This is a genomic window from Longispora albida DSM 44784, from assembly GCF_000379825.1.
GTDB lineage: Bacteria > Actinomycetota > Actinomycetes > Mycobacteriales > Micromonosporaceae > Longispora > Longispora albida.
On sequence record NZ_KB903813.1, the window covers coordinates 531,989 to 645,367 of the forward strand.

Consider the following 113,379-nt stretch of genomic DNA (forward strand, 5'->3'; position numbering starts at 1 on the left):
GGCTGGCGGGGCTGTTCCGCCCGTTCAGATCGCGAATGACGAAGCGCCCCGTCGGCCGGAGGGCACAGCGGGGCGCTGGTGGTGCTTTGGTCAGTGGGTCAGCTGGTGCTGGCCGAGGCGGCCGGGGCCGGGGTGTCCTTCTTGGCCGGCTGCTTGGGGGCCGGGCTGGCCGGGCTGGAGGACGAGGAGGAGCCCCGGGAGTCGGTGCGGTAGAAGCCGGAGCCCTTGAAGACCACGCCCACCGCGCCGAAGAGCTTGCGCAGCTTGCCTGCGCACTCCGGGCACACGGTCAAGGCGTCGTCGCTGAACGACTGCACGGCCTCAAGCTGGTGACCACACTCGGTGCACGCGTACTGGTAAGTGGGCACGTCCGCCTCCGACTTGGCACTCCGACACTGCGAGTGCCAATAGTGCTGTATCGGCGGTGCCTGCGTCTACCCGGGGTGGCGAGGAAGACATTCAAATCCCCCGGACGGGGTGATAACTCCGGTGACCGGCCGGTCGTGCGGCTCGGCGGGTACCGAGGGCAGCAGCTCGTTGTCGTAGACGATCGCCACGATGGGCACGCCGGGCGGGACGCGGGTGAGGGCGCGGTCGTAGGAGCCGCCGCCTTTGCCGAGGCGCGAGCCGTCCAGCCCGACCGCGAGCGCCGGGACGATCACCAGGTCGGCGGTCGCGATGGCGGAGGTACCGAGGCGGGGGCCGGAGGGTTCGAGGAGGCGCATCTGGCCGGCCACGAGGTCGCCGCCGGCCCAGTCGAGGGCGCGGTCGGGGAGCAGTACCGGGTACATCGCCGCGGGCAGCACCTTTTCCAGGCCCCGGCCCGGCTCCGAGCCGACGGGCACGTAGCTTGCGATGCGCTGCGGGCGTACCGTATCCAGAAGCTCAGCCACGGCGGCCAGGATGCGGCCAGCGGCGGCTGACCTGGCATCCGGCGTGGCCGCTTTCCTGGCCGCCAGCAAGGTGATGCGCAACTCAGCTTTTTCCGCCACCATGATGCCAAGCATCGCACCAGGGAGGACGGGTGACGTTACGTGCGCGGCTGACCGCGGCGTTCCTCGTCGTCGTCCTTGGGCCGCTGATCCTCGGCGCGGTGTTCGTCGGCGGGACCGTCTCCTCCGTTGGCCGGTCGCGGTCGGCTGAGCGGCTGGAGTTCGCCGAGTCGGCGGCACGGGTCACCCTCGACGCCCTCTGCCAGCGGTTACGGGCCACGGCCGAGGCGGCCGCCGCGCTCTCGCAGGGCGGCAGGAGCCTGGTCGCCCAGCGCCTGGTCATGGAGGGACGCGCGGCCGGTGTGCGGATCGTGGACGTCGGCGGCACCACGACCGACTCCGCCGGCAGCCTGCCGGAGCCGTGGGCATACTGCGGGGCCGAGTCCACCGGGCACGGCGAGATGAAGGCCCTCGTCGCCCGGGTGCCGGTGCTGGACCAGAGCGAGCAGCGGCTCGGGGAGGTCATCGCGGCCGAACCGCTGGACCTGGCCTTCCTCAACCGGTTCGGGAGAGCCACGGGTGCCGGCGTCACGCTGCTCGACGGGCGCGGGCTGAGCACCGTCCCCGAGCGGTTACGCGGCGAGGTCGCGCCAGCCGTCAGCCGGGCGGACGGCGACACGATCGAGACCGGCGGCGGGCTCTACGTCCGCATGATCCGCGATGCCCGGCCGCTCCCCTTAGTACTGTCCGTCGAGCATTCCGACCCGCACGGCCTCTACGCGGCCCTGCTCGCCGTCGTCATCTCCGCGGGCCTGGTGTCCGTCTTCGCCGCGTGGTCGCTGGCCAGGAGCACGACGCGGCCGGTGTCAGAGCTGGCACACGCCGCGGACCGGGTCGCAGCTGGCGACCTCGACGCCAGAGTGCCCGTCCGGGGCGGCGACGAGGTCGGGCGGCTGGCGGCGACGTTCAACCGGATGACCAAAGAGATGCAGGGTTACGTCACGGCCCTGACCGCCAGCCGCGACCAGTTACGTGAGGCGATGCGGCTGTCGAGAACCGACCCGCTGACCGGCCTCGCGAACTACCGGCACCTCGAAGAGTCCCTGCGTCTGGAAGTCGACAGGACCAGCCGGCTCGGCCTGCCACTCGTGATCGCGGTGCTGGACCTCGACCGGTTCAAGGAAGTCAACGACTCGCACGGGCACCCGGCTGGCGACGCCGTCCTCGTCGAGGTCGCCCGGCGGCTCGAACGCGAGATCCGCGAGGTCGACCGGGCCTTCCGCCAGGGCGGCGAGGAGTTCGTCCTGCTCCTGCCGGAGACGGATCTCGCAGGTGGCGTGGCGGTCGCCGAGCGGCTCGGTTCCGCGCTGCGCGACTCGGCCGTCCTCATCGAACCGAGCGGGATCGCCATCAAGGTCACCGTGTCGATCGGCCTCGCCGTGTACCCGGAGCACGGCGAGACCGGCACCAGTGTGCTGGCGGCGGCCGACGACGCGCTCTATGCCGCGAAAGCCGCAGGGCGTGACACATACGCAATCGCGCGTGGCGGTACGCCCGGCTGAGCCCGGGCCGATAGTCTCGGCACATGTCTGAGCAGCCGCACCATCCCTCCGCGCACCCGCGCGCCGTCAAGGCTGTCGTGCCAGCGGCGGGCCTGGCCACCCGCTTCCTCCCCGCCACCAAGGCCGTCCCCAAGGAACTCTTCCCCGTCGTCGACAAGCCGGTCCTGGAGTACATCGTCGGCGAGGCGGCCAGCGCCGGGCTGAAGGACGTCCTGCTCATCACCGGCAAGGGCAAGACCTCGATGGTCGACCACTTCGACCGGCGTCCCGACGCGGAGGCGCGGCTGGAGGCGAAGGGCGACCTGGTGCGGCTGGCGGCGGTGCGCCGCTCAGAGGAATTAGCCGACATCTATGCTTGCCGTCAGCACGAGCCGCTGGGCCTCGGCCACGCGGTCGGCTGCGCGGAGTCACACGTCGGTAACCAGCCCTTCGCCGTGCTGCTCGCCGACGAGTTCACCGACGAGGGCGACCCGCTGCTGTCGCAGATGCTCGACCTCCAGGCGCAGACCGGTGGCATCGTGCTCGCGTTCATCGAGGTGCCGTGGGAGGAGGTGAGCCGGTATGGGGTGGCCTCGGTGGAGCCGACCGGGACGGAGGACGTCGTCCGGGTCACCGGCCTCGTGGAGAAGCCCGCCAGGGATGAGGCTCCCAGCAACCTGATCGTGGTCGGCCGGTACGTGCTGCCGCCGACGATCTTCGAGGCGATCCGGAAGACCGAGCCCGGGGCCGGCGGCGAGATCCAGCTGACCGACGCGATGGTCCGGCTGATGAACGAGGGCACGCCGGTACACGGCATCATCTTCCGCCGGATCCGGCACGACACCGGCCAGCCGCTCGGCTACCTCCAGGCTCTCGTCCGGCTGGCCAGCCAGCGCGAGGACATCGGGCCGGAGCTACGGGCCTGGCTGAAGGAATTTGTGGAATCGGAGCTTGTATGACACGGACCGCAGAGCTGGTGCCGCTCGCCGACTACCTGTACGGCGTGATGGCCCGGCTCCGCCCGCTGCCGCCGCTGGAGGTCGACCTGACCAGCGCGTACGGCAACGTGCTCGCCGAGGACGTCACCGCGCCCGGGCCGCTGCCGGCCTTCGACCACGCCGCGATCGACGGTTACGCCGTGCGGGCGGAGGACCTGCTGGGCGCGAGCGCGACCAGACCGGTACGCCTGAACGTCGTCGGTGACCTGTCCGCGTCGAGCTGGCGGCCGGTCCGGCTGACCCCGCACACGTGCTTCTCGGTGGCGGCAGGCGCGCCTCTGCCCGCCGCGGCCGACGCCGTCGTGCCGCTGGACTGGACCGACCAGGGCATGGCGGTCGTCGAGGTGTACGACGCGGCCAAGCGCGGGCACGGCCTGCGGAAGACCGGCGAGGAGGTGGCCGCGGGATCTGTGGTGGCGATGGCCGGTACCCAGGTCACGCCGGCGATGGTCGCGCTGCTGGCCGCCTGCGGCATCGGGCACGTCGTGGTCCGCCCGTGCCCCCGGGTCGTGGTCGTGTCCACGGGGGACGAACTGGTCGAGGCCGGCCGGTCGAGCCAGGCTGGCCAGATCGTCGACGCCAACTCCCACGCGCTCACGTCGGCTGCCGCCGAGGCCGGGGCGCACGCGTACCGCGTCGGCATCTGCGACGACGACCCCGAGGCGCTCCGTGCCCTCGTGGACGACCAGATGCTCCGCGCCGACCTGATCATCACGACCGGCGGCACCGGTACCGGGCCGGGCGACATGGTCCGCCGCATCCTCGGCCGGGACGGCGTCGAGTTCTCCGACCTGTCGGTCTACCCGGCCGGCGTGCTCGGCTTCGGCACGATCGGCCCGGAGGAGGTACCGATCGTGTGCCTGCCCGGCGACCCGGGCAGCGCGCTGATGAGCTTCGAGATGCTGGCCCGGCCGGTGATCCGGCTGCTGGCCGGCGCGGAGCCGGTGTTCCGGCCGAGTATCAAGGCCAACCTGCTGGAGACCATCGCCTCCCCGGCCGGGCTGCGGGAGTTCCGCCCGGCGCACGTGGCGGAGCGGCGCGGCGGCGGGTACACGGTGCAGCCGCTGGCCGGCGGGCCCTACACCCTGTCGGGCCTGTCCGACGCCAACGGCATCCTGGTGCTGGGCGAGCGGGTCACCACGGCTGCGGCCGGGTCCACGGTGGACGTGCTGCTGATGGATCGGCGCCGTTGACATGTCCCCAGGCTGGCCAGCCGTCCTCGTCGACGGCGACGTGACGCTGCGCCCGTACAAGCGGGGGGACGCGAAAGCGTGGAGCGAGTCACGCAGGTACAACGAATCGTGGTTGAAGCCCTGGGAACCCACGCCGATCGGGCCGTGGCACGACGCCCACTCGACCGCCGGATTCCGCAACCTCCACCGCGCGCTGAAGCGGGCGGGTGACGCGGGGACCGCGATGCCCTTCGCCGTCTGCTTCCAGGGGCAGCTCGCCGGCCAGCTCACGGTCGGCAACATCGTCCGGGGGGCCTTCTGCTCCGCCTACGCCGGGTACTGGGTGGACTCCCGGTTCGCCGGGCGCGGCGTGACCCCCACGGCGCTCGCGCTCGCCGTCGACCACGCCTTCGGGCCGGGCGGGCTGCACCGGGTCGAGGTCAACATCCGGCCGGAGAACAAGCCGTCCCGCCGGGTCGTGGAGAAGCTGGGCTTCCGCGAGGAGGCGTTCCATCCGAAGTACCTGCACAGCGGTGGCGCGTGGCAGGACCACATCGGATACGCCCTGACCATTGAGGACGTGGCCGCCGAGGGCGGTCTGCTCGTACGCTGGCGCCGGCTCAGGACACGGTAGGCAGCCCCTCCTCCTGTCGATTACTTGACTTGTAGGTATAAGTACTTTGGCGTGGCGACCCCGTGACGTAGCGTCGGGAACTTAACCTTGGGGTAACCAGACGCGCGAGTGCAGGGGAGGGGAGAGGCAGTGCCGACATCGGTGCTCCTCGCTGTCCTCGCCGCGGCCGGGCTACTCGCACTCGCACCGGCGCTGGTCCGCCGGTACGACGCCACCGAGCGGCTGGTCGCGGAGAGGGCACAGTCCACCGCGCGGGTCGTCAGCAGGCGACGCCGCCGCCGCACCGTGCCCACGCGCCGGGGCTTCCCGTCACCCAGGCCTGCCGACGCCCCGCCGGTCACGGCCGGCCTCAGCCCGGCGCAGCTCGCCGCCCGCAAGGCGGAGAAGGCCCGGCTGTGGCGGTACCGCAGGCGCCGCCGCGTCCTCGCAGCCCTCATCCTGCTCAACGTCGTGGAGCTGGCCGGCGTCGCGGTCTTCGACCCGGGGCTGTGGATCGGCTTCGCGCTGTCCTTCACGCTGCTCGTCGCCTACGCGATCCGGCTGCGCAACCAGGTCATCTCGGAGCGGAAGCGCCGGCGCCGTGCCGCGTACCTGGCCCGGATGGCCGCCCAGCGTGAGGCCGCCCGGATCGAGCGCGAACGCGCGGAACTCCGTGCGGCCGCCGAGCAGGCTGCTGCCGCTGCCCGCCGGGGCGCGGCCGCCTACCGCTCCTACCGCCGCCGGGTCGCCCAGGCCACCCAGGAGCCGCGCCGGCTGCACCCGGTGCGGGGCGCGGCGTACGAGGCGCGGGCGGTGGGGTGGTAAGCCGGGTGTCCGGGTCGTGCTAAGGTAGCTCCGTTCTGCGGGGCTGTGGCGCAGTTGGTAGCGCGTCTCGTTCGCATCGAGAAGGCCAGGGGTTCGAATCCCCTCAGCTCCACCAAAGAACACAACCGCCTCCTGGGTTACCCGGGGGGCGGTTTTTGGTTTACCTGGGATCAGCCACGCAAAGCCCTGGCGGCTTCTGTCAGATACTTGTCTACGCCCTGCCAGTAGTGATGTCTAGTGTACATAGACTGCTTGTGTCTATACTGCATAGGCTGAGGCGCATGGTGTTCAAGTCCATGAAGCGTCGTGATGTCGAAGCCGCGCTCGCCAGGAACGGCTGTGTGATGGCCAGGTCAGGTGCCAGCCATGATGTGTGGAGATGCCCCTGCGGAGCGCACGCGACGACGGTTCCCGGCATGGCGCGATCTCGCCCGGCGTGGCCAGCAGTATCGAGCGGCACATCGGGTGCCTCGGGAAAGGGTGGCTGGCATGACGGAGACCTACCGGATCCGCGCCGAGCGGGAAGGAAAGTTCTGGCTGCTCAGGGTTCCGGAGCTGGACGTCGTGACCCAGGTGCGGCGGCTCACCGACGCTGAGGAGATGGTCAGGGATCTCATCGCGGTCTGGCTGGAGGTCGATCCCGGCTCTTTCGGCATCGAACTGGACGTCAGCCTCCCGGACGACCTTGCCTGTCGGCGTGAAAGGGCGATGCGGCTGCGTGCGCAGGCTGAGGAGCTGCGGTCAGAGTCCGCTGAGGAACTCAGGGCTGTCGCCCAGGGTGCTCGTGCCGCAGGGCTGACAGTCAGGGAACTGGCCATCGCCCTCGGTGTCTCGCACCAGCGGGCACAGCAGATTCTCTCCGAGGCCCCTGCGCGGCGCACGGCCTGAGGCGAGCTTCATGATCGGCTCCGGGGTGCCGACGGGGTTTGCGGGGTTCCCGTAAGGTGGGTCGGGATTCGACCACCCCTCGGAGTTGATCATGCGGACCCGACGCGACCAGGTGCAGGCGTACCGGTTCGTGACCCGCCGGCTCGTGTCGGCCATGTTGTCCGGCGAGCCGGAGACCACGAACCTGCCGCTGCGCCGCCTCTTCCTGTCCGCGGTCGGCAGCATCATGATCGCCACGCTGGTCGTCGCCGGGGTCGGCGTCTTCGGCCTGATGAACCCGGGCGGCAACGAGCGGTGGAAGAAAGACATGACGCTCGTGATCGAGAAGGAGAGCGGCGCGCGGTACATCTACGCGCAGGGCAAGCTCTTCCCGGTCGTCAACTACGCCTCCGCCCGCCTCATCGCCGGCAACGCCAAGCCGGTCCAGGAGTCGGCCTCGCGGAAGTCGCTGGAGGGCACGCCGCGTGGCCGCCCGGTCGGCATCGAGGGCGCGCCCGACGCGCTGCCCGACCCGAAGGCCCTGATGGGTCTGCCGTGGACGGTGTGCAGCGCCGCGAAGGTGGCCTCGACCGATCAGCAGGCCACGCACCTGGTGATCGGTTCCTCGCTGCCGGGCGGTTCGCCGCTCGGGGCTGAGGGGCTGCTCGTGACCAGCGGCTCGACCACGTACCTGCTGTGGGGCGACCGCCGCCTCCGCATCCCCGAGCGCTCGGCGCTCACCGCGCTCAACCTGAACGCCAGCGCGGCCATCCCGGTCGGCCCCGCGCTGATCGAGGGTGCGACGGCCGGCCCGGATCTGGCGGCGCTGGCCGTCCCCGGTGCCGGTACGGCCTCCGACAAGAAGCTCGGCGGCGCGGCGGCCACGGTCGGCAAGGTGTACCGCAGCGGTACGCAGCACTACGTCATGCTCCGCGAGGGCCTGGCCGGGATCTCCGAGGTCAGCGCCAAGCTGCTCGGGGCCGACGGCGTCAACCCGGTCGAGATCTCGGCTGCCGACGCCGCAGCCGTGCTCACCGACACCCGGATCGAGCCGGATGGCCTGCCGCAGACCCCGCCGAAGCAGCGTGTGCTGGAGGGCGGCCAGCCCGCCGTCTGCGCCGCGTACCGGGGCAACAAGGACAAGCCGGTGACCGTCGAGCTGTACGCGCAGGCGCCGGAGCAGTTCACGAGCCAGGCGCAGGACCAGGCTGTCGTCACCGGGCGGGACTCGGTGCGGACAGCCGACCGGATCGTCGTCCAGGGCGGACACGGCGCCCTGGTCCAGGAGCAGCCGGCCCCGGGCATCGCGGCTGGCGGCGGCACCCTGTACCTGATCACCGACCAGGGCATGAAGTTCGCGCTGGGCGACGGTGCCGTGGGCGCGCTGGGCTACGGCGACGCCAAGCCGGTACCGGTGCCGGCGTCGCTGCTGGCGCTCGTCCCGACCGGGCCGGCCCTCGACCCGGAGGCCGCGAAGGGCGCGGTCGGCGGCGGTACGCCGTCCAGCACGCCCGGCGTCGCGGTCCTGCCCTCGCCGTCCCAGATCCAGAGCGGGAAGCCGTCGCCGGGTACGAGCCCGGCCAAGCCCGGCACCGCCTCACCGAAGCGGAGCTAGGGATGTCGGCCCGATCCTCTGCGGCCCTGCTGACCGTCGCGCTGGCGACGAGCCTGATCGCCGTGCCGGCCACCCCGGCCTCGGCTGTCCCGCCGAACAAGGAGTGCGGGCGGGCGCAGCAGAAGGCGCATCCGCTGGCCCAGCAGCCGTGGGCGATGCAGCGGCTGCGCCCGCAGAACGTCTGGCCGCTCACCCGGGGCCAGGGCGTCATCGTCGCGGTGATCGACTCCGGCGTGAACGACGAGCACCCGAAGCTCGCGGGCAAGGTGCTGCCGGGTAACGACTTCACAGCCACCGGCGGCCAGTGCGACGCCTACTTCCACGGCACGTTCATCGCCGGGCTGATCGCCGGCCGGGACTCGAAGGAGAGCCCCTTCGCCGGCGTCGCGCCCGACGCGACGATCCTGCCGCTGCGCGTGATCCAGGACGGGTCCAAGGAGGACACCACCGACACCACCCCGAGCCGGATCGCCGACGCCATCGACATGGCCGTCGCGCAGAAGGCCAAGGTCATCAACCTTTCGCTGTACTCCAAGCCGACGCCGAAGCTCGTCGCCGCCATCGAGCGGGCCGTCAAGGCCGACGTCGTGCTGGTCGCCGCCGCCGGTAACGGCCGGGGCCAGACCGACGGGCGGTACTACCCGGCTTCAGCGCCCGGCGTGATCGCGGTGGCCGGCGTGGACCCGCAGGACAAGGTGGCCAGCAGTTCCAGCCCCGGTGACTACGTCGACGTCGCCGCGCCCGGTGTGAGCATCGACGGGCCGGCGCTGCGCGGGGACCTGTACATCACCGAGGAAGCGGGGACGAGCTACGCGACCGGCTTCGTGTCGGGGCTGGCCGCGCTGCTCCGGGCGTACTACAAGGACATGACCGCCGAGCAGGTCGCCGAGCGGATCATGAAGACCGCCGACCGGCCGCCGCGCTCGAAGGGCCGCGACGACAACGTCGGCTACGGGATCATCAATCCGTACCGGGCGCTGACCGCCCAGCTCGATCCGGCGATGGCGAAGAAGCAGCCGGTGGCCGGCGGCTTCACCGCTCCGGACCCGAAGGACGATCCGCTGTGGGCCGCCAAGACCTTCGGCCCGTGGATCATCGGCGGGCTGCTGGCGCTGGCCGGCCTGATCGGCACCCTGGCCTACGCGGTACCGCGCGGGCGCAGGCGCGGCTGGCGCCCCGGCCGGGCCGGCTCCAGGCTGTCCGACGAACGCCAGCCGGACCTCGTCGAGGACTAGGGCCTGTCCGGTAGATCTTTGCCGGACTTCTGAGACTCGCCTCGCACCGACAAGATCTACCGGACAGGCCCTTGGGCCTGTCAGCAGACGGGCAGGCGGCGCCAGGTCAGCCCGTCCGGGCTGTACACGGCCCACTGGCTGCCCAGCGCCTCGTAGGCCACGTATCCGGCCTGGGTCTTCTGGACCCGGCCGACCGTGCCGAGGCTGTTGATCCGGCTGTTGACCGGGGCGGACATCCACCAGCCGGACGGGTCGGTGTCCATCGCGGCGAGTAGCCGCCCGTCGGCGAGCGGCACGGCGTCCCCGGCCACCCCGGCCGGCAACCCGTCGGCGATGGTGAACGTGTAGCCGTTGTCGGAGGACCGTTCCAGCGCCAGGACCGGATTCGCGGCCTGGTCCACACCGGAGGCCTTGCCCTTGCCGGTGACGATGACGAAGACGTGCGGGCCGGTCGTCGCCACCTTGATCGAGACGACCTCGCCGGGCTGCTTGGACACCTGCTGCTGCTTCCAGCTGACGCCGTTGTCCCGGCTGACGGCCGTGGTGACCGTGCCGTTGTTCAGCCCGGTGACCCACCAGGAGCCGTCGGCGGCCGGTGCCGGGGCCGCCCACTTGAGCTGGAGGCCCTCGGGCTGGCTGGCGAGCCGGGCGGACTGGCCGCTGCCGGGCAGCCTGACCCGCAGGCCGTCAGGGCCGGCGTATGGACGGGCGCCGGGTGGGACGGCGGGCTGCGGCGGGGCGTCGGCCGCCGGGACCGGCTGCCACTTCCTGCCGCCGTCCGCGCTGTGCCAGGTTCCGCCGAGGACGAGCTCTGTGCCGTTCAGGATGATCAGGTCGGGCGGGGCCGTGTCCGCGGTGACCGTGATGGCTGGCAGCTGCACGGTGGCCCACGGCTCGTGGTTCTCGCTGCGGGCCATCGTGACGGTGCACGGGGCCGGCTTGCCGGGACAGTCCCGGAGCATCGCGTACGCGGCCTTCTCGGTGATCTCCGCGTCGTAGAGGGCACCGGGCAGGTCGACGGACTGGAGGTCGGAGACGATCTCGACGCCGTGGTCGGCCCACTTCATGCTGACCGTGGTCACGCTGGGCTGGTTCGGCTGGCCGAGCATCGGGGCCGGGCCGGGCTCGCGGGTACCCCCGGAGGCGATCTGGACGCCCGTGATGGCCAGGACGGCCGCAGCGGTACCTCCGGCGGCGGCGAAGAGCCTGCGGCGCTTGCGGGCGTGCACGCGGGCGGTGACGGAGCCGAGGGCCGGCTGGTCGATCCGGCCGAGCAGGTGCGCGCGGGAGTCGGCCAGCGCGCGCTCGATGCGGTCGTCCGGCTCGTAGGGGTCGAGTAACTCAGGCATGCTGCCGCACCTCGGCCGGGCGTAACCGGGTCGCCAGCGCTGTTCTGCCGCGCGACAGCCGGGACTTCACGGTGCCGATCGGCAGGCCGAGGGTGGTGGCCACCTCGTCGACGGGCAGGTCGGCCAGGTGGTGGAGGACGATCACCTCCCGGTACGACCTCGGGAGCTGCGAGAGCGCGGCCAGCAGGTCGGTGCGGTCCGGCTCGGGGCCTGGCTCGACGGAGGTGGTGACCGGCCGGGTACGCATCATGATGGTGTCGAAGAGCCGGCGGCGGCGCCAGCGGCGGCGGACCAGGTTGACCGCGACGGTGCGCAGCCAGGCCTCCGGGTTGTCGATGCCGGAGATGTGGTCGGGCCGGGCCAGGGCGCGGGCAAAGGCCTCCTGCACGGCGTCCTGCGCCTCTGCGAGGTCACCCGTGAACGCGTACAGCTGGGTGACCAGGCGGCGGTAGCAGTCGTCGTACAGGTTCGCGATCGCGACTTCGCTGGCCACGGACACCTCCTGGGTCGGCTCGAGAGTACAGAGTCGCCACCGGGTCGCGGGGTTCCCCGCTGGGCTGACAGAATTCCAGTTATGTCTCGTGTCCTGTCTGGTATCCAGCCGACCGCCTCCTCCTTCCACCTGGGTAACTACCTCGGTGCGGTGCGTAACTGGGTGGCCATGCAGGAGACGCACGACGCGTTCTACTGCGTGGTGGACCTGCACGCGATCACCGCCGGCCACGACCCGGCCCTGCTGCGCGAGCGGACCAGGGTCTCCGTGGCCCAGCTGCTCGCCGTGGGCATCGACCCGGAGCGGTCCACGCTGTTCGTCCAGTCGCACGTGCCGGAGCACGCCCAGCTCGGCTGGGTGATGGGCTGCATCACCGGCTTCGGCGAGGCCTCGCGGATGACCCAGTTCAAGGACAAGAGCGCCAAGCAGGGTGCCGAGCGGGCGAGCGTCGGCCTGTTCACCTACCCGATCCTCCAGGTCGCCGACATTCTGCTGTACCAGGCTGACCAGGTGCCGGTCGGCGAGGACCAGCGCCAGCACATCGAGCTGACCCGTGACCTGGCCCAGCGGTTCAACACGACGTTCGGCCAGACCTTCACCGTGCCGGCTCCGTACATCCTGAAGGAGACGGCGAAGATCACCGACCTCCAGGACCCGACCTCGAAGATGAGCAAGTCGGCGTCCACGCCGAACGGGATCATCGAGCTGCTGGACGACCCGGCGAAGTCGGCCAAGAAGATCCGCAGCGCCGTCACAGACACCGGCCGCGAGATCGTCTTCGACGCGGAGAACAAGCCCGGCGTGTCGAACCTGCTGACCATCTACTCCGCGCTGACCGGCGAGCCGATCTCCGCTCTGGAGTCGCGCTACGAGGGTCGCGGGTACGGTGACCTGAAGAAGGAGCTGGGCGAGGTGGTCGCCGACTTCGCCCGGCCGATTCAGGAACAGACCCGCAAGTATCTCGACAATCCTGGTGAACTTGATGAGATCCTGGCGACGGGCGCTCGCAAGGCCCGCGCCGTGGCCGAGGTGACCCTGGCGCAGGTGTACGACCGGATCGGCTTCCTGCCGGCCAAGCACTGAGCAGCCAGCCGAGCACGGGGAGGTGCGGTGATGCGGACCATCGGGGTCGCCTTCGCCGTACCCGAGCCGTGGGCAGCCCAGCTCTCCGAGGCCAGGGCGGCCGCTGGTGACCCGCTCGCCGGGTTCATCCCGCCGCACCTGACGCTCCTCGGCCCGGCTGAGGTCCCGGCGGAGCGTGCCGCGCAGGTCGACGAGCACCTGAGCCGGGTGGCGGCCGGCGCTGCGCCGTTCACGTTGCAGCTGCGCGGGACGGGTACGTTCCGGCCGGTCACCGACGTGGTGTTCGTGGCCGTCGCGCGCGGGATCAGCGAGTGCGAGCAGTTGCAGGCCGCGCTGCGTACCGGGCCGCTGGACCGCGAGCTGCGCTTCCCGTACCACCCGCACGTGACGGTGGCCCACGACGTGCCGGGCGAGGCGCTGGACCGGGCGTTCGACGAGCTGGCCGGGTTCGACGCGACCTTCGAGGTCAGGGCGTTCACGTTGTACGAGCACGGCGAGGACGGCACCTGGCGGCCACGGCGGGACTTCGCGCTGGCGGGCCGGTGAGGCTGGTCGACCAGGCGGTGTCCTGGTGGGACAAGTCGGTCGCGTGGGCCCGCCAGGTCAGCTGGTTCGACCACCTGTGGCGTACCAAGGAGAGGTTCGCCGACGTCCACGCCGGGCGGATGGCGGCTGCCATCTCGTACTACGGATTCTTCGCGACCTTCTCCCTGGCCCTGCTCGCCTTCTCGATCTTCGGTTTCGTCCTGGACAACCCGGACGTGGTGAAGGCTGTGGAGGAGTGGCTGGCGGAGAATCTGCCCTTCCTGGACGTCGCCAAGATCCAGGGCGCGCGGAACACGGTCGGTATCTTCGGCCTGGTCGGCTTCCTGCTCACCGGGATCGGCTGGGTGGAGGCGATGCGCGCCTCGATCCGCGCGGTGTGGCTGCTCGACCAGAACCCCGGCAACTACTTCATCCGGCGCGGCGTCGACATCGTCGTCCTGATCGGGCTGGGCCTGCTGCTGGCCGCGTCGATCGGCTTCTCCGTCGGCGCGCAGGCCGGGCTGGCCTGGCTGCGTGACCACGTGACCTTCGGCTGGCTGGCCCCGGTGTTCAGCGGCCTGTCCGTGCTCGTGGCCGTGGCGATCAACTGGTTCCTGGCCGCGGCGATGCTCACCATGCTGCCCCGGCTCAAGATGCCGCTGGCCCGCTGGCTGCCGGCCGGGCTGGTCGTCGCGGTCGGGCTGGAGCTGCTGAAGACCGTCGGCCAGTTCTACATCACCCGGGTCGGTGGCAACCCTGCCTACCAGGTCGTGGCCGGTACGGTCGGCCTGCTCGTCTTCCTGAACCTGTTCAGCCAGCTGCTGCTGTGGGGCTCCACGCTGGCCGCGACGTCCAGCCGTGGCGTGGTCCGTGACCTGGCGGCCGGGCCGGGCCAGGAGCCGATCGTCGCCTGATCAGGTGGTACGGAATGATGGCGGCATGGGAGCAATCGTGACGCCTGACCTGGCCGCCGACGCGCCAGAGCTGAACCTGCCGTGGATTATCACCTTCACCCCGATGGACGAGGAGGAGGTGTGGGAGCCGGTCGTGTGCGGGCCGTACTCCCGTGAGCACGCCCTCGGCCTCGCCAACGCCGTCGTGACCAGCGAGGAACTGGTGGCCGTCGTCGAGCCGCTCCAGCCGCTGACCGGGGTGGACGCGATCCTCTCCGAGATCACCCAGTCGAAGGACGCCGCCGAGGCGTACGACTTCGACGACGAGTCCGAAGAGGACGAGGAGGAGGAGCACGAGCACGGCGACGACTGCTACCACGGCGAGATCCTGCCGGCCCCGTCCACCGTGCCGACCGAGGCCGAGCTGAAGGCCGGCTTCGCGGCGATCGCTGGCAAGCTCTCTTCCTGACAACCGTTCCGACGGGGTGTCGGGAAACCGAACTTCGACGGTGCGTAGAATCCCGGCCGTGATGTTGTCGCGCCGCTGGTCGGCCTTCCTGATCCTGGTCGCGGCGTGGAGCTGGCTGATCTGGCCACGGTTCGCGCTGGCCATCTGGCGCGACGACCGGGCGTGGGACGGCGACACGCCGACGTCCTTCCTCTGGGTGCACGCGCTGCTGATCGGGGCCTCGCTCGCGATCGGGACGGCGGTCGGCGTGCTCGGGGTGCTGGGCTGGCGCCGGGCCCGGGCGCGTTAGGGCTCAGAGAGTAAAAGGAGTGGGCTGTGGAGGCTCTGCGGTTGGTCCTGCGGTACATCCACCTGGTCGGGTTCGCCCTGCTGCTGGGTGGCTTCGTCGTGCAGTACCTGTCGGCGAAGTTCCGGGTGAACGGCGCGATGCTGGCCGGTTCCGCGATCCAGGTGGTCACGGGGGTGGTGCTGTCCGCGCCGTTCCCCAAGGACGTCGAGCTCGACCACGCGAAGCTGGCCGTCAAGGGCGTGCTGGCCGTGCTGATCGCCGGCATGGTGTGGAGCGTGCGGAAGAAGGAGTCGGTGGCTGCCGGGCACTTCATCGCCATCGGCGGCATGACGCTGGTTAACGCTGCCGTCGCCACCTTCTGGAGATAGTGTTACTAATCGGGCAGCCGTCACGGGTTGCGTGGCGGCTGGACCGGATTCCGGTTCCGTGGGGAGACTCCGGGGTTCGTACGGGTTTTCTCACAGCTTAATGGGTGCTTTTCAGGGCAAAGGCGCCATGATCGCACAGTAAAGTCACAGTTGGTTTACGGCTGAGTAACGGCAGGTGCACCGCGCTGGCCGCAAGATGCGCTACCGGGCAGTAGAACCCGCTACTCTCCGTCCGTTGAGAACACCGCAGAACGCGGTGCCCTGTGGGAAGGAGACCGTCTTGCGCCGAGTGCGTGGGATGAGGATCGTCGCCGTTCTGGCGATCGGTGGACTCGCTCTGTCGGCCGCGGCTTGTGGTGACAAGCCGTCGAGCAACAACGGCTCGAGCGGCAACGGTAAGAAGTACAAGGCTTGCATGGTGACCGACGTCGGCGGCATCGACGACAAGTCGTTCAACACCTCTGCCTGGCAGGGTCTTCAGGACGCGAAGGCCGCCAACGGCAACATCGAGATCAAGTACTCGGCGTCGAAGGCCGAGACCGACTACCAGCCCAACCTGAACGCGCTGGTCACGGAGAAGTGCGACCTGATCCTCGCGGTCGGTGGCCTGATGACGGACGCGACGAAGGCCGCTGCCGCCGCGAACCCGGCCCAGAAGTTCGCGATCATCGACTCGAACATCCCGGCCGCGAACGTGTACTCGATGCAGTTCAACACGGCGCAGGCCGGCTTCCTGGCCGGTTACCTGGCCGCCGGCAGCTCCAAGAGCGGCAAGGTCGCGACCTGGGGCGGTCTCAAGATCCCGCCGGTGACCATCTTCATGGACGGGTTCGCCGAGGGCGTCGCCCACTACAACAAGGTGAAGAGCAAGACCGTCGCCGTGCTCGGCTGGGACAACAAGTCCCAGGAGGGCCTGTTCGCCGGCAGCTTCACCGACCAGAACAAGGGCAAGCAGCTCGCCGAGCAGCTCGTCGCGCAGGGCGCTGACGTGATCATGCCGGTCGCCGGTGGCGCCGGTCTCGGTACCGCCTCTGCCGCCCAGGCTTCCGGTGGCAAGACCTCGGTCATCTGGGTCGACGCTGACGGCTGCAAGTCCGCCGCGCAGTACTGCGACGTCTTCATGACCACGGTCGTGAAGAACATCGCGGGTGCCGTGAAGGACGCCGTGGTCGCCGGTGCCGACGGCAAGGCTCTCACCGGTGCCTTCACCGGCGTGCTGGGCAACAACGGCGTCTCGCTGGCCCCGTACAACAAGTTCGACAGCAAGGTCCCGGCCGAGCTGAAGACCGAGATCGACGCCCTGAAGAAGGACATCGTCGACGGCAAGATCAAGATCGAGTCCCCGGCTCAGCCGAAGTAATACCCGGCTGGCCGGCGGTCATACGAGAATGAGCATTACCGGGGGGCATCGGGGACAACCCGGTGCCCCCCACTCGGGTGCCTGCCCGGGAAACCGGGCCCGTGCCCGGGACAGTGGTACGGCGGTGCCCGGACGGGGTACGGCAGTGCCCGGGAAAGCAGGACAGCAGTCCGGCTGTGGCGAGGAGGACGATGAAACTCGAACTGCGCGGCATCACCAAACGCTTCGGTGACCTGGTCGCCAACGACCACATCGACCTCGTCGTCGAGCCGGGCGAGATCCACGCGCTGCTCGGCGAGAACGGGGCCGGCAAGTCCACCCTGATGAACGTCCTCTATGGCCTGCTGCGCCCGGACGAGGGCGAGATCCTGGTGAACGACGTTCCCCAGACCTTCCGCTCGCCGGGTGACGCCATCTCCGCCGGGATCGGCATGGTGCACCAGCACTTCATGCTCGTGCCGGTCTTCACCGTCGCCGAGAACATCATGCTCGGCGCGGAGGACACGAAGCTCGGCGTGCTCGACAAGAAGAAGGCCAGCGCGCACATCACCGAGGTGTCGCAGACGTACGGCCTGCCGGTCGACCCGGAAGCCGTCGTCGAGACCCTGCCGGTCGGCGTGCAGCAGCGGGTCGAGATCGTGAAGGCGCTGACCCGCGAGGTCGACCTCCTGATCCTCGACGAGCCGACGGCCGTCCTCACGCCACAGGAGACGGACGAGCTGCTGGAGGTGCTCCGGGGGCTCAAGGCGGCCGGCAAGTCCATCGTGCTGATCACGCACAAGCTCCGCGAGGTCAAGGCGATCGCTGACAAGATCACGGTTATCCGGCGTGGCAAGGTCGTCGGCACCGCCGACCCGGGCGAGTCCGAGGACGAGCTGGCGGCCATGATGGTCGGCCGGCACGTGCAGCTCGTCGTCGACAAGTCGGCGGCGGAGCCCGGCGCTCCGGTACTCACCGTCAAGGACCTCTCCGTCGTCGACGACCGCGGTCACAGGGCCGTCACCGACATCGACCTGGAGGTCCGGGCCGGCGAGGTGCTCGGCGTGGCCGGCGTGCAGGGCAACGGGCAGACCGAGCTGATCGAGGCCATCATGGGCCTCCGCCCGGCCGTGTCCGGCTCGGTGCTGCTCGGCGGCGCTGAGCTGCGCGGGCGCACCACGCGGCAGGTGCTCGACGCCGGCGTGGGATACGTGCCGGAGGACCGGAGTACCGACGGGCTCGTCAAGGAGTTCACCGTCGCGGAGAACCTGGTTCTCGACCTCTACAAGAGCGAGCCGTTCGGCTCGAAGCTCGTGTACCGGCCGGAAGCCGTCGCCCGTAACGCGAAGGACCGGATCGAGGAGTTCGACGTCCGTACCCAGTCGGCGGACGCGCCGGTCGGCTCGCTCTCCGGCGGTAACCAGCAGAAGGTGATCGTGGCCAGGGAGATGTCCCGGCCGCTCAAGCTGCTGATCGCCTCGCAGCCGGCCCGTGGCGTGGACGTGGGCTCGATCGAGTTCATCCACAAGCGGATCATCCGCGAGCGCGACCAGGGCGGGGCGGTGCTGCTGGTCTCGACGGAACTCGACGAGATCCTGGCGCTCGCCGACCGGATCGCCGTGATGTACCGCGGCGAGATCATTGCGACCCTGCCCGCCGCCGGGGCCACCTCGGAGAAGCTGGGCCTGCTGATGGCTGGAGTGACTGGTGACTGACGAAGCAAAGCCCCCGGCGGCCGAGCCCGAGCGGACGGTGCCGCCGGAGAAGGACGTCGCGCCGAGGCCGAACCGGCCGTTCCGGATCTTCATCGAGGAGCTGACGACGGCGAGCACCTTCATGGTGACCGTGCTGGCCGTGGTGCTCGCCCTCCTGGTCGGCTCGATCCTCGTCATCATCTCCAACGACTCGGCCCGCGAGGCCTGGGGCTACTTCTTCGCCGCTCCGCTCGACGCGTTCGAGATGAGCTGGTACGCGGTCCGCGACGCCTACGTCGCCCTCTTCCAGGGCGCGATCTACGACCCGGCCAAGCCGAGCGCGTGGGGCTCGATCTCCGAGACCCTGACCTACGCGGCCCCGCTCACCTTCACCGGCCTGTCGGTGGCGCTGGCCTTCCGGGCCGGCCTGTTCAACATCGGCGCGCAGGGCCAGGCGGTGTTCGGCGCGATCTTCGGGGTGCTCGCCGGTTTCCTCCTGCACCTCCCGCCGGTACTCCATATGCTTGTCGCCCTGGTCTGCGCACTGATCGGCGGTGCGCTGTGGGGCTTCATCCCCGGCATCCTGAAGGCGAAGACCGGCGCGCACGAGGTCATCACGACCATCATGCTGAACAACATCGCCGGCATCTTCCTGATCTGGCTGGTCGTGCAGAAGGGTTTCCAGAACCCGGAGCGCACCGACGCGATCAGCAAGAGCGCCGAGGAGAACGCCCGGTTGCCCAGGCTGCTCGGCTTCCTCGAAGGTGACCTGCGGGTCAACCTGGCGATCGTGCTGGCGGTGCTGGCGGCGGCAGGCGTGTCCTGGCTGCTGAACCGGTCCACGTTCGGCTTCGAGCTGCGCGCGGTCGGCGGCAACCCGGACGCGGCCAAGACGGCCGGCATGAACGTCGCCATGACGTACGCGCTGGTCATGGCGGTGGCCGGTGGCCTGGCGGGCCTCGGCGGCGCGTCGATGAGCCTCGGACTGCTGCCCTTCGCCCTGACCCCCGGCGTGATCGCCAACATCGGTTTCGACGGCATCACGGTCGCACTGCTCGGCCGGGCCAAGCCGTGGGGTGTGCTGGCCGGCGCGCTGCTGATGGGCGGCCTCCAGGCTGGCGCGGTGAAGATGAACGCTGTCGGCGGCGTCCCGACCGACATGGTGTACGTGCTCCAGGCCCTGATCGTGATCTTCATCGCGGCTCCGGCGCTGATCAAGACCGTGTTCCGGCTGCGTGACGGCAAGGCCAGCCGCAGCACCGCGACCCTGGCGAAGGGGTGGTGACGACCGTGGCCCAGTTCTGGAACCGCAACCGGATCGCCGGTGCCGTCTACGTGCTGCTCGGCCTGCTGGCCGTCCTCTACTTCGGGGTGAGCAACCCGGCGAAGAACGACGTGACGCTGCGGCTCACCGCCGACACGTCCCTCACCTTCGGCGCCCGGCCAGTGATCATCGTCCTCGGGCTGGTGACGGTCGCGGTGGGCGTGGCGCTCCTGGCCGTGCTGACAGCGCGCAGCCACTTCGCGTGGACGGCAGGGGTGGCGCTCGGTGCCCTGGTCCTCGCGTTCCTCTTCTGGGGAACGTCGCTGGCCAAGACCCTGCACACCATCCCGGTCGAGGCGCTGCTCTACGGCACCCTGATCGCCGCCACGCCGCTCATCTTCGGCGCGCTGGCTGGTGTCCTGTGTGAACGCTCCGGCGTCGTCAACATCAACATCGAGGGCCAGCTGCTCGTCGGCGCCTTCGCCGGCGCGCTGGTCGGCACGATGACGAAGAGCGTGTGGGCCGGCCTGATCGCGGCAGGCGTGTGCGGGGCACTCATGGCGGCGCTGCTCGCGGTGTTCGCCATCAAGTACCTGGTCGACCAGGTCGTCCTCGGCGTCGTCCTCAACGTGCTCGCCTTCGGTATCACCGGCGTGATCTACGAGCGCCTGATGCAGCCGAACGCGGCCGAGTACAACAACGCCGGTCAGTTCAAGCCCTGGGAGGTCCCGGGGCTGTCGGACATCCCGCTGCTCGGGCCGGTGCTCTTCCGGCACAACCTCTTCGTGTACCTCGCCCTCGCCCTCGTAGCCGCCATCACCTTCGCGCTGTTCTACACCCGGTGGGGCCTGCGGACCCGGGCCGTCGGCGAGCACCCGACCGCCGCCGACACGCTCGGCATCAAGGTGCGCCTCGTGCGGTACCGCAACACGATCATGGGTGGCTTCGTGGCCGGCCTGGGCGGCGCGATGCTCACCATCGGAGCCGGCGTCACGTTCAACAAGGAGATGACGGCAGGCAAGGGCTTCATCGCCCTCGCCGCGCTGATCTTCGGCCGGTGGAGCCCGGTCGGCGCGATGCTGGCGGCGCTGCTGTTCGGCTTCGCCGACGCGATGCAGCAGTTCCTGAGTTCCGTGATCTCGCCGGTGCCGTCCCAGTTCCTCCAGATGGCCCCGTACCTGGCGACGCTGTTCGCGGTGGCTGGTCTGGTCGGCAAGGTCCGGGCCCCGGCAGCCGACGGAAAACCGTACGTGAAGGGCTGACGCCCGCAGCATGTGCGAAGGCCGCCTGGATCACCTGTCCAGGCGGCCTTGGCTATTTCAAGATCAAATTCATCATCTTGTACCCGCGCCAGAGCCCCCGGCCGAGCGCAGCCATCCTCCGCGTCCCGTGACGCCACGGCAGGCGCACCGGTGATCGTGTCCCAGTTTCGTCACCACGCCCAGCCACCGGCCACGAGCGCAGAGGCGACCAGCAACCCGCACGCGAACGACACCAGGAACGCGGTCGCCGCCCAGCCTGCGAGTGCCCGGATCCGGCGCCAGTACCGGCCGTGACCGGTGCGGTGGCGGACATGTACCCGCCCTACGTGCATCGCGCAGTTCACGGGTACCCATTGCGCTGATCCCGCGAAGCCCCGTACGAGCGCCTCAGCGGCCTCCGCCGAGGTGTATGTCAGGCAACCAGCAGCACACAACCGGCAGTTCTCAAACAACGCGCCGGCCGCGGGATGTTGTCCATTCACGACGGTTCCGGTCCGCACAGCACGTTGAGAAAGTCGGAGAGCTGTTCCGGGTCGGTTTTCAAGCCCGCTGGCGAGAATTCCAGCACGATCATCAAGACGTCCAGCTCACCGCGCGTGGCGATCAGACGGCACCCGGCTGGAACGCTGGCTCCGTATCCGAAACCGCCCTCCTCATCAGCGAATATCACGGCACCCACATTGGATGGTGGATACGCGGATACGAACTCTGCGATGTGGGTGCCCAGGTTGGTGCGCTGTGCCGAAGTCAGGTGGAGCATGCGAGAGCCCCCTTTTGGAGCAGTGCCGAAACAAGGTGCAGCCCAGTCTCTTTCGCGCGTGGAGGCGATGACAGGGAAAGTGGGTCCTTGGTGAAGGTGCTGGATTGTGCGCCGTTGTGCAGGGTTGTGCGTACGTCCCTTTCGGCGCTGTGTGCCGATACGATGACGTCCATCCGGGTTCGCTGCTCCTGCATGCGGCCGTAGGGCGGGGCGGTGAGGACTATGCGCGAATTCCAACGCTCGGTCAGCAACACAGTCCTGAGCGATCTGATCGGCGAAGCGCAGGTCAGCAACGCCGGCCTTGCCAGGAGGGTCAATCAGCTGGGCCGTTCTGCTCACGGACTGGATCTGAGGTATGACGCCAGTTCCGTCCACAGGTGGCTGCGCGGAGCCTCACCAGCGCACCCCGCACCACTCCTTATCGCTAACGTGCTAGCCGCACGGCTTGGCCGCCCGGTGAGTCCCGAGCTTCTCTTCACGGACGCGCGGCATGACTTCCTGAAGATGCCCGATACTGTGGCGGCAGCCGTCGAAACCGCGACAGCCCTGTGGAGGCTTCCCGTCCACCGGCGTGACAACACGGCCGAAACGTTGTCGTCGGCCGCCAGCGTGCAAGCTGGCTGGCGATGGACCTTCGACCCGTCGGCGTCCGCCCCGAGCCGTTCAGGCCTCGTGAGTGTCGGGACCGCCGATGTGGAACGCCTGCGATCAGACCGTCAATCGTTTGCGGACCTGGACAGTCGCCATGGCGGCGGCTACGCGCTGGCGCTGCTGGCGGACTACCTCACCCGCCAGGTCGGCCCCCTCCTGCACGGCAGTTACACCGGATCTGTGGGGCGCCTCCTTCTGTCTGCCGCCGCAGATCTGACCCAGGCGATGAGCTACATGTTGTTCGACGCCGGAGCCCTCGCTCTCGGCCAGCGGTACGCGATCCAGGCTCTTGCCTTGGCCAAGGAGGCAGGCGACGTCGTATTCGGCGCTTACGTGATGTCGAATCTCGCCAACCAGCACATCTTTCTCCGTGACGGCCGGACCGCAGCTCAGCTTGCACGCGCCGCCACCTCAGCGGTCGCACGCCGCGCTCCGGGTGCTCTGCTGGCACAGCTCGCCACGACCGAGGCTCGCGGGCACGCGCTGGCGGGCGATCCGAGGGCATGTCTCACCGCGATCAAGCGGGCCGAATGGCTGCTGGGGCGCACGCGACGGGACGACATTCCGGGGTGGCTGGGGGCAGGAAGTGCGGCGCACAGACATGGCGCGATCATGCATTGCCTGCTCGACCTCGGTGAGTATGAAGCCGCTGCCGAATACTCCGGGCCGGCGCTGGATTTGCCGGGGAGTTCGGTCAGGGCCACGGCGCTCCATCAGATAAGCGCCGCGTCTGTGCATGCCCGGCTCGGTGATTTCGGCCGTGCTCTTCATCTGGCTACTCCCGCCGTCCGGGCTGCGGCGACTCTTCGATCAGCCCGGCTGGTCTCCAGGTGCTCGGATTTCATGAGCCAGCTGTCGGTGTTCGAACAGCTGCCGGAAGTCAGAGGCTGGCTTGATGGGGCGCGGGCGGTGTGTGCACCTCGCGCCCATTGAACAAATACCTAGTCGTGCCGGCCGCCTTTGCCTGGAGTGCGGCACGGAGCCGGTTGGCCGTGTTCGTGGTCAGTCTCGTGGTTGCCTCATCTGCTGGCACGAACTCGTAGCCGTCGAGCTCGTCGGCCTGAAGCTCGATGCTCTGACCGGGCGGGAGCACGCCGCCGTCGAACACGAAGCCAAACCAGGCTTTGCGGTCTGCCGTAGGCGGGACCCAGTCGACTACCAGCAGCCCGCCCGTGACGATGTCGACACCGAGTTCCTCACGTACCTCACGGGTGCAGCAGGCGTGCGGTGGCTCGTCGCCGTGCAGGACGCCGCCCGGCAGATTCCAGTGGGGCCGGTAGTTCGGCTTGACCAGCAAGATCCGGCCTGCGTCATCGGTGAGCAAGGCGGTCGCCGAGGCGAGAAAGCTCGGGAGGCTCGCGTACCACTCGGCGGGCGGCAGATGCACACAGCAACGCTACTCCCTGCCGTGGCGGAGGGGCCTCGGCGGCAGTCCCAGAGTTCTGGCAGTGCTCAAGATCAGCCAGGTTATGGTGATCCTATGGACGTGAACTGGGATGAGTTGCGGGCTGCTGCGAAGGCGATGCTGCCGAGGTCGTACTCGCCGTACTCGAAGTTTCCGGTCGGGGCGGCGGCGCTCGTGGACGACGGCCGGGTCATCGCCGGTTGCAACGTGGAGAACGCCTCGTACGGCCTGGCCCTGTGTGCCGAGTGCAGCCTGGTCTCCCAGTTGCACTCGACGGGCGGGGGCAGGCTCGTCGCGATGGCCTGTGTGGACGGTGCTGGCGAGGCACTGATGCCGTGTGGCCGGTGCCGTCAGCTCCTGTGGGAGCACGGTGGCCCGGACTGCCTGATCGACCACCAGGACGGCCCGATCCCGATGCGGGACCTCCTGCCCCACGCCTTCGAGCTCTGAGGCTGTTTGGATCCGCTCTCACCGGGCCACTTCGGGCTTGGTCAAGAACACGAGGGACGAAGGTCATGATCGTCGGGGACTCGGCCCGTGGTCAGGCCCGGCGGGGCTAGGCTCAGTCCGTGATGAATGCAGTGGACGTGATCCGGGCCAAGCGCGACAAGGGTGCGCTGAGCGACGAGCAGATCGACTGGGTGATCGACGCCTACACCCGCGGGGTGGTCGCCGACGAGCAGATGTCGGCGCTGGCGATGGCCATCCTGCTCAACGGGATGACGCCCGGGGAGATCAGCCGGTGGACGAGCGCGATGATCGCCTCTGGTGAGCGGCTGGACCTGTCCGGCGTGCCCCGGCCCACGGTCGACAAGCACTCCACCGGTGGCGTCGGCGACAAGATCACGCTGCCGCTGACCCCGCTCGTCGCGGCCTGTGGTGCCGCGGTGCCGCAGCTGTCCGGCCGGGGGCTCGGGCACACGGGCGGCACGCTCGACAAGCTGGAGACCATCGCCGGCTGGCGGGCGAAGATCTCCAATGAGGAGTTCAGGCAGCAGCTCGCCACGACCGGCGCGGTGATCTGCGCGGCAGGCGACGAGCTGGCGCCCGCCGACCGCAAGCTGTACGCGCTGCGCGACGTCACCGGTACCGTCGAGGCCATTCCGCTGATCGCCAGTTCGATCATGAGCAAGAAGATCGCGGAGGGTACGTCGGCGCTGGTGCTGGACGTGAAGGTCGGCTCCGGCGCGTTCATGAAGGAGCTGGCCACGGCCCGGGAGCTCGCCCGGACGATGGTCGGGCTGGGGACGGCGCACGGGGTGAAGACGATCGCGCTGCTGACCGACATGGACACGCCGCTCGGGCTCAAGATCGGTAACGCGCTGGAGGTCGAGGAGTCCCTGGAGGTGCTGGCCGGTGGCGGCCCCGCCGACGTCGTGGAGCTGACCCTGGCCCTGGCCCGGGAGATGCTGGCCGCCGCAGGGATCGACGCCGACCCCGAGGCCGCCCTCAAGGACGGCCGGGCGATGGACGCGTGGCGGACGATGATCGCGGCCCAGGGTGGCGACCCGGACGCCCCGCTCGCCCAGGCTCCGATCGTCGAGGAGATCCGCGCGGAGTCCAGCGGTGTCCTGACCACGCTCGACGCGTACCAGGTCGGGGTCGCGGCCTGGCGGCTCGGTGCCGGCCGGGCGCGCAAGGAGGACCCGGTGTCGGCCTCCGCCGGTATCGTGCTGCACCGCAAGCCTGGTGAGCAGGTGCGGGCCGGCGACGTGCTGATGGAGCTGCGTGCCGAGGACGAGAGCCGGCTGGCCGGTGCCCGCCAGTCGCTGGCCGGCGCGTGGGAGATCGGCTCGGCAGGGCAGGCCCGCGACCTTATCCTCGAACGCGTCGAAGCCTAGAACAGGGGAGTGGCATGCCTGAGCTGATCGCCAAGCCGACCCGGATCCCGGTGCCCGGCGGGAAGACCATCGACGAGTTCGTCGGCCGGGTCAACACCGGCTCCGCCGCGGTGTCCGTCGCGCGGATGGCCGCGCCCGGTGGCTGGGAGGAGCCGGCCCAGACGCCGGAGTTCGACGAGATCACTGTGGTGCTGACCGGTACGGTGCGGGTCGAGCACGACGGCGGGGCGCTGGACGTGAAGGCCGGGCAGGCCGTGCTGACCAGGGCCGGGGAGCGGGTCAGGTACACGACGCCGGGGGCTGAGGGCGCGGAGTACATCGCGATCTGCCTGCCGGCGTTCGGCCCGGATCTCGTGAACCGCGAAGAGTAGAAGAGCAGGAAGAATAAGCTGTCGCAGTGAACGATCGGGTGTCCACGCTGGAGCTGTTCTTCGACCTGGTGTTCGTCTTCACGATCACGCAGCTCACCACGAGCCTGGTCGAGGGGATGAACGCGGCAGGGCTGCTCCGGGTGCTGCTGATGCTGGCGGTGATCTGGTGGATGTACGCCGGGTACGCCTGGGTCACCAACACCGTCGTCATCGACAACACGCTGCGCCGGTTCATGCTGATCATCGGGATGAGCGGGTTCCTGCTGATCGGGCTGGCGATCCCGAAGGCGTTCGGTGACGCCGGTGTGGCCTTCGGCGTCGGGTACCTGGTCGTCAACCTGGTACACACGTTCCTGCTGGCCAAGGGGCAGGGGCCGAGACTGAAGCAGGTGATGCTCCGGCTCGCCCCGCTGAATCTCGCCTCTGCGCTGCTGGTCCTGGCCGGCGGCCTGCTCCCGGCGGAGCCGTGGCGGTACGTGCTGTGGCTGGCGGCCGTGGTTCTCCAGATGTCCACTCCCTACCTGCACCGGGTCGAGCAGGGTTTCGCGATCCGCTCCGAGCACTTCGTCGAGCGGCATGGGCTGGTCGTCATCATCGCGCTCGGCGAGTCAGTGATCGCGATCGGCGTGGGCGCGGCCGGGCTGCCGATCAACGTTCCGCTGGTCGCCGCGGCTGTCCTCGGCCTGACGCTCGCCTACCACCTCTGGTGGGCGTACTTCGGTGGCGACGACACGGCGGCCGAGCACGCGATGGAGCACCTGACGAACCCGGCGACCAGGGCACGGGCCGCGCTCAACGGGTTCGGCTACGCGCATCTGCCGATGCTGCTGGGCATCGTCTGCATGTCCGCCGGGGTCAAGAAGGCGATCGGCCACCCGACCGACCACGCCTACCTGTCCGGCGCGCTGGCGCTGGCCGGCGGCGTGGCGTTGTTCCTGCTCGGCGAGGTCTGGTTCCGCCGGGTGCTGCGGATCGGCACGCTGCGCTGGCGGGTGCTGGGCGCGGTCGCGGCGCTGTGCACGGTCCCGGTCGGGCTGACGGTGTCGGCGCTGGCTCAGCTCGCGCTGCTGCCGGTGGTCATGGCCGTGATGTTCACCCTGGAGTACGGCCGTATACCGCGACTCTCAGGGCCAGATCCACACTGACCTGCTCGGGGAGCGCCGCTGCCCGGGCCTCGGGGTCGGTGTGCCAGGCGCTCGGCCCCATCCCGGCCAGGTCGGCTGCTGCTGCCCGGTCCAGGTCCATCGTCGCCCGGACCACCGTTTCCGTTTCAAGAAGGAAATGCTTTTCCAGTACTCCGTCCGTGCGCTCCGACTTGGCCGGTTGCACGCCGAGCATCCCGAGGGGTTCCCGGAGGCCGGCGAGGTGCTCCGGCAGCGGGGTCACGACCGTCAGTGTCCCGCCCAGCTTCAGTACCCGGCTGAACTCGGCGGCGTTGCGCGGCGCGAACACGTTCAGCACGGCGTCGAAGGACTCGTCGGCCACGGGAAGCCCGGCCCAGCAGTCGGCCACGGCCGCCGCCATCCTCGGGTGCGCCTTCGCGGCCCGCCGTACGGCGAACTTCGACAGGTCGAGCGCGAGCCCGTGGGCACCGGGGGAGCGGTCGAGCACATCCGCCAGGTAGTAGCCAGTACCGGCCCCGGCATCGAGCACCAGGCCGTCCACGGCGGGCAGGGCGGCGGCGATCGGCGCGTAGTAGCCCCGGGCGAGGAACGCGGCGCGCCGGGCGACCATGTCGGCGGTGTCGCCGGTACCGGGATCCTTGCCGGCCAGCAGGTTCACGTAGCCCTGCTTCGCCCGGTCGAACGAGTGGCCGCCCTCGCAGACGAACGGCGTCCCGAACGCCGTGCCGCAGACGGGGCAACGGAGAACGGCCAGGATCTCGGGCAGCATCGGGCCATTGTCGCGCGGGTGAGTTGTCTCGCTATCGCCGGTACCGCCCTGGTCGGACGACTAGAGTCTCTGCATGGCACCGACGCTGGAAGAGATCCGCTCCGCGCCCAAGGCGCTCCTGCACGACCACCTCGACGGCGGCCTCCGCCCCGCGACGATCATCGAGCTGGCCGCCGCGATCGGCCACGAGCTGCCCGCCACAGAGCCCGAGGCGCTCGGCCGCTGGTTCGTCGAGGCCGCGGACTCCGGTTCGCTGGTCAGGTACCTGGAAACGTTCGACCACACGGTGGCCGTGATGCAGACGGCCGACGCGCTCCGCCGGGTCGCCCGGGAGTGCGCGGAAGACCTCGCCGACGACGGCGTGGTGTACGCGGAGGTCCGCTACGCCCCCGAGCAGCACGTCACCAACGGATTGTCCCTCGAAGCCGTCGTCGAGGCGGTGCTGGAGGGTTTCCGGGAGGGCACCGCCCTGGCCGCGGCCAGGGGCAAGCACATCCGGGTCGGCACGCTCCTGACCGCGATGCGGCACGCCGCCAGGTCGATGGAGATCGCCGAGCTAGCCGTCACGTACCGCGACCAGGGCGTCGTCGGCTTCGACATCGCCGGGGCGGAGGCTGGTTTCCCGCCCACCCGGCACCTCGACGCGTTCGAGTACCTCCAGCGGGAGAACGCGCACTTCACCATCCACGCCGGCGAGGCTTTCGGCCTGCCGAGCATCTGGGAGGCGATCCAGTGGTGCGGGGCCGACCGGCTCGGCCACGGCGTGCGGATCGTCGACGACATCTCGCCCGATCGCAAGCTGGGCCGGCTCGCGAGCTACGTGCGCGACAAGCGCATCCCGCTGGAGCTGTGCCCGTCGTCCAACCTCCAGACCGGCATCGCTGACACGATCGCGGACCACCCGATCGGCATGCTGCACGACCTGCGGTTCCGGGTCACGGTCAACACCGACAACCGGCTGATGAGCGGCACGTCGATGTCGCGGGAGATGGCGCTGCTGGTCGAGGCGTTCGGCTACGGCTGGGCCGACCTCCAGTGGTTCACGGTCAACGCGATGAAGAGCTCGTTCATCCCGTTCGACGAGCGGCTCGTCCTGATCAACGAGGTGATCAAGCCGGCGTACGCGAAGCTGTCCGCATAGACAGTAGTCACTTGACCGTCCACTCCGGATGGAGAGCTCCGGAGTGGACGGAAAAAGTTTTCCGCTGACCGGCAACCCTTGATCACCGGGCTGGCGTCTTGGTGGGTGTCGACAACAACACCTACCCCGACGAACCAGCCCAGGAGCGCACATGGCGGACGCAACGTTCGTCGCTACTTACTCCCCTCCCTCCCAGTCCGTGACGGTGTCCAGCGTGACCACACTCGCCGACGAGTTCGACGAATTCGTCCGCACCAGAACCCCCGCCCTGCTCCGGGCCGCTTACCTGCTGACCGGTGACCAGCACCTCGCTGAGGACCTGGTGCAGAGCGCCCTCGCCAGGGCCCACCGGAGCTGGAAGAAGCTGCACGCGGTCGGCAACGCCGAGGCGTACACCCGCAAGACGATGTACCACCTGCAGATCAGCTGGTGGCGCAAGCGGCGGGTGGCCGAGTCCCTGCCGGGCGAGATGCCCGACCGGGGCCGGGCCGACGACACCGACCCCGCAGCGCTGAAGATCACCGTGCGCCAGGCACTGCTCAAGCTCACCGACAAGCAGCGTGCCGTCCTCGTCCTGCGCTACTTCGAGGACCACACCGAGGCCGAGACGGCCGAACTGCTGGGCATCGCGCTCGGCACCGTCAAATCCCAGACGGCCAAGGCCCTGGCCCGGCTCCGGTCGGTCGCTCCAGAGCTCGCCCACTTCGGAGGTGCCCGATGAACCAGCCCAGCGACGACAACCTGCTCCGCTCCCAGCTCACCCTGCTCTCCGAGGACGTCACTTCCGTGGACCTGCGCGACCGTGTTCTGACCACCTCCCGCAAGCTCGCCTTCCAGCGCAGCGCGATGCTGTCCGGCTCGGCACTGGCCGTCATCGGCCTGGTCGCCGGTTCTGCCTTCGCTCTGGCACCTTCCACTCCGGAAGCCAGCGTGCCGGCCGGCACCACTCAGCCCACCGTCGCCGCGGCGCCCGAGCAGACCCCGGAGCAGAGCGCGGCCCCGGCTCCGGTCCAGACGGTCACCCCGGGAAGCACTGCTGGGGCTGGCTCCACCAAGCCGTCCTTCCAGCCGATCGACCTCCGTAACGCCACCCTGACCATCCCGGGCTGGCAGACCGGGCTGTCCCAGGGGTTCAACAACGACTGCTCCGGTATGCGGAAGCTGACCAACGGACGCACCGCCGCCAACACGACGGGGCACCTCGAGGTGATGGATGCCGTCGCCGCCGATGTGGACCGTGACGGCAGCCAGGACGCTGTGGGCCTCTTCAAGTGCCAGGGCCAGCAGGGCGACGCCCGGCAGATCATCGCGTTCGGCCGGACGGCAGACGGGGGCATCCGGACGATCGGCACGGTCGTCGCCACCTCGAACACCCGCAAGCCCGGTACCGACCTGGCGCAGATCCTCACGGTGAAGGCGGCAGGCGACGGCAGCATCAGCGCGAAGGTCGGCGACTTCGCCGGCATGGAAACCGACGCCATCGACGCCAAGTACCGCATCGACCAGGAGCGGGTGTACCGCTGGAACGGCCAGCGCTTCGCGCAGACCGGCGGCCCGGCCAGCTTCCCAGCCAACCCGAACTTCGCCCGGCTGGCCGTGTCGAGCACCGATCTGGCCTTCGGCCCGGCGGTGAACGGTAAACGGCAGGGAACGCTGAAGGTCACCCTGGCGAACCAGGGTGCCGGTGACGCCGAGCTGGTGTGGGCGGTTGTCTACGTGCCGCTGAACGTGTCGGCCGCTGGCCCGTTGCCCGACAACTGCACGCTGGACGGCACCACGATCGAGGGCCGCGGTATCCGCTGCATGAAGCTCAGCACCATCAAGGCCGGCGCGAGCCGCGTCCTCGAGTTCAAGCTCGCCCTCGACACCCGCACAGCCCCCGACACGTCGAACCTGACGATCAGCCTCAATGGCGACCACCCGAGCGGCCTCCAGCCCTCGCCGGGCGTCGGCGGCACGTACAAGCTGACCCTGGCCTAGGCCAGAACGCACGCTGGCGGCGGTTCCCTGACCGGGAGCCGCCGCCAGTGTCGTGTTTCTAGGCGTCGATCGAGCGGCCGCGCAGCCAGCGGCTCACCTCGTCGCGCTGCTCGACCAGGATGCGGCGCAGGGCCGGGACCGGGTTGTGCTCGGCGAGGTACGCGTCGGTCCTGTCGATCGTCGCCTGCTCGACAGCCCACGCCGGGTAGAAGCCGGCCACGATGTTGCGGGAGATCTCGCCCGGGCGGCTGGCCCAGATCCGGTCGAGGACCGCGAAGTACTCGTCCACGTAGGACGCGAGCAGCTCCGCCTGGCCCGTCTGGCCGAAGCCAGCGCCCGTGCCGCCGCCCCGGCCGCCCAGGATGGCCTCCTGCATGCCGTTGGACAGGTCGTCGCGGTCGATCACGGAAGCCCACGCCTCGGCCTTGGCCCCGGCGTCGGGACGGCTCGCCAGCAGGCTGGCCGCGTGCTGCTGGCCCGCCGTCGTCTGGTCGGTCGCGAGCTGTGCGGCCACCTCGGCCTCTCCGGCCTTACCGCTCTTGACCAGCGGCGTCAGGTACGCCCAGCGCAGCTCGGCGTCGAGCGACAGCCCGGCGATGGTCTCGGTGCCGCCGAGGATCGCGGCGACGGTGCCGAGCTGCTCGTCCGTACCGGCGAGGCGGGCGAAGGTCCGCGCCCAGGAGAGCTGGAGGTCGCTGCCCGGCTCGGCGGCCCGGAGGAAGCCGAGCGCGGCGTCGGCGACCTCGGGCCGGGGACGGGCCGAGTAGTACTGGACGGCGGCGAGCAGTCCACGCTGGATGGACTCGACGACGCCGATCTCGCTCTCCCGGCCCACGTTCGCCAGGGCCATGCCGATGTAGTCGCCGGCGGCCAGCTCGCCGCTGCGGACCATGTCCCAGGCGGCCGTCCAGCACAGCGCGCGGGCCAGCGAGTCGGTCAGCTCGCCGGTGCCGGCCAGCACGGTCGCGAGCGAGCGCTCGTCGAAGCGGATCTTGGCGTAGGTCAGGTCGTCGTCGTTGAGCAGGACCAGGTCCGGCTGGCGCTCGCCGAGCAGCTCCGGTACGGCCGTCGCCGTGCCCGCCACGTCCAGCTCGACCTGCTTCACCCGGACCAGGCCGGCGTCGCCGCGCTCGTAGAGGCCGATGGCGATCCGGTGCTGGCGGATGGTCGGGTGGTCGGCCGGTGCCTCCTGCTGGACCTCGAACGAGGTGAACCGGCCCTCGGCGTCCACAGTGAACACCGGACGGAGCGTGTTCGGGCCGGAGGTCTGCAGCCAGTCGGCCGACCAGGACTTCAGGTCGCGGCCGGAGGCCTGCTCCAGCGCGGCCAGCAGGTCGGCGAGGGTGGTGTTGCCCCAGGCGTGGTCACGGAAGTACTGCCGGATGCCGGCGAAGAAGGCCTCACTGCCGACCCACGCGGCGAGCTGCTTGAGGACGGCGGCACCCTTCGCGTACGTGATGCCGTCGAAGTTGGTCAGCAGGTCGGCCAGGTCGCGGATGTCGGCGACGATCGGGTGCGTGGAGGGCAGCTGGTCCTGGCGCAGCGCCCAGCTCTTGTCGGCCTCGGCGAAGGACGTCCACGCGTTCGGCCACTTGGTCACCTCTGCCTGGCAGCGCACCGCGATGTACGTCGCGAAGGACTCCTTGAGCCACAGGTCGTCCCACCACTGCATCGTGACCAGGTCGCCGAACCACATGTGGGCCAGCTCGTGCAGGATCGTCTCGGCCCGCCGCTGGTACCGCACGTCGGTCACCTTCGAGCGGAACAGGTAGTTCTCGTTGATGGTCACGCAGCCGACGTTCTCCATCGCACCGATGTTGTACTCGGGCACGAAGATCTGGTCGTACTTCTCGAACGGGTACGGCTGGTCGAACTTCTCCAGGAAGTAGTCGAAGCCCTGCTTCGTCACCTCCAGCACGTTGTCCGCGTCGAGGTACGGGGCGCCCGAGGCCCGGCATGCCACGGCCAGCGGCACGACCTGCCCGGCCGGGGAGGTGTAGGTGTCCCTGACGACGTGGTAAGGCCCGGCCACCAGCGCCGTGATGTAGGTCGAGATCGGCTGCGTCGGGGCGAAGTGCCACGTGCCGTCCACCGGCTCCGGGGTCGGCGAGTTGGAGAACACCTCCCAGCCCTCCGGCGCGGTCACCGTGAACGTGAACCGGCCCTTGAGGTCGGGCTGCTCGAACGTCGCGAACACCCGGCGGCAGTCCGGCACCTCGAAGTGCGTGTACACGTAGACGTTGCCGTCGACCGGGTCGACCGTCCGGTGGAGACCCTGCCCGGTGTTGGAGTAGGCGCAGTCGGCCACGACGACCAGCTCGTTGTCGGCGGCCAGGCCCGCCAGCTCGATCCGCCCGTCCTTGTACACGGTTTCCGGGTCGAGCTCCCGCCCGTTCAGCGTCACCGAGTGCACCTTCGGCGCGATCAGGTCGGCGAACGACGTCGCGCCCGGCTCGCTCGCCGCGAACCGGATCACCGTGGTCGAGGCGAAGGTCTCCGGGCCCCGGGTGAGGTCGAGGGTGACCTGGTACGAGTCGGCGGACAGCAGCGCACCGCGCGCGGCCGCCTCCTCGCGGGTCAGGTTCGTTCCGGGCATGGTGCTCCTCACATTGATGGCGGACTACGCTGGCCGTGGGACGCTGAGCGGGGCGCTGGGCTCGTAGATCAGGTATCCGGCCACTGCGGTGCAGGGTACGCCTGCCGCCCGCGACCGGAAGATCTCACCTTCCCGCGAATTCTCCGGGAAGACGTAAGCCGGCCGCCTGGTTTCCTCGAGTGTTTTCCGATACCCCGGTACGCGGTCATATGCCGGGCCCATGTCGGGTGCGACAGTTGCGCAGATGATCCGTTCCCGGGTGGCGAAGGCGAGCCGGTTGCACGTCCAGTACTCGGTGTAGATCCGGGTGATGCCCCGCTCGCCGAGTGCCGTGACCAGCCGGCCCAGTGCCCGGTCGGATTCCCGGGTCTCGGCGGTCTTGCGGGCTGCGCCGTAGGTCGCAGCGACGGACAGCAGGGCGACGGCGCCCAGCACGGCGAGCCGGAGCAGGCCGTTGACCCCGCCCCTGGTCCGGCTGCCCGGCGACGCTGCCGAGCGGAAAGCCCCAGTCCACAGTGGCCAGAGTACGGCAGGCATCGATACCAGTAAGCATGCGAGGTAGCGTGCGCTCTCCCGGGGAGTGTTCACGGCCGAGGGGCTCTTGACGAACCACGCGATGGTGACCAGGCCGGCGATCACGAGCGCCAGCTGGGCCCACTGCTTGTTCCGCCAGGCCACACAGCCGGAGACGAGCAGCAGTACCGGCACCAGGACGCCCCACCAGCCGTACGTCTCCGGCGGGCACGAGTACTGCGGGCACACCCCGGTCGCGACCGGCACCCCGATCAGGAGCCCGCCTTCGAGGTGCCCGCCCAGCCCTGCCCCGGCGGCCTGCCCGGCTCCGGCGTTGCTGAGCTGGCCGAAGACCTCCCAGCTGCGGTCACCGGCCCGGGCGGTGAGGTCGTGGACGATCAGCGGGAGCGCGCCGAGGACGACACCGCCGGCCAGCTCGGCGGCTCGCCGGATGGTCAGCCTGTGCCGGACGAGCATCAGCACACCGGCTGCGGCCACGTACGGCAGCCCCAGCCAGTCGTCCCACAGCAGGAAACCCGCGAGCAGCCCGAACAGCAGGTACCAGGGCTTCCGCCCCGCCGCGATCAGCATCAGCGCCGCTGCGACCGGCACCAGCTCCGGGTACCCGCCGCCCGACACGAGCTGGTTGTACGCGATCCGGTCGGAGCACAGGGCGAACAGGCCGGTCATGGCGGTGGCGAACCAGGGCGTGTAGAGCTGGGCGACCAGCCGCCACATGAGGAACAGGAAAGCCGCGTAGAACAGCAGGTTCGGCAGCCGGAGCGCGAGGGTCGACGGGCCGGCGAGCCAGAACAGCGGCGCTGCCAGGTACGCCTCGATCGCGCCCATGTAGTGCTGGCCGTAGAAGTACACCGGGAAGGCCTTGCCCTGGCTGATGTGCAGGGCCATCAGCCCCATCGTCGCCTCGTCGCTGTTGGAGCTCCACGGGGTGCCGAGAAGGAGGAGGATTGCCCGGTACGCGACCCCGGCACCGCCGAGCAATAATGCGATTCGTCCCGCCATGCGCATCACTGTAACTTTGCTCCCCTGGCCGGCCATAACCCAGAAACCTCCCCGGCCCGGACCCGGAGGCCGGCAGGTACCCAGTTCGGCGCGGAGCGACTATCGTTCGGTAGAGCAAACGTTCGTTCGGTATGGGCGAACAACCGAAGGCCGACCAGCAAGGAGACCCACGTGGTGCACACGCACGTGCAGGACGTAGACACGGCCGCACGGGCCGCTGCCGCCGCCGCGCCCGAATTCGCCGCCCTGCCGCTGACCCGGCGGGCCGGGCTGCTCCGGGCGGTCGCCGCGGAGCTGCGCGCCGAATCCGCCGCGATCATCGCCGCCGCCGACGAGGAGAGCCACCTCGGCGTGCCCCGGCTGACCGGCGAACTGGAGCGCACCTGCGTCCAGCTCGAGCTCTTCGCCGACGCCGTGCAGGCCGGAGCCTTCCTCGAGGCGATCATCGACCACGCCGACCCGGCAGCCAAGCCCGCACCGCGCCCCGACCTGCGCCGGATGCTCGCCCCGCTCGGCCCGGTCGCGGTCTTCGCCGCCAGCAACTTCCCGCTCGCCTTCTCGGTGGCCGGCGGCGACACCGCCTCGGCGCTCGCCGCAGGCTGCCCGGTCGTCGTGAAGGCCCACCCCGGCCACCCCAGGACCTCCGAGCTGGTCGCCTCGATCCTCGCCCGCGTGCTGCCGACCGGCGTCTTCGGCATCGTCTACGGCTTCGAGGCCGGCCCGGCGCTGGTCCAGCACCCGGCGATCAAGGCCGTCGGGTTCACCGGCTCGCTGGCCGGCGGCCGGGCGCTGTTCGACCTCGCCTCAGCCCGGCCCGAGCCGATCCCGTTCTACGGCGAGCTCGGCTCGCTCAACCCGGCCGTCGTCACGCCAGCCGCCATCGCCGAACGCGGGCAGGAGATCGCCGAGGGCTTCATCGGCTCCTTCACGATGGGCTCCGGGCAGTTCTGCACCAAGCCGGGCCTGCTGTTCCTCCCGGAGGGCCACGGCCTGACCTTCGACCTGACCGCCGTCACCACCGGGCAGCTCCTCACCGAGAACATCGAGAAGGGGTACGCCGCCGGCGTCACCGACCTCGCCGCGGCCCCCGGCGTCCGCCAGCTGGCCGGCCCGGCCCCCGCCCTGTTCACCGCGCCGGCCGCCGCCCTGACCGGGCCGCTGCTGGAGGAGTGCTTCGGGCCGGCCTCGGTGATCGTCGAGTACGCCTCGCCGGCCGAGCTGCTGTCCGTCCTCGGCACCCTCCCGGGCAGCCTCACCGGAACCGTCCACACCGGAGCCGACGACGACGTCGCTCCGCAGGTGCTGCCGGTACTGGCCGGGCTCGCCGGCCGGGTCCTCGTCAACGGCTGGCCGACCGGCGTCGCCGTCACAGCGGCCCAGCAGCACGGTGGCCCCTGGCCCTCGGCGACCACGTCCATGTACACGTCCGTCGGCGAGACCGCGATCCGCCGCTTCCTCCGCCCGGTCGCGTACCAGAACGTCCCCGACGCCCTCCTCCCCGAAGCCCTCCAGGAGTCCAACCCGCTGGGCATCCCCCGCCGGGTTTCCTAGTCCCCACATGATCGTGGGACCCCTCATGCTGCTATAGCGACATGAGGGGTCCCACACGCTTGTCTTCCACGTGACGCTGGGCAGTGCTCGGGAACAGTGGCGCGCGGCGGGTGCCTGGCAGCGGGTACAAAGAAAGTGGTTGTGATCTGAAAAGAAGCGCCGGGTGATGACCGCCCGGCGCTTCTTCGTACTATGTGGAGCCTAGCTGGCCAGACGCCATTCGCCGTTCCGGACGACGACGATCTTCAGAGCCTCGGCCTGGAGGCCGGAGTGGTTCTCCGCCGTCATCTTGATCGGGCCGGTCATGCCGTCGAGCTGGGCCTTCTCCAGCGCGTCGCGGATCTTGTCCGGGTCGGTGGTGCCGGTGGACTTCACCGCGTCGGCGATCATCTGCACGGCGTCGGCGCCGAAGGACGCGAAGCCGGAGTAGGTGCCGTAGGCGGCCGAGTAGTCCCTGAACCACGCCTTCTGGGCGGTGACCTGCGGGGTGGTCGCGACGGCGTCGTTGATCGCCAGGATGCCCGGGAACACCATGTGGGTGCCCTCGGACGCGCTCTGGGCGCCCTTCACGAACAGCTCGGCGCCTGCGCCGGCGTCGAGGTAGACCTGGCCGGCCGGGTACTTCGCGGTCTGCAGCGCCTGGGCGATGAGGCCTGCGGCGGGCATGACGGCCCAGACCACCACGGCCTCGGGTTCCTTGGCGACGACCTTGCCGACCTGGATGGTCATGTCCTTGTCGTCCTGGCCGAACTCCTCGGCCGCGACGATCTCGATGCCCTTGGCCTTGGCCTTCTCGGTGACCTTGGCCTTGCCGTCCTGGCCGTAGACGTTCTGGACGCTGATCAGGCCGATCTTCTTGATCCCCTTGCGGTGCAGCTCGTTGACGATGGCGTCAGCGTCCTCGGCGGGGTTCGGCGAGATCTTGAAGACGTACTTGGTGTTCGGGTCGCTCGGTGCGGTGATCCCGCTGGCCGAGCCGAGCGCGATGACCGGGGTCTTCTTGGTCGTCGCGGTGGCCTTGGCGTTGACGATGCACGCGCTGCACCCACCCGAGATGATCGCGGAGACCTTCTCGTTGTCGATGAAGTGGTTGACGTTCGCCAGGCCGACGTCGGGCTTGGTCTGGTTGTCCCTGATGATCAGCTTGATCTTGCGGCCGCCCACCCCGCCGGCGTCGTTGATCTGCTTGACCTTGAGGTTCAGAGCCTTCTCGAACGTCGCGCCGAGCACCTGCGTCGCGCCGGACAGCTCGATGCTCGCGCCGATCTTGATTTCGCCCGCCGGCGTGTCCTTCTTCTCAGCAGCACAGCCGCTCATCGCGACAAGTACCACTGCGGACAGTAGTGCGCCGAGCATGCGGGGTTTGCTCACGGGTGGTCCTCTCCGTTATCTCCCCAAGTCAGGTTCGCTCGGGATGCTAGGTGCGACTTTCGCAAGTGGTCAAGGGTCCACTACAGACTGTTCACACTGTTTCGCCCAGGTACGCCGTGCGGACACGTGGGTCGGCCCGGAGTTCGTCCACGGGACCGGAAACCGCCACGGTGCCGCGATCGAGCAGGTAGCCACGGTGCGCGACCTTGAAGGCCGCGTGCGCGTTCTGTTCCACCAGGACCAATGTGGACCCTCGCCGAACCAGTTCACAGAGGACGGTTGTGACCTCGGTTACAGCCTTCGGGGCTAGACCGAGGGAGGGCTCGTCCAGTAGGACCACGCTCGGCTGAGCCATCAGCGCCCGGCCGATCGCCAGCATCTGCTGCTCGCCGCCGGACATGGTGCCCGCGGCCTGCGTGCGCCGTTCCCGCAGCCGTGGGAACAGGTCGTACACCTCTGACCTGGTCTTGTTCCGGTCGGCGGGCTTGCGGTGGTAGCCGCCGAGCGTCAGGTTCTCCTCGACGGTCAGGCCGGCGAAGACCTTGCGGCCCTCCGGTACGAGCACGAGCCCGTCCCGCGAGCGCTTCTCGGCAGCCCGGCGCGTCACGTCCTTCCCGTGCCACCGCACCGAGCCGGACCACGGGGTGATCAGGCCGGCGATGCTCTTCAGCAGGGTGGTCTTGCCGGCCCCGTTGGAGCCGATCAGCGTGACGGCCTCGCCCTCACCGACGGTCAGCGAGACGCCGTGCAGGGCCTCGATCCGGTCGTACCCGGCGACCAGCCCCTCCACTTCCAGGACAGTCACTCTTCTTCTCCCAGGTACGCCGTCCGCACGGCCGGGTCTGCCGTCACCTGCGCCGGGGTGCCGTCGGCGAGCAGCGCGCCACGGTCGAGCACCAGTACCCGGCTGCTCACGCTCATCACGCTCGCCACGTCGTGCTCGACCAGCACCACGGTCATCCCGTCGGCGGCCAGCTTGGCGAACAGGTCGGTCAGGTCGACGCTCTCCGAGCGGGACAGGCCGGCCAGCGGCTCGTCGAGCAGGAGTACCCGGGGCCGGCCGGCCAGCGCCCGCGCGATCTCGACCCGGCGCTGGAGCCCGTAGGGCAGGCTGCTGGCGACGGTGTCCGCGTACGGCGTCAGCCCGACCTGGTCGAGCAGCCCGGCGGCGGTGGCCCGGACCTCGCGGTGCATCCGCCGGCCGGACGGCAGCCCGAAGATCCCGGCCAGCGCCGAGGCCCAGTGCCCGGGCAGCTGGGGGACCAGCACGTTCTCCAGCACGGTCAGCGAGCCGAAGAGCTGGAGGTTCTGGAAGGTACGGGCCACGCCGTGCCGGGCGACCTTGTCGGCGGTCAGGCCGGAGACGACCTGCCCGTCGAGCCGGATCTGGCCCGAAGTGAGCCGCCCGACGCCCGACAGCGCGTTGAGCAGGGTGGTCTTGCCGGCCCCGTTCGGGCCGATCAGGCCGACCACGCCGCCGGTGTCGTGGCGGAGGGTCACGCCGTCGACGGCGACCACGCCGCCGAACCGGACGGTCACCTGGCTCAGTTCCAGCGTGGTCATGCCCGCGCTCCTCTCAGCCGCCGCCACAGCGAACCGGCGCCGCCGGCCAGCCCGCTGGGCAGGAACAACACCACCAGCACCAGGCACAGCCCGTACACGGCGATCTCGAACTTGCCGTGCGCGTTGGGCAGAATCTCCGGAATGTAGAGCTTGGACATCTCGGAGAGGGTCAGCACGCAGAGCGCGCCCAGCGGCGGGCCCCACACGGTCCGCAGGCCGCCGACCGTCGCCATGACCAGCAGCATCACCGAGTCGAGGATGCTGAACATGCCCGGGTTCACCGCGACCTGCCAGTGCGCGTGCAGGGCGCCGGCCAGCGCCGCCAGGCCCCCGGCCAGGCTGAAGGCCGAGCGGCGCAGCGCGGAGATCGAGATGCCGCTGGACGCCGTGCCGATCGGGCTGTCGCCGAGCGCGGTCAGCACCCGGCCCACGTCGGAGCGCAGCACCGAGTCGACCAGCACCACGGCCACGAACAGCACACCGGCCAGGATGTAGAACATCTGGAGGTGGTCGGTGATCCCGAACAGCGGCTTGAGCCCGGTCAGGCCGCCGTTGGCCCCGGTGAACTCCAGCTGGTTCACCAGGAAGCCGATGGCCAGGCCGAAGGCCAGCGTCGCCAGGGCCAGGTAGTGCCCCTGCGTGCGGAAGATGAACAGGCCGACCAGCCAGGCGACCCCGGCGCCTGCCGCCACGCCAGCGACGACGGCCACCAGGACAGGCACGTGGAACTTCAGGGAGAGCAGTGCCGAGGTGTACGCCCCAATGCCGTAGAACGCCGCCTGCCCCATCGAGATCTGCCCGGCCCGGCCGGTCAGCGGCACGAGCCCGAGGCCCGCCAGCGCGCCGAGGATCACCAGGTTCGCGACGGCCATCGTGTAGAACGGCAGGCGGGTGAAGACGGCAGGCACGAGCAGCAGCGCGGTGACGAACAGCGCGTACCCGAGCAGCCGCTTGGCACCGGGCCTGGCCAGCAGCGAGGTCAGCCCGGTCATACCTTCACCACCGAGGCGCGGCGCAGCAGGCCGGTCGGCCGGAACAGCAGCACCGCGAGCAGCAGGCCGAAGCCGATCGTGTCCTTGTACTCCGTGCCCGCGTACCCGATCACGAAGGTCTCGACCAGCCCGAAGGCCAGCCCGCCCGCGATCGCGCCTGCCGGGGAGTCGAGCCCGCCGAGTACCGCCGCCGCGAAGCCCTTCAGGCCCAGCGCGATGCCGACCGTGGTGTCCGGCTGGTTGAGCGGGGCGAGCACCGTGCCGCCCAGCGCGCCCAGCCCGGCGGCGAGACCGAACGCGAGCAGCGCCATCCGCTGGGGGGAGATGCCCATCAGGCGGCTCGTCTCGGGGTCCATCGCGGTGGCGCGCATCCCGGTACCGAGCGTGGTCCTGGTCAGGAACTGCCACATGGCGACGACGGCCACCCCGGTGATCGCCGCGCACCACAGGTACTGCGTGTCGACCGGGACACCGAGGATGTCGACCGAGCGCTCCTCCAGGCTCTGCCCGCTGAACCGGGGCGCGACGTACGGGTCGGTGCCGAACGCGAGGGTGGCCAGGCCCTGGATCGTGATCGAGGCGCCGATGGTCAGGATGATCAGCCGGTCGTGGCCAGCCTTGCGGGCGGGCGCGATGACCAGGAGATAGACCAGGATGCCGATCAGGGTGGTGATCGCGAGGGCCAGCAGTGCCGCTGGGAAGAGCCCGAGCTGGCTGCCAGCGGGGTCCGCGAACTTGCCGGCCAGCAATGCGAACAAGATACCGCCGAGCATCACGAAATCACCCTGGGCGAAATTAATCACTCCAGTCACTTGGAAAACAAGTGCGATACCCAGTCCGACCAGTGCGTACGTCGTTCCGGTTGCGAGCCCGACGAAGACGATATTTACTAGTTGCTCCATGTTGTTCCCGCCGGGAGAAAGATCACCTAGAACCCGGTCATCTTGTCGCCACGGCTGGACGTGCGTCAAGGTAACGCCCAAAGGGTGTCATCTTCCTGGGCGCATGATTACGTACCGGAGTTATTCGGTCACTTTGCGTCATGAATTGGGCCAATGATGGCCAGGAATGGATGCACAGCCCGTCAAAGTGGACCGTAGGGCTCTTTCTCTTTGCCGCAGGCCGTGATGGAATCTCGGGGGCTCGGCAAACGGGTGGGAAGAAGTCGAGTACGCCGAGCGCGCGTCGGGAGGACGTCTGTTGTGAGCATGCCGACCACCAAGGGGGCGGTCCCTGGGGCCACCCGCCGTGGCCGTTTTCCCCGGCTCCGTGATTTCCGGGTCCGCTCCAAGCTCGGCCTGATCCTCGCTGTGCCGATCACCGCCATCGTCACGTTGTCTGCCGTCAACCTGGTCGACGCCGGCCAGCGCGCTGACGCGGCGGACGACGTGCGAAGCCTGGCCGTCCTGAGTACCCAGGCCTCCGGTGTCGTACACGCGCTCCAGAACGAGCGCACGGCCGCTGTGAACCTGCTGACGCAGACCAGCGACGACAAGCCGTTCAATGGCCGCAAGACCAGTACGACCGGCGCGATCGCCGAGTACAAGGTGCAGCGCGACTCGATCGGCAAGACCACCACGGTCATCGGGAACCGGCTGAAGACCATCGACCTGGAGATCGCCAAGCTGGAGGCGCTCCGGCAGGCCGTCGCCAAGGGCACCACCGGCGATCAGGGCATCTCCATCGGTGACGCGATGTTCCGGTACGACCTGTTCATCGACAGCCTGATCGACCTGCGGAACGCGGTGTGGCAGGCCTCGGAGGAGTCAGCGGTCACCGACGAGGTCCGCGCGTCGGCCGCGTTCTCCCGCGCGAAGGAGTTCGCGGCGCAGGAGCAGACCATCGTCCTCGGCTCGCTGTACCCCGGGCCAGGCAAGGTCACCGGCCAGGCCTCCCCGGCCCAGTTCCGCGCCTACCAGGTGTCGACGTCCGGCCAGCAGGAGGCGCTGCGCGAGTTCTACGCCGCAGCCAGCCCCGGCCAGCGCGCCGCCGTCGAGCGGATCGTGCGCGGCCAGGAGGTCCAGGAGGTCGCGGCGCTCGAGAGCAAGCTCGACGAGACGCTGGCTGGCAAGGACATCCCGATCATCCCCGCCGTGTGGGTCAAGTCGACCACCGGCAAGCTGGAGAAGATGCGGGAGGCGGAGAAGCTGCTCGACGAGTCGGCAGCCGCGGCCGCGACCACCACGGTGAACACCGTGCGCCGCCAGGTGATCACCGAGGCCTCCATCGTGCTGGCCACGCTGCTGCTCGCCGTCGTGCTGGCCCTGGTCGTCGCCCGCTCGATGGTCCGCTCGCTGCGCCAGCTCCGTGAGGCAGCCATCGGCGTGGCCTACGAGGGCCTGCCCAAGGCCGTCGCCAGGCTCCGTGACCCGGAGGTGGCCGGCGAGGCCAACCCGGAGACCATCGCCGCCCAGCTCGACGACCCGCTGCCCGTGCGCGGCCGTGACGAGTTCGGCCAGGTGGCCCAGGCGTTCAACGTGGTCCACCGCGAGGCCGTCCGCGTCGCGGCGGAACAGGCAGTGCTCCGCGCCAACGTCGCGACGATGTTCGTCAACCTGGCCCGCAGGTCCCAGATCCTGGTCGACCGGCTCATCGGCCACCTCGACCGGCTGGAGAAGGGCGAGGAGGACCCGGACCGGCTGGCAGCGCTCTTCCAGCTCGACCACCTGGCCACCCGAATGCGCCGCAACGACGAGAACCTGCTCGTTCTCGCCGGTGCCGACTCGACGCGTATCCAGCGCGACCCGGCCCCGCTGGGCGACGTGCTCCGTGCCGCGCAGTCCGAGGTCGAGCACTACACCCGGATCGAGTTCGGCGTCATCGAGCGCGATATCGAGGTCGCGCCGCACGCGGTCAACGACCTCGTGCACCTGATCGCCGAGCTGTTCGACAACGCGACGGCCTTCTCCCCGCCGGACACCGCCGTCGTGGTCGACGCGCGCCGGGTCGGCGAGCGTGCCGTCCTCCAGGTCGAGGACCGGGGCATCGGCATCTCCGCCGAGCAGATCGCCGCGCTCAACGAGCGGCTGGCCTCGCCGCCGATGGTGGACGTCGCCGTCTCCCGGATGATGGGCCTCGTCGTGGTCGCCCGCCTGGCGCACCGGCACACGATCCGGGTCGAGCTGACCCCGGCCCGTGAACGGGGCATCGTGGCCCAGGTGACCCTGCCGGCCGAGGTGCTGGCCGGTGCGATGCCGCGCCAGAACACCCGCAACACCCCGGCGGCCCTCGCAGTACCCGCCGCGCCGCTGGCCCTGGACACCGCTCCGGCCCGCAACACCGGCTCGCTGTTCGCGCAGAACCCGGCACCAGCTCCCGGTACGCCGGGTGTCGGCGGGATCGCCGCCGCGCTGGGGGGCCGGACGGACCAGCAGCAGAACGGTGCGGGTACGGGCTTCGCGGCCTTCGGCCAGCCCCCGGCTGCCGCCGCGCCTGCCAGTGCTGCCCGTCCCGTCCCGAGCTGGCACGACCTGACCGGAGCCGACCAGCCCCCGGCCGAGGCCGAGGCCCCGGCGGCACAGGCTCCCGAGGTACCGGAGACCCCGGTCAACCCCATGACCCGGGAACTGCCGGTCCGCAGGCCCGGCGCGACCGTGGACTCCTCCGGGCAGTTCCCGATGGTCCCGGCGCCCGCGAACCAGCAGGCCCAGCAGCCGCCGCGCGACATCGTGGACGCGGAGATCGTGGAGGAGCCGGTCCAGGCGACCACCGTGATCCCGCGTCAGCTCACGGCTTCCCCCGAGGCTGTACCGGTACCGCCGGCCGCAGCCCCGGAGCCCCAGCCGGAGCCGGAACCGGTCCAGCCGGCTCCCGAGCCCCCGGCCGAACAGCCGACCCTGCTCGGCCTGCTCGCGCCGCCCGGGCCGAACGCCCCAGTGCCGAACGCGGCAGTGTCGCCGTTCGCCCCGCCGGCCCCGCCCGGAGGCAACCGGCCGGACGTGACCTTCGAGATGCCGGTGGTGTCTCGGCAGGAGGCAGCAGCCGAGGCCGAGGCCGCCGAGCCGGTGTCCGCCGAGCACACCCAGGCGATCCCGGTGATCCAGCCGGCCGCCCAGGTGGCCGAGGTAGCTGCAGAAACCGCCGTCACCCCGGAACCGCAGGCAACTACGGCTGTGGAGCCGGAGGCAGCCGGGCAGCCGGTGGAGGCCGCGCAGCAGGTACCAGAGAAAACTCCGGAGACGGCGCCGGCGGCCGACGCACTCACCTCGGAATTCCGCATCATCAAGGTGGAAGCCGCAGAGGAGCCCGAGGAACTTCTGATCTTCCGCGAGATGGAGTCGGCGTGGTTCACTTCGGCGGGACACGTCCCGGAGTTGCACTCCGAGCCGGAACCGTGGTCGTTCGGCGAGGAGCCCGTCGCGGCCACCGGGCCGGACACCGCACCTGACCCAGCCCCAGCACAGGAGGCGCCCGTGACGGCAGAGCCCGTCCAGCCGGCCCCGGCCACCCCGGCCAGGGTCAGCCCGGCACCACCGCCTGCGGCTACCGCGCCCGCCCAGCGCTGGCAGACCGCCGCCGACGGCGGCTGGGCCGCGGCGAGCGCCGCCTCGGCACCGGCGGCCGGTGGCACCACCGGCACCGGCCTGCCGAAGCGCGTCCCGATGGCCCAGCTCGTGCCGGGCGGGGTCTCGACGGGCACCACATCGATGGAGAAGCGGAACCCAGAGGCGGTCCGCGGCCTGCTGTCCGCGTACACCCGGGGTGTCCAGCGCGGCCGGAAGCGGCAGCCGGGTGAGCCCGAGCAGCCGGAAACGACCACTCAGAACAGCAAGAACGGCCCAGGCAAGGAGAAGGCATGACCGCCCAGATGGGGATTCAGGATCTCAGTTGGCTCCTGGCGAGCTTCGCCGACCGGGTGCCCGGAGTCGTGCACGCCGTGGCGGTGTCAGCGGACGGCCTGCTCCTCGCCGCCTCGCGGGACCTGCCGCGTGACCGGGCCGACCAGCTCGCCGCGATCGCATCCGGCCTGGTCAGCCTCACGCAGGGCGCTGCCAGGTGCTTCGAGGGCGGCGCCGTCCTGCAGACCGTGGTAGAGATGGACAGTGGTTTCCTGTTCCTGATGTCGATTTCGGACGGTTCCTCGTTCGCGGCGCTCGCCGCGCGGTCGTGCGACGTCGGCCAGGTGGGATATGAGATGGCACTGCTGGTGGACCGGGTCGGCGAGGCGCTCACGCCCGCTCCCCGCCCGGCTGCGGTGAAGTAACACAGAGATTCCGACGAGTCGGGGGAGTGAGGCAGCAGCATGGTTGAGCGTGAAGAGCCGACCGGGGCGCTGGTCCGGCCGTACGCGGTCACCCGTGGACGCACCCGGCCTCGGCTGGAGATAGCACTGGAAGCGCTGGTCGAGACGACCGACCGGGGCCGGCGGGAAGGGCTGGTGTTCGGCAGCGAGCAGCAGAACATCGCCGGGCTGTGTGCGAGCGGGCTCCAGTCCCTGGCGGAGATCTCCGCCCGGATGGCCCTGCCGCTGGGTGTGACCCGGGTGCTGGTCGCGGATATGGCCACGGATGGTTTGGTCGCAGTGCACGCGCCGTCCCCTATGGACAGTGGCGCTGTCGGCACGGATTTGCTGGAGCGAGTGTTGAGTGGACTTCGGAGGCTCTGACGTGACGTACGACGTGTCCGCTGCCCCTGGCAGAGTGACCTCGGCGAAGATCGTCATTGCCGGAGGTTTCGGCGTCGGGAAGACGACGCTGGTGGGATCGGTTTCGGAGATCACTCCGCTCACCACCGAGGCGATCATGACCTCGGCGAGTGTGGGCGTTGACGATAACAAGGACGTGCCAGGCAAGGTCACCACGACCGTCGCCATGGACTTCGGCCGCATCACCATCGACAAGGACCTGATCCTGTACCTGTTCGGCACGCCGGGCCAGACCCGTTTCTGGTTCATGTGGGACGAGCTGGTCCGCGGCGCGATCGGCGCCGTGGTCCTGGTCGACACCCGCCGGCTGGCCGACTGCTTCGCGGCGATCGACTTCTTCGAGCACCGCCGCCTGCCATACCTGATCGCGGTCAACGCCTTCGACGGCGTGAACTTCCACGAGCTTCAGGACGTGCGCGAGGCCCTGGCGATCTCGGAGGACATCCCGGTGATCCAGACGGATGCCCGCAGCCGCGAGGCGACGAAGCAGACCCTGATCACCCTGGTCGAATACGTCCTCTCCATGCGGAAGGTGCCGACCCGCTGAGAGTGAATCTGGCAAGCGAAACGGCTCCCCACGTACAACACCGGTACGAGGGGAGCCGTTTCGCTTGCCAGATTCACTCTCAGCGGGCCACCGCGCCTTAGGTCAAGAGCAAGACCTTTTTGTTGTACCGGGGGATGAGCGCGGGTATGAAGCTTCTGTTGTCGGATGAGTTGCATCCGGAGGTTCTTGGGGCCGGGCTGGGGCGGGTGATCCTGCTGAACGGTACGTCGAGTTCGGGGAAGAGCACCCTGGCGGCGGCGTTGCAGGAGGAGCTCGACGAGCCGTACTTCCATGTCGCCGTCGACCAGTTCCACCGGACGCGGGCCCGGAAGGACTGGACGGAGGAAGAGTTCCAGCCGGTGTTCCAGCGGACGGTGCTCGGCTTCCACCGGGTGGTGGCGGGGATGGCCTCGGCCGGGAACAACGTGGTCGCCGACCACATCCTCGGTGGTGAGGCGTGGCGGATGGCGGACTGCATGGCGGTGCTCGACGGGTACGACGTGGTGGTCGTCGGGGTGCACTGCGCCCTGCCGGAGCTGGAGCGGCGCGAACGGGAACGGGGTAACCGGGGGATCGGCCGGGCCGCCTTCCAGTACCCGATCGTCCACACGGGAATGAAGTACGACGTCGAGGTGGACACGGGCGCGTACAGCCCTGAGGAATGTGCTCAGCAGGTCAAGGCGTACTTGACGGCCAGAAGCACCTGAGGTTTTTCCAGCCCGGCACACAACTCGCGCCCACCCAACCCCAGCGCTACAGCATCGTTTCCAGGAGCGGGCGGACGCGGTCGACGAACTGGCCGACCTCGTAGCCGATGCGTTCGCGGTCGGCGGTGCTGACCGCGAGCAGGGTGAGGCCGACCCGGGGAGCGACCGGGGTCGCGACCACCACGCCCATCGCCATCTCCACGATCACCTGGTGCGGCGGGCCGAAGCCCATCACCTGCCCGGCGCCGTTGGCGATGCTCAGCAGGCCCGCGCCGATGCCGGCCAGCTGCTCGGCCCGGTCGGGTGGCAAGCCGGGGGAGACAGCGACCGGTACGCCCTCGACGGAGGCCAGGGCGGCGTGTGTCAGGCCAGGTGTGTCCGTGACCAGGGTGCCGAGGAGGCTACCCAGGCTGCTCGCATAGAAGTCCACTTAGGATTCGAGTCCTCGCCCGCGCTGCCAGCCCTTGAAGTAGCCGCTGGTGTGCGCGGCGATCTCGGCCGCGTCGCGGCGCACCGGCCGGGGCGGCCGGTCCACGGCGAGCGGGCCTGCGCTGCCCGGCACCAGGTTGGCCTGGGGAACCCGGCGCGGCAGGCCGCCACCGGTCGTGCCGCCCACCTGCGGGCGGCTGGCCTGCTCGGCCGCGCGCCAGCCGGCGTCGGCGGTGCCGCCCCAGTCGAACTCGGCGTCCGGGTCCGGGTCGGTGAACCAGGCGGACTTCGCCGCCGAGAAGATCAGCAGGTCGCCGTCGCCGCGCTCCTCTGGTACTGGCACGGCGCGGGTCTCGGCCGCCTGGCGTCCGGCCCGGGTCCGGCGGGCCGGACGGGAACCCTGCGGCTCGCCGACCAGGCGGAGCGGGCGCTCCTCCGGCAGCGGGGGCAGAGCTGGCAAGTCGGCCGGGGGCGGCGGCGGGGCCAGCAGCGGGTCCTCACCGGACGGGCCGAGCAGCAACTGCGGCTCCGGCCCGGGCATCAGCGAGCCGTCGGTGAAGGTCGGCTTGCGCGGCGGGGCCGGCTCGCGCAGCGCGCGGTCGGCCAGCGGCGGCGGGTCCACCAGCCGGAGCGCGGGCGGCTCGGCAGGCAGGTCGTCGTCCTGCCACGGCGGGGCGACCCGGCCAGGCTGCCCGCTCAGCGGCGGGGAGGTCAGTGAGGACGGCGCGATCGGCACCTGCGGGGCCAGCGAAGCCGGTGCCGGTGGCAGCGGCGGCAGGGCCTGCAAAGGCTGCGGGTCCGGGATCTCGCGGGCGACCGGCGGCTGCATCGGCATCACGCGCGGCGCGAGCCCCTCGGGCTGCGGCTCGGGCGCCGGGGGAGCAGGCTGGGCCGGGGCTGGCTCGGGGCCACGGCGGCGGCCAGCGGAGGCGGCCGGGCCAGCCGCTGCGAACGCGCCGGACAGGTTGCGCCTGGTCCGGCCGCCGCTCGCCGCTGGCTCGGCCGGCAGCGGGGTGACCGGGGCAGCCTTCGCCGGCTGCTTCTGCGCCGGGGGCCAGGCCGGCGCGACCGGCTCTGTCCACTCCGGAGCTGCCTGGGCGGCGATCGGCTCGGGAACGGGCGGCGGTGTCGTACCGGGGAAGACCGGCACGATGCTCGGCGGTGGCGGAGGCAGCTGCTGCGCGGGACGGTGCTGCGGCTCCGGCTGCCCGGGGCCCGGCACGACGGGTACGGCCGGGGCGGCAGGCACGACGGTCTGTGCCTCGGTGGTCGGAGTGTCGGCTGCGGCGCGGGTCGCGGCACGGCGGCGCGGGGCCTGAGGCCGGGATGGCAGGCCGGGTGGCTCCAGCCGGTCGTTCAGCGCCTCGACCAGCGCTGCGGCACCGGCCTCAGCGGCCTTCACCGCAGCGACGGCCTGGCGTACGGCGGCGGCGACGGCAGCAGTGGTCGACCGGCCGAGACCGGCCTTGCGCGGGGAGTCGGTGACCGCGACGCGGAGTGCCTCGATCGCGGCCTCGACGTCGGTGGCCTCGGCGGCCAGCCCCTCGTTCACCAGGGAAGCGGCGAGCTGGGCCGGCTTCACCCTGACCGGGAGGCCCGGCTCGGGCAGCGAGTCGAGCACGGCCAGCGGCACGACACCGGCCGGGTCGCGGAAGGCGCGCAGCGCCGCCGGGTACAGCTCGCGGAGGACGTCGCGCAGTGCCGACGAGCTGGCCTGGCGGCCGCTGATCAGCGCGGAGTGCGCGGCGAGGACGGGACGCAACGCCGCCAGGTCGCGGGGTGCTGGATGCGGGGTCGGCAGCAGCGCGCCCCGCTGGAGTGCTCTGGCCAGCAGCTCCGCGCCGCCGGTCTCGTGGTCGGCCTCGCTGTCGATCACGGAGCCGGGCTCGGCGAACGCGACCAGCCGGCCGGCCGCGGCGAACAGCCTGGCGATGATCCGGGTCTCCGCGTCGGCCGCGATGGGCACGGACGCTGGCGCGGCGGTGTGCTCGGCGAGCAGGCCGACCACGCGGCCGTAACCGGCCGGGTCGTCAGTCACCTCGATGCCCGCCAGCACCCGGCCGGAGTCGTCGACCACGACGACGCCGAGCCGATCACCAGCAGTTGCCAGTCCGCAGTACACGCCCAACGAAAGCCACCTCCAAGGACTACAACGATGCTCCCTGGTAAGGGTCAGTCGCGCCAGTCTGTGACCGCAGAGATCTTGCCAATGATCGTGCGCCAGGCCAGTGCGGCCTGTTCTGCCCCGATTTTCTTGGCCTTGCGCTTGGCGAAGAACCCGCCGACGCCGCCCTCGGCCGTCTTGCGCAGCGCCTCGTCGAGGTCGTCGAGCGGGGAACCGGGGGCCATCGCGGCCTGTACGGCCTCCAGCTTCAGCGCGTGCCCGAGGTCGCGGGCGATCTCGCCGGCCGAGATGATCAGCTCGGCGTCCCAGGCGTCGTGGCCACCGCGCAGGTTCTCCACGACCAGGTCCAGCTCGTAGGCGTCGTCGTCGGCCGGGGCGACCCTGTCGGCCTTCATCGAGCCTGCCAGCTTCTCCCACTTGGGCAGCCAGGTCAGGTCGTGTGCCGCGTCGGAGCTGACGAAGTCCGCGAGGCCCTCTGGCGAGCGGAACAGCAGCAGCTTGCCCCGGCGGCTCAGGAAGACCGGGATCTCCTCGGCCTCGGGGACCTTGGCCTCCTCGGCCTCGTCCTCGTCAGAGTCCTCATCGGAGGCGTCGGCGTCCTCGTCGAGCTCTTCCTCGAGCTCCTCGCCGAGGTCCTCGGCCTTGTCCTCGCTCTTGATGACCTTGCGGCGGCCGGCGGGCAGCTCCTCGCCCTCGTCGACCCGGATGACCAGGCCGCCGTCGGCCGAGCCCTCCTCGGTCTCCTCGGCCTCGCGCTCGAACTCCGGCACCTCGTCGGACATCCGGTAGGCCCGCAGGGTGTACCCGACGCCAGAAGGCAGGGCGAGCTGCACCGGCTCCACGCTGAACTCCGCCCAGAACTTGTCGACCTGGGCAGTGCGCTTAAACTCGTTATCCACAGCGTTATCCACAGTCTGGCCGGTGGCCGTCGAAGGTCTCCGGCAAACCTTATAGTGCCAAGCCCAGCGAGGGCGACCGTGGCTGGACATTTTCGGCTGGGACCCCTCAAGTCGCTATAGCAGCATGAGGGGTCCCACGATCATGGGTCAGAGCCGGAGCCTGCCGGGCGTGCCGGGCGGCCTGAGCTTGTGGATGAAAGCTGACCGGGCCGCGGTGAACCCGCTGCGGTCGTCGAAGAGGTCCTTGGCCATCTCGGCGAGTTCGGAGACCTCGTAGTAGTCGAGCGGGCGCTCGGCGAGCTTCTGCGCGTCGGCGACGCTGCGCAGTGCCGCCGGCTCGGCGTACCGGGCGGCGAGCGCCGACAGCCACCCGTCGAACACCTCCGGCTCGCCAGGCCCGACGATGTCGACCAGCCCGAGGCCCAGCGCGCGGCTGGTACCGATCGGGAGTTTCTCGTCGAGCAGTGCCGCCGCGCGTTCCGGCCCTATCCGGTGCGGGAGGGTGAAGGTGTGCAGCTCGGAGCCGTAGAGGCCGATGTCGTAGTACGGGTTGAGGATGACGCCCTCGCGCGCCACGACCACGTCGGCCCCGAGCGCCATCATCACCCCGCCGGCGCCGGCGTTGCCGGTGAACGCGGCGATGGTGAGCTGGCCGGGTGACTCGATGAGCGCACGGCAGGCCGCGTTGATCGCCCGGATGTTGTCCCACGCCGCGCCGGCCGGGTCCTCGGCCGCCTCGATCTCGCCGAGGTGGATGCCGTTGCAGAAGACCTGGTGGCTGCCGCGGAGTACGAGGACCTTGGTGTCCTGCTGCGCCGCGTGGCGGAGGGCCGCGGTGAGCCGGTGGCACTGCTGGGTACCGGCAGCGCCGTTGTAGAACTGGAATGTCAGCTCGCCGACCGGGCCACGCCGCCGGTAGCAGATCTCGTCGGGCCCCTCCTGCATCCGGGGAGCCTCGGACGGGACGACGGTGGTGGCCGGGAGCTTCACGCCGCCGGGCTTCCTGAGCTGCCCGATCCACACCGAGCCGCGCCCGGCCGCGACCAGCAGGTGCCCGGCACGCTGCCCGATGATCTGCCCAGGTGTGCCCGATGGCGCATCGGCACTGGCTGTACTGGCTGTACTGGCGTCGAACGCGTACACGTCCTGGCCCGCGATGACGGTGCGGACGCCCGGCCAGCCGTCGGCGGCGCGGATCCGGCGGACGATGTCGACCGCGTCGTCAGCCCAGTCGAAGCTGCGGGCCTCCTGCTTCAGTACCGGGCGGAAGCTCGTGCCGGGGATGGGGCGGCGGATCTCCGCCAGCGGTACCGGATGGAACTCGGGGTTCTGCGCGTGCTGGACCACTTCCAGGGCGCAGGCGACGGCAGCCTCCGTGATCTGCCCGTTGTAGAGCGCTGACTTGCGGGGCGGCTCGGACGGCATGGGGAAGGTGCGGTGGGCCCAGATCGGCCCGGCGTCGAATTCCTCGACGGCCTGGAGTGCCGTCACGCCCCAGGACGGCGCGCCGTCCATGATCGCTCTGTCCAGTGAGGAGGGTCCCTGGTCGCCGGGCGGCCCGGGGTGGATGATGACCGTCGGCCATTTGCGCCAGATCTCGGCGGGGACCCGCTCCTTGAGGAAGGGGCAGAGGATCAGGTCCGGCTGGGCGGCGTGCACGCTTTCGGTGAGATCGTGGCCGCCGAGGCTGAGCTCGACGGAGACCTGGTGGTCACGGGAGCGCAGTTCGTCCCAGATGCGCTGGGTGAGGCCGTTGAACGCGGAAACCAAGAGGAGTATGCGCACGGATACCGAGCGTAGGAGAGATACGGAACGTGCACCAGGAGTCACAAGACGAATTGGCACAGTCTGCACTGGGAACTGTTTCGCCCGGCAACAGGCCCGGCGGGCGGAGGACTACCAGGTCCTCCGCCCTCAGTAGACAACGGCGCTACGTGCCCTTGGGGTGCCAGACGGTCTTGGTCTCCAGGAATGTGGTCATCCGGCCGAGGCCCGGGTCCGCCGTCCAGTCTGGACTCGACGGGCGCAGTACCCGCTTGAGGTTCTGGGCGGCGGCGATCTCCAGATCGGCTGCCAGAGCCGGGTCGGCCACGCCGGTCAGGTCGATGGCGTTGACGTCGAGGTGCGAGGCCAGCCACGGTGCGACCTCGGCAGCCGAGCCGGTCAGGATGTTGACGACACCACCGGGCAGGTCGGAGGTCGCCAGTACCTCGGCGAGGGTCACGGCTGCCAGCGGCGAGGCCTCGTCGGCCAGCACGATCGCGACGTTACCGGTGGCGATCACCGGGGCGATCACGCTGACCAGGCCCAGCAGCGGCGAGGACGAGGGCGCGACGATCGCGACGATGCCGGTCGGCTCGGGAGCCGAGATGTTGAAGTACGGGCCGGCCACCGGGTTCGCCCCGCCACGGACCTGGCTGATCTTGTCGGTCCAGCCCGCGTACCAGACCAGGCGGTCCACGGCGGCGTCCACGTCCTCCGGGGAGGAACCGAGCGCGGCGAACTGGTCGCGGCGGCCCTCCAGCATCTCGGCTACGCGGTACAGGATCTGGCCGCGCAGGTACGCGGTCGCGCCGGCCCAGCCGCCGAACGCGGCCCGCGCGGCCACCACGGCGTCGCGGGCGTCCTTGCGGGAGGCCTTGGCGACGTTGGAATCCTGCACCCGGTACGTCCGTCCTGACTCGCTGCGGGGGAACTTGCCCCCGACGTACAACTTATAGGTCTTGAGAACCGCAAGCCGGTCAGACATTGAGGTAGGCCTCCAAGCCGTGCCGGCCACCCTCGCGGCCGTAACCAGACTCCTTGTACCCGCCGAAGGGCGAGGTCGGGTCGAACTTGTTGAACGTGTTGGCCCAGACGACGCCAGCCCGCAGCTTGTCGGCGATCTTCAGGATCCGGGAACCCTTCTCCGTCCACACGCCGGCCGACAGCCCGTACGGCGTGTTGTTGGCCTTCTCCACGGCCTCGGCCGGGGTGCGGAATGTCAGCACGGACAGCACCGGCCCGAAGATCTCCTCCTGGGCGATCCGGTGCGCCTGGGTCACGCCCGTGAACACGGTCGGGGCGAACCAGAAGCCCTTGGCCGGCAGCTCGCACGGCGGCGACCAGCGGTCGGCCTCGCTCTCGCCGATCTCGGCGAGCGCGCGGATCCGGGACAGCTGCTCGGCGGAGTTGATCGCGCCGATGTCCGTGTTCTTGTCGAGCGGGTCGCCCACGCGCAGCGTCGCCATCCGGCGCTTGAGGGAGTCGAGCACCTCTTCGGCCACCGACTCCTGCACCAGCAGGCGCGACCCGGCGCAGCAGACGTGCCCCTGGTTGAAGAAGATGCCGTTGACGATGCCCTCGACAGCCTGGTCGATGGGCGCGTCCTCGAAGATGATGTTCGCTGCCTTGCCACCCAGTTCCAGGGTGACCTTCTTGTTCGTACCGGCGACGGAGCGCGCGATCATCCGGCCCACCTCGGTGGACCCGGTGAAGGCGACCTTGTCGACCCCCGGGTGGTTCACGAGGGCCGAGCCCGTCTCGCCTGCCCCGGTGACGATGTTGACCACGCCCGGCGGCAGGTCGGCCTGCTGGCAGATCTCCGCGAAGAGCAGCGCGGTCAGCGGCGTCGTCTCGGCCGGCTTGAGCACCACGGTGTTACCGCAGGCCAGCGCCGGTGCGATCTTCCACGCGAGCATGAGCAGCGGGAAGTTCCACGGGATGACCTGGCCGGCCACGCCGATCGGCTTCGGGTCCGGGCCGAAGCCGGCGTAACCGAGCTTGTCAGCCCAGCCCGCGTAGTAGAAGAAGTGCGCGGCGACCAGCGGCAGGTCGACGTCGCGGGACTCCTTGATCGGCTTGCCGTTGTCGATCGACTCCAGGACGGCCAGCTCACGCGAGCGCTCCTGGAGGATGCGGGCGATGCGGAACAGGTACTTGCCCCGCTCCTTGCCCGGCAGCTTCGACCACTTCTTGAACGCCTTGCGCGCCGCGGCGACAGCCTTGTCCACATCGCCGGCGTCGGCCAGCGCCACCTCGGCGAGCGGCTCCTCGGTCGCCGGGTTGATCGTCTTGAACGCCCCGGAACCGTCCACGAACTGGCCGTCGATGAACAGCCCGTAACTCGGCTTGATGTCGACGATCGAGGCGGACTCTGGGGCGGGTGCGTACTCGAACATGTCTAGTCCACCGTCATGTAGTCGGGGCCGGAGTAGTGGCCGGTGCGGAGCTTGGCCCGCTGCATCAGCAGGTCGTTCAGCAGCGTGGACGCGCCGAACCGGAACCAGTCCGGGTCCAGCCAGCCGGGGCCGGCGATCTCGTTCACCGTGACCAGGTACTTGATGGCGTCCTTCGACGTCCGGATGCCGCCGGCCGGCTTCACGCCGATCTTCGTGCCGGTCTGGTCGAGGTAGTCGCGGACGGCCTCCAGCATCAGCAGGGTGGTCGGCAGCGTCGCGGCCGGGGACACCTTGCCGGTCGAGGTCTTGATGAAGTGCGCGCCGGCCATCATCGCCAGCCAGGACGCGCGCCGGATGTTGTCGTACGTGGCCAGCTCACCCGTCTCGAGGATCACCTTCAAGTGTGCGTCGCCGCAGGCCTCACGGACCGCGGCGATCTCCTCGTACACGTGCAGGTAGTCGCCGGCCAGGAACGCGCCCCGGCTGATCACCATGTCGATCTCGTCGGCGCCGGCCTGCACAGCCGCCCGGGTGTCGTCGAGCTTCACCTGGAGCGGGGCCTGGCCGGAGGGGAAGGCTGTCGCCACGCTGGCGAGGTGCACCTTGGAGCCCTTCAGCGCCTCGGCGGCGACCGGGACCATGCTCGGGTACACGCAGACCGCGGCGACCGGCGGGCACTCCGGGTCGCTCGGGTCGGGGCGCAGCGCCTTCGCGCACAGGGAACGGACCTTCCCCGGGGTGTCCGCGCCCTCCAGGGTGGTCAGGTCCACCATCCGCAGGGCCAGATCCAGGGCGTAGGCCTTCGACGTGGTCTTGATCGACCGAGTGCCGAGGCTGGCCGCCCGCTGCTCCAGCCCCACGGCGTCGACCCCCGGCAACCCGTGGAGAAATGCCCTCAATGTCGCATTGGTGGGACTAGTTAACAACGCCGTCATGCGGCCGAGTGTAGTTACTTGATGGTTGTGTCGCAGCGCACAACTGGCACATCGCCGCTGCGCTGAGTAACCACCTGCACGCCATCGACCTTGATCACACAGACCAGCGCCCCGTCGCCGGCGCCGTTGGTCAGCACGGACACGAACCGGCCGGCCGGAACCTTCACCGAGTGCTTCCACGGCAGGGCCACGACCTGGCCCTTGACCAGCTCCGCCCGGTCGTTGACGTACGCGACCTCCGCCGTCTCCTGGCCGGAAACCTCGTACGTGACCGTGTGCTCCTCGCCCTGGCTGGAGCAGCCGGACAGCGTCAGGAGAGTGGCAGCCGCGACGATTCTCAGGTACGCCATGCGCAGCAACTTACCGTCCCACTAACCTGACGGGCGTGGACGTACTCGTAGTCGAACATCCCCTTGCCCAGTCCCGGCTCACCGCCATGCGCGACGAGCGCAGCGACTCGGCCACGTTCCGGGCCGCACTGCACGAGCTGACGACGATGCTCGCGTACGAGGCGACCCGGGACCTCGCCGTAGCCAGGCCCTCCATCAACACGCCGGTCACGGCGACCTACGGGACGGCGCTGTCGAACCCGCCGCTGCTCGTCCCGGTACTCCGGGCAGGCCTCGGCATGGCGGACGCCGCCCTCAACCTGCTCCCAGAGTCCAGCATGGGCTTCGTGGGCCTGGCGCGCGACGAGGAGACCTTCGAGCCCCGCGCGTACCTGGAGTCGCTGCCCGCAGACCTCACCGGCCGCCCGGTGATCGTCCTCGACCCGATGGTCGCGACCGGCGGCTCGCTGCTGCACTGCGTCCGCATCCTCCACGAGCGCGGCGCCACCGACATCACGGTGCTGTGTGTGCTGGCCGCGCCGGAGGGCCTGCGCCGCCTGGAGGAGTCCGACCTGCCGGTCAAGGTCGTCACCGCCTCGATCGACGAGGGGCTGAACGAGCACAAGTTCATCGTGCCGGGCCTCGGCGACGCCGGCGACCGCCAGTTCGGCGGCATGCCCCGCTTCTAGCTCGTCGCGGTACCCAGATCAGAACACGCGGATGCCCGCCCGGCAGGTGAGCCGGGCGGGCATGGTGTTTCCTGCGGATCGGTGCAGGTCAGCGGAGGCCGAGCTGCCAGGTGCCGTACTCGACGGCCGCGCCGGTGCCGAACCGGGTCACGTAGCTGCCGGCGCCGGCGTAACCGGTCGCGCCGGTCGCGGTGTGCAGTTCGATCTTGCCGGTGCCGGTGTTGCGGACCTTGACGAAGTAGAGGTCACGGCCAGCCAGCTGCCAGGTGCCGTCGGCGGTCGCCGGGCCGGTGCCGAACCGGGTCACGTAGCTGGCGGCACCGGTGAAGCCGGTCGCGCCGGTCGCCAGGTGCAGCTCGATCTTGCCGGTACCGGTGTTGCGGAGCTTGACGAAGTACAGGTCGCCGGCCGAGATCTGCCACACGCCGTCGTCAACAGCGGCACCCGTGCCGAACCGGGTGACGAAGTGGCTGCCGCTGGCGTACCCGGAGGCCGCCGTCGCCGTGTGCACCTCGATCTTGCCGCTGCCCGTGTTGCGGAGCTTGATGAAGTACAGGTCGGAGCCGACCATCTGCCACACGCCGTTACCGGAGTCGGCGGAGCTGAAGTAGGTGATGGCCTGCGTGGAGGCCGTGGCGTACCCGGAGGCAGCCGTGGCGTTGTGCAGCTCGACCTTGCCGCTGCCCGTACCGGTGGTCTGGACGAACATCAGCTCGGAGGCGCTGAGCTGCCAGGAACCGTTGGCCGTCGCCGCGCCGGTGCCGAACCGGGTGATGTGACTGGTACCGGCTCCGCTGTAGCCGGTGCTGGTGGTGGCGCTGCGCAGCTCGACCTTGCCGCTGCCGGTACCGCTGGTCTGGATGAAGTTCAGGTCGGTGTTCACGCTGACCGGCGCGGATTCGTCGATGTTCTTGTAGCGCCGGGCGGTGTAGTGCCTGCGATCTCCGGCGTCAACGATCAGGTCTCCGTCGAAGTACGCGCCGGTGTGCTTGGTCTTGATCGCGTTCGTGGAACCGAAGCTGTAGTAGGCGAAGTGGACGCCGTCGGCCTCGTAGCCGGCGAAGAGATTGACGTGCCCGCCGGTCGCCAGCACGTCGCCCGGGAGCAACTGGCTGCGATCGATGGTCGTGAACAGGGTGTTGTTGTCCCGGAAGCCGTACGAGGTGAGTGTCGTACCCAGGTGCAGGGCCATGCTGACGTAGCCGGAACAGTCGCCCAGGTAGAGCCTGTCCTGCGGGTCCTTGTAAAAGTCGTCGCCGTCGGCGGTGTACTCCGGCGGGTTGTCGTCGCCGTCGTAGACGTAACCCTTGCCGACCCAGGACTCCGCCCGCTGGATCACCTCGGTTCGGGTGATCTTGCCGCCGACGGTGGACTCGGCCTGTGCGGGGCTGGTCGCGCCGACCAGGGCGCTCAGGATGGCGGCGGCCGTGACGGCTGCGGCCAGGGTGGTGCGGAGAACAGTACGCATGATGGGGTGTGTCCTTTTCGGAGAGTCAGGCGGCGAGTCGCCAGCCGGTGAAGGTCGGGTGCAGTGCCCGGGCACACAGCGCCCTGGCGGTGAGGAGCGCGGCGGCCTCGTGCTCGGCGAGCAGGAAGACCGCGAGGTCGAGCTGTCCGGGGCTGGCCCGGATCCGGAGGTGTTCGATGTGGTCGGTGTCCCGGACCGCCTCCCACAGCAGCCCCGTGACTGCCGCGGGGTCGGGGACCGGGGAGCGCGGGCCGGTCGCCCGCAGCGTGATCAGGTGCATGGTCACCACTAGCCCCAGGTCATGCCGTCGTCGAGCGTGCCGGGAGCGGGGTCCTGCGGAGCCTGGCCCCAGGTCATGCCGTCGGCGCTCGGGACACCCTGGCCAGCAGCCGGGCCGGCCTGCGTGGCGAGACCCACGCCGGTGACGGCCAGGGCGATGGTGGCGAGGAACAGGGCGATCCGGCGCATGGCAGACTCCACTTCTGAAATGAATGGGTAAGAGAAATTCGGAAGCTTTACCGGAGTTGTTGTTTTTCGTTCCGGTGTGTCGCTGTTGGAGATAAGCCTGCCGCAGGCCGGACCCGCTGTCACTACCAGCGGGGTGGCACGAGAGTGCCTGGCGCCAAGGTGTCAGGCGGGCAACGATCGGGCCAGCTGGCCTTGTAGGCCCGGCTGCCTGCGGAAACACTGGCAGCCGTGGGGATGCTGAGGGTGCACTTCACGGCGGGGGATCTCAGCCGGGTCCGGGTGTCCACAGCGGACCCGCTGTGGGAGACCCTCATGTCCGCGAACCTGCTCCAGCAGAAGGAAGCCGGAATCGTGTTCGGGCCGTGGTGGCGGGAACCCCGGACCGCGATCCGGCGCGCTGTACAGGACACGCCGGCGCTGCGCGGGCTGCTCCGGCTGATGCCGCCCTACGGCTACTGCCCGGACTTCCTCACGCCGGCCACCGGTACCTCCGACCTGGCGGAAGGCATCGACACCGTGCTGTCCACGTCGCGGCAGAAGATCGGCCACGACGTGGGCCGGCTCGCTGCTGGTACGCCGCTCACGGGATCGGCGGCGTTCCTCGCGGCTGGTGACGCGCCGACGCTGCGGCGGCTGGGGGAGACCATCAGCGAGTACCACGCCACCGTGCTCGCCCCGCACTGGTCACAGATCACGGCGGCGATCGGCGCCGACCGGGACCGGCGGGCGATCACCCTGCTGTCCCACGGCGTCGAGCAGCTCCTGCGCGGGCTGGTCCCCGGCGCGGTCTGGACCCCGCCGGTCTGGCACCTGCCGTTCCCGTTCGACGACGACCTGTACCTCGACGGACGGGGCATCACCCTGACCCCGTCGTTCTTCTGCTGGGGACGGGTCACCCGGCTGCTCGACCCGGAACACCCGCCGGTACTGGCCTATCCCGTGGCGCCCGAGCCGGGCTGGATGACCCCGGGAGAGCCACCGGCCGGGCTGGCCGAGCTGATCGGCCGGACGAGAGCCACCGCGCTGCTGGCCCTGGCGACGGAACCGGCGAGTACCAGCGGGCTGGCCGGGCGGCTCCGCATCTCCCCGGCCAGCGCCAGCGGGCACGCCCGGACGCTCAGGGAAGCCGGGCTGCTGGTCACCGTGCGGGAGGGCAAGGCGGTACGGCACCAGGCCACCGATCTCGGGCGCGCACTCCTGAACCAGCACTGACCAACCTTTCGACCCTCGCCGAAAGGCTGGCCGTCCGGGGCGTCCTGCTGGCATCTTCGCCGCTGTACCGTCCACCGACCCGGGACCACGCATGCTGGAGCTACTAGGCCTGTCCGCCGACGCACTCACCGTCTACCGCGCCATGCTCGCCCACCCCGGCCACGGGGTGGGCGCACTGGGCGTGGTGACCGGAATGGACGTCCGGCGGATCCGGTCCGCACTGGACGAACTGGCGGACCTCGCGCTGCTGCGGCCCTCCGGCGAGCAGACCGGTCAGCTCCGGCCGGTCAGCCCCGAGGTCGGCCTGGCGGCGCTGCTCGCGGAGGCCGAGGCGGAGACGGCCCGCAGGCAGGCCCAGATCGAGGCCACCCGGGCGGCCATCGCCGCGATCGCCGCAGAGCACGCCGGCACCAGGGACCGGGACGCGGCGATCCGGCTCGAAGGCGTCGACGCGGTCCGGGCCCGGCTGGAGGAACTCGCCCCGACCCTGACGGCCGAGTGCTGCTCCCTGAACCCCGGCGGCATGCACGCCCCCGACGCCCGGGCGGCCGGTACCCCGCTCAACCAGCAGCTCCTCGAACGCGGCGTGGCCATCCGCGCTGTGTGCCAGGACAGTTTCCGCAACGACCAGGCGACCCTCGCCCACGCGCGCTGGCTGACAGAGCTCGGCGGCCAGATGCGCACGGTGCCGGTCGTGCCGATCCCGCTGCTGCTCCTCGACCGGCGGATCGCGATCCTGCCCATCGACCCCGCCGACCCGAGAGCAGGCGCGCTGGAGACGCACAGCCCCGGCATGACGGCCGCCGCGCACGCGCTCTTCGCGCTGGCCTGGTCGTCGGGTACGCCCTTCGGCCAGGCCCCGAACGCCGACGACCAGGGCCGGAGCCCGACAGACCGCGCCCTGCTGGAGATCGCCGCTGCCGGGCACACCGACGAAGCCGCAGCGCGCAAGCTCGGTGTGTCGCTGCGGACGGTGCGCCGCCAGATGAGTGATCTCATGACCAGGCTCGACGCCACCAGCCGGTTCCAGGCCGGGGTCAACGCCGTCCGGAAGGGCTGGCTATAGGGCCGCGGCCAGCTCGGCGTAGCTGGGTGCCAGCTCGCGGAGCGTCGCCGCGGCTGTGGCTGGTGAGCCGGCGGTCAGCTCGTACTGGAGGCTGCCGACGAGCCGGGCCTGCCGGGCGGCTGTCGCGGCGGCCTCGGTGAGCCCGAGCGCGGTGGCGGCGTCGGCCAGGCGGCGGGTACCGACCCGGACGGCGAAGTGGGTCATCAGGCCGAGGACCGCCGGGTCAGCGCCCTCGTCGAGCATGCCGGCGAAGCGTTCCAGGGCAGCGGCGTTGCCGAGCGTCCCCGGCGCGACGTCGACATCGCCGGTCATGGCCAGCCAGCGCTTCGCGGCTGGCAGGGAAGCCAGCAGCGCATCGTGGGCGGTCACCTCGCGCTCACGGCGGAAAGCACTGCGCATCGTGTACCTGGTGGTCTTGTAGCTGATCGTCTCGGCCCGCCACGCCGCCAGGAACGCCTTCGCCGGCAGGCTCACGTACGGGAAGCCCTGCGGGTCGTGGAGCAGCACCCGGTCGTCGTCGGCCGCCAGCACCAGGACGAAGTGATCCGCCTCGATCGGCTGGCCGAGGCCGGGGTGGTGCAGGAGCAGCCCCATCTCGACCGGGCCGGCCAGTACCGGGCCGCCGGCCAGCGCGCCGCGCAGCTTCTCTAGCGCCTCGGCGTCCTCCTCGGAACCCTCCCGGCGGCAGGTCCAGCCGAGCAGGCCGATCGCAGCGTCGAGCCCGAGATCCGGATCCCAGCCATAGGGGTCGAAGAGGGGCAGGCGGCCCGAGATGAGCTGCGCGCCGAACGGCGAGCCGGTCAGCACCTCGATCACGGAAGGCGATGGCGCGCCCTCGCCCAGGGCCATCGCCAGGCTGTTGCTGTAGCAGTAGGGGCCGGAGCCGATGTACGTGTGCACCTATCCTCTTTCGGCAGTCGTGACGGGGTACGCGATGTCGAGGAACGCGCCGCCCGTGCCCGGGTACGTCTCCGTCGGGCTGCCGGTGCACAGCCGCCGCTCGCGGTCGATCCACCCGGCGAGCGCGTCGTACACGCGGAGGATGGCGGGGAAGGAGGCCTCGGCCTCCGGTACCGGGATGTAGGCCTCGGTCCGGGCAGCCTCGATCCGCACGCTCAGGTCCCCGGCCGGCTCGACGGTCCCGCTGAATGGCACCGTGACCTCCACCGGCCCGTCACTGTCCTGTGTGACCAGCCCGTGGAACCAGACCCGCATCGGGGCGTCGTCGCGGACTCCGCTGGCGGCGAGGTGAGCCCTGATCCGGGCGGCGGCGTCCGTGACGAAGGTGTCGAGGCCGTCCACGCGCACCCGCCGCTCGACGGACAGCACCTTGCGCTCCGGTACCTCCCGCAGCGCGACCTCCGCGTACAGCGGGACGTCCCCGCCGGCCAGCGCGGTCACCAGGTCGCGGCGGCGGCGCAGCGTGTCCTCCTCAGCGACGAGCCATGCGCGCAGCTCGGCGTCCCTGGCCTCGGGGGTCAGGCCGGCCAGGCCCGCGATCCGGGCCAGAGGCAGGCCCAGCTCACGCAGCCGGGAGATGAGCCGGGCGCGCGGCAGCTGGCCCCGCTCGTAGCGCCGGTACCCGGTCGCCGGGTCGGTCAGCGCGGGGGAGAGCAGGCCCTGCTCGGCATACAGCCGCAGTGCCTTCGGCGACAGCCGGGCTGCCGCGCCGAACTCCCCGGCCAGCATGAACTCGCCGGGTTCCCCGTGTTCCTCGATCATGGTCCGAGCTTCCACCATGCCCCAGGGGCGAGGTCAAACAACGCCCGAGGTCCACAACGACGGAAACGGCGCCACCCGGCATACGGGTGGCGCCGTTCCTGGCAGCCGGAGCAGCCTTACTGTCCCAGGACCGCTGCGATCTGCTCCACTGCCCAGTCCAGCTCCTCGCCGGTGATGACCAGCGGCGGGGCGAGGCGGATCGTCGAGCCGTGCGTGTCCTTCGCGAGCACGCCACGGGCCATCAGGCGCTCGCTGGCCTCACGGCCGGTCATCAGCGCCGGGTCGATGTCGACCCCGGCCCACAGACCCTGACCGCGTACCTCCAGGACACCCTTGCCGACCAGCGTGTTCAGGCCGGCGTGCAGCTTCTCGCCGAGCACCGTCGCGCGGGTCTGGAAGTCGCCGGTGCGCAGCAGGCCGACGACAGCCCGGCCGACGGCGCAGGCCAGCGGGTTACCGCCGAAGGTCGAGCCGTGCTGGCCTGGCTTGAGCACGCCGAGCACGTCCCGGTTGGCGGCGACGGCCGACACCGGCACGACACCGCCGCCGAGGGCCTTGCCCATCACGTACATGTCCGGAACGACGTTCACGTGGTCGATGGCGAACGTGCGGCCGGTCCGGCCCAGGCCCGACTGGATCTCGTCCGCGATGAACAGCACGTTGTTCTCGGTGGTCACGCGGCGGACGCCGGCCAGGTAGCCCGGCGGCGGCACGAGCACGCCAGCCTCGCCCTGGATCGGCTCGATGAGCACGGCGACCGTGTTCTCGTCGATCGCGGCGGTCAGCGCTTCGAGGTCGCCGTAGGGGACGATCTCGAAGCCCGGCGTGTACGGGCCGTAGTCGGCGCGGGCGTCCTCGTCGGTCGAGAAGCTGATGATCGTCGTGGTACGGCCGTGGAAGTTGTTCGCGGCCACGATGATCTTCGCCCGGTCACGCTGGACGCCCTTGACCAGGTAACCCCACTTGCGGGCCACCTTGATCGCGGTCTCGATCGCCTCGGCGCCGGTGTTCATCGGCAGCACGAGTTCCTTGTCGCACAGCTCGGCCAGCTCCTCGCAGAACGGGCCGAACTGGTCGTGGATGAACGCGCGCGACGTCAGGGTCACCCGGTCGAGCTGGTCCTTGGCCGCGGCGATCAGCGCCGGGTGCCGGTGCCCGAAGTTGAGCGCCGAGTAGCCGGCCAGGCAGTCCAGGTACCGCTTGCCGTCGATGTCTGTCACCCACGCGCCCTCGCCGTCGGCGATGACCACCGGCAGCGGGTGGTAGTTGTGAGCGGTGTGCCGCTCGGCGTACTCGACAGCGTCCACAGTGATCACTTACGAATCTCCAGGGTGCAGCACTTCGGGCCGCCGCCGCCCTTGAGCAGCTCGGGCAGGTCGACCTCGATCGGGTTGTAGCCCCGCTCCTTCAGCGCACCGATGAGGTGCGTGGCCTGCGGCGGGACGATGACGTTCAGGCCGTCGGACACCGAGTTGAGGCCGAAAGCCTCCGCGTCGGCCGCGGTGGCGAGCAGCGCCTCGGGGAACAGGCGGGCGAGGACAGCCTGGCTGCCCGGGGAGAAGGCACCCGGGTAGTAGCAGATCTGGTCGCCTTCGAGCACGAACAGCGCGGTGTCCAGGTGGTAGTACCGCGGGTCGATCAGCTGGAGCGAGATCACCGGGCGGCCGAACCACTCCTGCGCCTCGGCGTGCCCGCCCGGGTCGGTCCGGAAGCCCGTACCGGCCAGCACGTAGTTCTCGGTGACGAGGAAGTCGCCCTCACCCTCGTTGACGTGCTTCGGGGCCTGCACCGGGTAACCCTTGTCCTCGAACCAGGCCGAGTAGGCCGGGCCCTCGTCGGCACGCTGCACGTTGCGGAACTGCGCGCCGAGCACCTTGCCGTCGATCACCGTCGCGCCGTTGGCCGCGAACACCATGTCCGGCATGCCCGGCAGCGGGTCGATGAACTCGACGGTGTGGCCCAGCGACTGGTACGTCTCGACAAGCTTCTCCCACTGCGTGATCGTGGCGGCGTTGTCCACTGGCACGGACGGGTCCATCCACGGGTTGATCACGTACTCGACGGTGAAATACGTCGGGCGGCACATCAGGTAGTGCCGGGGCTGGAGCTTCATCGAGCCTCCGTTGACTTGTACCATCATGACAGCTAGAACGCTATGCAACGCTAAGCCGGATGGCGATCTCGCTTCGTTGCTCGATAACAGCGAGTCGTTGCGTTCTTTTGCCCCCAGGCGGCGATCTGTTGCGCGCGTGGCCCGCCGGAGTACCGATATCGACCGGCCTAGAATCTAGCTTCGTGACACGCCTGATCCTCGCCTCAGCCAGTCCGGCCCGCCTGGGCATCCTCCGCGCAGCGGGTGTCGAGCCCGAGGTCATCGTCTCCGGAGTGGACGAGTCGGGCGTGACCGGCCCGGCAGTACATGTCGCGGGCGAGCTGGCCCGGCTCAAGGCCGCAGCCGTCGCGGCGATCTCCCCGTCGGACACCCTGATCCTGGGCTGTGACTCGGTTCTGGAGTTCGAGGGCGAGGTCTTCGGCAAGCCGGACGACGCCGCCGACGCCACGGCCCGCTGGCGGCGGATGCGGGGCAAGTCCGGCGTGCTGCACACCGGTCACCACCTCATCCTCGGCGCCCGGTCGGCGGGTGCCGTGGCCAGCACGACGGTGCACTTCTCCGACATCACCGACGCGGAGATCGCGGCCTACGTCGCCACCGGCGAACCGTTGCGCGTCGCGGGTGCCTTCACGCTCGACGGCCTCGGCGGCTGGTTCGTCTCCGGGATCGAGGGTGACGCTGGCACGGTCATCGGCCTCTCGCTCCCGCTCTTCCGGAGTCTGCTCGCCGATCTGGGCCTGGGCGTCACAGACCTCTGGGGCTAGCTGATCTCAGCTGCCGGCGTGTGCACCAGGCGCGCCGGCAGCCGCCGGGCCACCTGCCACACGCAGAGGGCCGCGAGCGCGAGGAACACCGGCACCAGCAGGAACGCGGGATGGATGCCCACCCGGTCCGCGATCGGAGCCAGCACGAAAGTGGTCACCGCGAAGGACAGCCCCATCGCGTACGCCGACAGCCCGGTCGCCCGGTCGGGATGCCCGGCCGAGGCCTCGATGGCCAGCGCGATCCCCATCGGGTAGTGCACCGACATGCCCAGCCCGGCGATCACCAGCCCGGCCACGGCCAGGGCTCCCGTCGTGGACAGCCAGAACACCGCGAACCCGGCCAGGGCCAGCCCGATCGAGCCGAGCAGCAACGCCGGCGGCGAGTACCGCAGCCCGAGCCGCCCGCCAGCCAGCCTGCCGACGAACATGCCGCCAACGATCGCGGCGATGCTCCCGGCCGCCCCGCCCTCGGACATCCCGGCGTGATCACGCAGCACGACGCTGCCCCACTGCGTCAGGCACACCTCCACCGCCCCGCACAGCGCGACGACCATCCAGGCGAACCAGTACGCGACCGGCAGCCTGCCCGGCCGATCGTGATGGGACACGTCCTGGGCCGGTGCCGCCGGTACCTTCGTGAGCAGCGCGTAGAGGCCCAGCCCCGCGATCAGCGCCACCGTCACCGCGATGGCCGGCCGCCAGCCCCAGCCGATACCGACCGAGGCGCCGACCACCATCGGGGCGATCACGCCCAGCCCGGCAGCCCCGGCGTTGGCCTCGCTGATCGCGGCCGGAGCCTTCGGCCCGTGCAGGGCGGTCAGCGTCGGCGCGATGTAGCTGACGACCACGATCCCGAACACGGAGGCGAACAGCACCGCGGCCAGCGTCAACGGCAGCGGCTCCACCAGGCACAGCACGCCGACCCCTGCCGCGACCCCGCCGAGCCCGATCCACACGGTCGCGCCCCGGCCGAAGCGCTTCAGCAGGTACGGGTAGACCACACCGCCGCCGAGCATCGAGCCGACCGCGAGCGCGCTGCCGTGCAGGCTCGCCACGAACTTGCTGGTGCCCTGCTCGTCCTGCAGCAAGGGCACGACGGGAGCGAAGGCGTAGAGGAAGTAGCCCCAGATGCCCAGCTGGGCGTAGCTGAGCCAGGTCAGTCGATCGCGGTGCAGCCGGGTCACTCCCTAGAACCTACACGCTCGGTAACCAGCATCGGCAGTACTACTGGAAACTTTCCTAACCATTATCGGATGCCTGGCCGGGTCGCCGTTACCACCGGGTAGCGAGGTTGTGGCCGTTTATCCCGGCGCGGGAGATCGAAGACCTGAGGGAGCGTTAGACTCCGACCCGTGCGCAAGGTATTGATCGCCAATAGGGGCGAAATCGCTGTCCGAGTCATCCGGGCCTGCCGGGACGCCGAGCTGGCCAGCGTGGCCGTGTATGCCGACTCCGACCGGGAGGCTCCGCACGCGCGGATGGCCGACGAGGCCTACGCGCTGGGCGGCGACACCCCAGGTGACACATACCTGCGGATCGACAAGCTTCTCGACGTGGCCAAGCAGTCCGGTGCCGACGCCGTGCACCCGGGCTACGGCTTCCTCTCCGAGAACGCCGACTTCGCCGAGGCGGTGATCGGCGCCGGGCTGACCTGGATCGGCCCGTCCCCGCAGGCCATCCGGGACCTCGGCGACAAGGTGACCGCCCGGCACATCGCCGCGCGGGCCGGAGCCCCGCTGGTCGCCGGTACCGCCGACCCGGTCGCGAACGCCGGCGAGGTCGTGGCCTTCGCGCAGGAGCACGGGCTGCCCATCGCGATCAAGGCCGCGTTCGGCGGTGGCGGGCGCGGGCTCAAGGTCGCCCGCACGATCGACGAGATCCCGGAGCTGTTCGCCAGCGCGACCCGCGAGGCCATCGCGGCGTTCGGGCGCGGCGAGTGCTTCGTCGAGCGGTACCTGGACAAGCCGCGGCACGTGGAGGCCCAGGTCCTCGCCGACCAGCACGGCAACGTGATCGTCGTCGGTACCCGTGACTGCTCCCTCCAGCGCCGGCACCAGAAGCTCGTGGAGGAGGCCCCGGCCCCGTTCCTGACGGACGCGCAGCGGGCCCAGATCCACTCCAGCGCGAAGGCGATCTGCAAGGAGGCCGGGTACCACGGCGCCGGCACGGTCGAGTACCTCGTCGGCACCGACGGCACTATCTCCTTCCTCGAGGTCAACACCCGGCTCCAGGTCGAGCACCCGGTGTCGGAGGAGACGACCGGGCTGGACCTGGTCCGCGAGCAGTTCCGGATCGCCGACGGCGAGGCGCTGGCGCTGACCGAGGACCCGGCTCCGCGTGGCCACTCCTTCGAGTTCCGGATCAACGGCGAGGACCCGGGCCGTGGCTTCCTGCCCGCGCCGGGCGTGGTGACCCGGTTCGCGGCGCCCTCGGGCCCGGGTGTCCGGGTCGACGCCGGCATCGAGTCCGGCTCGGTGATCGGCGGGAACTTCGACTCGCTGCTCGCCAAGGTGATCGTCACGGGCGCGACCCGCGACGAGGCGCTGGCCCGCTCCCGGCGGGTACTGGACGAGCTGGTCGTCGACGGCATGGCCACCGCACTGCCCTTCCACCGCGCGATCGTCCGCGACGAGGCTTTCACCAGCGAGCCCTTCACCGTCCACACCCGGTGGATCGAGACCGAGTGGGTCAACTCCGTCACGCCCTTCACCGACCCGGCGCTGGCCGGCGAGACCGAGCCGCGCGAAACGGTCGTGGTCGAGGTCGGCGGCAAGCGCCTGTCCGTGACCCTGCCCGCTGGGCTCGGTGGCGGCGGGGCGGCCCCGGCCAAGAAGGCCGCACCGCGCCGATCGGGCGGTGGCGGCGCGAAGAGCGGCGCGAGCGGCTCCTCACTGGCCAGCCCGATGCAGGGCACGATCGTGAAGATCGCGGTCGAGGAAGGCCAGCAGGTCGCCGAGGGTGACCTGATCGTGGTCCTTGAGGCGATGAAGATGGAGCAGCCGCTCAACGCCCACAAGTCCGGCGTGGTCACCGGCCTGGCCGCCACGGTGGGCGAGGTCGTCTCGGCAGGCGCGGTCATCTGCGACCTGAAGGACTAGGTAGTGCCGGCCCGCTGAGAACGAATCTGGAAGCCAGATCCGCCCTCAGCGGGCCACCGCGCGTCAGATCAAGAACGCAGGTCAGGAACCTCAGTCGGCGAGCAGATCCGTGAGAGCCGAACCGTGCTCGACGTTCTCCTTGTGCCAGCGGACCTGGAGCACCAGGTTGGCCATCGGCAGCGCCGCGTAGGAGAGGTCGATCTGCATGCCCATGTTCTCCCGGAGCCAGGGCGCGACCTCGCTCCACCGGTAGAACTGGGTGCCCTCCCGGGTCGGATTCACCGGAGCGGGGAACCCGCCGCCGCCCCGCTCGCCGATCGCATACCGCCGGATGGACTCCCGGCTCCGCCCGACCCGGGTGGCGATGTCCGCCAGGGTCAGCATGTCGTCGTCGGCGACCCGGATCGCCCGGAACCCGGGCACCTTCTCCACGTCCCGCACCGCCGACGCGATCGCGTCAGCCAGGGTCTCAGCCTCCCGGTCGAACTCGGCGATGCTGAAACCGCCAGCCTCAGTTCCGAAGGTGGCATCGTCGCATCCAGCCTCGAACAAGTCATTGAGCTCGTCGTCTGAAGGATCGCGGTTGAGTACGAGGGTGAACGCGTAGTTCGCCACCATCGGCCTCCCTCGGCTAGCTGCCATCGTCATCTCAAGCATGATTGTGCCCCCTCACGAAACCAGCAATACGCTTGGCGTGTTCGCCTGGGTCGCGTGGTGTGCAATACACCCGATGTCTTGCGTGGCAGGTCGTGCACGTTACCTGGCCCCAGACATGGCCATTGTGGATCTCAAGAACTTCGAAGCCCGCCCCGCGAGCCTTCCCGAGTGCTTCGGCGATCTCTTTCTTGGGGTGCCTGCCGGCGCTGACCACGCACTTCTCCTCAAGGACATTCCTGTCACCTCCTGGGTACCTGCCCGGGCACGGTGCAACTTTACACCCCGGGGTGCAGGAGTGCACCCCTAGCGTTCGAAGAGCTTGCGGAGGACGGGGCGGGGGTCCTCGGTGGACCCCGGGGGGAAGTTGCCGGTCAGGGCGAGGGTCGCGTAGCCGTGCACGAGTGACCAGGCTGCCCGCCGCATCTCCTCCGATGTGCTGCCCGTGGTCGCGAGGCCCGTACTGAGGGCTTGGCCTGCCCGTTCCTGGGCGGCGGCGACGTCTTCGGCCCGGTACAGGGCCGGGCGGAACATGACCTCGAAGTGGCCGGGGTGCCCGATCGCGAACCGGATGTACGCCGCACCCGTGTCGATGAAGTCCCCGGCGCTGTTCAGCTCGTCAGCCAGCATCTCGTACCCCTCGGCGGCCAGCGCGCCGAGCAGCCCGCGTTTGTCTCCGAAGTGGTGTGCCGGGGCCGCGTGGGACACGCCTGCCCTGCGGGCCAGGTCGCGCAGGCTGAGGTCGGCCGCCCCCTGTTCGGCGATGGCTTCCGCCGCCGCCGTGAGCAGTGCCCGGCGCAGGTCTCCGTGGTGGTAGTTCATGGCTGGCCTCCCGTGGTGCCCGGTGTGGGCGTCGTCTCCGTACCCATCTTGCCATTGACAAGATGAGTGCGCCAATCCTAGTCTTGACAACGACAAGATTGATTGGAGACAGCTCATGGCCCCCCTCGTCGCCCTCGTCGCCCTCACTCTCCTGACCCGGCTGGCCGGCTTCGCCGGAGTGGAAGCCCTCGACAGCTGGCAGGTGGCCGTCCGGGCCGGGCTGGCCGCGATGTTCCTGCTCACCGGGTTCGCCCACTTCTCCGGCAAGCTGCGCGGCGACATGATCAAGATGGTGCCGCCGCAGGTGCCGGCTCCCGCGTTCATGGTCACGCTGACCGGGGTGCTGGAGATCGCCGGCGCGGCCGGGGTGCTGGTCCCGCGCACGGCGAGCCTCGCGGCCATCTGCCTGGGACTGCTGCTCCTGGTGATGTTCCCTGCGAACGTGTACGCGGCCCGGCAGAAGCTGGTCTTCGGCGGCCGGCCCTCGACCCCGCTCGTACCCCGGACCCTGCTCCAGATCGTGTTCGTCGCCGCGTGTATCTACGCCGCTTGGTAGTGCCGACCCGCTGAGAACGAATCTGGACTGCCCGCCGGGGCTTCCCACGTACATCACCGGTACGAGGGAAGCCCCGGCGCTTGCCAGATCCGCTCTCAGCGGGCCACCTCAGGTCAGATCAAAAGCGAAGCGCCGGCCGGTCAGGACTCGGACGGGGTGCGGGTGCGGCGGCGGATCAGCCACCAGAGGGCCCCGGCCGGGATGGCCAGCGCGAGAAGGAAGGGCAGGAGGAGGCCGAGCGCTGTCAGTACAAAGTCGAGGGTTGTCTTGAAGCCGGACCAGCCGGAGGACAGGCCGGCGAGGAACCCGGTCTCCTCCTTCTTCTCCTTGTCCTTGGCTGGCGGAGCGTCGGGGCCGGTGAGCCGGAGGGTGATCGTCGACAGGGCCACCGAGTCGTCCAGTGCGCGTTTCCTGGCTTCGAGGGAGCCGAGCTCACCCTCCCGCTTGGCCAGCTCGGACTCGATCGCCGAGATCTCCTGGAGGCTGCCGGCCTTGGCGAGCAGCTCGCGGATGCGGGCCACGCTCATCCGCTGCGCGGTGATCCGGGCGTCGACGTCGATCACGGTCGTCGTGACGTCCTCGGTCTTCACCTCGCGGGACTGCTCGGTGCCGAGCTTGGCCAGTTCTGTCACCGCGGCGTAGAACCCGGACGACGGGATGCGCAGCGTGATGGTGGCCTGCGCGCGGTACTGGCTGATCGTGCGGGTCTCACCGCCCACGAAGCCCTTGGCGCGGCTGGCGATGCCACCGGCCTCGTTCGCCGCCGTGTCCACTGAGGACACTTGCAGGCTGAGGGTTCCGGTGTACACAATGGCGCGGCTGACCGGATCGGCCTGCTTGGCTTCCTTCGCCTCCTGCTGCTTGGCTGCGCCGGGGGCTGCGGCCGGCGCCTTTCCGGCCGTGTCGGAGGCCCGCTCGCCCGACGGGGCGGAGCAGGCGGCCAGCGCGACGGTGATGGCTATGGCGGGAATCAGTGTCCAACGAGTACGCATGCGGATCGGATGCGGCCGGACGGACTCTGGTTCCGGTTAGCAGGTTGCGGGTGCGCATAGGGTAGGTCTCATGCAGCTCACGAAGTACACACACGCCTGTGTCCGGATCGAGCATGACGGGGGCATCCTGGTCGTCGACCCGGGCGAGTGGAGCGAGGACGAAGCGGTGCGCGGAGCCGACGCCATCCTCGTCACGCACGAGCACAACGACCACTTCCACCCGGACCGGATCCGTGGTCTCGACATCCCGATCTACGCGCCGGAAGGCTCCGACCTGGACGGCGTGCCGTTCACCCCGCTGACGGCCGGGCAGAAGATCGAGCTGACCGGCCTGGAGATCGAGGCGATCGGCGGCCGGCACGCGCTGACCTACGAGGACCTGCCGCAGTGCGCGAACCTGGGTTACGTCATCGACGGCGGCCGGGTCTACCACCCCGGCGACGCGCTCTACGTGCCCGAGCAGCCGATCGAGACGCTGCTGGTGCCGGTGATGGCACCGTGGCTGAAGCTCGGCGAGGCGATCGACTTCGTCCGGGGCTGCAAGCCGGCCCGCGCCTTCCCGATCCACGACGCGATGGCCAGCGACATCGGCACGACGATCGTGGACAGGTGGATCGACTTCAAGGGCGAGACCGACTACCGGCGCCTCACGCCCGGCCAGTCGGCCTGACGCCGCGCCGAACCTGCCCGGTCGAATGACTCCACTGGAGACAGCCACAGCGATCAAGGCCGCGGTGTACACCCTCGGCCGGGCGTTCAGTGACTGCCCGAAATCCCTCAGCCGTGCCAGGGCGATCGGCCTGACCGGCTGGGGGTTCTACGTGGCCGGCCGGGCCGGTGTCCTCGGCGACGTCCGGCCGGAGGTGGCCGCCGCGGCGATGGGGTTCGTGGCACTCGACGCCGTACGGGACGGCTGGCTGGCGAGCCGCCGGATCGCCCGGCCAGCCGAGATCGCGGCGATCAGCCTGTCGGAGTGCAGCCGCTGGGGCCGGGAACGCCTCGGCGGCCTGCCGGAGATCGGCACGCTCGCGACCCTGGCCGAGCAGGCCGCCCGGTCGGCCGACGCGACCGGCATGCCGCTCTTCGCCGCCTGGCGCGCCGTGCCGCTGCCGGACAACGACCCAGGCGCGCGGGCGGCAGTCGCCCTGCACCTGCTCCGGGAGCACCGGGGTGCCGCGCACGTGCTCGCGATCCGGGTGGCCGGCCTGAGCCCCGTCGAGGCCATCGTGGCCGGTCCGGACGGGCGGGCCGGGGCGCAGGCCTTCGGCTGGCCCCCGCCGTACCCGGACCCGGCTCCGCTGCTGCGCCGCCGGGCGGAGGCGGAGCGCCACACCGACAAGATCGCGGCAGACGCCTACCGGACACTGGGGGCTGGCGAGCGCGCTGAGCTGGTCAGACTCCTGCTGGGCCTGCGAAATCAGCTGGACCGGGCTGCCTGAGGCCGCGTTCACTGGGCGCATGACAGCTTTCCCCGCAGGTTTTTCCGTTGAACGGCCGTCCGCAGGGCAGTCGGCAGAGATCCTGACGATGCTGCACGCCAGCGACGTCGCGACGATCGGCTTCCCCGACTTCGAGGAGTCCCAGGTCCTGGAGGTGTTCGCGGGCGAGGCGTTCGACCCCGGGGCCGACTCGTGGCTGGTGCGGGGGCCGGACGGGGCCGTGGCCTGCTGGGGGTACCTCGACGGGGAGGCCGGCGACCCGTTCTGCGAGGCTTACCAGGATCCCGGTGTCACGGCAGCCCTCCAGGGCCCGATGATGTCCCTGCTCGTCGAGCGGGCGATCGAGCGGGCTCGGGCCGCCGGGCTGGCCGAGGTGACCCTGGGCGCCGGTGCCGTCATCGGCACCGAGGACCACTACATCGCCGTCATCGAGAGCCACGGCTTCGCCTTCCGCAACCACAGCGCCCGCATGACCCGGCCGCTGACCGGTGACGAGAAGCGCCCGGTCCCGCCGGACGGCGTCGTCATCCGGCAGATGCGCCCGGAGGAGCTCCCGCTGCACCACGAGATGATCGTGACGGCCTTCGCGGACACGTCACACCCCGAGACGCAGAGCCTCGCGGCGCTGACCGAGGAGACCGTGCGCCCGCAGCCGGGTACCGCCTGGGACGAGTGGCTGATGGCCGAGGTCGACGGCGAGATCGCCGGCACCCTGCGGTCGAGCAACCAGTCGGCGGACAAGAACGAGGGCTGGGTGAAGCGCCTCGCCGTGCGGCCGGCCTACCGTGGCCGTGGCGTGGCCCGCGCGCTGCTGGAGACGGCCTTCGCGATCTACGCCGAGAAGGGCCGGGTCGCCGTCGGGCTGGGCGTGGACACGGGCAACCCGACCGGGGCCTACCGGCTCTACGAGTCGGTCGGCATGACCCCGGCCTACCGCTGCAACGACTACGAGCGGACGGTAACCCTCTAGCTACAGCGCTGGCCGGGCGCGCAGGGCCGCGACGTAGTCGGTCGGCGCCCCGGCCTTCTCCGCGGCTGTGGCCAGCTCCGACAGGTACCAGGCGCTCGGCAGGCCGCCCTCGTAGCCGGTGAAGGCATACAGCCAGGCGAACTGGTCGCCTTCCAGTGTGGCGACCCGGACGTGCAGCTTGCGGTAAGTGCCGGATGCCACGCCTTCCAGGTCGTCGAGGGCCTGGGCGTCGAAGGTGTGGATGTCGTACAGCGCGACGAACACCTGGTCGCCCTCGGACTCGACGACCGTGGCCACCGAACCCTCCGGCATCACGGTGTCGCCGGCGAACGTCAGCCGCCAGCCCTCCAGCCAGCCAGTGCCCACCATCGGCGAATGGGGGCAGTAGGCCCGCATCCGTCCGGGATCGAGATTTGAGCCATAGGCGGCGTACATCGGCACTAGCCGACGATAGCTCGAATTACGGTAGTGGAGAATGAGCCAGGCCGGGAGTCTAGTTGTTTGGGGAGTTGGCTTGTCTCGCATCGTGATCATTGGTGGTGGCCCGGCCGGGTATGAGGCCGCGCTGGTGGCGGCGCAGCTCGATGCCGACGTGACGGTCGTCGAGGCTGACGGGGCCGGCGGAGCGTGCGTGCTGTCCGACTGTGTGCCGTCGAAGACGTTCATCGCGTCCTCCGACGCGGTCACGGCGCTCGCCGCGGCTCCGGGGCTCGGCGTGAACCCCGGCCCGGCGACTGTCGACGCCGGCGCCGTGTACTCCCGGGTGAAGAACCTGGCCCGGGCCCAGTCCGAGGACATCAGGGCCAAGCTGGTCAAGGTCGGCGTGGACGTGGTGGCGGGCAGGGCCCGGCTCGGCGAGGACACCCTGGGGCACACCCACCGGGTGGTGATCGAGCCAACAGGCGGTACGCCGTACCACGTGGACGCGGACGCTGTGCTGCTCGCGACCGGTGCGACGCCGCGGGTGCTGCCCGACGCCGTGCCGGACGGCGAGCGCATCCTGACCTGGCGCCAGGTGTACGACCTGCCGGACCTCCCCGAGAAGCTGATCGTGATCGGCTCGGGTGTGACCGGTGCGGAGTTCGCGAGCGCGTACAACGCGATGGGCGTGGACACGACGCTCGTGTCGAGCCGGGAGCGGGTCATGCCGCACGAGGACGCCGACGCGGCTGCCGCGATCGAGCGGGTGTTCCGGGCGCGGGGCATGACGATCCTGGGCCGTTCGCGGGCCGACAAGGTGACCCGGACGGCCGACGGCGTGCTGGTCGAGCTGGCCGACGGCCGGCGGGTCGAGGGCAGCCACGCGCTGATGGCCGTCGGTTCCATCCCGAACACGACCGGGCTGGGCCTGGCCGAGTACGGCGTGAAGACCGACCGGGGTTACATCACCACCGACCGCGTGTCGCGGACCAACGTGCCGGGCATCTACGCGGCCGGTGACGTGACAGGCGTGCTGCCGCTGGCAAGCGTGGCGGCCATGCAGGGCCGGATCGCGATGTGGCACGCGCTCGGCGAGGCGGTCTCCCCGCTGCGCCTCCAGACCGTCGCCGCGAACGTCTTCACCAACCCCGAGCTGGCCACGGTCGGCGTCTCGCAGAACGACGTGGACCTCGGCCGGGTGCCTGCCCGCGCGATCATGCTGCCGCTCGACGGCAACGCCCGGGCGAAGATGCTCAACATCACCGACGGCTTCGTGAAGATCTTCTGCCGCCCGGCCAGCGGCCTGGTGATCGGCGGCGTGGTCGTCGCGCCGAAGGCCAGCGAGCTGATCCTGCCGATCAGCCTGGCGATCGAGCACCACCTGACCGTCGCCCAGCTCGCGCAGACGATCACGATCTACCCGTCGCTGTCCGGGTCCCTCGCCGAGGCCGCCCGCCAGCTCATGCAGCACGAGTTCAGCTAAACCCAGAAGATCCTTTCTTTGTACCTGCGGCGCCAGGCCCCCTGGCGCCGCTAGGTAAGCCCTCCCATCCCGCCCAGCTCGCCCAGAGCCGCGCGGTACCCGGGGTCGGACAGGTACGACCCGTGGCCCCGGATCCGGCTCGACAGGGTGGCCGGGTCGAGCAGCCGCCGGTCGCAGTCCAGGGAGACGGGCCCGCTGACGCCGTCGGTCTCCCGCCACAGGTTCAGCCACGGGATGCCCAGGCCGGCCAGCCGGGCCGCTGTGACGTAGGCCGGGAAGCACTTCCCGTAGATGCGCATCAGCGGGGAGCCCGTCGACAGCAGTGCCGTCCGCGCCTTCGGCCCCGTCGAGAGCAGGGCACCAACGGCGAGTACAGAGCCCTGGCTGTGTCCGCACAGGACGACGCCCTCGCCTTCGGCCAGCGTCCGGAGCCGGGCTGCCAGCTCCGGCACGGCGCGTTCGGCGTAGCAGGGCGGGGCGAGCGGGTGCGCGGCGCGCGGCCAGAACGTGCCGATGTCCCACAGCACCCCGATCGTCCGGCGCGTGAGCGTGGAGGTGTACGCCCACACCCCGAGCGCGAGCAGCGCGGCGACGGCCAGCCCGGTCAGCCACGTACCGAGCACGACGGCCCAGCGCAGCGCCCCCGGCGGCTCGGTACCGGTGAGGGCCAGGGCCGCGAAGGTCACGGCGGCGGCGAGCACGGGTGCGTACACGGCGACGAGCAGCGGTACGACGTGGCGGATCAGGCGCGCGCCGCCGATCGCGGTGTCCACGGCCCCGGCCCGTTTCGGGTCGGCCGCCCGGCCGCCGGGGAAGTCCGCGTCGGTCGTCGCGGAGGCCGACCGGCACAGCCGCCGGTACATCACGTACCCGGCGAGGGCTGTCAGGGCCGCCGCCACCAGGAACAGCACGAACCCGAGCCCGGCCCACTGGTACCCGGCCGGGCGTTCCAGCCCGCCCAGCAGCGCCGCGACCGGGTGCCCGAGCCCGGCGCTGAACACCACCGACATCCCGAGCCCCGCCGAGCCGACCATCGCGGCGACCCGCGAGGACCGGAAGAACAGGATCAGCAGCAGGGCCAGCTGTGCCGCGAACAGCCACGAGACCGTCGCGCCGTAGCCGGGGAGCGGATCGGCGTGCTGGGAGGGGGTGGGCCTCACGAACCAGTACAAAACAAAAAGCAGGATCGCAACGGCCCGCAGGCCCTCGATGACCCAGTCCGGCAGTCTGGTCAGGACAGTGATCCCGGCCGCGACCAGCACTCCCACCGCGACCCACCGCACGCCTGACGGCAGCAGGGCGACGATCGTGGCGAACGCGACGGCGATGTGCAGGGCTCGCAGCCGGCCGACCAGCACGCGGCCGTCCCACAGCCCGCCGTCGCCCGGAAACGACTCGTAGGCCTTCCACGTCCGCCGCCCGAGATGCCAGAGCAGGACGATGACCGCGACCGTGACGGCGATGCCGGCGGTGAGCCAGCCGCGCTGCCAACCGGCGAGGTCGAGCGTCATTCCGCCCACACCCACCACAAAGGACACTGTGAGTGAGAGGGAGAAGAGCCTGCTGAGCCGCTCGCCAGCGTCGCCGGGGCGCAGCCAGTGGACGAGGTTGCCCAGCATGAAAGGCAGCAGGAGCAGCCACAACGCCCGGCTCGTCCGGCCCGAGGTGAGCTGGCCCCAGGAGTAGCCCTCCAGGGTCAGGCCGGTCGGCCCGAACGGATCGTCCGGTTCGGACACTCGGTAGAAGCCGGCGTCCCCGTCGCCGGCCACGCGCCGCACATGACTCCGGCCGAGGATGTTCTCCGGGCTGCGGCCCGCGACACCGTGGACTCTCAATTCGACAGCCGCCATACTTCGAGTCTCCTAGATATCGACGTACGGAGATAGACCCCCTATGCTGTCCAAACTGGGAGGAGCTGCATGCAGGAGCCGAACTGGATCATCACCTCCATCGTGGGCGCTGTGATCGGAGCGCTCCTGGTCCCGACTTGGCGCATAATGCTGTACCCGATCCGCAGATTGCGCCCGCATCCGTTGCACGGCATCTGGTATTCGTACAGCTACAGTTTCATGGACGGTGCCCTGCAATTGCGGCACGGCACTTTCACCATCCGATCTGGACTATTGCAGCGCTGGATCGTGCACCGGGAGAACTTCGGCAGGTATCCGCCGCCAAGCCTCGGGCCTGCACCGCCGCCACTGCGTTATCGCGGCACGGTTTCCGAGGAACACGACCACTATGTGATGCTGTTTTCCGGCCGCACGCACACCGAGACCCTGCTCTATCGCTTCGTGAACCGGATACCGTCCAATGCCGGGATCATCCCCGGAGTGTGGATGGCATACGACCACGATCTCAACCCGGCGGCTGGCTGCGCGATCATCAGCAGAGGCCCGCTCGCGCCGCAGACGGTGACTACCCTCTTGCGATCCTGGGTAGTATTTGAAAAGGGCGCATTCCACATTCGCAAGACGCCCGCCAGGCACGCCCCTAGGCAGCTAACAGACAGCTCACTTGGGGATGCCGAGAATGTTGAAGAGTATTGACGCTGACGTCATCGTCGTAGGCCTCGGGGCAATGGGCAGCCAGGCACTCTGGAGACTCGCCAAGCGTGGGATCAGGGTCATCGGTGTCGAGCAGTTCGCCGTCGGCCACGCCAGGGGCGCCAGCCACGGGGAGTCCCGGATCATCCGCACCGCGTACGCCGAAGGGGCCGCCTATGTGCCGCTGCTGCTGGAGTCCTGGCGGTTGTGGGCCGAGCTGGAACGGGTCACCGGCGAGCGCCTTCTCGACCGCACGGGTGGCCTGATGCTCGGCCCGCCGTCCTCGCCGGCCATCACCGGCCCGATCGCCTCCGCCGAGCAGCACGGCCTCAAGTACGAGCTGCTGACGGCCGATGAGCTGCGCAAACTGTACCCACAGCACGCCGTCACCGACGACATCGCCGGCTTCTACGAGTACGACGCCGGCGTCGTGTACCCGGAGGCCGCGGTGCAGGCAGCCGTCCGCGCAGCCCAGGTACGCGGCGCGCGCGTCCTCCGGGCCGAGGTGTCCCAGGTGGACGCCACGGGCGTCGTGCTCACCGACGGCACGGTCCTGCGCGCCCGGCACGTGATCGTGGCCGGCGGCGGCTGGCTCCCGAAGCTGCTGCCCGGCCTGGCCGCGCGGCTGGAGGTCGTCCGGCGGGTGGTCGGCTGGTTCCCGGCGCCGGCCGGGTTCGGCCCCGGCCAGTTCCCGATCTTCATCCGGATGGGCGACGAGGCGGGGGAGCGCAACTGGTACGGGTTCCCGGCGATCGGCGGCGCGGTCAAGATCGGGCTGCACGTCTGGCCCGGCATCGACGAGCCGGTCGACCCGGCCGCCGGGGTCCGGCCAGCCGACGCCCGCGACGCCCAGATGCTCAGCGCCGTCGTGGCCGGCACCCTGCCCGGGCTCGCCCCGGAGCCGAGCCGCCTGCTGACCTGCATGTACTCCCTGACCCCCGACCGGCACTTCCTGGTCGGCCCGCACGAGGGCATGACGGTGCTCGGCGGCTTCTCCGGGCACGGCTTCAAGCTCGCCCCCGTGATCGGCGAGATCGCCGCCGCTCTGGCTGCCGACGGCCACTCCGACTTCGCCCTCGACCTGTTCGCCCCCGGCCGCTTCACCACCCTGCCCCTCCGGCCCCGGCGGAGCGATGAGCTTGGACGTTGACTACGACGACGGCCTCTACGCCGTCTACGACCGTGGCCAGTCCCTGCCCCCGCCCACCGAGAACCTCCTCCTCGACGCCTTCACCCGGCTCGCACCGGCCGGCCGGCCGCTGACGGTCTGCGACCTCGGCTCCGGTACCGGGCGGCTCAGTCCCGGCCTCGCCAGCCGGTTCGGCGGGCCGGTCGTCGGCGTCGAACCCTCCGGCCGGATGCGCTCCCTCGCCTGCGCGCGCCGGCCGCACCCGGGCGTCGGGTACGTCGGCGGGACGGCCGAGCGGCTGCCGCTGCGCTCCGGCTCCTGCGACCTGGTCGTGCTGTTCCTCGTCTTCCACCACGTGATCGACAAGCCGCTCGCCCTCCAGGAGATCGCCCGGGTGCTCCGCCCCGGCGGCCGGGTCCTGATCTGCGGCAACTTCGCCGGCCGCCCCTCGCCGCGCGCCTGGGCCGCGTACTTCCCTCGCGCCCACGACCTCGAGGAACGAGCACTGCCCAGCCTGGAGGACACCGAGAAGGCCGCAGTACGGGCCGGCCTGCCCGTCTCCGCGCTGGAGTCGCTGGAGCTGACGATCGCGCCCAGCCTCGCCGCGTACCACGACCGGCTCCGCTACCTCGCCGTCTCCGCCTTCCGCCAGCTCACCGGCCCCGAGCTCGCGGCGGGCCTCGGCCTGCTCGCGGTGGCAGCAGAGGCGGAGCGGACCCCGGCCCCGGTGGTGAGCTCAGTGGACGTCCTGGCACTCACCCGTACCTGATAATCCGTTGCGGCGCATCGCGGCCGGTGACAGGGTCCTCCGTCATGGGGGAAACCTGGACTCTGTTCGACCGCCTCGCAGATCGCTATGACGAGGTCATTCCATTCTTCGCCGAACTGGCCACCCGGACGCTCGACGTCGTCGGGCCGTCAGCAGGCGATCGACTACTAGACATCGGTACCGGACGCGGCGCCATCGCCGTGGCCGCAGCCGCCCGGGGCTGCGTGGTGACAGCCACGGACGCGGCCCCGCGCATGATCGAGCGGCTCTCCGCCGGGTACCCGGAACTCGACGCGCGGGTAATGGACGCGCACGGGCTGGACTTCCCGGACGCCTCGTTCGACCTGGCGACCGGCGGCTTCATGATCCACCTCGTGTCCGACCCGGTGCGGGTACTGGCCGAGCTGCGCCGCGTGATCCGCCCCGGCGGGCTCGTCGCGCTGACCGGGCCGGGCGACTGCGAGGACGACGGCCGGTGGGACGGCTTCCACGAGCTCGTCGGCGAGTACGGCCAGCGCGTGGACACCAGCCACTTCCCGGCCAAGCCCTTCGAGCTGGACCAGGTGACCGAGGCTGGCTTCACCGGCCTCACCACCACGGAGATCGAGGTGCACCTGCCGGTACCCGACCCGCAGACCTGCTGGGACTTCCACATGTCCCACGGCTTCGCGGGATTCGTGGAGTCACTGAGCCCGGCAGACGCCGCCGAGTTCCGCGAGAAGGCACTGGCCGAGTTCGCCCGGATGCACGCCAACGGCGGGATCATCGTCGACCGGGGCGCAGTGGTGCACGTGGCCCGGGTACCAGCTGGTTCCTAAGCTTTTGAGAACGCGGAAGCCCGTGTACTGGTTGTACACGGGCTTTTGCGTTGCGCAGCTCAGATTGTTCGCTCAGCAGGCCGGCAGATCCGTAGCCGCTAGTGCTGCGTGCACCAGAACCCTGACGCCGTAACCGATCGCGCGTTCGTCCACATCGAACCCGCTCTGGTGCAGGTCCGTGATCTTGCCTGAGCCCGGCACCCCGACGCCCAGCCGGGCCAGGGCACCCGGCACCTGGTCCAGGTAGAAGGCGAAGTCCTCGCCGCCCAGGCTGATCTCGGTCTCGACGACCTGGTCGGCACCGAGCGCGGCGCTCGCGGCTCCGGCCAGGACGGCGTTGGCCATCCGGTCGTTGATCGCCGGCGGGACGCCCCGCGTGTACTTCACGCTGGCCTTGGCGCCCGTGCCGGCCAGCACCTCGTGCACCAGGTCCGTCACGAGGTCCGGCAGCGTCCGCCACACGTCCCGGTTGAGCACGCGGACGGTGGCACGGGCGAAGCCGGTGTTCGGGATGGCGTTGGCGGCCTCGCCAGCCCCGATCGCGCCGAACACCATGACCAGGCCTGCCCGCGGGTCGACCCGCCTGTTCAGCAGGGCCGGGACGTCGGTGACCACCCGGGACAGGGCGTTGACCAGGTCGACCGTCAGGTGCGGGCGGGACGTGTGCCCGCCGGGGCCCTCGATCTCGACTTCCAGGATGTCGGCGGCGGCCGTGATCGGGCCGGGCCGGACGCCGAGCAGGCCGACCGGGAGCCGCGGGTCGCAGTGCAGCGCGTACACCGTGCTCATGTCCTCGAGCGCCCCGAAGGCGATCATCTCTGGCGCGCCCTGCGGCTGCTTCTCCTCCGAGGGCTGGAAGATCAGCCGGACCCGGCCGCCGAGCTCGCCTTCCCTGGCGAGCTGGGCCAGGGCGAGGCCCGCGCCGAGGACCACGGTGGTGTGCACGTCGTGACCACAGGCGTGCGCGACGCCCTCCCTGGTCGAGCGGTACGGCACGTCCTTGGTGTCCGGCAGCGGCAGTGCGTCGAGGTCGGCGCGGAGCCCGACCACCCGGTCGCCCTCACCGATGTCGCAGAGGATCCCGTTGCCCCGGGGCAGCAGGCGCGGGCTGAGGCCTGCGGCGCGCAGCTTCTCCGCGACGAGCTCGGCGGTGTGGAACTCCTCGCCGGACAGCTCCGGGTGGGCATGAATGTGTCTGCGGGTGGCTACGAGCTCGGCACCGTGGGCCGCCAGCCATCTGTCGAGCTGTCCGGGAAGGGGGTCGGCGCCGGGGAGGGTCTCGGGCCAGGATGACGTCAGCGTGCTCAGTGCGCTCGTCACGGTCGGTTCTCGATTTCGGGTCGGGTCGATGGAATACATTCTTTATAACGTCCCATCCCCGCCCCGGTCACGCTCCGCTTGATAACTATCCATAACTTGGGACGGAAAAGGTCACCAGTTCATTACCCACAGTAGCAAGTTGGCCTGTGGTCCCCGAACTCTAACCATCCGGCCGATGGCTCGTGTCGCACAAACCGTCCGTCGCGCGATCGCGGCCTGCCGGCTAACCGGCCGGGGGCCGCGAGCCCAAACACCCCGCCTGACCTGCGGCTGGACCTGGCCCGAAAGCCCGCTGGCCGCGCCAGTCGCGATGAGGTATCGACAATCATCGTAACTGTTGCGGCCAGCGGGATTTGCTCACCAGGCTCAGAATCTATCTGCCGGCCTATAAATTCCCCATACTTCACGCAGTGCATGGGAAACCTCGCCGACAGTGGCGCGCGCCCGGAGTGCTTCCTTCATCGGATACAAGACATTGTCCGTACCGGCGGCGGCCTTCTTCAGCTCTGCGAGGGCCGCCTCGACCGCGGCGTTGTCACGCTCCGCGCGCAGCCGGGCCAGCCGCTCGACCTGCGCCACCTCGATCGACGGGTCGACCTTGAGCGGCTCGTACGGGTCCTCGACGTCGATCGTGTACTTGTTGACGCCCACGACGATCCGCTCGACGTTGTCGATCTCCAGCGCGATCTTGTAGGCGCTCCGCTCGATCTCGCCCTTCTGGAAACCGGCCTCGATCGCGTCGACAGCCGAGCCGTACTCGAAGACCCGGTCGATCAGCTCGTTGGCCAGCCGTTCGACCTCGTCGGTCATCGCCTCGACGACGTAGGAGCCTGCGAACGGGTCCACAGTCGAGGTCAGGTCCGACTCGAAGGCGATGACCTGCTGGGTACGCAGGGCCAGCCGGGCGGCTTTCTCCGTCGGGAGCGCGATCGCCTCGTCGTAGGAGTTGGTGTGCAGCGACTGGGTGCCGCCCATGACGGCCGCCAGGCCCTGGATCGCGACCCGGACCAGGTTGACCTCGGGCTGCTGCGCGGTGAGCTGCACGCCGGCCGTCTGGGTGTGGAACCGGAGCATCATGCTCTTCGGGTCCTTCGCCCCGAACTCCTCCCTCATGATCCGCGCCCAGATCCGCCGGGCGGCCCGGAACTTGGCCACCTCCTCCAGCAGCGTCGTGCGGGCGACGAAGAAGAAGCTGAGCCGGGGCGCGAACTCGTCGACGTCCATCCCGGCCGCGATGGCGGCGCGCACGTACTCGATCCCGTTGGCCAGCGTGAACGCGATCTCCTGCGCGGGCGTCGCGCCGGCCTCGGCCATGTGGTACCCGGAAATGGAGATCGTGTTCCACTTCGGCAGCTCCGCCTTGCAGTAGGCGAAGGTGTCAGCCACTAGCCGAAGGGAGGGCTTGGGAGGAAATATGTACGTGCCCCGTGCGATGTACTCCTTGAGGATGTCGTTCTGGATGGTCCCGGTGAGGGCGCTGCCCCCGATCCCGGACTCCTCGGCGACGAGCTGGTAGAGCAGCAGCAGGACCGAACCGGGAGCGTTGATGGTCATCGAGGTGGAGACCTTGTCCAGCGGGATGCCGCCGAACAGCGTCCGCATGTCGTCGATCGAGTCGATGGCGACGCCGACCTTGCCGACCTCGCCGTGGGCGATCGGGTCGTCGGAGTCGAAGCCCATCTGGGTCGGCAGGTCGAAGGCGACGGACAGCCCGGCCGTACCGGCTGCGAGCAGCTGGTGATAGCGCGCGTTCGACTCGGCAGCCGTGCCGAACCCGGCGTACTGGCGCATCGTCCACGGCCGCTTGGTGTACATCGTGGGGTAGACGCCACGGGTGAACGGGTACTCGCCCGGCTCACCCAGCCGCTCGGCGAGGTCGCCCTGGACGTCCGCTGCCCGGTACACCGGATTGATCTCGAATCCCGACTCACTCATTCCCGGATAGTAGAACGCGCACGACGGCTGCGCATTCGGGCTGCGACACATCGCACATCCGGTGTTCGGCCGGCGGCGCGTGTCAGGCGGGTACACGCATCGTTAGGCAATGCGACGATTTCCGTCCCCGATTTCGCATCCGGCCCCATCTCTAGGACACTATGCGCGTTGGGTTCGGGAGGAACGACAGCGTGACGACTGAAGCACCTAGCACCCCCGGTGTCGCCGGAGCCACCATCGGCGGCCGGTACGTCCTGCGATCCAGCATCGGCAGCGGCGGCATGGGTACCGTCTGGAAAGCCTACGACCAGCTCCTCCGCCGGGACGTGGCCATCAAAGAGGTCAAGATCCCCGCGGCGATGGCCAAGGCCGACCGTGAGGTGCTGATCGAGCGCACCCTGCGGGAGGCCCGCGCGTCAGCCGGGCTGAACCATCCGGCCGTGGTCCGGATGTTCGACGTCGTGACCGAGGGCGGCAGGCCCTGGCTCGTGATGGAGCTGCTCGCCGCGCGCAGCGTCGCCGAGATCGTCACAGAGGACGGTCCGATGTCGCCCCGCGCCACAGCGAAGATCGGCCTGGCCATGCTCGGCGCGCTGGAGGCCGCGCACGCCGCCGGCGTCCTGCACCGCGACGTCAAGCCCGCCAACGTGCTGATCGGCTCCGACGGCCGGTGCGTGCTGACCGACTTCGGCGTCGCCCGCCTCATGCAGGAGAGCGACCTGACCACACCGGGCATGGTGCTCGGCTCCCCGCACTACATCGCGCCGGAACGGGCGATGGGCGGGGCTTTCGGCCCGCCCAGCGACCTGTTCTCCCTCGGCGTCACCCTGTACACGGCCGTGGAGGGCGGGCCGCCCTTCGACCGGGGCGACCCGATCGAGACCATGCACGCCGTCGTCCAGGCCCAGCCGGAGCAGCCCCGCCGGGCAGGCCCGCTGGCCCCGATCCTGTACGGACTGCTGGAGAAGGACCCCCGCCGCCGCTGGGACGTCCACCGCACCCGCCAGGCCCTCCGTGAACTGATAGACGGCGCGCTGGCCAACCGGCAGCCGCGCCAGGAGGAGACCGACCCGCACGCGGTGATCCGGGTGGCCCCGCCAGCCCCGCCGCCGCAGCCGCAGGGCGAGGTGATCGGCGGCCGGGCGATGCTCGCGCCCGGCGAGACCCCGGCCCAGCGCGCCGCCCGGTCCGCGCCGTCCCAGCAGGCGCCGTGGTCGCCGCCGGCGGCTCCGGTATCGCCCGCCGCCCCTGTCCCGTCTGCGGCTGACCTGCCGACCGGGGCAGCGCCCGCGCTGGAGGCGACCGGCCATCACCTGGCGGTGTCCGGGGTGGACACGGGCGAGCAGTCCACAGTCAACCTGGTCCACGGTCCGGGTGCCTCTCACCAGCACGGTGCTGGGCAGCCGCCTCTCCACCAGTCTCCTGTTCACCAGCACGGTGCTGGGCACCCGCAGACGATGGCGCAGCAGGGGCCGATGCCTCCGCTTCCGCCCGGTCAGCAGACCGCGATGCTGCCGCCGGGGCTGTCGCTCACGCCCCGCCCGGTGCGGCGCCAGTACCCGCGCTGGCTGATCCCGGCCGGGGCCGGCGCGCTGGGCCTGATCCTGATCGTCGTGTTCTCCGTCGTGTTCTTCTCCGGCGGCGACGAAACACCGAAGGCCAAGACCAGCCCGAGCCCGACCGGGCCTGGGTTCCCGGTGGAGGAGTACAAGGACGCGCGCGGGTTCAGCCTCAACGTGCCGAAGGGCTGGGTGAAGAAGGCGACCGCCACCTACGTCGACTTCGTCGAGCCCAACGAGACCGGCCGGCGGATCCGGCTGAACGTCGAGTCGGCCAGCAGCACGGCCAAGGCGTGGGCCGAGGTGGCCGCCAAGGGCCTCCAGCAGAACAAGAACAACTCCTGCCCGCAGTACACGCTGATCGGCGTGCGGGACGTGTCGCAGGGCGTGCAGAACGCCGCCGAGCTGGAGTACACCTGCGACACCGGCCCGAAGCTCCGGCACGGCAAGTGGCGTGGCGTGCGCACCGACTCACGGGTGTTCACGTACTACCTGAGCGTGCCGGAGACCCAGTTCGCCGAGAGCCAGCCGATCTACGAGGAGATGAACCGCTCGTTCCGCCTGGAGACCCCGTAGGGAGTCAGCTCACCAGATGCCGAGCGCCGCGGCCATCTCCGTCCGGAGCGCGGTGAGCGAGGCGCTGGCCCGTTCGCGGGAGGCCGTGACGTCGCCGTCGTGGACGGGCTCGACCACCTCCAGGTACGCCTTGAGCTTCGGCTCGGTACCGGACGGCCGGACCACCACGCGCAGCCCGGCGCCGCGCACGATCACCACGTCGGCGTCGGGCAGCAGGTCCTCGATCGTCACCGGCTCGTCGAGCAGGGTGACCGGGGGCTTGGCCCGGAGCCTCGTCATCGCCGCCGCGATCTCCGACAGGTCGTCCACGCGGACGGAGAGCTGGTCGGTGACGTAGCAGCCGAACTCGGCGGCCAGCTCGTCGAGCCGGTCGCCGAGGGTCCGCAGCTCGGTACGCAGCCCGGCGGCCAGCTCGGCCACGAGCAGCGCGGCGGTGATGCCGTCCTTGTCGCGGACGAGCGCCGGGGCGACGCAGTAGCCGAGGGCCTCCTCGTACCCGTATGCCAGGTCCTCACCCGCCCGCACGATCCACTTGAAGCCGGTCAGCGTCTCCCCGTAGCCGGCTCCGCGCTGCTCGGCGAGCGCCCGGAGCATCGAGGACGACACGATCGTCGTCGCGTACCGGCCCCGCACGCCGCGCCGCATCAGGTGGTCGGCGAGCAGGACACCGACCTCGTCGCCCCGGAGCATCCGCCAGCCGGAGGGCGTCGGGATGGCCACGGCGCACCGGTCGGCGTCGGGGTCGTTGGCGATCACGATGTCGGCGCCGGTCTCGGCGGCCAGCGCGAGGACCAGGTCCATCGCGCCGGGCTCCTCGGGATTCGGGAAGGCGACGGTCGGGAAGTCGGGATCCGGCTCGGCCTGGGCCTCCACGACCGACGGCTCGGCGAACCCGGCGGCAGAGAACGCCCGCTGGAGGACCGTCCCGCCGACGCCGTGCATCGGCGTGTACGCGACGGCCAGCTCACGCGGCGCGTCCGGGTCGACGACCCCGGCCGCTGCCCGTACGTAGTCGGCGACGATCTCGTCACCGAGGGTCTCACCGGCCGGGCCGAGGTGCACGTCGGACAGCGGGCCGACCGCGCGGATCTCCGCCTCGATCTCCGCGTCGGCGGGGGAGACGAGCTGGGCTCCGGCGCCGGCCGGACCGCCGATCTCCGCCCCGAGGTACACCTTGTATCCGTTGTCCTGGGGTGGGTTGTGGCTGGCGGTGACCATCACGCCCGCAGCGGCACCCAGCGCCCGGACAGCGAAGGCCAGGACGGGCGTGGGCAGTGGCCCCGGCAGCAGCAGGGCCTGCCGCCCGGCACCCGTCGCGACCCGGGCGGTCTCCTCGGCGAACGCCTTCGACCCGTGCCGCGCGTCGTACCCGATGACCAGCGGCCCGCCGGCACCCTTCGCCGCCAGCCAGCGCACCAGCCCGGCGGCGGCCCCGCGCACCACGGCGAGATTCATCCCGTTCGGCCCGGCCCGCAGCGGCCCGCGCAGCCCGGCCGTGCCGAACGTCAGCGGCCCGGCGAACCGGTCGGCCAGCTCGGCGGCGGAGCCGGGCAGCTCGGACAGCAGCCGGGACAGTTCCGAACTGGTCATCAGGTCGGGATCGTCCGCCAGCCACTGTTCAGCCTGGGCTCGCAGGCCCGCCACGTCGAAGGTCATGCGGCCATGCTTGCACATTTGCGAAGGTTGAAGACGTGGAAGACACCGAGCGGCTGGTCGCGGCATTGGGCATGGTCAGCCCGGAATGGCGGGAGGCTTTCCGGGCCGTGCCGAGGGCCGCGTTCCTGACCAGGTTCTTCCGCCCGGTGGCCGGTGGCTACGCCGCGATCGCCGCCGGAGACCCCGGCTTCGCGTCGATGGTCTACCGGGACAGCGTCCTGCCGACAGAGATCGACGACGACGACTCGCTCTGGGACTACGCCCGGGAACACGGGCCGGTCGACGGCGTCCCCACCTCGTCCAGCAGCCAGCCGAGCCTGATGGGCATGATGCTCGACGCCCTCGGCGCCCGGCCAGGGCACCGCGTCCTGGAGATCGGCACCGGCACCGGCTGGAACGCCGCCCTGCTCTGCCACCGCCTCGGCTCGGCGGCCGTCACCACGATCGACATCGACGCTGCCCTCGTGGCCAGGGCCCGCGAAGCCCTGGCAGCCCTCGGCTTCACCCCAGCCGTCGACGTCGCCGACGGCGCGAACGGCTACCCGCCCAACGCCCCCTACGACCGCATCCTCGCCACCTGCGCCGTCGCGACCATCCCGCACGCCTGGGTCACCCAGGCCACCGTCGGCGGCCGCATCCTCGCCAGCATCTACGGTCACCTCGGCGCCGGCACCATGCCGCTCCTGGAAGTCACCGCCCCCGGCGTCGCCGAAGGCCACGTCCTGGCCACCGGCAGCTATTTCATGCCCTTGCGAGCACAGCGCCTCCCCGACCTGCTGCCGCGCTCCAGCTCCCCGGGCGTCACCAGACCCACCCAGGTGTACCTGGACAGCGCGGCCCCCTGGTCAGCCCTCGCCGAACTCCGCCTCCCCGGCGTGGCCGCCACGAACTCCGGCTACGACCAGTGGCTCCTCCACTCCGACGGCTCCTGGGCCCACTCCGACGGTGACCGCGTCACCCAGGGCGGCCCCCGGCGGCTCTGGGACATCCTCGAATCCGCCCACGCCGACTGGTCAGCCCACGGCCGCCCACCCCGCACAGCCATCCACATCCGCGTCGACCAGACCGGCCAGCACACCTGGCTCGCCTGAGACGGCTCCGGGGGCCAAGTTGTGAGCACGCGTGGCAAAACGAGGTCGCAACTTTTTGCGGGTTCGCCGGGGCGCGATCGGCGACAGTAGCCACTATGGACACCGAGAACCCCGCGACCAGCGAGTACGACCGCCCGGGCCTGGCCCAGGAACGGGCGGCCGAGTACCTGGCGGACATCGAGAAGGGCTGGCAGGCCGACGCGAGCCAGCTCAGGCAACTGGCCGAGGCGGTACGCGACAGCCACCGCAAAGCGCACTGGCACTACATCGCGGCCGTACGGGACATGGCAGAAAAGGCTGTCTCCGAGTCCCGCCACCGCTTCCTGTGCGGCTACCTGGCGGAACTCGAGGCGATGCCGGTCCCGTGGGAGCCGGGGCCAGGCCGCGCACGGGGCGTCGCCACGGTGTCCACGGCCCTCGCTGGTGGAGACGTCCGGCTCACTGCTGCGTGAAAGGACCTGATGTGACTGACAGGCAACTTCACGTATCCCCGTGGGGGCAGAATGGGTTATTGGAAAAGGCACTCTGACAAAGACGGCGAGGCACTTCTGCAGGAGCTGCACGATCGTGGTTGGGTGATCATGGATCCGCCCAAGTACTACACGGTACGTTGTTCCTGCGGAGACCATCAGCGTCAGATTCATCTGACCCCGTCAGGCCCAAACTATTTCAGATGGGCACGGAACTGGTGCAGGAAGAGGCCCTGCTGGTGAAGGGAGGACCGATGACCGAACGGCGACTCGCCATGCAGATCTCGATCGACTTCGCCCTGGAAGCAGACACTGACGCTGACACCTTCCACGCGCACGGCGCAGAGCTGATGGAGGAACTTCTCAAGCTCGAGGCCTGCGACCCGGAGATCACCGACGCTTCCGTAGGTACTGATGCCGGGGAAGGAACCATCACCGTCGACCTGCTGGTCTACGCGGCTGACGAGCCAGATGGGTTACAGAAGGCGCTCGACGTGATCCGGGCGGCGGCACACGCAGCCGGTGCCGCAACGCCCTACTGGCCGGTGGTGGTAGTAGAACCCAAGGAAACGCGTATCAGCCGGACCCTGGTGGAAGCCTAGGTGTAGCTGTCGCGGTCAGCGGGGCAGGGATGAGCGGCGCCAGCCGTCGTGGGTGGCGCCGGGAGTACCCGGGAGGGCGCTGGCCCGCCAGGGAGTGAACGCGGCCGGCGGCTCGGGCTGAACCGGGCCGCCGCGCCGGGACAGGAGCACCGCGACGACGGCCGCGGTCTCCTCCGGGGTCGGGTTGCCGCTGATCGCGATGTTCACAGTGGAATGTTCCCGTGCTTCTTCGGCGGCAGGGTCTCCCGCTTGCCGCGCAGCGTACGCAGGGCCTTGACGAGCTGGACGCGCGTCGCGGACGGCGGGATCACCGAGTCGACGTAGCCGCGCTCCGCCGCGACGTACGGGTTCGCCAGGGTGTCCTCGTACTCCGCGATGAACTGGGCGCGGGCGGCCTCGGGGTCCTCGGCTGCCGCCAGCTCGCGGCGGTACAGGATGTTGACGGCGCCCTGGGCACCCATGACGGCGATCTGGGCGGTCGGCCAGGCGAAGTTCAGGTCGGCGCCCAGGTGCTTGGAGCCCATCACGTCGTACGCGCCGCCGTAGGCCTTGCGGGTGATCACGGTGAGCTTCGGGACGGTGGCCTCGCCGTACGCGTAGATCAGCTTCGCGCCGCGCCGGATGATGCCGTCCCACTCCTGGCCGGTGCCCGGCAGGAAGCCTGGCACGTCGACGAACGTGATGACCGGGATGTTGAACGCGTCGCAGGTCCTGACGAACCGGGCGGCCTTCTCGGAGGCGTCGATGTCGAGGCAGCCGGCGAAGTGCATCGGCTGGTTGGCGACGACGCCGACCGGCGAACCCTCGATCCGGCCGAAGCCGATCAGGATGTTCGGCGCGAACAGCGGCTGGACCTCGCAGAACTCGCCGTCGTCGAGCACGGCCTCGATGACCTTGTGCATGTCGTACGGCTGGTTGGCCGAGTCGGGGATCAGCGTGTCGAGCGCCCGGTCCTCGTCGGTCAGCTCCATGACGGCGGGGCTCTCGTACACCGGCGGCAGGTCGAGGTTGTTGGACGGCAGGTAGGACAGCAGCGTCTTCACGTACTCGATCGCGTCGGTCTCGTCCGAGGCGAGGTAGTGCGCGTTGCCCGACTTCGTGTTGTGCGCGCGGGCGCCGCCCAGCTCCTCCATCTCCACGTCCTCGCCGGTGACCGTCTTGATCACGTCGGGGCCGGTGATGAACATGTGCGAGGTCTTGTCGACCATGACCGTGAAGTCGGTGATCGCGGGGGAGTACACCGCGCCGCCGGCGCACGGGCCCATGATCAGGGAGATCTGGGGGATCACGCCGGACGCGCGGACGTTCCGGAAGAAGATCTCGCCGTACAGGCCGAGGGAGGCCACGCCCTCCTGGATCCGGGCGCCGCCGGAGTCGTTGATCCCGATCACCGGGCAGCCGGTCTTCATCGCCAGGTCCATGACCTTGACGATCTTCTCGCCGAAGACCTCGCCGAGCGAGCCGCCGAACACCGTGAAGTCCTGCGCGAACACGCACACCGGGCGGCCGTCGATCGTGCCGTAGCCGGTGACGACGCCGTCGCCGTACGGCCGGGTCTTCTCCAGCCCGAAGTTGGTCGAGCGGTGCCGGGCGAACTCGTCGAGCTCGGTGAACGAGTCCTCGTCCAGCAGCTCGCTGATGCGTTCCCGTGCGGTCTTCTTGCCCCGGGCATGCTGCTTCTCGACAGCACGGGCCGAGCCGGAATGCACGGCTTCGTCGTACTTGTCCAGCAGGTCCGCGATCTTCCCGGCGGTGGTGTGGCGTTCGGTCACGAAACCGATCCTAAGCTGATAACCGTGAGCGAGCGCAGCGAGGCCGAAATGCACGACCGGTGGACTGATCTGGAGCGGCCGCCGTTGCGGGAGGCGGAGCTGCGGAGGGCGTTGCTGCGGCCGGGCTCCCTGTGGTCGTCGCTGAGCGTGCTGGCGGAGACGGGTTCGACGAACGCCGAGCTGGTCAGGCTGGCCAAGGCCGGGGCGGCAGAGGGCACGGTGCTGATCGCCGAACGGCAGACGGCCGGGCGGGGCAGGCTCGGCCGGACGTGGGAGTCGCCGCCGCGCGCGGGGATCGCGATGAGCGTGCTGCTCAGGCCCGCCGAGGTGCCGGTGGCGCGGTACGGCTGGCTGCCGTTGCTGGCTGGTGTGGCGCTGGCCGACGCGACCGGGCTGCGATCCTGGGCCGCCCCGGACGGCAGCGGGCTCAAGTGGCCGAACGACCTGCTCGTCGAGGGGCGTAAGTGCGCGGGGATTCTCGCGGAGGTGGCCGACGGCGCGATCGTGGTCGGCATCGGGCTCAACGTGAGCCTGCGCCGGGAGGAGCTGCCCCGCGAGGACGCCACGTCTCTCGTGCTGGAGGGCGCGCCGGTGACGGACCGGGCGCCGCTGGTCAAGGCGCTGCTCCGGTCGATCGAGTCCCGGTACACGGCGTGGCGGCTCGACGGCGGGGATCCGGAGGCGAGTGGCCTGCGGGCGGCGTACAAGGAAAGGTGTGTCACGCTCGGGCGGACCGTGCGGGTCATGCTCCCGGGTGATGTGGAGCTGACCGGGACCGCAGCCGATGTGGACAGTGACGGCAGGCTGGTCGTGACCCATCCCGGCGGGCGGGAGGCGATCGCGGCCGGTGACGTGGTGCACGTCAGAGCCTAAGCTGCTCGCATGGCGTTCCCTGACGAGATTCTCGCCGACGACGAAGAGGTCGTCATCCACCTGCACCCGCACTGGAAGACGATGATCAAGCCGGGCCTGATCCTGGTGCTGGTCGCCGCGATCGTCGGGTTCGCGGCCTTCTCGCTGCCGGACAACGGGGTCGGGCAGTTCGTGCTGCTGTTCCTCGGTGCCTTCGGGACACTGTCGCTGCTGGTGTGGGTGCTGTGGCCGTTCCTGACCTGGCGGACCACGCACTACGTCTTCACCACGCACCGGGTGCTGCTCCGGCACGGCGTGCTGTCCCGGCACGGCCGCGACATCCCGCTGGCCCGGATCAACGACGTGTCCTTCTCGCACAACCTGGTCGAGCGGATGCTGGGCTGCGGCACGCTGGTGCTGGAGTCGGCAGGGGAGAGCGGCCAGCTCGTCCTCAGCGAGATCCCGGGTGTCGAGCAGGTGCAGAGTTCGCTCTACCAGCTGGTCGAGGAGGACCACGACCGGCGGAACTTCCAGCACGAGGAGGAGTTCGAGGGCGAGGCCACGAGCTGACCGCTATGGCCTGACGGCTACGAGGTGACTTCCGCGAGATCGGCAGGCTTCTCCTCGGCGTCCTTGCGGAAGACCAGCGTGCGGTACGACCAGAACCGGAACGCCGTGCCGAGGACGAGGCCGACCAGCTTCGCCCCGCCGATCGCGAGCGTGGTCGTCACGCCGAAGCCGTACTTGACGAGGGCCAGGACGCCCAGGTCGATCGCCATGCCGACCGCGTTGAAGAAGAAGAACAGCATGTACTCGCGGCGCATCGAGCCCATCGGCCGGTTGCGGTAGGTCCAGAACCTGTTCAGCAGGTACGCGATGGTGGTGGCGACGACCGCTGCGACGACGTTGGCCTTGAGCTCGCCGTTCGGGAAGATCGTGTGCAGGGCCAGGAAGAACACCGCGAAGTTGACGAAGGTGTTGAACAGGCCGACCGTGCCGAACTTGATCAGCTCTTGGGCAAGCGCATGCCATCGCTCGGGGATCAGGTTCAACAGGCGCACCGGACAACCATACGGGTTCCTTCCCGTGTCTGTACTTCCGGCACTTCTACGCAAACACCCAGCGCCGGTACGAATAGAAGCGGAACAGGGTACCCAGGACCAAGCCGAAGCCCTGCGCGGCGACCAGATCCGCCAGTTTCGTGTGGAAGATCTCCGGCCAGAACGAGCCGAGCAGGCTGTGGCTGATCCACAGGCAGCCGAGCGCGATGCCGAGCCCGATCGCGTTGAACACGAAATACAGCACGTACTCGCGGTGCAGGCCGGACTTCGGCCGGTCGCGCCACGTCCAGAACCGGTTGCCGGCGAAGGCCACCGTGGCGGCGACGATCACGGCGATGGTCTTGGCGGCGAAGGTGTTCATCCCGCCCTCGAGCAGCAGCCAGTAGAGCCCGGTGTCGACGACGAACGCGACCCCGCCGACCACCCCGAACTTCCCCAGCTCGTGCACCAGCCCGGCGAACCGGGCATAAAGGCGGCCGATCAGCCCCGGCTGGCGCTGCTCGGTCGTCTGCTGTTGCTGCTCGTGCTGGGCGGACATCACCGGCGATTCTACCCGGCCGGGCCGGCTGAGTGGTCACCGTGTGAGTGCCGTGGCCAGCGAGGCCAGCTCGATCGGGTCGTTGCCGGAGGCCAGGGTGAGCGTGGACTGCGCGCCGGGAGCGCCGGACCAGGTACCCGCGTCGACGCCGTACGTGCGCCAGCCAGGTCCTTCGAGGGCGCTGGGTGAGACGGACCTGGCCGGGTTCGCCGCGAGTGTCGTGGTGCCCAGCTTCAGCGAGTCGCCGGTCAGCGGCTGGTCGCCGTCCCAGATCAGGGCGGTGGCGCGGAGTTCCCGGCCGGACACCCGGACCTGGAAGGCGCGCTCGCGCAGTGCGATCGGGCCGTCGTACACGGCCACGTCGCGCACCGGCTCGGCCGGAGCCTCGTAGACCACGGTCAGGCCCCAGCCGGCGTACTCGCCCCTGCCTGCGGGGAGCGCCGACTGGACGGAGGCCCACCACGTGCCGGACGTGGCGAACGGGGTCACGTCGGCGAAGGCCTGGCTGAGTTTCCGGTACCCGCTGTGGACGGTGGTTGTGCGGGCAGCCTTGACGGTGCGGCCGTTGACGGTGATGGACTCGGGTGCCTGGCGGTTGGACGTGGCCCAGTACAGGCCGGCCCAGCGGATCTTCGCCCCGGCGGGGAGGGCGAGACGCGCGCCGCTCGTGGCCACGGCGGTGAGGACGGGGGAGCCGTCGGCACGGTACGGGACCATGTTCGTGTCCCGGTTGTCGTCCGCTGTGGAGAGACAGGCCGGCCGGGGTGAGCAGGACAGCCAGGTGTTGCCGATGACGGTCACGTTGGCGTGTGAACCACTCAGCGCGTACCCGACCTGGGCACCCTTGGGCGCCACGGCCACCCGGAGCTCCGCAGTGGAACCCATCGCGCGCAGGCCGATCACGTAGAAGCCGGACGCCTCGTCGGTGACCCGGACGGGCACGCGGGCCGTGCTCTTCGTGCCGGGCTGAAGAGGCGGCCGGGTGCACGTGACCGTCACGGCCACTGCCGAGCAGCGCCAGCCGTCGCCCGCGTCGGGGCCGGAGAGGGTGACGGCGGCGGGGAGCGTGAGGGTCAGCTCAGCGGCGGGGGTGCCTTCTGTTCGAGCCGGATTCGACGAGACGAGGCCGGGAAGAGGGGGCGCGTAGGCGGGGGCCTGGGTGCTTTCGGAAGGGGGAGTTCCTTCTGACGGTGGAGGGGGCGGTGCGGTCACCAGTACAGGGAGAAATCCTTGCTGGCCAGCGACGAGGCCGCCGCCGGCTAATGCTGGAGTGACCACATAGGACGGTGGTGCCGGATCTGGGGCTGGCGGGGGAGCTGGAGCGGGGGGTGGTGGCTGCGGGGCTGGCGGTGCGGGGCGAGGCGCTGGCGGAGTCGTGGGCGCCGGAGTGGGCGCGGGTGGTTTCGGCTGGGGCGAAGGGGCCGGGGGCTGGGGGACCGGTGGTTCGACGATGGTCGGCGGCTGGGGCTGCGGCGAGGCCGCGGCCGGCGGGACTACCGGCTGCTCGGACGAGACCAGGGCCAGGACGAGGACGGCTGCGGCTGCCGCCGTGACGACCCCGCCGCCGATCGAGACGTTGCGCATGCCGATCCGGCGGATCCAGCCGAGAATCCAGAACACGAAGCCCCCGGCCGCGACCTTCGTCGTGGTCATCGCGGTGACGCCCAGGTAGGCCGTCGCCGAGCCGCCGAGGACCAGCGGCGCGAGCACGTTCTCGAACTCGTTCAGCTCGACCAGCTCAGCGTGCCGGAGCTTGCAGGCCGCGCAGTCGTCGATGTGCCGGCGGACCTTCGCGGAGTCGCGGGCCGACAGGCCGCCCCGGACGTGCGCGCCGAGGCGTTCCGCCGACCAGTGGCAGCCGGGCGGGGCGGCGGCGAGATGCTCGGAGAGGAAGATCTGGCGGAGGCGTTCCCTGGCCCGGTACGCCAGCGCCGACACGCCGTTCGGGGTCAGGCCGAGCAGCGGGGCGATGTCGGACGGCGACTCGCCCTCGACCTCGGTGTGCCAGAGCACCATCTGCCAGCGTTCGGGGAGCTTCGCGAACGCGTTCGCCGCGAACTTGCGCTCGGCGGCGGTGACGACAGGGTCGACGAACGCCTCCCCTGGCTCGATCTTCGAGAAGTCGTCGGTGAGGAGCAGCCTGGTGTCCCGCCGTGCCCGGTCGAAGCAGTGGTGACGGAGCGTCGTCAGCAGGTACGCGCGGAAGGCGTCCTTGGGGCCGCGGCCCTCACGGAGCGCCGCCAGTACCTTGACGAACGCCTCGGCGACGAGGTCGTCGGCGTCACTCTGATTGCGGACCAGCAGCCGGGCGAGGCGCCGTGCGGCCTGCACATGGCGGCTGTACAGGACGCTGTATGCCTCGGCGTCCCCTTTCCGGGCGGCGGTGATCAGGTCGGCGTCGGTGGCCGGCGCGTCAACAGTCACGGGAGGTTCAACGGGGCCGGGGCCGAAGCGGGGAGTAATTGTCGTCGATCTTACAGTTCGAGCCGGATGCCTGGCTGTCACAGGAGCCGGGCCGCCCAGCGGGCGCGCCGGGGCAGCGCATACGCTGGGCGTTGATGGACGCGCGTACTGGACTTCCCGTAGTAGGCATGGTCGGCGGCGGGCAGCTCGCCCGGATGACCCACCAGGCCGCGATTGCCCTCGGCCAGTCACTCAAGGTGCTGGCCACGTCCCCCGACGACGGCGCGGCGCTCGTCGCACCCGACACCGAGATCGGCCAGCACACCGACCTGGAAGCGCTGCGCCGGTTCGCCAAGGGCTGCGAGGTGGTCACCTTCGACCACGAGCACGTGCCCACCGAGCACATCCGGACCCTGGCCGGCGAGGGCATCAAGCTCTTCCCCGGCGCCGACGCGCTGGTGTGCGCGCAGGACAAGCAGGTACTCCGGGAACGCCTCACCGAGATGGCAGCCCCCTCCCCGCGCTGGACCGTCGTGACCTCCGTCGAGGGGCTCGCGGAGTTCGCCGGCGGCGAGCCGGTCATCGTGAAGACCGCGCGCGGCGGGTACGACGGCAAGGGTGTCTTCGTCGTCACCGACCCGGAGATGGTCCGGCCGATGCTGGAGGCTGGCACGCGGCTGATCGCCGAGGAACGCGTCAAGCTCGTCCGTGAGCTGTCGGCCGTGGTGGCCCGGTCGCCGTTCGGGCAGGTCGCGGCGTACCCGGTCGTGGAGACGGTGCAGCGCGACGGCATCTGCGTCGAGGTGATCGCCCCGGCACCGGGTCTCGCCGAGGACAAGGCGCTGGAGGCCCAGCAGCTCGCGATCCGGATCGCCGAGGAGCTGGGCGTCGTCGGCGTCATGGCCGTCGAGCTGTTCGAGACCGCCGGCGGTCTGCTCGTCAACGAGCTGGCCATGCGCCCGCACAACTCCGGGCACTGGACGATCGAGGGTGCGCGGACCTCCCAGTTCGAGCAGCACCTGAGGGCCGTTCTCGACTACCCGATGGGCGACACCTCGCTGACCGCGCCGTGGGTGGTCATGGCGAACGTCCTCGGCGGCCCGGACGGCGGGATCAGCGTGGACGAGCGCATCCACCACCTGTTCGCCGAGGATCCGGCTGTGAAGATCCACCTGTACGGCAAGAAGGTCCGGCCCGGCCGGAAGATCGGGCACGTGACGGCACTGGGCTCCACCCTGGAGGAGACCCGGGCCAGGGCAGCACGGGCAGCACAGTGGCTGGAGGCAGGGGAATGACCGTCACCGTCGGCATCATCATGGGCAGCGACTCCGACTGGCCCACCATGAAGGCCGCTGGTGAGGCGCTCGACGAGTTCGGGATCGGCTACGAGGTCTCGGTCGTCTCCGCCCACCGCACGCCGGACAAGATGCTCAGCTACGCCCGCTCGGCGCACGAGCGCGGCATCAAGGTCATCGTCGCGGGCGCCGGCGGCGCTGCCCACCTGCCGGGCATGGTCGCCTCGCTGACCCCGCTGCCGGTGATCGGCGTGCCGGTGCCGCTCCGCCACCTCGACGGCATGGACTCGCTCCTGTCTATCGTGCAGATGCCGGCCGGCATCCCGGTCGCGACAGTGTCGATCGGCAACGCCCGCAACGCCGGCCTGCTCGCCGTCCGCATCCTCTCCGTCGGCGAACCGGAACTCGTCAAGAAGATGGCCGAGTTCCAGGAAAACCTCCGCGAGGTGGTCGAGCGCAAGGACGCCGCCTTGCGACAGTCACTGCTCTAGCTCCTTTCAGATTGTGTACCGGAAACGGGGTCCCCGCCGCGGCGAGGACCCCGTTCCCGTGGCTGGCCTTGGGCACGACCCGGGTGCACCGTGGAGAGGTGAAGGCCCCGGCGTGGCCCCCGGTTCGCCCGTAGTGCGTCGGTGGCTCCGTGTTAGCGCGTAGGCCCGGCCCCCGGTTCGCGTCCAGCTTTAGGCCACCGCGGTCGGCTTGGACGGGGGACGGGCTAGCGGAAGGATGTGTAGAGGTCGCGGAGGCGGGTCAGGTCGCGGAGGCGCTTCTCGTACGTCGCGCCGACGGCGATCAGGATCACCCCGGCCACGGCTGACGGGATCCAGAACGAGGCCTTGACGCCGATCAGCAGCAGCTCGTGGAGCCCGACGGCCGCCGCGATCCCGCCGCCGATCGCGAGCGGTGCGCGCAGGCGGAACTTCGCTCCGATGAGGACGATGAGTACCGCTGCCACGCCGAGGTACACGCGCCGCAGCGGCGGCCCCTGCACCCCGAGCGACCACGCGAACGACGGCAGGAGCGCGACGAGCAGCCCCGGCCCGTACGCGATCCAGCTCCGCAGTTCCGGCCGCCGGTGCACCTCCCAGGCCCCGATCGCGAGCAGCAGCACGGCCGGCGGGACGGTGTACGCCTCGGGTACGCCGACCCGGCCGGCCCCGAGCAGCAGCCACCACGAGACGGTGGCCAGCCCGGCCCCGGCCAGCGCGTACGCCCGCCGTCCCAGGCCGCCCAGGTCGCGCCGTAGTGCCGAGGCGCCCAGTACGGCGGCCCAGACCGCGAACACGATCGCCGCCGAGCGCAGTGTCCGGCCGGCCAGGACGAGGCTGACTCCGGCACCGGCGTGCGCGAGGATCTCCAGGACCGGTACCGGCTGCGGTTTCCGAACCCAGGCCGACACCGCGAGCAGCACCACAGCCGCACCGAGCAGCGCGTACCCGCACGTGGCCACGTCCATCCGCCCCGCAGCGCACGTCACCGGGGCCAGCACCAGGAACGCCACTCCGCCGGTCACGTACCCGGAGAGCCGCCCCCGCCACGCCACCACAACCGCCGCGGCCAGCACGGCGACCAGAGCGCCCACAGTGGACATGCGGTCGGCCAGCAGCCCGGAGAACCCGGCCCCGGCACCCGCGACGGCCACGGCCGACAGCCACACGCCCGGCCCGATCACCCAGGCCGCGAGGCCCAGTACCAGGGCCACGACCGCCGTCACCGGCCACGGGGCACCGAGCGCGGCTGGCAGCACGAAGGCCACGAGGATCCCGGCCGGTACGGCCACCTTCACGATCCGGGCCGGCCCGGCAGCGATCCCGGCCGCCGCGGCGACCATCACCAGCACGACCAGGTCCTGTACCGACACCGACCAGTTCCCGCGCGGCGCGATCCCGGTACCCGACGCGCCCGACCAGATCTCCAGCCACCACAGCCACGGCGCGACCAGCACGGCGGCGAGGGACGGGAGCGCGCCGCCGACCGCCCAGCCCAGGGGCAGTGCGGCGCGGATGACGAGCCACTGGTTGCGGTACGGCCCGGCCACGCTCAGCAGTGCCGCATAGGCCGCGTACACGGTGGTCGGTTCGCCGTCCATGAACACGGTGCTGATCGCTACGCCCGTGGCGCCGGCCGCGACGGCGAGGCTCGTCCACGGTTCGAACACGCGCAGCAGCCAGGACAGCCCGAGCGCGAGGGTCGCGCCGCCCATCCCCGCGATGGCCGCGTACCGGTCGCTCAGGCCAGCCGTGTGCGCTCCGACCGCCGCGAGTGCCGGCAGGAACAGCAGGGTGGTGGTGAACGCCGCCGAGCCGAGGACAGTCGTGCGCCCGAGGCCAGCCACCAGGCCAGCGGTGACTACGACCGCGGCGAGCCCTGCTGTCGTGGCTTGTGGGGTGTGAAGGCAGACGGTCAGGCCGTAGGCGGCCAGGGCTGCCGAGACGATGGCCAGCCAGGGTGCCGCACGCAGCGCGTACAAAGAAACAAGAAGCGCGACCAGCAACGGCGCGGCGGCGATCGTCCAATAGGGAGCGCCGAGTTCGCCGGGAGCGGAGATCGACAGCAGGGCGGCGACGGCGAAGCCGATCCACCACTTCCTGAACAGGACCCAGGCGACGAGACCGCCGGTGAGCAGGGCGGCGGGCAGCTGCCAGCCGATCAGGTCGTCGAAGGCGTACGGCTCGCCGGACCACGGCGGCTGGGCCGAGCCGGCGGCGATCAGCGCGGAGACGACGGCCAGTGTGCTGGTCACGATCCCGGCCAGGCCCGCGACCAAGCCGGTCACGCTCAGCGGCCCGGGGCGGATGTCCTCCGGCAGGAAACGGGCGGCGAGCACCAGCGCGCCTGCGGCGGCGACCAGGCCGATCATCCGGTGGTCCGGCAGCCACAGCCACACCAGCCGCGCGACCACCACGACGAGCGGGCCGGTCGCGAAGGCGGGGAAGACCATGCGCTGGACGGGCGTCAGGCTCGCGGCGAGCACCCCGATCAGCAGCAGCGCGCCGCAGCCCACGATGGCCGTGTCGTTGGGGATCGCGGCCACGATCGCCGTAGCCCCGGCCACCAGTGTCCACGGCCCGGCCACGCTCACCGCCAGCCAGCGCAGCACGGAGTGGTCGCCCCGCAACGCCCGCCAGCCCGCCGCCAGGTTGATCGCCGCGCCGGCCGTGAACGCGACAGAGTATCCGGCCAGGCTCGCGTCCAGCACCACCGCGACCAGCACCGGCACCGGCTGGATCGCGATCAGGGCCGCGAACCTCGGCGCCTGAAGACCAAGAATTTTCCCGTACCCGAGGGAGAACGCCGCCGTCACCGCCAGCACCCCGGCGGCGTACCCGGCACCGTCCACAGCCTGCACGCCAGCGAAGTCGACAATCCACGCCGCGTACCCGTCGAGCGCGACGAACAGCAGCCCGACAGCAGCCAGCGTCTCGGCCGTCGCGCCGAGCTGCTTACGTGCCAGCGGTACCGGCAGGGCCAGCAGCAGCCCGGTCACGCCGGCGAGCAGCCCGGCCCGGCCGGCGACCCCGAACGACCGCCACGCCACGACCACGAACACGATCGCCGCGATGCCCAGCAGCAACCCGCCGAGGCCGAGCAGCACGTTCTGCACGGACTTCGGCGAAGCGTCAGCCGTCTGCCGCACTGGTACGGGGTGCCCGGGGACCGTCGCAGCTACTGGCGGAACCGCTGCCGCTCCGGGGACCGGTGGACGGCCGCCCTCCGCCCGCATCCGCTGCCGGAGCTGTTCGCCCAGGACGGTGTGCCGCTGCACGAGCCCGCCGCGCTCGGCCATCGCCACCGTCAGGTTCTTCTGGAGGTCGGCTGTCACCTGGTTGAGTACCTGTATCCGCCCCGCGATCCAGGTCAGCTCTGCGGCGAGCCGGTCGGCAGGCCGGCCGCAGCCGGGGCAGCCGGTGTCACTGCTGGCTGTGACGCCGCAGTACGGGCAGGGGTAGGCACTCATGCACATCAGGGTGAACCACGCGGGCCGTCACTGGTACCTGCTCAGGTACTCAACTCGGCCTGAGTACGTCCCAGCCTCACCGCAGGGACAGCGCGACCCCAGCCGATCATGTAAAGCTCGGCCATGACTCCGATCAGCCACGAGCCCCCCGGCTACGCCTGCCCGTTCTGCCGCCTAGTCGCCGGCGGCGGGGACCACATCGCCGACCAGCGCGACGTCGTCCGCCGGACCAGCGGAGCCCTGGCGTTCGTCTCGCCCCGCTGGTGGCCGAAGAACCACGGCCACGTCCTGGTCGTCTCGGCCGGGCACCACGAGAACCTGTACGACCTGCCACCCGAGGCCGGGCACGCCGTCCACGACCTCGTGCGCGAGGTCGCTGTCGCGATCCGGGAGACGTACGGCTGCGACGGCGTTTCCACGCGGCAGCACAACGAGCCCGCCGGGTACCAGGACGTGTGGCACTACCACGTGCACGTGTTCCCCAGGTACGACGGAGACCTGCTCTACGGCACGAAGCCGCACCCGGAGTTCGTGCCGGCCGCCGACCGGCTGCCGTACGCCGAGCGGCTCCGCGCCTACTTCGAGGCTCTTTAGAGGTCCTAACTTAATGGCGGTGGTGCTGTGGCGAGGTCCAGGAGGCGGCCGGCAAGCAGAATTCCAGGGCGGATACCGGTGTTGTATCCGTCCTGGAATTCTGCGCGGTCCGGTCGTCTTCTGGGGCCGCCAGAGCGCCGCCAGTCATTGAGTTAGGACCTCTTAGGGGCGGCCCATGCCCCGGTACTCCCACCCGGCCGCGCGCCACTGCGCCGCGTCGAGGCAGTTCTTCCCGTCGATGACCCGCTGGCCGGCCACCAGCTCGGCCAGTGCCGCCGGGTCGGCGTTGCGGAACTCGGCCCACTCGGTCAGCACGCACACCAGGTCGGCACCGGTGACGGCCTCGTCGAGGCTCGCGGCGTACTCCGCGCCGGGCAGCGCGTGCCGCGCGTTGTCCATGCCCTGCGGGTCGTAGATGGTGACCTTCGCGCCGGTCTTGGCGAGCATCCCGGCCACGGCCAGGGCCGGCGCGTCGCGGATGTCGTCGGTGTTCGGCTTGAACGTGGCACCGAGCACGGCGATCTTCAGCCCGGTCAGTCCGGGGCCACCGGGGCCGGCCGGCCGGTCGAGCAGCTCGGCGGCCAGGTGCACCACCCGGGTACGCCGCCGCAGGTTGATCAGGTCGACCTCGTGCAGGAACCGCAGGGCCTCGCCGGCCCCCAGCTCCTGTGCCCGGGTCTGGAAGGCCCGGATGTCCTTCGGCAGGCACCCGCCGCCGAACCCGATGCCCGACTGGAGGAACCGGTTGCCGATCCGCGGGTCGTGCCCGATGGCCCGCGCGAGGTGCGTCACGTCGGCACCCGCCGCCTCACACACCTCGGCCATCGCGTTGATGAAAGAGATCTTGGTCGCGAGGAAAGCGTTGGCGGCGACCTTGGCCAGCTCGGCCGTCGCGAAGTCGGTCGTGACGACCGGCACCTCACGGTCCTCGGTCGCCGCCAGGTCGAAGACGCCCTTGTGCGCGGCGTAGAGCAGGGCGTCGGCCCAGGCCGTCTTCACGCCCACGACGATCCGGTTCGGCCGGAGGACGTCCTCGACGGCGAACCCTTCCTGGAGGAACTCGGGGCTCCACGCCACCTCGACGCCGGAGTCGGCCGGCGCGTGCTTGGCGACCAGGTCCTCGACCCACTGCGCGGTACCGACCGGGACCGTCGACTTGCCGACGATCAGCGCCTTACGGTGCAGATGGGGCACGAGGCTCAGCACGGCGTTCTCGACGTAGGACAGGTCGGCGCCGGTGCTGCCCTCCCGCTGCGGCGTACCCACGCAGATGAAGTGCACGTCACCGAACTCGGCGGCCCGCTGGTAGTCGGTGGTGAAGGACAGCCGCCCGGCCGCCAGGTTCCGCCGGAGCAGCTCGTCGAGGCCCGGCTCGTGGATCGGCACGTCACCGTTGTTCAGCTTGGCGATCTTCGCGGCGTCGATGTCGACCCCGAGCACCTCGTACCCGAGATCGGCGTAGCAGGCCGCGTAGGTGATGCCCAGGTATCCGGTTCCGATGAAGGTCAGCCGTGGCCGGACGGCTCCCGAGGGCGCCGGGACACTCGGGCTGCTCAGGTACGGCACGGTCACGCCTGCTTCTCCATTCCGCCCCCGGCCGCTACCGGCTTCGGGCACCAAGGGATGAGGATAGTGGGTGAGAATGCCCGAGGCCCTAGCCGCGATGGTTACCCGCCAGTATCGTCACATACGATAGCCCCGATCTGAACGACCGTTCACCTGCGCGCCGCGCTCGTGGTCGAATGGTCGGCGACACTGACAGGTACGAGACCAGACGCGAGGAGTAGGCGTGTTCGACGTGTACCAGCTCCCGGAAGAGCACCTGGCCATCCGGGAAGCAGTCCGGGAAGTGTGCGCGGACAAGGTCGCGCCGCACGCCGCGGCTGCCGACGCCAACAGCGAGTTCCCCCAGGCCTCCTACGACGCGCTGCGGGCCAGCGACTTCCACGCTCCGCACGTGCCGGCCGAGTACGGCGGGGCCGGTGCCGACGCGCTGGCCACCGCGATCGTGATCGAGGAGGTGGCCAGGGTCTGCGCGTCCAGCTCGCTGATCCCGGCCGTCAACAAGCTCGGCAGCCTGCCGCTGCTGCTGGCCGGCTCGAAGGAGCTCCAGGCCAAGTACCTGGCCCCGGTCGCTTCCGGCGAGGCCATGTTCTCGTACTGCCTGTCGGAGCCCGAGGCTGGCAGCGACGCCGTGTCCATGAAGACCCGCGCGGTCCGTGACGGCGACCACTGGGTGCTCAACGGCGCGAAGCGCTGGATCACCAACGCCGGCGTCTCCGAGTACTACACCGTCTTCGCCGTCACCGACCCCGAGGCCCGTTCCAAGGGCATCTCCGCCTTCGTGGTGGAGAAGGGCGACGAGGGCGTGAGCTTCGGCGCTCCGGAGAAGAAGCTCGGCATCAAGGGTTCCCCGACCCGCGAGGTGTACTTCGACAATGTCCGCATCCCGGCCGACCGCATGATCGGTGCCGAGGGCACGGGCTTCGCGACCGCGATGAAGACGCTCGACCACACCCGGGTCACCATCGCGGCCCAGGCCGTCGGTATCGCGCAGGGCGCGCTCGACCACGCGACCGCGTACGTCAAGGAGCGCAAGCAGTTCGGCAAGGCGATCGCCGAGTTCCAGGGCATCCAGTTCATGCTCGCCGACATGGCGATGAAGCTGGAGGCCGCCCGGCAGATCACCTACGTGGCAGCGGCCAAGTCGGAGCGCGGCGACGCCGACCTCACCTTTTTCGGTGCCGCGGCCAAGTGCTTCGCCTCGGACACCGCGATGGAGGTCACCACCGACGCGGTCCAGCTGCTCGGTGGCTACGGGTACACCGTGGACTTCCCGCTGGAGCGCATGATGCGCGACGCGAAGATCACCCAGATCTACGAAGGCACCAACCAGGTCCAGCGGATCGTCATGGCCCGCCAGGTCCTGAAGGGCTAGTTCGCCGGGTGTGCAGTGAAGCGCCCGGATCAGCAAACGGCGACGTGCTCGTCGCAGTGCTGATCCGGGCGCTTTCGTGTTCTGTGGGTCTTTTCTGCCTGAAAATTTAATTTCAATAGAATTAGCAAATATAAGTGGTCTTTGCGGGGTAAATATAAATTTGGGTACTTAGAGGGCTATGGGCCCTGCGGCTCTGCCTGGTGGCTTTCCAGAAAAATGGAGTAAGGCGTCAATGAACCCAATAGCCTGTGATCGGAATTAGCGTGAGGTAACGGATCACTGAGTCCATTTCATGCGAATTTTGCTCCGTACGGGGATGAGGGCGCCTACCGTGATGACCACCGCCGGACTCCGGCCACTGACACGCCGCTGGGCTGCTGCTGGCCCTTGGCCTGGTCTTGCTCTGGATGCCGAAACTGGCGGGAGCGCAGCAGTATCGAACCTGGTACCGCGGGGTCGTGCATGGCGACTTCGCCCTCGCCGGCGGAACCGTCGGTGTGACCGGTGAGCCCGGCGACGCGAGCGGCACGGTGGAACTCCGGCTGCCAGAGGGCGCGATGGTCGTACGGGCATACCTGGAACTGGCCAGTGCCGGACAGCAGGACACGTTCCAGCTGACCAGCCCAGACGGCACCCAGGCCCCGCTGGAAGGTGCGGCGGAGCCGGTCCGCGACGTGACGGAACAGGCCCGCCGAGGCGGCGCCGGGTCGTACCAGCTGGCCGGCCCGCCGCAGCCCGACGGCCGGCGGCTCTCCTGGGCGCTGCTGGCGGTGTACGAGCTGCCGGAGCTACCGGCGGGAGCGTGAAGTGATCGTCGCTTCCGGTTCGGCGGGCGCAGACTGCGCCTCGGTCACCCTGGATGGCCTGGATCGTCCGCTCCGGCCCAGGACAGCCTTCGCCGGGGTCTACGGCCCTCAGGAGGTCACTCTCGCTGCCGGTGAAGGAGACCAGCAGGCGCTGGCCGTGCTGAGCCAGAACCAGCCGGTCGCCGACCTGAGCCAGGTGGTCCGGCCGGGCCAGTCCACGCTGGCCATCCGGGGCTGCCCTGCTGGCGGCAAGCCGTGGTCCAGCACCTTCGCCTTCTCCGCCGACCAGCCCGCCAGCACCGGGGCGAGGCTGGCTGCCCCGGCAGGCCGGCCAGAGGTCATGGCGCCGGGCAAGCCCAAATTCTTCATCAACGAGGGTGTGCGGTCCCAGCTGGGCGGCAAGGCTGGCTGCCTGGTGATGACCGGCTCCGGTACCTCTCCCGACGGCTACACGGCCCGCAGCCAGGACTGCGATGAGGCGAACCAGCGGATGCTGTGGACCTACGACCCGGCGACCGGGTACATCCTCAACAAGGGGGTGCAGGCCGATCTGGGTGGGGCGGCCGGCTGCCTGACGTCATACGGCTCAGGTACCGACCCTGCGGGCTACACCGTGCGCAGCCGGGACTGCGGTGCCGCAGGCGACTCGCAGAAGTGGACCTACGATCCCGCCACGGGCCAGGTGATCAACAAGGGGGTTCGCGACCAGCTCGATGGCAAGGCCGGCTGTATGACCATGTACGGCGAGGGCGCGAACATCGGCGGGTACACGGTCCGGATCCGGGACTGCGGGGACGATCCCCGGCAGCGCTGGGGCAAGGAGCTGTTCGGCGTCTCTTCCGTCCAGGTGACCAAGTCCAGCGACGCCCCGCCGTCCGGCGTCAAGCCGGGGCAGGCGATCGCCTACACGGTCACCGCGAGCAACGCCGGCGAAGCTCCGGGCTCGGTGACCGTGACGGACGACATGACCGGGCTGCTCGGCGGTGCCAGCTACAACAACGACGCCAAAGCTGAGCTGTGGACCGGAAACACGAGTGCCGGTGCAGCCGCCGCGCCCGCCTACACCCAGCCGAAACTCACCTGGACCGGCGAGCTCAAACCCGGCCAGCGGGTGGTGATCGGCTACACCGTGAGCGTGAGCCGGACCGCCACCGACGGGACGGCACTGACGAACACCGTCACCGCCCCGGGGACCAACTGTCCCGGCGGAGCCGCGTGCGCCACCACAACCAAGGTGACTCCGTCGCCTGCTCCCAGCCCTACTCCTAGCCCATCCCCGGGCCCGCCCGGCCCCGTAGGCCCCGCTGGCCCCGTAGGCCCCGCCGGCCCGGCTGGTCCTGCTGGCGCGGTTGGTCCTGTCGGCCCGGCTGGTGGGGTCGGCCCCGCTGGTCCCGCCGGCTCCGTTGGCCCTGCTGGCCCCGCTGGTTCTGTGGGTGCGGTTGGTCCTGCGGGCCCCGCCGGTGCTCCTGGCACTTCTGGCGCTCCTGGCACGGCAGGCGCCCCCGGTGCCCCTGGCGCTGCTGGTGCTCCTGGTGCTCCTGGCGCTGCTGGCGCTCCCGGCGTCGTCGGCCCCGCTGGTGCCCCCGGTGCGGCTGGACCCGCCGGAGTTCCTGGCGCGGCTGGTCCCGCTGGTGTTCCCGGCGTCGCCGGAGTTCCTGGCGCCGCGGGTCCTGCCGGCCCTGCTGGTCCTGCCGGGCTTACTGGTCCTGCCGGGCCTGCTGTTCCTGTCGGTGTGGTCGCTCCCGCTGCTCCCGCCAGTCCGCCGGTCGCGTCCGTGATGCTGCCTGTGACGGGTTCCTCGTCGGCTCCGCTCGCTCAGGTCGGGGCGGGAACGTTGCTCCTGGGCGTGCTCCTGCTGTTCTGCGCTCGGAATTCTGGCCCCGTCGGAGCCCACCGGAGGACTACGGGACGCCACCGCGCCTAGAGGTCCTAACTCCATGACTGGCGGCGCTCGGCCGTCTCCTGGACCTCGCCATAGCACCACCGCCATGAAGTTAGGACCTCTTAGCCTCACACAAACGGGCATGGGGAGGGCACCGACAACCTCGGCGCCCTCCCTTTGCGTTCCCGAACGAAACAGCACGGCACCCGATCTACCAGGGCACGAACCAGGTCCAGCGGATCGTCATGACCCGTCACGTCCTCAAGGGCCAGACGTGGCAAGTTTTGCCAGTTAGGCGTCTCGGCGGCGGCCGGCCCAGGCCACCAGGACCAGCCCGAGGAGGACGGCCAGCATCGCCGCCCCGCCAAACAGCAGCACCGGAGTGCCGGTCGAGGCAATCGAGCCATCGGCGGCTGTCGCACCAGCGATCCGCATGGGTGGTACCTCGGGCGCCGGCGGGCTTGCTGGCGCAGACGGTGACGGCGCTGGCGGCATCGGACCCGGTCCTGGCTGGACGGAGGGCGACGGGCCGGGGCCAGGCGGCGGAGTCGGTACCGGTGAGGGTGAGGGAGAAGGGTCTGCCCGTGGGCCGAATTCCGCCGTGATCGTGTGGTCGGCGTCGGTGCGGATCGCCAGCGTGGGGATGCCGGGTGTACCGGCTGGCTGGCCGTCGAGCAGCCAGCGGCGGAATACCTGCCCGGCGGCCGGGGTGGCCGTGGCTGTCACTGAGCTGTTCGGCGGGTACGGCCCGGGGGCGCTCAGGTTGACGGTGCCGCTGCCGTCCGGGCTGACCTGGGTGGTGACGTTCACGGTGGCTGCGGCGAAGTGCGCGGTGAGTACGGTGTCGTTGTCCAGGGTGAACCGCTCTTTGCGGTTCGTGCTGACGAAGACTCCGTCGATCGACCAGCCAGCGAATCGCAGCGGCTGGCCGCTGTAGCGGTACGCGTCGGTGGTGACGGTCGTGCCGACGGTATAGACGCCGTCCTTCGGTCCGCCGGGCACTTCGCCGTAGCCGCCGGAGCTCGGCTCGGCGCGGAAGGTGAGCTTCACCTTCGGCGTGGTACCAGGGACGAAGTTCGCGACCAGAGTGGTGTCGGCGGCCACCGGTACGGTGATCTTCCGGCCGCCGGGGTACGGCTGGCCGTTGAGGGTCCAGCCGGAGAACACGTAGCCGTCCTTCGGTGTCGCCGTGACGGCGACGGTCGTGCCCGGGGAGTACGGTCCGCCTCGTTGCGCCGCCGCGCTGCCGCCGGCCTCCGGGCTGGCCGTGACGTTCAGCTCGCACAGCGCCGCCGGGATGACGGCAGCCCGGTACTTCGACACCGGATCGGCCGAGGTTTCGCTGATCATGCGGGAGTTGTCGGCGGGCCGCTGGTTCAGGTCGCCCTTCGGGTCGCCGCCGGCCACGCCCGCCGGTTCGCCACGGAAGCTGATCCGGGGGTTGGAGAAGTAGCCGACGCGTTCGCAGTCCTGGCAGATCTGGCCGTAGGACATGATGGTCCGCCAGGCCCGGCTGGGCGGCGAGTAGCCGTGGTTGTGCTCGTAGCCGGGCTTGCCGTCGGGGTCGGTCACCCAGTCGTGATGGGCGCCGAGGTTGTGCCCGAGTTCGTGCGAGAAGGTGTGGCCGGGCAGGTAGGAGTAGTTGGCCTGGCTGTAGGCCCGGTTGGATGTGGCTGCTGACGGCGGGACCGGGGTGGTGCCGATCCCGGTGCCGTCCGTGGTGAAGATGCTGACCAGGTCGGCGCCGTAGGTGTCGCGGAGCGTCTGCGCCTGGTCCAGCACACCGTCGCCGGGGGTGCGCAGCGGATCGAGTGCGCCATCGTCCTCCGGTCCGGTGTAGCCGGTGGCCTCCTCGGCGTGCACGAGCCGGACCCGGGCGTTGATCTGGCTGCTGGTCAGGTCGGAGTTCATCATCGCGATCGCGTCGTCGACCCGGGCCCTGGCGGCTGCGGGGCCGCCGAGCACCTGGGTGACCTTCGGCGACCAGAGCACCAGCAGGTCGATGACGGGGTAGTCCGTGCGCACGCAGTCCGCGGACTCGCGCGGCCAGGGGCCGGGGATGCTCCGGTCCTGCTTCGGTGTCATGGTCCTTCCGGGCGGTGCCGGTGTTTCGACGTCTGCCACCCGGCGTTCGTCCAGTTCGGACAGGCCCGGCGAGTACTCCGAGACCGTGACCTTGCCCGGCCCGGCTGGCGTGATCGCGTACAGGCGGCCGGGCAGCTGCACTGTGCCGCTCAGGTTCGGTGGCCCAGACGCCGTTCCGCAGGCCGCCGTCGCCGACAACAGCACAGTGGTGTCCGGGGCCGAGGCCATCCGGCCACCCCACCGGACCGCCGTGCCGTCCGGGCTGCGCTCCACGTGGAGCGGCTCCGCCCGGACTCTGACGTCCGGGAAGAGGTTCAGGGTCACCGGCTGCGCTTCGGCCCGGCAGAGCTGCGAGACCTGGGCCGAACCGACGCTGGCGGTCATCGACCGGAGCACGAACGGATTGCTGGCGGACACCGCCCGGCCAGGGTTGAACATCTCGGCTGGCGGCTCGGCCCGTGAACCCGGCGGTGCGGCCGTCAAGGCCAGCAGCATGGCGCCAGCGATCAGGCCCCTAGACATTCGCATGCAAATCCCCGTAAATATGACAAATGTGCAGAATAGGGTGAACTTACTGCATGCGAGGGCACCAACCAGGTCCAGCGGATCGTCATGGCCCGCCAGGTCCTCAAGGGCTAGACAGCACTTCTCGGCCGTACGAGCACGGCGCTGGCGATCGTCAGCGCCGTGAGTACGGCGACCGGCAGCAGGTACGACGTGGCGACAGCCGCCCCGATCCCGGCTCGCGCGCTCCCGGTCACGGCCAGGTGCAGGTGGCTGGCCGTGTTCAGGTCCGCTGCGGTGAGGGTGGCCGCGAACCTGGCCTGCAACAGCGCGCCGACGCCGACGCTGCCGATCGTGTTGCCGAGGGTCCGCAGGGTGGTCAGGGTGCCCGAGGCGGCACCGGCCTGCGCGGCCGGGACAGCGGACATGGCGAGGATGCTGGGCGGCGCGAACACGACGCCCATCCCGATCCCGAAGACCACCAGGCCGGGCAGCAGCCCTGGCCAGCCTGCTCCCGCGTGGACAGCCACGGGAAGGTACGCCAGCCCGCCTGTCATCAGCAGCAGGCCGCTGAGCAGGGCGGAGCGGCCGCCGTACCGGTCGGTGAGCCAGCCGGACAGCGGCGCGAACGGTACCGAGACGGCCGGCCCGACCGCGACCACCAGCCCCGCGCCCAGCGCGTCGAGCCCGGCCACCGACTGCAGGTACACAACGGTCAGCAGGACCATGCCGGCCACCGCGCACGACAGCGCGCCCCCGACCACCGCCATCAGGACGAAGTGCTTCGCGCGCAGGACGCTGAACGGGATCAGCGGTGTCCCGGCCTGTCGGCGGCGCTGTACCTCGGCGAAGACGATCAGGGCCACCACACCGGGGACGATCAGCCGCGCGTCGGTGAGCAGCCCGTTGACGGTGAGGACCAGCGCGACGGCGAGCAGCACGGTCCCCAGCACGTCAAACCGCGGCCGCACCCCGGCTTCCGCCCGAGCCCTCGGAAGGACGGCGGCCGACAACACGAAAGCCAGTCCGGCGACGGCCAGCACGAGCCCGTAGACCCACCGCCAGCCGAGGTACTGCACGGCTGCACCCCCGAGCAGCGGGCCGGCCGCGACAGCCAGCCCCGCGACCACGCCCCACACGCCGAACGCCCGGCCGCGCCGCTCCGGCGGGTACGTGTGCGTGAGGATCGTGAGCGCCTGTGGTGTGAGCAGCGCCGCCCCGGCTCCCTGTAGGACGCGGGCCGCGACCAGCGCCGGCCCGGTGGGGGCCAGGGCGCAGGCTGCCGAGGCGACCGCGAAGATGGCCAGCCCGGCAAGGAGCAGAGTCCTCGGCCCGTACCGGTCACCGAGGCGGCCGGCGGCGGGCAGCAGCGCGGTGAACGCCACCAGGTACCCGTTGATCACCCACAGCATGGCCGGCAGCTCGGCACCCAGGCCGTGCGCTGTGGCCGGGAGGGCGGCAGTGACCAGGGTGGCGTTGGCTGTGACGAGGAACGTGCCGAGGAGGAGGACGGCGAGGATCAGCCCTGGCCGGCGTGTGGCCGGAGGGGACGGGCTGGCGGGTGCCTGGCTGATGGTGACGGTCATAGGGCCAGCCTGCCGGCGCCAGGTGGTACACCGGAAGCTCCACTCTCATGGCCCGAAACTGGGCCACTTGGCTGAACGGGCTGGCTGTGGGAAGGGCCAGCTGTGCTGTGTCCCAGCCTCTCCGGCGAGACAGCGCTGACGTTTCCGCAGGTAGGAGACGTTCCAAGTGTCCCGCGGTGTCCCGTGGCCGATGCGGGGGTGTGCGCGCCGGTGGTGTGATGACTCCTGTCAGCGAGACACGGCACGACAACCCGAAGGAAGATACCGATGAGCGCGAACGACAAGAGCTACGACGGTTTCACCGCTGAAGAGCGCAGCGCGATGAAGGAGCGGGCCAAGGAACTGAAGGCCGCCGCCCGCCGCGAGGCCAAGGCCGCCGACCTGGAGCAGGAGGTGCTGGCGAAGATCGCCACGTTCCAGGAGTCCGACCGGGTACTCGGCGAGGGCCT

Annotated in this window: 106 protein-coding genes, 1 tRNA gene and 1 pseudogene (1 of these 108 running past the window's edge); 60 read left to right on the top strand and 48 right to left on the bottom strand. The window is 70.3% G+C overall.

Features of this window, described 5'->3' with window-relative positions; translation table 11 throughout:
• Positions 1–98: 98 nt before the first annotated feature.
• Both A3G1_RS0102605 and A3G1_RS0102610 read right to left on the bottom strand, forming a co-directional pair.
• Complete coding sequence (locus tag A3G1_RS0102605; protein WP_018347902.1) at positions 99–368, bottom strand: FmdB family zinc ribbon protein; 270 nt, start codon at positions 366–368, stop codon at positions 99–101.
• A gap of 66 nt (positions 369–434) precedes the next feature.
• Complete coding sequence (locus A3G1_RS0102610) at positions 435–974, bottom strand: 5-formyltetrahydrofolate cyclo-ligase (RefSeq protein ID WP_018347903.1); 540 nt, start codon at positions 972–974, stop codon at positions 435–437.
• A gap of 50 nt (positions 975–1,024) precedes the next feature.
• Here A3G1_RS0102610 and A3G1_RS32805 point away from each other — a divergent pair, with 50 nt between their 5' ends.
• The 9 genes from A3G1_RS32805 (at position 1,025) to mycP (ending at position 9,798) form a co-directional block, all read left to right on the top strand.
• Positions 1,025–2,494, top strand: a complete 1,470-nt coding sequence (locus A3G1_RS32805; protein WP_018347904.1) for a GGDEF domain-containing protein — start codon at positions 1,025–1,027, stop codon at positions 2,492–2,494.
• A 23-nt stretch (positions 2,495–2,517) separates the two neighbouring features.
• Complete coding sequence (locus A3G1_RS0102620; RefSeq protein ID WP_018347905.1) at positions 2,518–3,432, top strand: UTP--glucose-1-phosphate uridylyltransferase; 915 nt, start codon at positions 2,518–2,520, stop codon at positions 3,430–3,432.
• Entirely contained in the window at positions 3,429–4,664 is a 1,236-nt protein-coding gene (locus A3G1_RS0102625) for a molybdopterin molybdotransferase MoeA (protein WP_018347906.1), read from the top strand. Before A3G1_RS0102620 ends, A3G1_RS0102625 begins: the two co-directional genes overlap by 4 nt.
• A gap of 1 nt (position 4,665) precedes the next feature.
• Positions 4,666–5,277, top strand: a complete 612-nt coding sequence (locus A3G1_RS0102630) for a GNAT family N-acetyltransferase (protein ID WP_018347907.1) — start codon at positions 4,666–4,668, stop codon at positions 5,275–5,277.
• 129 nt (positions 5,278–5,406) lie between these two features.
• The gene (gene sepX / locus A3G1_RS32810) at positions 5,407–6,081 is read left to right on the top strand and encodes a divisome protein SepX/GlpR (RefSeq protein WP_018347908.1); all 675 of its coding nucleotides are present in this window, start codon (positions 5,407–5,409) and stop codon (positions 6,079–6,081) included.
• A 39-nt stretch (positions 6,082–6,120) separates the two neighbouring features.
• A tRNA-Ala gene (locus A3G1_RS0102640) sits at positions 6,121–6,196 on the top strand.
• Between the two features lie 374 nt (positions 6,197–6,570).
• Positions 6,571–6,969: a hypothetical protein gene (locus A3G1_RS0102645; RefSeq protein WP_018347909.1), complete on the top strand. Its 399-nt coding sequence runs from the start codon at positions 6,571–6,573 to the stop codon at positions 6,967–6,969.
• A 91-nt stretch (positions 6,970–7,060) separates the two neighbouring features.
• A complete protein-coding gene (gene eccB, locus A3G1_RS0102650) occupies positions 7,061–8,563 on the top strand; it encodes a type VII secretion protein EccB (protein WP_018347910.1) in 1,503 nt (500 codons plus the stop codon).
• Positions 8,564–8,565: 2 nt separating this feature from the next.
• Positions 8,566–9,798 carry a type VII secretion-associated serine protease mycosin gene (gene mycP, locus A3G1_RS32815; RefSeq protein WP_018347911.1) on the top strand — a complete coding sequence of 411 codons (1,233 nt, stop codon included), beginning with the start codon at positions 8,566–8,568 and terminating at the stop codon, positions 9,796–9,798.
• 80 nt (positions 9,799–9,878) lie between these two features.
• On the opposite strand, the gene A3G1_RS0102660 is transcribed toward mycP, so the two are convergent.
• On the bottom strand, positions 9,879–11,147 hold the full coding sequence (locus A3G1_RS0102660) for a sialidase family protein (RefSeq protein ID WP_018347912.1): 1,269 nt from the start codon (positions 11,145–11,147) through the stop codon (positions 9,879–9,881).
• Positions 11,140–11,640, bottom strand: coding sequence for an RNA polymerase sigma factor (locus tag A3G1_RS0102665; protein WP_018347913.1), 501 nt, complete (start codon positions 11,638–11,640; stop codon positions 11,140–11,142). The genes A3G1_RS0102660 and A3G1_RS0102665 overlap by 8 nt, the downstream gene beginning before the upstream one ends.
• 81 nt (positions 11,641–11,721) lie before the next feature.
• Here A3G1_RS0102665 and trpS point away from each other — a divergent pair, with 81 nt between their 5' ends.
• From trpS to A3G1_RS0102715, 10 genes are all read left to right on the top strand, one after another.
• Complete coding sequence (trpS, locus tag A3G1_RS0102670) at positions 11,722–12,723, top strand: tryptophan--tRNA ligase (RefSeq protein ID WP_018347914.1); 1,002 nt, start codon at positions 11,722–11,724, stop codon at positions 12,721–12,723.
• 30 nt (positions 12,724–12,753) lie between these two features.
• On the top strand, positions 12,754–13,269 hold the full coding sequence (locus A3G1_RS0102675) for a 2'-5' RNA ligase family protein (protein ID WP_018347915.1): 516 nt from the start codon (positions 12,754–12,756) through the stop codon (positions 13,267–13,269).
• A complete protein-coding gene (locus A3G1_RS0102680) occupies positions 13,266–14,162 on the top strand; it encodes a YihY/virulence factor BrkB family protein (RefSeq protein ID WP_018347916.1) in 897 nt (298 codons plus the stop codon). Before A3G1_RS0102675 ends, A3G1_RS0102680 begins: the two co-directional genes overlap by 4 nt.
• Positions 14,163–14,187: 25 nt before the next feature.
• A complete protein-coding gene (locus tag A3G1_RS0102685; protein ID WP_018347917.1) occupies positions 14,188–14,610 on the top strand; it encodes a hypothetical protein in 423 nt (140 codons plus the stop codon).
• A gap of 61 nt (positions 14,611–14,671) precedes the next feature.
• On the top strand, positions 14,672–14,899 hold the full coding sequence (locus tag A3G1_RS0102690) for an SCO4848 family membrane protein (protein ID WP_018347918.1): 228 nt from the start codon (positions 14,672–14,674) through the stop codon (positions 14,897–14,899).
• A gap of 26 nt (positions 14,900–14,925) precedes the next feature.
• The gene (locus tag A3G1_RS0102695; RefSeq protein ID WP_018347919.1) at positions 14,926–15,267 is read left to right on the top strand and encodes a hypothetical protein; all 342 of its coding nucleotides are present in this window, start codon (positions 14,926–14,928) and stop codon (positions 15,265–15,267) included.
• A 298-nt stretch (positions 15,268–15,565) separates the two neighbouring features.
• Entirely contained in the window at positions 15,566–16,627 is a 1,062-nt protein-coding gene (locus tag A3G1_RS0102700) for a BMP family lipoprotein (RefSeq protein WP_018347920.1), read from the top strand.
• Positions 16,628–16,818: 191 nt separating this feature from the next.
• The gene (locus tag A3G1_RS32820; protein WP_018347921.1) at positions 16,819–18,321 is read left to right on the top strand and encodes an ABC transporter ATP-binding protein; all 1,503 of its coding nucleotides are present in this window, start codon (positions 16,819–16,821) and stop codon (positions 18,319–18,321) included.
• Positions 18,314–19,585: an ABC transporter permease gene (locus tag A3G1_RS0102710; protein WP_018347922.1), complete on the top strand. Its 1,272-nt coding sequence runs from the start codon at positions 18,314–18,316 to the stop codon at positions 19,583–19,585. The genes A3G1_RS32820 and A3G1_RS0102710 overlap by 8 nt, the downstream gene beginning before the upstream one ends.
• Positions 19,579–20,826 carry an ABC transporter permease gene (locus A3G1_RS0102715; RefSeq protein WP_018347923.1) on the top strand — a complete coding sequence of 416 codons (1,248 nt, stop codon included), beginning with the start codon at positions 19,579–19,581 and terminating at the stop codon, positions 20,824–20,826. Before A3G1_RS0102710 ends, A3G1_RS0102715 begins: the two co-directional genes overlap by 7 nt.
• A gap of 170 nt (positions 20,827–20,996) precedes the next feature.
• On the opposite strand, the gene A3G1_RS40295 is transcribed toward A3G1_RS0102715, so the two are convergent.
• Positions 20,997–21,158, bottom strand: a complete 162-nt coding sequence (locus tag A3G1_RS40295; RefSeq protein WP_018347924.1) for a hypothetical protein — start codon at positions 21,156–21,158, stop codon at positions 20,997–20,999.
• A gap of 146 nt (positions 21,159–21,304) precedes the next feature.
• Positions 21,305–21,586, bottom strand: coding sequence for a hypothetical protein (locus tag A3G1_RS0102725; protein ID WP_018347925.1), 282 nt, complete (start codon positions 21,584–21,586; stop codon positions 21,305–21,307).
• A gap of 222 nt (positions 21,587–21,808) precedes the next feature.
• Here A3G1_RS0102725 and A3G1_RS32825 point away from each other — a divergent pair, with 222 nt between their 5' ends.
• Positions 21,809–23,170, top strand: coding sequence for an NsdA family TPR-like regulatory protein (locus A3G1_RS32825; protein ID WP_157640860.1), 1,362 nt, complete (start codon positions 21,809–21,811; stop codon positions 23,168–23,170).
• Here the strand turns inward: A3G1_RS32825 and A3G1_RS0102735 are convergent.
• Positions 23,118–23,624, bottom strand: a complete 507-nt coding sequence (locus A3G1_RS0102735) for an NUDIX domain-containing protein (RefSeq protein ID WP_018347927.1) — start codon at positions 23,622–23,624, stop codon at positions 23,118–23,120. The genes A3G1_RS32825 and A3G1_RS0102735 overlap by 53 nt on opposite strands.
• A gap of 93 nt (positions 23,625–23,717) precedes the next feature.
• Between A3G1_RS0102735 and A3G1_RS0102740 the strand changes: the two are divergent.
• From A3G1_RS0102740 to A3G1_RS32830, 4 genes and pseudogenes are all read left to right on the top strand, one after another.
• Positions 23,718–24,089 (top strand): annotated as a pseudogene (locus tag A3G1_RS0102740) (cytidine deaminase); the annotation flags it as partial.
• 125 nt (positions 24,090–24,214) lie between these two features.
• The gene (locus A3G1_RS0102745) at positions 24,215–25,483 is read left to right on the top strand and encodes a thymidine phosphorylase (protein WP_040477316.1); all 1,269 of its coding nucleotides are present in this window, start codon (positions 24,215–24,217) and stop codon (positions 25,481–25,483) included.
• A 14-nt stretch (positions 25,484–25,497) separates the two neighbouring features.
• Complete coding sequence (locus A3G1_RS0102750; RefSeq protein ID WP_018347930.1) at positions 25,498–25,854, top strand: cupin domain-containing protein; 357 nt, start codon at positions 25,498–25,500, stop codon at positions 25,852–25,854.
• A 26-nt stretch (positions 25,855–25,880) separates the two neighbouring features.
• The gene (locus tag A3G1_RS32830; protein ID WP_018347931.1) at positions 25,881–26,999 is read left to right on the top strand and encodes a low temperature requirement protein A; all 1,119 of its coding nucleotides are present in this window, start codon (positions 25,881–25,883) and stop codon (positions 26,997–26,999) included.
• On the opposite strand, the gene A3G1_RS0102760 is transcribed toward A3G1_RS32830, so the two are convergent.
• Entirely contained in the window at positions 26,947–27,747 is an 801-nt protein-coding gene (locus tag A3G1_RS0102760) for a methyltransferase domain-containing protein (protein ID WP_018347932.1), read from the bottom strand. The two genes, A3G1_RS32830 and A3G1_RS0102760, sit on opposite strands and share 53 nt — an antisense overlap.
• Positions 27,748–27,820: 73 nt before the next feature.
• Here A3G1_RS0102760 and A3G1_RS0102765 point away from each other — a divergent pair, with 73 nt between their 5' ends.
• From A3G1_RS0102765 to A3G1_RS0102775, 3 genes are all read left to right on the top strand, one after another.
• Complete coding sequence (locus A3G1_RS0102765) at positions 27,821–28,888, top strand: adenosine deaminase (RefSeq protein ID WP_018347933.1); 1,068 nt, start codon at positions 27,821–27,823, stop codon at positions 28,886–28,888.
• A 151-nt stretch (positions 28,889–29,039) separates the two neighbouring features.
• On the top strand, positions 29,040–29,609 hold the full coding sequence (locus A3G1_RS0102770; RefSeq protein WP_018347934.1) for a SigE family RNA polymerase sigma factor: 570 nt from the start codon (positions 29,040–29,042) through the stop codon (positions 29,607–29,609).
• Positions 29,606–30,868: a dihydrolipoyllysine-residue succinyltransferase component of 2-oxoglutarate dehydrogenase complex gene (locus tag A3G1_RS0102775; protein ID WP_018347935.1), complete on the top strand. Its 1,263-nt coding sequence runs from the start codon at positions 29,606–29,608 to the stop codon at positions 30,866–30,868. Before A3G1_RS0102770 ends, A3G1_RS0102775 begins: the two co-directional genes overlap by 4 nt.
• 58 nt (positions 30,869–30,926) lie before the next feature.
• Here the strand turns inward: A3G1_RS0102775 and pepN are convergent, their stop codons facing one another.
• Complete coding sequence (gene pepN, locus A3G1_RS0102780) at positions 30,927–33,464, bottom strand: aminopeptidase N (RefSeq protein WP_018347936.1); 2,538 nt, start codon at positions 33,462–33,464, stop codon at positions 30,927–30,929.
• Positions 33,465–33,488: 24 nt separating this feature from the next.
• Positions 33,489–35,000, bottom strand: coding sequence for a hypothetical protein (locus A3G1_RS32835; protein ID WP_157640862.1), 1,512 nt, complete (start codon positions 34,998–35,000; stop codon positions 33,489–33,491).
• Between the two features lie 171 nt (positions 35,001–35,171).
• Between A3G1_RS32835 and A3G1_RS0102790 the strand changes: the two genes are divergently transcribed.
• On the top strand, positions 35,172–36,551 hold the full coding sequence (locus A3G1_RS0102790; protein WP_018347938.1) for an aldehyde dehydrogenase (NADP(+)): 1,380 nt from the start codon (positions 35,172–35,174) through the stop codon (positions 36,549–36,551).
• A gap of 201 nt (positions 36,552–36,752) precedes the next feature.
• Here the strand turns inward: A3G1_RS0102790 and A3G1_RS0102795 are convergent, their stop codons facing one another.
• From A3G1_RS0102795 to A3G1_RS0102815, 5 genes are all read right to left on the bottom strand, one after another.
• Positions 36,753–37,922, bottom strand: coding sequence for an ABC transporter substrate-binding protein (locus A3G1_RS0102795; RefSeq protein WP_026211749.1), 1,170 nt, complete (start codon positions 37,920–37,922; stop codon positions 36,753–36,755).
• Positions 37,923–38,013: 91 nt separating this feature from the next.
• A complete protein-coding gene (locus A3G1_RS0102800; RefSeq protein WP_018347940.1) occupies positions 38,014–38,727 on the bottom strand; it encodes an ABC transporter ATP-binding protein in 714 nt (237 codons plus the stop codon).
• Positions 38,724–39,485 (bottom strand): ABC transporter ATP-binding protein, encoded by a 762-nt coding sequence (locus A3G1_RS0102805; protein WP_018347941.1) that lies wholly within the window; start codon positions 39,483–39,485, stop codon positions 38,724–38,726. The genes A3G1_RS0102800 and A3G1_RS0102805 overlap by 4 nt, the downstream gene beginning before the upstream one ends.
• Positions 39,482–40,477, bottom strand: a complete 996-nt coding sequence (locus tag A3G1_RS0102810; protein ID WP_018347942.1) for a branched-chain amino acid ABC transporter permease — start codon at positions 40,475–40,477, stop codon at positions 39,482–39,484. The genes A3G1_RS0102805 and A3G1_RS0102810 overlap by 4 nt, the downstream gene beginning before the upstream one ends.
• Positions 40,474–41,379 (bottom strand): branched-chain amino acid ABC transporter permease, encoded by a 906-nt coding sequence (locus A3G1_RS0102815; protein ID WP_026211750.1) that lies wholly within the window; start codon positions 41,377–41,379, stop codon positions 40,474–40,476. Before A3G1_RS0102815 ends, A3G1_RS0102810 begins: the two co-directional genes overlap by 4 nt.
• A gap of 306 nt (positions 41,380–41,685) precedes the next feature.
• Here A3G1_RS0102815 and A3G1_RS42065 point away from each other — a divergent pair, with 306 nt between their 5' ends.
• The 5 genes from A3G1_RS42065 (at position 41,686) to A3G1_RS32840 (ending at position 47,375) form a co-directional block, all read left to right on the top strand.
• The gene (locus tag A3G1_RS42065; protein ID WP_040477508.1) at positions 41,686–45,276 is read left to right on the top strand and encodes a sensor histidine kinase; all 3,591 of its coding nucleotides are present in this window, start codon (positions 41,686–41,688) and stop codon (positions 45,274–45,276) included.
• On the top strand, positions 45,273–45,680 hold the full coding sequence (locus A3G1_RS0102825; RefSeq protein WP_018347945.1) for a roadblock/LC7 domain-containing protein: 408 nt from the start codon (positions 45,273–45,275) through the stop codon (positions 45,678–45,680). The genes A3G1_RS42065 and A3G1_RS0102825 overlap by 4 nt, the downstream gene beginning before the upstream one ends.
• A gap of 39 nt (positions 45,681–45,719) precedes the next feature.
• Positions 45,720–46,082, top strand: a complete 363-nt coding sequence (locus A3G1_RS0102830) for a DUF742 domain-containing protein (RefSeq protein ID WP_018347946.1) — start codon at positions 45,720–45,722, stop codon at positions 46,080–46,082.
• Positions 46,063–46,668, top strand: coding sequence for a GTP-binding protein (locus A3G1_RS0102835; RefSeq protein WP_018347947.1), 606 nt, complete (start codon positions 46,063–46,065; stop codon positions 46,666–46,668). The genes A3G1_RS0102830 and A3G1_RS0102835 overlap by 20 nt, the downstream gene beginning before the upstream one ends.
• 206 nt (positions 46,669–46,874) lie before the next feature.
• Positions 46,875–47,375, top strand: coding sequence for a chloramphenicol phosphotransferase CPT family protein (locus A3G1_RS32840; protein ID WP_018347948.1), 501 nt, complete (start codon positions 46,875–46,877; stop codon positions 47,373–47,375).
• A 46-nt stretch (positions 47,376–47,421) separates the two neighbouring features.
• Here the strand turns inward: A3G1_RS32840 and A3G1_RS0102845 are convergent, their stop codons facing one another.
• The 8 genes from A3G1_RS0102845 to A3G1_RS0102880 form a co-directional block, all read right to left on the bottom strand.
• Complete coding sequence (locus A3G1_RS0102845) at positions 47,422–47,805, bottom strand: roadblock/LC7 domain-containing protein (protein ID WP_018347949.1); 384 nt, start codon at positions 47,803–47,805, stop codon at positions 47,422–47,424.
• Positions 47,806–49,926, bottom strand: a complete 2,121-nt coding sequence (locus A3G1_RS32845; RefSeq protein ID WP_425411373.1) for a transposase — start codon at positions 49,924–49,926, stop codon at positions 47,806–47,808.
• Between the two features lie 50 nt (positions 49,927–49,976).
• Complete coding sequence (locus tag A3G1_RS0102855; RefSeq protein ID WP_018347951.1) at positions 49,977–50,828, bottom strand: hypothetical protein; 852 nt, start codon at positions 50,826–50,828, stop codon at positions 49,977–49,979.
• Positions 50,829–50,975: 147 nt separating this feature from the next.
• The gene (locus A3G1_RS0102860; RefSeq protein ID WP_026211752.1) at positions 50,976–52,613 is read right to left on the bottom strand and encodes an enoyl-CoA hydratase-related protein; all 1,638 of its coding nucleotides are present in this window, start codon (positions 52,611–52,613) and stop codon (positions 50,976–50,978) included.
• Between the two features lie 145 nt (positions 52,614–52,758).
• Positions 52,759–53,577: an aldehyde dehydrogenase family protein gene (locus tag A3G1_RS0102865; RefSeq protein ID WP_026211753.1), complete on the bottom strand. Its 819-nt coding sequence runs from the start codon at positions 53,575–53,577 to the stop codon at positions 52,759–52,761.
• Complete coding sequence (locus tag A3G1_RS0102870; protein ID WP_018347954.1) at positions 53,570–54,988, bottom strand: aldehyde dehydrogenase family protein; 1,419 nt, start codon at positions 54,986–54,988, stop codon at positions 53,570–53,572. The genes A3G1_RS0102865 and A3G1_RS0102870 overlap by 8 nt, the downstream gene beginning before the upstream one ends.
• A gap of 2 nt (positions 54,989–54,990) precedes the next feature.
• Positions 54,991–55,923, bottom strand: a complete 933-nt coding sequence (gene deoC / locus A3G1_RS0102875) for a deoxyribose-phosphate aldolase (protein WP_026211754.1) — start codon at positions 55,921–55,923, stop codon at positions 54,991–54,993.
• A gap of 14 nt (positions 55,924–55,937) precedes the next feature.
• Positions 55,938–56,273 carry an MmpS family transport accessory protein gene (locus A3G1_RS0102880; RefSeq protein WP_018347956.1) on the bottom strand — a complete coding sequence of 112 codons (336 nt, stop codon included), beginning with the start codon at positions 56,271–56,273 and terminating at the stop codon, positions 55,938–55,940.
• Positions 56,274–56,308: 35 nt separating this feature from the next.
• Here A3G1_RS0102880 and upp point away from each other — a divergent pair, with 35 nt between their 5' ends.
• Complete coding sequence (upp, locus tag A3G1_RS0102885; protein WP_026211755.1) at positions 56,309–56,941, top strand: uracil phosphoribosyltransferase; 633 nt, start codon at positions 56,309–56,311, stop codon at positions 56,939–56,941.
• A gap of 88 nt (positions 56,942–57,029) precedes the next feature.
• Here upp and A3G1_RS0102890 read toward each other — a convergent pair whose 3' ends face one another.
• Genes A3G1_RS0102890 through A3G1_RS0102900 form a run of 3 tightly spaced genes read right to left on the bottom strand, consistent with a single transcriptional unit; the run spans position 57,030 to position 58,877 of the window.
• A complete protein-coding gene (locus A3G1_RS0102890; RefSeq protein WP_018347958.1) occupies positions 57,030–58,409 on the bottom strand; it encodes a hypothetical protein in 1,380 nt (459 codons plus the stop codon).
• Between the two features lie 25 nt (positions 58,410–58,434).
• Entirely contained in the window at positions 58,435–58,695 is a 261-nt protein-coding gene (locus A3G1_RS0102895; RefSeq protein WP_157640864.1) for a hypothetical protein, read from the bottom strand.
• A gap of 2 nt (positions 58,696–58,697) precedes the next feature.
• Positions 58,698–58,877: a hypothetical protein gene (locus tag A3G1_RS0102900; RefSeq protein WP_018347960.1), complete on the bottom strand. Its 180-nt coding sequence runs from the start codon at positions 58,875–58,877 to the stop codon at positions 58,698–58,700.
• A 234-nt stretch (positions 58,878–59,111) separates the two neighbouring features.
• Here A3G1_RS0102900 and A3G1_RS0102905 point away from each other — a divergent pair, with 234 nt between their 5' ends.
• Together A3G1_RS0102905 and A3G1_RS0102910 are read left to right on the top strand one after the other, a co-directional pair.
• A complete protein-coding gene (locus A3G1_RS0102905; RefSeq protein WP_018347961.1) occupies positions 59,112–60,089 on the top strand; it encodes an ArsR/SmtB family transcription factor in 978 nt (325 codons plus the stop codon).
• Between the two features lie 91 nt (positions 60,090–60,180).
• Positions 60,181–61,155: a helix-turn-helix transcriptional regulator gene (locus tag A3G1_RS0102910; protein WP_018347962.1), complete on the top strand. Its 975-nt coding sequence runs from the start codon at positions 60,181–60,183 to the stop codon at positions 61,153–61,155.
• On the opposite strand, the gene A3G1_RS0102915 is transcribed toward A3G1_RS0102910, so the two are convergent.
• The 4 genes from A3G1_RS0102915 to ddaH all read right to left on the bottom strand — a co-directional run bounded on the left by A3G1_RS0102915 (position 61,150) and on the right by ddaH (position 64,990).
• Complete coding sequence (locus A3G1_RS0102915) at positions 61,150–62,055, bottom strand: hypothetical protein (RefSeq protein WP_018347963.1); 906 nt, start codon at positions 62,053–62,055, stop codon at positions 61,150–61,152. The genes A3G1_RS0102910 and A3G1_RS0102915 overlap by 6 nt on opposite strands.
• Complete coding sequence (locus tag A3G1_RS0102920; RefSeq protein ID WP_018347964.1) at positions 62,056–62,877, bottom strand: MerR family transcriptional regulator; 822 nt, start codon at positions 62,875–62,877, stop codon at positions 62,056–62,058. It abuts the gene before it with no gap.
• A 116-nt stretch (positions 62,878–62,993) separates the two neighbouring features.
• The gene (gene rocD / locus A3G1_RS0102925; RefSeq protein ID WP_018347965.1) at positions 62,994–64,193 is read right to left on the bottom strand and encodes an ornithine--oxo-acid transaminase; all 1,200 of its coding nucleotides are present in this window, start codon (positions 64,191–64,193) and stop codon (positions 62,994–62,996) included.
• Positions 64,190–64,990, bottom strand: coding sequence for a dimethylargininase (gene ddaH / locus A3G1_RS0102930; protein WP_018347966.1), 801 nt, complete (start codon positions 64,988–64,990; stop codon positions 64,190–64,192). Before ddaH ends, rocD begins: the two co-directional genes overlap by 4 nt.
• A gap of 182 nt (positions 64,991–65,172) precedes the next feature.
• Here ddaH and A3G1_RS0102935 point away from each other — a divergent pair, with 182 nt between their 5' ends.
• Positions 65,173–65,754: a Maf family protein gene (locus A3G1_RS0102935; RefSeq protein ID WP_018347967.1), complete on the top strand. Its 582-nt coding sequence runs from the start codon at positions 65,173–65,175 to the stop codon at positions 65,752–65,754.
• On the opposite strand, the gene A3G1_RS0102940 is transcribed toward A3G1_RS0102935, so the two are convergent.
• Positions 65,751–66,938, bottom strand: a complete 1,188-nt coding sequence (locus A3G1_RS0102940) for an MFS transporter (RefSeq protein ID WP_018347968.1) — start codon at positions 66,936–66,938, stop codon at positions 65,751–65,753. The two genes, A3G1_RS0102935 and A3G1_RS0102940, sit on opposite strands and share 4 nt — an antisense overlap.
• Positions 66,939–67,106: 168 nt before the next feature.
• On the opposite strand from A3G1_RS0102940, the gene A3G1_RS0102945 reads away from it, so the two are divergent.
• Positions 67,107–68,852 carry an acetyl/propionyl/methylcrotonyl-CoA carboxylase subunit alpha gene (locus tag A3G1_RS0102945; protein ID WP_026211756.1) on the top strand — a complete coding sequence of 582 codons (1,746 nt, stop codon included), beginning with the start codon at positions 67,107–67,109 and terminating at the stop codon, positions 68,850–68,852.
• Between the two features lie 90 nt (positions 68,853–68,942).
• Here A3G1_RS0102945 and A3G1_RS32850 read toward each other — a convergent pair whose 3' ends face one another.
• Positions 68,943–69,500 (bottom strand): hypothetical protein, encoded by a 558-nt coding sequence (locus tag A3G1_RS32850; protein ID WP_157640866.1) that lies wholly within the window; start codon positions 69,498–69,500, stop codon positions 68,943–68,945.
• A gap of 312 nt (positions 69,501–69,812) precedes the next feature.
• Positions 69,813–70,328, bottom strand: a complete 516-nt coding sequence (locus A3G1_RS0102955; protein WP_018347971.1) for a TetR/AcrR family transcriptional regulator — start codon at positions 70,326–70,328, stop codon at positions 69,813–69,815.
• Between the two features lie 115 nt (positions 70,329–70,443).
• Here A3G1_RS0102955 and A3G1_RS0102960 point away from each other — a divergent pair, with 115 nt between their 5' ends.
• Complete coding sequence (locus tag A3G1_RS0102960) at positions 70,444–70,884, top strand: DoxX family protein (protein ID WP_018347972.1); 441 nt, start codon at positions 70,444–70,446, stop codon at positions 70,882–70,884.
• A gap of 140 nt (positions 70,885–71,024) precedes the next feature.
• Here A3G1_RS0102960 and A3G1_RS32855 read toward each other — a convergent pair whose 3' ends face one another.
• Entirely contained in the window at positions 71,025–71,876 is an 852-nt protein-coding gene (locus A3G1_RS32855) for a DUF4349 domain-containing protein (protein ID WP_018347973.1), read from the bottom strand.
• Between the two features lie 70 nt (positions 71,877–71,946).
• Here A3G1_RS32855 and A3G1_RS0102970 point away from each other — a divergent pair, with 70 nt between their 5' ends.
• Genes A3G1_RS0102970 through A3G1_RS0102980 form a run of 3 tightly spaced genes read left to right on the top strand, consistent with a single transcriptional unit; the run spans position 71,947 to position 74,285 of the window.
• Entirely contained in the window at positions 71,947–72,546 is a 600-nt protein-coding gene (locus A3G1_RS0102970) for an MBL fold metallo-hydrolase (RefSeq protein WP_018347974.1), read from the top strand.
• A gap of 25 nt (positions 72,547–72,571) precedes the next feature.
• Positions 72,572–73,315: an SCO6745 family protein gene (locus A3G1_RS0102975; RefSeq protein WP_018347975.1), complete on the top strand. Its 744-nt coding sequence runs from the start codon at positions 72,572–72,574 to the stop codon at positions 73,313–73,315.
• Positions 73,316–73,334: 19 nt separating this feature from the next.
• The gene (locus A3G1_RS0102980; RefSeq protein ID WP_018347976.1) at positions 73,335–74,285 is read left to right on the top strand and encodes a GNAT family N-acetyltransferase; all 951 of its coding nucleotides are present in this window, start codon (positions 73,335–73,337) and stop codon (positions 74,283–74,285) included.
• Here the strand turns inward: A3G1_RS0102980 and A3G1_RS0102985 are convergent, their stop codons facing one another.
• The gene (locus tag A3G1_RS0102985; protein WP_085985651.1) at positions 74,286–74,726 is read right to left on the bottom strand and encodes a gamma-glutamylcyclotransferase; all 441 of its coding nucleotides are present in this window, start codon (positions 74,724–74,726) and stop codon (positions 74,286–74,288) included.
• Positions 74,727–74,799: 73 nt separating this feature from the next.
• On the opposite strand from A3G1_RS0102985, the gene A3G1_RS0102990 reads away from it, so the two are divergent.
• Positions 74,800–76,188: an NAD(P)H-quinone dehydrogenase gene (locus A3G1_RS0102990; protein WP_026211757.1), complete on the top strand. Its 1,389-nt coding sequence runs from the start codon at positions 74,800–74,802 to the stop codon at positions 76,186–76,188.
• 50 nt (positions 76,189–76,238) lie between these two features.
• On the opposite strand, the gene A3G1_RS0102995 is transcribed toward A3G1_RS0102990, so the two are convergent.
• Positions 76,239–78,038 carry a hypothetical protein gene (locus tag A3G1_RS0102995; RefSeq protein WP_157640868.1) on the bottom strand — a complete coding sequence of 600 codons (1,800 nt, stop codon included), beginning with the start codon at positions 78,036–78,038 and terminating at the stop codon, positions 76,239–76,241.
• A 69-nt stretch (positions 78,039–78,107) separates the two neighbouring features.
• Here A3G1_RS0102995 and A3G1_RS0103000 point away from each other — a divergent pair, with 69 nt between their 5' ends.
• Genes A3G1_RS0103000 through A3G1_RS32865 form a run of 4 tightly spaced genes read left to right on the top strand, consistent with a single transcriptional unit; the run spans position 78,108 to position 81,447 of the window.
• Entirely contained in the window at positions 78,108–78,734 is a 627-nt protein-coding gene (locus A3G1_RS0103000) for a hypothetical protein (RefSeq protein WP_018347980.1), read from the top strand.
• Positions 78,718–79,881, top strand: coding sequence for an N-methyl-L-tryptophan oxidase (gene solA, locus A3G1_RS0103005; RefSeq protein ID WP_026211758.1), 1,164 nt, complete (start codon positions 78,718–78,720; stop codon positions 79,879–79,881). The genes A3G1_RS0103000 and solA overlap by 17 nt, the downstream gene beginning before the upstream one ends.
• Complete coding sequence (locus tag A3G1_RS32860; protein WP_040477319.1) at positions 79,865–80,629, top strand: class I SAM-dependent methyltransferase; 765 nt, start codon at positions 79,865–79,867, stop codon at positions 80,627–80,629. Before solA ends, A3G1_RS32860 begins: the two co-directional genes overlap by 17 nt.
• Positions 80,630–80,673: 44 nt before the next feature.
• On the top strand, positions 80,674–81,447 hold the full coding sequence (locus A3G1_RS32865; protein WP_018347983.1) for a class I SAM-dependent methyltransferase: 774 nt from the start codon (positions 80,674–80,676) through the stop codon (positions 81,445–81,447).
• 72 nt (positions 81,448–81,519) lie between these two features.
• Here the strand turns inward: A3G1_RS32865 and A3G1_RS0103020 are convergent, their stop codons facing one another.
• Together A3G1_RS0103020 and A3G1_RS0103025 are read right to left on the bottom strand one after the other, a co-directional pair.
• Positions 81,520–82,767 (bottom strand): amidohydrolase, encoded by a 1,248-nt coding sequence (locus A3G1_RS0103020; RefSeq protein ID WP_018347984.1) that lies wholly within the window; start codon positions 82,765–82,767, stop codon positions 81,520–81,522.
• Positions 82,768–83,133: 366 nt separating this feature from the next.
• Positions 83,134–84,702: an acyl-CoA mutase large subunit family protein gene (locus tag A3G1_RS0103025; RefSeq protein ID WP_018347985.1), complete on the bottom strand. Its 1,569-nt coding sequence runs from the start codon at positions 84,700–84,702 to the stop codon at positions 83,134–83,136.
• A 161-nt stretch (positions 84,703–84,863) separates the two neighbouring features.
• On the opposite strand from A3G1_RS0103025, the gene A3G1_RS0103030 reads away from it, so the two are divergent.
• Positions 84,864–86,837 carry a serine/threonine-protein kinase gene (locus tag A3G1_RS0103030; RefSeq protein WP_425411364.1) on the top strand — a complete coding sequence of 658 codons (1,974 nt, stop codon included), beginning with the start codon at positions 84,864–84,866 and terminating at the stop codon, positions 86,835–86,837.
• A 9-nt stretch (positions 86,838–86,846) separates the two neighbouring features.
• Here the strand turns inward: A3G1_RS0103030 and A3G1_RS0103035 are convergent, their stop codons facing one another.
• Positions 86,847–88,493, bottom strand: a complete 1,647-nt coding sequence (locus A3G1_RS0103035; protein WP_018347987.1) for a phospho-sugar mutase — start codon at positions 88,491–88,493, stop codon at positions 86,847–86,849.
• A 35-nt stretch (positions 88,494–88,528) separates the two neighbouring features.
• Between A3G1_RS0103035 and A3G1_RS0103040 the strand changes: the two genes are divergently transcribed.
• The 3 genes from A3G1_RS0103040 (at position 88,529) to A3G1_RS0103050 (ending at position 90,656) form a co-directional block, all read left to right on the top strand.
• A complete protein-coding gene (locus tag A3G1_RS0103040; RefSeq protein WP_018347988.1) occupies positions 88,529–89,584 on the top strand; it encodes a methyltransferase domain-containing protein in 1,056 nt (351 codons plus the stop codon).
• A 95-nt stretch (positions 89,585–89,679) separates the two neighbouring features.
• Positions 89,680–90,036 (top strand): hypothetical protein, encoded by a 357-nt coding sequence (locus A3G1_RS0103045; RefSeq protein WP_018347989.1) that lies wholly within the window; start codon positions 89,680–89,682, stop codon positions 90,034–90,036.
• Positions 90,037–90,257: 221 nt separating this feature from the next.
• Positions 90,258–90,656 (top strand): hypothetical protein, encoded by a 399-nt coding sequence (locus A3G1_RS0103050; RefSeq protein WP_018347990.1) that lies wholly within the window; start codon positions 90,258–90,260, stop codon positions 90,654–90,656.
• A 15-nt stretch (positions 90,657–90,671) separates the two neighbouring features.
• On the opposite strand, the gene A3G1_RS32870 is transcribed toward A3G1_RS0103050, so the two are convergent.
• Together A3G1_RS32870 and A3G1_RS0103060 are read right to left on the bottom strand one after the other, a co-directional pair.
• Entirely contained in the window at positions 90,672–90,863 is a 192-nt protein-coding gene (locus tag A3G1_RS32870; protein WP_018347991.1) for an acyl-CoA carboxylase epsilon subunit, read from the bottom strand.
• Positions 90,860–92,428 carry an acyl-CoA carboxylase subunit beta gene (locus A3G1_RS0103060; protein WP_018347992.1) on the bottom strand — a complete coding sequence of 523 codons (1,569 nt, stop codon included), beginning with the start codon at positions 92,426–92,428 and terminating at the stop codon, positions 90,860–90,862. Before A3G1_RS0103060 ends, A3G1_RS32870 begins: the two co-directional genes overlap by 4 nt.
• A gap of 48 nt (positions 92,429–92,476) precedes the next feature.
• Here A3G1_RS0103060 and A3G1_RS0103065 point away from each other — a divergent pair, with 48 nt between their 5' ends.
• Both A3G1_RS0103065 and A3G1_RS0103070 read left to right on the top strand, forming a co-directional pair.
• Positions 92,477–93,301, top strand: a complete 825-nt coding sequence (locus tag A3G1_RS0103065) for a biotin--[acetyl-CoA-carboxylase] ligase (RefSeq protein ID WP_026211761.1) — start codon at positions 92,477–92,479, stop codon at positions 93,299–93,301.
• Between the two features lie 9 nt (positions 93,302–93,310).
• Positions 93,311–93,850 (top strand): PH domain-containing protein, encoded by a 540-nt coding sequence (locus tag A3G1_RS0103070; protein ID WP_018347994.1) that lies wholly within the window; start codon positions 93,311–93,313, stop codon positions 93,848–93,850.
• Between the two features lie 17 nt (positions 93,851–93,867).
• On the opposite strand, the gene A3G1_RS32875 is transcribed toward A3G1_RS0103070, so the two are convergent.
• The 3 genes from A3G1_RS32875 to A3G1_RS42070 are packed head-to-tail and all read right to left on the bottom strand — an operon-like array spanning position 93,868 to position 97,303.
• Complete coding sequence (locus A3G1_RS32875; protein ID WP_018347995.1) at positions 93,868–94,341, bottom strand: GtrA family protein; 474 nt, start codon at positions 94,339–94,341, stop codon at positions 93,868–93,870.
• A gap of 46 nt (positions 94,342–94,387) precedes the next feature.
• The gene (locus A3G1_RS0103080; protein WP_018347996.1) at positions 94,388–94,879 is read right to left on the bottom strand and encodes a GtrA family protein; all 492 of its coding nucleotides are present in this window, start codon (positions 94,877–94,879) and stop codon (positions 94,388–94,390) included.
• Between the two features lie 36 nt (positions 94,880–94,915).
• On the bottom strand, positions 94,916–97,303 hold the full coding sequence (locus tag A3G1_RS42070) for a sigma-70 family RNA polymerase sigma factor (RefSeq protein ID WP_051110397.1): 2,388 nt from the start codon (positions 97,301–97,303) through the stop codon (positions 94,916–94,918).
• A gap of 134 nt (positions 97,304–97,437) precedes the next feature.
• On the opposite strand from A3G1_RS42070, the gene A3G1_RS0103090 reads away from it, so the two are divergent.
• On the top strand, positions 97,438–98,577 hold the full coding sequence (locus A3G1_RS0103090) for a 5-(carboxyamino)imidazole ribonucleotide synthase (protein WP_026211762.1): 1,140 nt from the start codon (positions 97,438–97,440) through the stop codon (positions 98,575–98,577).
• A complete protein-coding gene (purE, locus tag A3G1_RS0103095; RefSeq protein WP_018347998.1) occupies positions 98,574–99,068 on the top strand; it encodes a 5-(carboxyamino)imidazole ribonucleotide mutase in 495 nt (164 codons plus the stop codon). Before A3G1_RS0103090 ends, purE begins: the two co-directional genes overlap by 4 nt.
• Before the next feature lie 224 nt (positions 99,069–99,292).
• Here the strand turns inward: purE and A3G1_RS0103100 are convergent, their stop codons facing one another.
• Positions 99,293–102,535, bottom strand: a complete 3,243-nt coding sequence (locus A3G1_RS0103100; protein WP_018347999.1) for an SCO7613 C-terminal domain-containing membrane protein — start codon at positions 102,533–102,535, stop codon at positions 99,293–99,295.
• 123 nt (positions 102,536–102,658) lie between these two features.
• Between A3G1_RS0103100 and A3G1_RS0103105 the strand changes: the two genes are divergently transcribed.
• On the top strand, positions 102,659–103,129 hold the full coding sequence (locus A3G1_RS0103105; protein WP_018348000.1) for an HIT family protein: 471 nt from the start codon (positions 102,659–102,661) through the stop codon (positions 103,127–103,129).
• Between the two features lie 162 nt (positions 103,130–103,291).
• Here the strand turns inward: A3G1_RS0103105 and A3G1_RS0103110 are convergent, their stop codons facing one another.
• Positions 103,292–104,638, bottom strand: coding sequence for a UDP-glucose dehydrogenase family protein (locus A3G1_RS0103110; RefSeq protein WP_425411374.1), 1,347 nt, complete (start codon positions 104,636–104,638; stop codon positions 103,292–103,294).
• A 280-nt stretch (positions 104,639–104,918) separates the two neighbouring features.
• Here A3G1_RS0103110 and A3G1_RS0103115 point away from each other — a divergent pair, with 280 nt between their 5' ends.
• From A3G1_RS0103115 to A3G1_RS39395, 3 genes are all read left to right on the top strand, one after another.
• The gene (locus tag A3G1_RS0103115; RefSeq protein WP_018348002.1) at positions 104,919–106,067 is read left to right on the top strand and encodes an acyl-CoA dehydrogenase family protein; all 1,149 of its coding nucleotides are present in this window, start codon (positions 104,919–104,921) and stop codon (positions 106,065–106,067) included.
• A 407-nt stretch (positions 106,068–106,474) separates the two neighbouring features.
• Positions 106,475–106,873: a hypothetical protein gene (locus tag A3G1_RS0103120; protein ID WP_157640871.1), complete on the top strand. Its 399-nt coding sequence runs from the start codon at positions 106,475–106,477 to the stop codon at positions 106,871–106,873.
• 1 nt (position 106,874) lies between these two features.
• Positions 106,875–108,797, top strand: a complete 1,923-nt coding sequence (locus tag A3G1_RS39395; protein WP_083936707.1) for a DUF7927 domain-containing protein — start codon at positions 106,875–106,877, stop codon at positions 108,795–108,797.
• Between the two features lie 249 nt (positions 108,798–109,046).
• Here the strand turns inward: A3G1_RS39395 and A3G1_RS38040 are convergent, their stop codons facing one another.
• Both A3G1_RS38040 and A3G1_RS32895 read right to left on the bottom strand, forming a co-directional pair.
• Positions 109,047–111,368, bottom strand: coding sequence for an InlB B-repeat-containing protein (locus A3G1_RS38040; RefSeq protein WP_083936708.1), 2,322 nt, complete (start codon positions 111,366–111,368; stop codon positions 109,047–109,049).
• 107 nt (positions 111,369–111,475) lie between these two features.
• On the bottom strand, positions 111,476–112,930 hold the full coding sequence (locus A3G1_RS32895; protein ID WP_018348008.1) for an MFS transporter: 1,455 nt from the start codon (positions 112,928–112,930) through the stop codon (positions 111,476–111,478).
• A gap of 267 nt (positions 112,931–113,197) precedes the next feature.
• Between A3G1_RS32895 and A3G1_RS0103140 the strand changes: the two genes are divergently transcribed.
• Positions 113,198–113,379 carry the 5' end (the start) of an iron chaperone gene (locus A3G1_RS0103140; protein WP_018348009.1) on the top strand. The gene runs 259 nt beyond the window's last position, so 182 of the gene's 441 nt are visible here — the first part of the coding sequence; the start codon lies at positions 113,198–113,200; its stop codon lies off the right edge, out of view.

Coding starts and splice junctions, on each gene's coding strand:
- A3G1_RS0102620 (WP_018347905.1), top strand. CDS start 2,518: ATGTCTGAGCAGCCGCACCATCCCTCCGCGCACCCGCGCGCCGTCAAG.
- A3G1_RS0102625 (WP_018347906.1), top strand. CDS start 3,429: ATGACACGGACCGCAGAGCTGGTGCCGCTCGCCGACTACCTGTACGGC.
- A3G1_RS0102630 (WP_018347907.1), top strand. CDS start 4,666: ATGTCCCCAGGCTGGCCAGCCGTCCTCGTCGACGGCGACGTGACGCTG.
- A3G1_RS0102645 (WP_018347909.1), top strand. CDS start 6,571: ATGACGGAGACCTACCGGATCCGCGCCGAGCGGGAAGGAAAGTTCTGG.
- eccB (WP_018347910.1), top strand. CDS start 7,061: ATGCGGACCCGACGCGACCAGGTGCAGGCGTACCGGTTCGTGACCCGC.
- mycP (WP_018347911.1), top strand. CDS start 8,566: ATGTCGGCCCGATCCTCTGCGGCCCTGCTGACCGTCGCGCTGGCGACG.
- A3G1_RS0102660 (WP_018347912.1), bottom strand. CDS start 11,147: ATGCCTGAGTTACTCGACCCCTACGAGCCGGACGACCGCATCGAGCGC.
- trpS (WP_018347914.1), top strand. CDS start 11,722: ATGTCTCGTGTCCTGTCTGGTATCCAGCCGACCGCCTCCTCCTTCCAC.
- A3G1_RS0102675 (WP_018347915.1), top strand. CDS start 12,754: ATGCGGACCATCGGGGTCGCCTTCGCCGTACCCGAGCCGTGGGCAGCC.
- A3G1_RS0102685 (WP_018347917.1), top strand. CDS start 14,188: ATGGGAGCAATCGTGACGCCTGACCTGGCCGCCGACGCGCCAGAGCTG.
- A3G1_RS0102690 (WP_018347918.1), top strand. CDS start 14,672: ATGTTGTCGCGCCGCTGGTCGGCCTTCCTGATCCTGGTCGCGGCGTGG.
- A3G1_RS0102700 (WP_018347920.1), top strand. CDS start 15,566: ATGAGGATCGTCGCCGTTCTGGCGATCGGTGGACTCGCTCTGTCGGCC.
- A3G1_RS32820 (WP_018347921.1), top strand. CDS start 16,819: ATGAAACTCGAACTGCGCGGCATCACCAAACGCTTCGGTGACCTGGTC.
- A3G1_RS40295 (WP_018347924.1), bottom strand. CDS start 21,158: ATGCACGTAGGGCGGGTACATGTCCGCCACCGCACCGGTCACGGCCGG.
- A3G1_RS0102725 (WP_018347925.1), bottom strand. CDS start 21,586: ATGCTCCACCTGACTTCGGCACAGCGCACCAACCTGGGCACCCACATC.
- A3G1_RS32825 (WP_157640860.1), top strand. CDS start 21,809: ATGCGCGAATTCCAACGCTCGGTCAGCAACACAGTCCTGAGCGATCTG.
- A3G1_RS0102745 (WP_040477316.1), top strand. CDS start 24,215: ATGAATGCAGTGGACGTGATCCGGGCCAAGCGCGACAAGGGTGCGCTG.
- A3G1_RS0102750 (WP_018347930.1), top strand. CDS start 25,498: ATGCCTGAGCTGATCGCCAAGCCGACCCGGATCCCGGTGCCCGGCGGG.
- A3G1_RS0102760 (WP_018347932.1), bottom strand. CDS start 27,747: ATGCTGCCCGAGATCCTGGCCGTTCTCCGTTGCCCCGTCTGCGGCACG.
- A3G1_RS0102765 (WP_018347933.1), top strand. CDS start 27,821: ATGGCACCGACGCTGGAAGAGATCCGCTCCGCGCCCAAGGCGCTCCTG.
- A3G1_RS0102770 (WP_018347934.1), top strand. CDS start 29,040: ATGGCGGACGCAACGTTCGTCGCTACTTACTCCCCTCCCTCCCAGTCC.
- A3G1_RS0102775 (WP_018347935.1), top strand. CDS start 29,606: ATGAACCAGCCCAGCGACGACAACCTGCTCCGCTCCCAGCTCACCCTG.
- pepN (WP_018347936.1), bottom strand. CDS start 33,464: ATGCCCGGAACGAACCTGACCCGCGAGGAGGCGGCCGCGCGCGGTGCG.
- A3G1_RS32835 (WP_157640862.1), bottom strand. CDS start 35,000: ATGGCGGGACGAATCGCATTATTGCTCGGCGGTGCCGGGGTCGCGTAC.
- A3G1_RS0102805 (WP_018347941.1), bottom strand. CDS start 39,485: ATGACCACGCTGGAACTGAGCCAGGTGACCGTCCGGTTCGGCGGCGTG.
- A3G1_RS0102810 (WP_018347942.1), bottom strand. CDS start 40,477: ATGACCGGGCTGACCTCGCTGCTGGCCAGGCCCGGTGCCAAGCGGCTG.
- A3G1_RS0102815 (WP_026211750.1), bottom strand. CDS start 41,379: ATGGAGCAACTAGTAAATATCGTCTTCGTCGGGCTCGCAACCGGAACG.
- A3G1_RS42065 (WP_040477508.1), top strand. CDS start 41,686: ATGCCGACCACCAAGGGGGCGGTCCCTGGGGCCACCCGCCGTGGCCGT.
- A3G1_RS0102825 (WP_018347945.1), top strand. CDS start 45,273: ATGACCGCCCAGATGGGGATTCAGGATCTCAGTTGGCTCCTGGCGAGC.
- A3G1_RS0102830 (WP_018347946.1), top strand. CDS start 45,720: ATGGTTGAGCGTGAAGAGCCGACCGGGGCGCTGGTCCGGCCGTACGCG.
- A3G1_RS0102865 (WP_026211753.1), bottom strand. CDS start 53,577: ATGTCTGACCGGCTTGCGGTTCTCAAGACCTATAAGTTGTACGTCGGG.
- A3G1_RS0102870 (WP_018347954.1), bottom strand. CDS start 54,988: ATGTTCGAGTACGCACCCGCCCCAGAGTCCGCCTCGATCGTCGACATC.
- deoC (WP_026211754.1), bottom strand. CDS start 55,923: ATGACGGCGTTGTTAACTAGTCCCACCAATGCGACATTGAGGGCATTT.
- A3G1_RS0102880 (WP_018347956.1), bottom strand. CDS start 56,273: ATGGCGTACCTGAGAATCGTCGCGGCTGCCACTCTCCTGACGCTGTCC.
- A3G1_RS0102890 (WP_018347958.1), bottom strand. CDS start 58,409: ATGCGTACTGTTCTCCGCACCACCCTGGCCGCAGCCGTCACGGCCGCC.
- A3G1_RS0102900 (WP_018347960.1), bottom strand. CDS start 58,877: ATGCGCCGGATCGCCCTGTTCCTCGCCACCATCGCCCTGGCCGTCACC.
- A3G1_RS0102905 (WP_018347961.1), top strand. CDS start 59,112: ATGCTGAGGGTGCACTTCACGGCGGGGGATCTCAGCCGGGTCCGGGTG.
- A3G1_RS0102910 (WP_018347962.1), top strand. CDS start 60,181: ATGCTGGAGCTACTAGGCCTGTCCGCCGACGCACTCACCGTCTACCGC.
- A3G1_RS0102920 (WP_018347964.1), bottom strand. CDS start 62,877: ATGATCGAGGAACACGGGGAACCCGGCGAGTTCATGCTGGCCGGGGAG.
- ddaH (WP_018347966.1), bottom strand. CDS start 64,990: ATGAAGCTCCAGCCCCGGCACTACCTGATGTGCCGCCCGACGTATTTC.
- A3G1_RS32850 (WP_157640866.1), bottom strand. CDS start 69,500: ATGACGATGGCAGCTAGCCGAGGGAGGCCGATGGTGGCGAACTACGCG.
- A3G1_RS0102955 (WP_018347971.1), bottom strand. CDS start 70,328: ATGAACTACCACCACGGAGACCTGCGCCGGGCACTGCTCACGGCGGCG.
- A3G1_RS0102960 (WP_018347972.1), top strand. CDS start 70,444: ATGGCCCCCCTCGTCGCCCTCGTCGCCCTCACTCTCCTGACCCGGCTG.
- A3G1_RS32855 (WP_018347973.1), bottom strand. CDS start 71,876: ATGCGTACTCGTTGGACACTGATTCCCGCCATAGCCATCACCGTCGCG.
- A3G1_RS0102970 (WP_018347974.1), top strand. CDS start 71,947: ATGCAGCTCACGAAGTACACACACGCCTGTGTCCGGATCGAGCATGAC.
- A3G1_RS0102975 (WP_018347975.1), top strand. CDS start 72,572: ATGACTCCACTGGAGACAGCCACAGCGATCAAGGCCGCGGTGTACACC.
- A3G1_RS0102980 (WP_018347976.1), top strand. CDS start 73,335: ATGACAGCTTTCCCCGCAGGTTTTTCCGTTGAACGGCCGTCCGCAGGG.
- A3G1_RS0102995 (WP_157640868.1), bottom strand. CDS start 78,038: ATGGCGGCTGTCGAATTGAGAGTCCACGGTGTCGCGGGCCGCAGCCCG.
- A3G1_RS0103000 (WP_018347980.1), top strand. CDS start 78,108: ATGCAGGAGCCGAACTGGATCATCACCTCCATCGTGGGCGCTGTGATC.
- solA (WP_026211758.1), top strand. CDS start 78,718: ATGTTGAAGAGTATTGACGCTGACGTCATCGTCGTAGGCCTCGGGGCA.
- A3G1_RS32860 (WP_040477319.1), top strand. CDS start 79,865: ATGAGCTTGGACGTTGACTACGACGACGGCCTCTACGCCGTCTACGAC.
- A3G1_RS32865 (WP_018347983.1), top strand. CDS start 80,674: ATGGGGGAAACCTGGACTCTGTTCGACCGCCTCGCAGATCGCTATGAC.
- A3G1_RS0103025 (WP_018347985.1), bottom strand. CDS start 84,702: ATGAGTGAGTCGGGATTCGAGATCAATCCGGTGTACCGGGCAGCGGAC.
- A3G1_RS0103030 (WP_425411364.1), top strand. CDS start 84,864: ATGCGCGTTGGGTTCGGGAGGAACGACAGCGTGACGACTGAAGCACCT.
- A3G1_RS0103035 (WP_018347987.1), bottom strand. CDS start 88,493: ATGACCTTCGACGTGGCGGGCCTGCGAGCCCAGGCTGAACAGTGGCTG.
- A3G1_RS0103045 (WP_018347989.1), top strand. CDS start 89,680: ATGGACACCGAGAACCCCGCGACCAGCGAGTACGACCGCCCGGGCCTG.
- A3G1_RS0103050 (WP_018347990.1), top strand. CDS start 90,258: ATGGGCACGGAACTGGTGCAGGAAGAGGCCCTGCTGGTGAAGGGAGGA.
- A3G1_RS0103065 (WP_026211761.1), top strand. CDS start 92,477: ATGCACGACCGGTGGACTGATCTGGAGCGGCCGCCGTTGCGGGAGGCG.
- A3G1_RS0103070 (WP_018347994.1), top strand. CDS start 93,311: ATGGCGTTCCCTGACGAGATTCTCGCCGACGACGAAGAGGTCGTCATC.
- A3G1_RS0103080 (WP_018347996.1), bottom strand. CDS start 94,879: ATGTCCGCCCAGCACGAGCAGCAACAGCAGACGACCGAGCAGCGCCAG.
- A3G1_RS0103090 (WP_026211762.1), top strand. CDS start 97,438: ATGGACGCGCGTACTGGACTTCCCGTAGTAGGCATGGTCGGCGGCGGG.
- purE (WP_018347998.1), top strand. CDS start 98,574: ATGACCGTCACCGTCGGCATCATCATGGGCAGCGACTCCGACTGGCCC.
- A3G1_RS0103100 (WP_018347999.1), bottom strand. CDS start 102,535: ATGAGTGCCTACCCCTGCCCGTACTGCGGCGTCACAGCCAGCAGTGAC.
- A3G1_RS0103105 (WP_018348000.1), top strand. CDS start 102,659: ATGACTCCGATCAGCCACGAGCCCCCCGGCTACGCCTGCCCGTTCTGC.
- A3G1_RS0103120 (WP_157640871.1), top strand. CDS start 106,475: ATGCCGAAACTGGCGGGAGCGCAGCAGTATCGAACCTGGTACCGCGGG.
- A3G1_RS38040 (WP_083936708.1), bottom strand. CDS start 111,368: ATGCGAATGTCTAGGGGCCTGATCGCTGGCGCCATGCTGCTGGCCTTG.
- A3G1_RS32895 (WP_018348008.1), bottom strand. CDS start 112,930: ATGACCGTCACCATCAGCCAGGCACCCGCCAGCCCGTCCCCTCCGGCC.